This is a genomic window from Streptomyces sp. CB02400 (assembly GCF_001905725.1).
Classification (GTDB): Bacteria; Actinomycetota; Actinomycetes; order Streptomycetales; family Streptomycetaceae; genus Streptomyces; species Streptomyces atrovirens.
The window spans coordinates 57,672-170,359 of sequence record NZ_LIWB01000012.1 but is presented as its reverse complement, the minus strand read 5'-3'; the positions used below and the strand labels follow the sequence as shown (position 1 = coordinate 170,359).

The following is a 112,688-nucleotide window of genomic DNA, read 5'->3' as shown; positions in this document are numbered from 1 at the left end:
GTCTGCGGGGCTTCTCCTACTTCGTCTTCTCCCCGCTGATCATCGACAACGCGATCAGCTACGGCACCGTCGGTGTCGTCCTCACCGTCGAGTCCTGGCTCATCGGCGTGGGGTTCGTCATCTTCGGCGGCGCCCTGTTCGGCCGCTGGCTCCTCCACCACCACGGGCACCGGTTCACCGGGGACCTGCCCCCGCCGCCCGGCACCGAGCCGGCCGGTGACGACCGGCATGGGCCATGAGCGCCCGGTCACTCGAAGGTCAGGCCGGCGAGTGCGGTCACCCGGGCCATTACGTCTCCCCGGAAGAGCTGTCGCCCGCGGTCGATCCGGTGCTCCCGGTACGGGCCGTCCGCCGACAGCCGCCGCAGCGCGCGCAGCAGGGCGGCGGTGTCCGCGGCGGTCTCCGAGACGCCGAGCGCCGCCATCCGGCGTACGCCCTCCGCGCCGTGGCCGGGCAGCGGACGGTAGCCCACCACGGGCAGCCCGCAGGCCAGTGCCTGTACGGCGGTCTGGCCGGCGGCGTTGTCGACCAGGACGCGGGCCGCCCGCAGCAGGCCGGGCATGTCGGTGACCCAGTCCGGTACGAGCGTGCCCGGCAGCCCGGCCAGGCGGGCCCGCAGGCGTTCGTTGCGGCCGCACAGCACGACCGGGAGGAAACCGGCGGCGGCGAGCAGCCGGGCGGTCCCGTCCAGCTCCGAGGCCGCGCCCCAGGCACCGGCGGACAGGACGACGGGCGGGCGTCCGGGGGCGTACCGCTCGAAGCGCCGCCGCCATTCCGCCGCTCCGGCGGCCGGCGCGAAGAAGCCGGGTGCCACGACCGGTCCGGCCGTCTCGACGGGCACCGCGATGCGCCGGCCCACGTCCCGCGCGGCGTCGTCGGTGAGGCAGAGGTACAGGTCGTTGCCGGGGTGGAGCCACTGCCGGTGGACGGCGAAGTCGATCACGAGGACGGCGCTCGGGGGCCGCAGCCGCCCGCGGGCCCTCAGATGACCGGTCAGCTGAGCGGCCAGATGGAAGACGGGGACCACCACGTCGGCGCCCGTGCGCTCCGTGAGGTCCGTCAGGCGGCGGCCCGCCAGCCGGGCGAGGGGGATGCCGCTGGGGCGGTGCCGCGGGCCGGGGCGCAGCAGCGCCCGGTAGAGGCCCGCGTACATCCAGGGATAGTGGCGCACCGACGACTGGTAGAAGCGGCGCAGCCCGGTTCCCAGGCCGTGCGGGAGCAGCCGCAGGAGGTCCACGACCTGCGCGTCATGGCCTTCTTCCCGGGCTCGGCGGGCGAGTTCGCGGGCCACCGTGTCGTGGCCGGCTCCCATGCTCGCGCTGACGATCAGCAGTCGCAGCCTGCCGTCCGCCGGCGCGTAGCGGCGGGGTACCGAGGACGGTGAGTGCACGGGGTGGTGTGTCTCCTGCGCTGCGCCGGTGAAACACTCTCCCGCGCGTTTCGGCGGCCGGACCGGGGATACTCCGGGGTGCCCTCCCCGACGAACGCCGGAAGCAGCCGCGGACGGCGGTCCTCCGGGCGTTCACCCTCGCATCCGAGGTGCAGCCCATGTCTCACGCTTCCCCTGTCGGCACGGCCGACGTGTCGTTCCCCCGGACGTCCGTCGCGGTGCCGGGAGCCCCGGCCGGCGGCGCCGGGCGCCCGCGCGCGGCGCTGGTGACCGGCGCCTCCTCGGGCATCGGCGCCGCCGTGGCCCGGCGGTTCTCCGCACGAGGGTGGCGTCTCGTCCTCGACGGGCGGGGCGCCGAACGCCTCCGCCGGGTCGCGGAGCGGGCCCCGGCGTCTCTCCTTCCGGCGGATCCGACCCGGCCCGGCGCCGAACGGGAGCTGACCCGGTTCGTCCTGGGGCACACCGGTCGTACGGACCTCCAGGTGGCCGGTGCCGGTGCCGGCTGGGCCGGGGACTTCACCGCCGTGCCCCCGTCCGCCCTGGAGGAGGTCGTCGAGGTCGATCTCCCGGGCACGGTGCGGCTGGTCCGGCAGGTGGTGCCGCACATGGTGGAGGCCGGTTCCGGGCGGGTGGTGCTCGTCGGGTCCGTGGCGGGGGCGGCGGGTGTGCGGGGGGAGGCCGTGCACTCGGCGGCCAGGGCGGCGCCGGACGTCTTCGCCGACGCTCTGCGGTACGGGCTGCGCGGCAGCGGTGGCTCGGTCGGCCTCGTGGTGCCGGACGTGGTGGACACGCCGTTCTTCGAACGGCGCGGTCTCCCCTGCCGGCGGTCGTGGTCCGGTCCGGTGCCGCCGGAGCGGGTCGCCGGCACCGTGTGGAGCGCGGTCTCCCGGGGGCGGGACGAGAGCTGCGTCCCCGGCCGGCTGCGTCTGCCCGCCCGGGTGCGCGGCGCGGCGCCGGGCCTGTACCGGCGGCTCGCCGCCGTGTTCGGCTGAACGGCGTCCCGGCGTGCTGGTCGTCGTCCTGGCCCTGCTGGCGGCACTGTCCAACGCCGCGGCCTCGGTGCTGCAGCGGCGGGCCGCGGCGGACGAACCGGAGGGCGGCGCGGGCGTGCGCCAGGCCGTTCGCTGGCTCGGGAAGGTGCTGCGGCGGCCCTACTGGGTCGCGGGGGCCGGGATGCTGGCGCTGTCGACGGTTCTGCAGGCGGCGGCTCTGGGCGTGGGCAGTCTCGCGCTGGTCCAGCCGCTGATGGCCGCCGAGCTGCTGTTCACCCTCGTCGTCGGCAGCGTGGTCTTCCACCGTCGTCCGGACCCCCGGACCTGGCTGGCGTTCGCCGCCCTGGCCGCCGGGCTGGCGGTGTTCCTGATCTCGGTCGCCCCGACCGCCGGCCGGTCCACGGCCTCCGCGGGGCGGTGGCTCATGACCGCGGGGGCGGTGCTGGGCGTCGTCGTGGTGCTGGTGGTGACGGCCCGCGCGGTACGGGGCGCGCCCCGCGCGGGGTTGCTGGGGCTGGCGTCCGCCGTGTCGTTCTCCCTGACGGCGGCGCTGCTCAAGGAGGTGACCGGCAGGATTCCGGACGGGGTGGGGGCCGTGCTGGGGACGTGGCCCGTGTACGCCACCGCCGTCGCCGGTGCCGTCGCCTTCCTGTTGCTCCAGAGCGCGTTCCGGGCCGGGACGCTGGCGGCGTCCCAGCCCGCCCTGACCCTCGGTGACGCGCTGACGAGCGTGGCGCTGGGGTGGGCGCTGTTCGGGGAGCAGATCACGCTCGGTGTGCGGGTGGTGCCGGCGGTGCTCGGCGTGGCGCTCATGGGGGCGGGCACCGTGGGCCTGGCCCGCGCCCCGTCGGTCTCCGGAAGCTGGGACGCGGCGTCGCGGCGTCCGGGTACCGACTCGCCCCGGCCGGTGCCGTAGGCGCCCCGAACCGGCGCGGCCGTCTCTCATGGACTCTCGTGGAAAGGAGCCGGAAGCCGATGTCCGTGTCCCGAGGCCCCTCCCCCGCCCGGCGGGCGGCGGCCGTGCTGGCTCCGGTCGCCGCCGTCGCCGCGGCGCACATCGCCCCCGCCGCGACCTGGCTGCCCGTGGTGCGCCGCCGTCTCCCGCGCCTCGCCGGTGTCGGGCACCCCGCCCATGTCGCGCTGACCTTCGACGACGGGCCCGATCCCGGGTCCACCCCGCGCTTCCTCGACGCGCTGGAGGAGCTCGGGGTCCGGGCGACCTTCTTCGTCCTGGGCGAGCACGTCGTACGGCATCCCTCCGTGGTCCGTGAGACCGTCCGCCGCGGACACGAACTGGCCGTGCACGGCTGGAGCCACGACCGTCCCTGGCTGCCGGCCCCGGCGGACGACGTGCGCGGCCTGGTGCGGGCGGCCGGCGCGGTGCGGGAACTGACGGGCCGGCGCCCCCGCTGGTACCGCCCCCCCTACGGGGTCCTCACCTCCGGGCGCTGGGCCGCCGCCCGTACGGCGGGCCTGCGGCCGGTGCTGTGGACCGCCTGGGGCCGGGACTGGACGGCCGAGGCCACCCCGGCGTCGGTGCGCTCGGCCGTCGCGGCCGGTCTGCGCGGCGGCGGCACCGTCCTCCTGCACGACACGGACAGGATGTCGGCGCCGGACTGCTGGCGGGCCGCGCTGGGCGCCCTCCCCGGCATCGTGAACGGCTGCCGGGAGGCGGGCCTGTCGGTCGGCCCGCTCGCCGAGCACGGGGTGCCTCCGGCGGTGAGCGCTGGCCGGCACCCGCCCGGCGCGGACGGGCCACGGTGACGGACCGGTGCCCGTCGTACGGGAACGGGGGCCGCAGGAGGTCCTCGTCAAGTCAGGGGAGGCTCTGGCGTTTGGATGCCTTCGCAGCAAATTAGGCATATTGTCCGCATATAAGCGATGTTCGGTGCGGCCGGTGTGATGCGGCCTCGTCGGGGCCGGCGGCGCACGGCAGCCGTTACGGCGCACCGGCGGCCGGCCGGGAAGTCGGTGGGGCTCAGGTGGGCGGCTGATGGAAACCGCGATGGCTGCCGTGGTGCGGGAGAGCGGCGCGTACGGCGGGCTGCTGTACGTGCTGCCGCCGGGCGAGGACGCTCTGTGGCTGGTCATGGTGGCGGGGGCCCCGCACGAGCTCGCGACTCCGTGGCGGCGGGTCGCGCTGACCGATCCGATGCCGGTGGCGGACGCCGTGCGCGAGCGGCGCCTGGTGTGGATCGGCGGGCAGGAGGAGCTGGCCCGTCGGTACCCGCGGCCGGCCCTCGTGCTGCCGTACGACTTCGCGCTTGCGGCCGCCCCGGTCACCTCGGGCCCCACGGTCCGGGGCGGGCTGGTGCTGCTGTGGCCCGGAAACCATCCACCGGAGCTCAGCCCCGACGAGCGCGCCGCCGTCGAATCGGGCTGCCGCCGCCTGGGCGGCCTCCTCCAGGAGTCCGCGGACCACGGCGATCCGCTGCCGCCCACCGGCCGGCCGCGGACCCTGCCCCTGCCGTCGGGGAGCACCGCCCCGTTCGGCGAGGCGGCCGCGGTCACGGCCTTCGTCGACCGTCTGCCCGGAGGGTCCTGCGCGCTGGACATGAACGGCCGCATCACCTTCATCACCCCTACCGCCGCCGACCTCCTCGGCGCCGGTCCGGACGAGCTGGTGGGCGCTCTGCCCTGGGAAGCGCTGCCGTGGATGGACGTCCCCCAGGTCGAGGACCGCTACCGGGCCGCGCTGGTCAGTCATCAGCCGCAGGCGTTCACCGTCCTGCGTCCCCCGGACACGTGGCTGACCTTCGAGCTGTACCCGGACGCCTCCGGCGTCAGCGTCCGCGTCACCGGCACCGATCCGTCCGAGAGCGCTCCCGCGCCGCCGTCCGCGCCGGCCGCCGGTCCCAGCCGCGCCATCCTGCTGTACCAGCTGATGCAGCTGGCCGCCACCTTGACCGAGGCCGTCGGCGTACAGGACGTGGCCGACCAGACCGCCGACCAGCTCCTGCCCGCTCTCGGCGCTCAGGGCATGGTGCTGATGGCCCCCGACGACGGCCGGCTGAGGATCCTCGGCCACCGCGGCTACAGCGCCGACATCATCAACCGCTTCGACACCGTCCCCCTGAGTCCGGACATCCCCGCCGCCAGGGTCCTGACCACCGGCGTTCCGGACTTCTTCACGAGTTTCGCCGAGCTCCAGCGCGAGTACCCGGAGATGACGCACGAGGACGGGATGGCCGCCTGGGCCATCCTGCCGCTGATCGCCTCCGGCCGACCCCGGGGCTCCCTGCTCCTCGCCTACCGCCGGCCCCGCTCCTTCCCGCCCGGTGAACGCGCCGTCCTCACCTCGATGGCGGGTCTGGTGGGGCAGGCCCTGGACCGCGCCCGCCTCTACGACACCAAGGACAACCTCGCGCACCGGCTGCAGTCCGCCCTGCTGCCGCACACGCTTCCCGACGTCCCCGGCCTGAAGGTCGCCGCACGCTACCTTCCGGCGGCCCAGGGCCTGGGGGTCGGCGGCGACTTCTACGACCTCATCCGTCTCGACGAGCACACCGCCGGCGCCACCATCGGCGATGTGCAGGGCCACAACGTGGACGCCGCGGCGCTCATGGGCCAGGTCCGTACCGCCGTCCACGCCCACGCCACCGTGGGCTCGGCCCCCGACCAGGTCCTGACCGGCACCAACCGTCTGCTCACCGACCTCGAGCCGGGCCTGTTCACCAGCTGTCTCTACGTCCACCTCGATCTCGCCACCCGCCGCGCGTGCGCGGCCACCGCCGGCCACCCGCCGCCCCTGCTCCGCCATGCCGACGGACGCACCGAAATCCTCCCGGTTCCCCCCGGTCTCCTCCTCGGCATCGAGCCGGACTCCCGCTATCCGGCCCTGGAATTCACCCTGCCGGCCGGCTGTGTGCTCGCCCTCTACACCGACGGGCTCGTCGAAGCTCCCGGAGTGGACCTCGACGACGCCACCGCGGCCCTCGCGGGGCTCCTCGAACACGAGGACCCGGCCGACCTCGACGCCATGGCCGACACCTTCATCCGCCACGCCCCCGCTCCCGGCGACGACATCGCCCTGCTCCTCATCAGCCCCTGTGACTGACGCGGCGAGGAGGCGGCCCGTGGCGGGTACCGGGAGCGCATGACACAGGTGCTTCAGGCGGGTTGGTGGGGACTGGTGGCGGGCTCGGCGCTGCTGCTCGGGGCGGCGCTGGGATACGGGCTGCGGGTCCCGCAGAAGGTGATCGCGACGGTCATGGCCTTCGGTGCCGGGGTGCTGCTGTCGGCGGTCAGCTTCGAGCTGGTCGGGGAGGCCTACGACCAGGCCGGACTGGCTCCCACGGCGGTCGGCGCGCTGGCCGGCGCGGTGGCCTACACCGCGGGCAACATGTGGCTGGCCCGCCGCGGCGCCCGGCACCGCAAGCGCTCGGGGCACCGGCGGGAGCAGGCGCAGCCGTCGGAGGGGCAGCAGGCCGGCTCCGGCCTCGCGCTCGCCTTCGGGGCGCTGCTCGACGGCGTCCCGGAGTCCGCGGTCATCGGTGTGAGCCTGCTCGACGGCGGAGCGGTGAGCCTGGTGACCGTGGCGGCGGTGTTCATCAGCAACGTCCCCGAGGGGATGTCCAGTTCGGCCGGCATGAAGAAGGCCGGGCGCGGCAGGGCCTACGTCTTCGGGGTGTGGGCCGCCATCGCCGCCGCGAGCACCCTCGCGGCGGTCCTCGGCTACACGGTGATCGGGGATTTCTCCCCGGCTGTGATCGCCGCCGTGACCGCGGTGGCCGCCGGGGCCATCCTCGCGATGATTGCCGACACGATGATCCCCGAGGCGTTCGAGGACGCCCACCTGGCCATCGGTCTGGTCACCGTGAGCGGCTTCCTGGTCTCCTTCGCCCTCTCCCACGGCTGAGGCCCGCCGCTCCGTCTTCCGTTCACCGGCTGTCGGTCAGACCACCGGTGACGGCGACGAGCTGCCCGGACGGGTCAGGCAGTCGCCGGGGAACCGCTGTCCCGCCAGATCGAGCACGGTCCATACGGGGCCGGGACACACCACGTCGGCGCGAGTTTCCCAGGGCCCCGGTACCGCCGGACCAGGTATCACGGACGGCCCTCCGACGTCGCTTCAGGACCTGGGCGCTGCCGGGTCAGCGGCGCAGCCATTCGTCGAGGAGTGCGGCTTCGGCCTTGCTGAGGCCGGGCAGTTCGGGCAGGAGGGTGCGGAAGGCCGCGACGACGGCCGCCGGGTCCCGGGTGGGGACAGCGGGTTCGTCCACGAGGATGGCGCGGGTGATCGCGTCGAAGGCGGCGTCGGCCAGGTGCGGGTCGCGTTGCTCCGGTGGCAGGGTCAGCAGGGTGTGGACGGTTCCGACCCCCGCCGCGCGGATGAGGCCGACGGCGCGTTCCTCGCTCACCCGCAGCCGTCCGGCGGCGGCGATCCTGCGCACCCGTTCGGCGAGGACCAGCACGCCCTTGACCTGTGCCGGGGTGTCCCGCGCGCGGGCCGGGTCGAGCAGCAGGCCGTAGACGTACGGGTGGGCGAGGCCGAAGCCGATCTGCGTGTTCCATCCGGCGCGGAGGTCTTCCACCGGGTCGTCCGAAGGCGCGGTGGCCTGTTTGCTCGCCACATGGTCGGCGAAGACCTGTTCCACGGCGGCGACCAGCAGGTCGTCCTTGCCCTGGAAGAAGCGGTAGAGCGCGGGAGGCTGCAACCCGGCTTCCTGGGCCACGCGGCGCGTGGTCACCGCGGCGGGTCCCTGGTCGCGCAGCAGGCCGGCCGCGGCCTTCACGATGCGGTCCCGTGTGATGTCTCGCCGCTGCGTGTTCGGTGCCATGGGGACGATGGTATCGCCCGCACGTGACAGGCGATGTTACCAACGATATCGCCGTCCTCATCGTCGTAAGGCTCGCTTCTGACTGCGGTCAAGCGGCCATTTCCTCGGTGCGCGCACGAGTTCGCTTCCAGCGTTAGTATCAGTGTTATCGTCATTTCCGTTCCATTGGAAACACCATCGGACGGGAGTCAGCCATGCTGATCGTCACGGGAGCCACCGGCCGCCTCGGGGCACTGATCGTCGACCGCCTGCTGGAGCGGACACCGGCAGACCGGATCGGCGTCAGTGTGCGCGACGTGCGCAAGGCCGCCGGCCTCGCCGAGCGCGGCGTCCGGGTCCGGGCGGGAGACTTCACCGAACCCGGCGGCCTGAAGCACGCCTTCGAGGGCGCCGAGCGCGTCCTGGTCGTCTCCGCGGCCATCCGGGGTGACGGCGCGGCGGCCGCCAACGGCGCCGCCGTCGACGCGGCGCGGGAAGCGGGCGCCCGGCGCATCCTCTACACCAGCCACCAGGCCGCCTCGCCCACGTCGCTCTTCCCGCCGCAGAGGGTCCACGCGGCCACCGAGGAGCACCTCGAGCGGCAGGGAGTCCCCTGCACCGCCCTGCGCAACGGCTTCTACGCCGCCACCTTGAGCCACTACATCGGCGCCGCGCTGGAGACCGGCACACTCGCCGTGCCGCAGGACGGCCCGGTGTCCTGGACGGCCCACGAGGACCTGGCGGAAGCCGCGGCCCTCGCCCTGACCGAGGACGGGGCGCTCGAGGGGATCACACCTCCGCTGACGGCCCCGCACGCACTGGACTTCGCCGACGTCGCCGAGATCCTCGGCCGCATCACCGGACGGACCGTCACCCGAGTCGTCATGGACGACCACGAGTGGATGTCCGCGGCGGTCGCCGGCGGGATGCCGCGGCCGGCCGCGGAGTTCGCCCTGACGATGTTCACCGCATCGCGCGAGGGCGAGTTCGACGTCGTCGACCCGACGCTGGAGACCGTCATCGGCCGCCCCGCGAAGACCGTGCACGGGGTCCTGGAGGCAGTCGTACGCTCGCTGCGGTCAGCCCGGTGACCGCGGTCCGGCGCACTCGCCGGGCCCGAACGGGCCGGCCGTGAGGGCGGAGAGAAGGCGGTCCGCCGGGAGGGCCGGTACGGTCCGGCCGCCGAAGCCGGTGGTCGTCTCCGCGGCGAGCAGGGAGTTGAGCACCGCCTCCTCGACCCCGTCGAGGACCGCTTCGAACAGCGGCCCCAGTCCGGCGTCGGCCACGGGCACGCCGGTACCCGGTCGTGTGCTGAAAGCCACGGCGTAGTCACCGCTGCCGTGGCTGTAGGCCGCGCCCGAGCGGGCCAGGGCGAACACCGCGCGGCGCGCGGCGCGGGTGAGCTGCCGGGCGTCGAGAGGGGCGTCCGTGGCCACCACGACCATGCAGGAGCCGGTCTCCCCGTCCGGCGCCGGATCGTCCGCTTCGAGGCCCATCGACCCGGGCGTGACGGTGCGGCCCAGGACGCGCAGCGTGCCGCCGAAGTTCGCCTGCACCAGGACACCCACGGTGCACCGTCGTCCTGCCAGGTCCGGCGTGCGTGAGGCGGTCCCGACGCCGGCCTTGAACCCCAGGGCGACCGTGCCGGTTCCCGCGCCGACACAGCCCTCGGCGACCGGCCCGCCGGACGCCGCGTCGAGGGCGGCCCGCACATGCTCCTCGTGGACGGGCCGGGCGCGGATGTCGGACAGGAAACCGTCGTTGCACTCGCCCACGACGGGGTTGAGGCTGCGCACCTCCTCGCATCCGGGCCGCTCCAGCACCCAGCCGACGAGGGCGTCGGCGACGCGGAAGGCCGACAGCGTGGAGGTGAGCAGCACCGGCGTCTCCAGCGTGCCGAGTTCGGCGAGCTGGGTCGTGCCGACGAGTTTGCCGTAACCATTGCCGGTGAACACCCCCGCGGGCAGCGGTGTGCGGGGGCCGACGGCGTCGGGCACGACGGCGGTGACTCCGCTGTGCACGCCGGGGGGCCGGCGGACGGTGGTGTGGCCGACGCGGACACCCGGCACATCGGTGATCGCGTTCAAGGGCCCGGTGACGCCGCGTCCGATGACGATGCCGAGGTCACGGGCCCGGAGCCGGGTGCCCGGTGCGGACCGGGGGTGAGCCGGATGTTCCATGGGGTGGACGTTACGCGGCCCGACCCGCCCGGGGAACGCCTCCGGCCGGGTCACCGCTCCCCGCCGCGGGGCGGGGGGTCAGGCGCAGGACCAGGCCGACATCCCCTGGAGCCGGGCCAGGCGTCCGGCCACGGCGATCTGTTCCTCGCGGGTCGCCAGGTCCGCACGCGGGGCGTACTCGAGTCCCCCGGCCGCGACCCAGCTCGACTGCGTGAACTGCAGGCCGCCGTAGTGACCGTTGCCGGTGTTCGCCTGCCAGTCGCCGCCGGACTCGCACGCGGCGATGGCGTCCCAGTCGGCACCCCGGGGAACGGACGGGGACGACGCCTTCGCTTCGGCGGTCGCGGCCAGGGCGGCCGCGGCGACCAGGACGATCACGGCGGCCCTGAACCGGCTCCCCCGCGAACTCCGTACCTCACCTATGGGGGTATTTCGTCCATGACTCATGGAGAACTGTTACACCGTGCCACCGCGCGACGGCTCGTCGACGGCCGTCTCCTTGCCCCGGACGGGGTACGTGGTGGTCCGCCTCGGCGACATTGGTCCGGCCGGGTGACCTTCGGAGCGCGGCCCGACGCCCCGGCGGCGACGCTGGCGTCATGGCACCCTTCATGACAAGGCGGCCGGCCGCCGCACTGCTCGTCTGGCTCGCCGTCGTCCCCGGGACGGTCGCGGCGGCCCCGGCCGGCGGGGACACCGGGGCCTCGGACGGATCTCCCACGGCCGCCGGCGATGTGCTGTCACCCCTCGCGGAGGCCGCCCGTCCGCTGCGCACCACCGAGCCCTCGGGCCCCTTCGAGGACCTGCGCCCCTTCGGGAAGGCGGTCGGTGACGCCGTGGTGGTCGGCATCGGCGAGGCCGCCCACGGCTCCCACGACTTCGTCACCTTCCGGCACCGGGCGCTGCGGTACCTGGTCGAGGAGAAGGGCTTCCGCTCCTTCGTCCTGGAGGCCAACTGGAGCGCGGGGCTCCGTCTGGACGACCACCTGCTCACCGGGCGCGGCGATCCCGTCCGGATCATGGCCGAGGAGTTCCGGGACGCCTTCCTGCTGCTGCACAGCCAGGAGTACCTGGACATGATCCGCTGGATGCGCGCGTACAACGTCGCCCACCCCGACGACCCGCTCAGGTTCGCCGGCAACGACAGCGGCTACGCCGGCCCGGAGCTGTACGACCGGGTCGTCGGCCACGTCCGACGCGCCCACCCCGACCTGCTGCCCGCCGTCACCGGCCTGTACCGGGGGCTGCGCCCCACCCTGCCCGTCGACGCGTGGATGCGCGCCGCCATGACCGCTCCCCTGGACGAACGCCGCGCACGGGCCGAACGCACCGGACGCGTCCTCGCGCTGCTCCGCGCCCGCGAACCCGCCGGTACGGACGACGAACACGCCCGGGCGGTCCAGCACGCCACCGTCATCGACCAGGTGGCGCGCCTGTACGCCTTCGACCTCTCCGACCCCCGGACCGGGCCGAAGGCCATGGCCTACCGCGACACCGTCATGGCGGAGAACACCCTGTGGTGGCACCGCCACACCGGCCACCGACTCGTGCTCGGCGGGCACAACAGCCACCTGTACACCAGGAGTTCCACCCCCGCCCTCCCCCTCACCCAGGGAGCGGTGCTCCGGCGGCGACTGGGCGACGGATACCTGGCGGTGGGGCTCTCCTTCGACCGGGGCGCCGTGCACGCCACCGGACAGGGCCTGCAGAACCCGGCCGACCAGGACGTCGGACGGGTCGAGGTGGAGCCCGCCGCTCCCGGCTCGGCCGAACACGTCCTGGACCGGGTGGGCCACCGCGACTGGTACGCCGACCTGCGCACCGCGCCGCCCGCCGCCCGCGCCCTGCTGGACGTCACCCGGCCCAAACGGGAGATCGGCACGGACTTCCCGCCGCCCGGGGACCACATCAATCTGCTGAGGTCGGCGGACCTGGTGGTGCATCTGGACGAGATCCGGCCGAGTCGCGTACTACTCCGGCCCGGAGGGTGAGGGCGCGGTGCCGCCGGGGCGGAGCAGGCCGGTCAGGGACAGGGCTCCCGGACCGAAGAAGACCAGGAGCAGGAAGCCCCAGCAGAACAACGCCGGTGACAGGCCGCCGTTCTGCAGCGGGAACAGACCTTCCTTCTGGTGTTCGGTGAAGTAGGCGAAGGCCATGGCTCCCGAGCTGAGGAACGCCGCGCTGCGGGTCCCGGCTCCGAGGAGGACGAGGACACCGCAGACGAGCTCGATCACACCCGCGTACCAGAACGGCCAGTCCCCTGTGGGACTGGCCTTCCGGTCCAGCACGCCGAAGAGCGTGGCGGCGCCCTCGCAGGCGAACAGCAGGCCGAGGACGATGCGGAACAGGCCCAGAACGAGCGGTTGACTGCCGTCCAGCCGGTCGCTCAGGCGTGCGGTGCTCATCGTGGCCCACTCCTCGCGTCGGTCGGTGCAACGTGGAGGGCCGGCGCCGTGGGTGGCGCGCGGGGGGCCGTCCGCTCTTCTCTTACGTGCGGGCCGGCCCGACGGTTCAGCCGGGCACACCGCCGGTCCGCGCCCGGACGGTCAGAGGGTGCTCTGCGCGTACGGCACCAGCTTGACCGGCCCCATGAGTCCGTGGTCCTGGCGGGCCAGGGAGCCGAAGACCTCCGGACGGGTCGTCCTGAGGCGGTTCACGAGCGGCGTCGCCACCTCGATCTCGATCGTGTTCTCGCCACGCCGCAGCAGCGGTCCCACGTCGATGACGGGCGACATCCGGTCGGCGGGGCCGGACGCCTCTCCGTTGACCGTCACCCGGAAGGTGTCGCTCACCTGCCCCAGGTCCAGGAAGGCACCGTGGTCGGAGGTCCAGTCGCGCGGGAGCACGACGGTGGTGCGGTAGCGGCCGATGCCGGCCGAGTCCGCCAGTTCGGGAATCCTCGACCAGGGCAGCAGGGCGTCCAGCACCAGCTTCCTGCGCACCTTGTCGGTCCGGGTGGCGTCGGAGCCCGGGACCCAGTCCTCCACTTCGAGGTGCCACCGGTCCGGCTCGATCGCGGCGGGCACGGACCGGAAGGTGGTGGTGACCGTACGGCCCTGGGACAGCTCCGTCCGGTACGTACCCGCCGTACCGGCCCGCACGGTGAGCCCCTCCCGGGTGAACAGCACCTCGTCGGCGTCCGAGGAGACGGCGTGCGGACGGTTTCCGTTCCGGTCCCCGAAGAGTCCGGGCCGCCCCAGCGCGACGATCGTCGCCTGGCCCGGCCGGAGCGCGACGCGCAGGGTGATCTCGTCGCCCTTCTGCGTGTACCGGCCCACCCGTACGGCCTTGCCCGTCCAGGGGTCGAGGAGATAGGGCACCGCCCGGCCGCCGCGGGTGCGGCGCAGGGTGACGTCGTGGTCGATCGCGGCGACGGGCGGCTTGACGGTCTCGGCGTGCTTGCCGTTGCACAGGTAGTAGAAGTCCGCCTCCTTCGTCACGCGGTGCGCGTTGAGGAGCGTCGAGGAGGCGGAGTAGCGGACGTCGGGGCTGACGCCGAGGGCGGTGAGGGCGTCACCGACCGCGGGCTTCTCGGTGACCCGGACCACGTTGGGCAGGGCGAGCAGCCGGGCCAGCACGTCCCGCAGCCGCTCCGTCTCCCCGGACTCCGGGACGCCCGGCGTGAGCGCCTGGTCGAAGGCGCCGAGGAACACCATGGGCAGCCCTGCCTCGGCGAAGCGGAGCAGTTTGCGGGCGTCGGCCAGGGCGAGGGTCGGGGTGGAGCCGTAGAAGAAGTCGCCCTCGACGAACAGCGCCTTGTAGGCCGGACCGTCGGGGGCCAGACGGCCGCCGGACACCCTGGCGTTCGGCAGGTCCAGCAGCGGACCGCTGAGGAACTGGTGGGTCCAGCCGAGCGGGACACCGGTCGAGGTGAACCAGGACGCGCCGATGCCGGTGGCGCTGTAGCCGGTCTGCCGGTAGACGGCGACGTCCGCGCGGACCGTGCCGGCCTGGAGGACCTGGTGCACACGGCCGAGGTAGCCGGAGATGTCCTCGACGTGCCGCCAGGTCGGCTGCCTGGGGCCCCAGGACTCGCCGTAGCCGGGGCTGCCGTTGTAGGGGCTGAAGGCCGCGAAACCGGGCCACTGCGCCTCGGGGGCCTTGGCGTAGGAGAAGCCGTGCAGGACGGTCTGGTTGACGCCCGCCGCGTAGGCGCCGCCCATGGTGCGCAGGACCCGGTCCCAGGTCGTGCTGTAGGCCGAGCCGTTGTACGCGCCCGACTCGCAGGACAGCACGGTGTGTCCGGCCATGTCCCGGCCGCCGGCCAGGCACCGGTAGTCGTCCAGGTTCTTGAAGCCGAGGGACTCGCCCTCGGCGATGTCGAGGATCGCGGCGGACTCGATGGTGTCGGTCTGCAGGCCGTAGGGCTGCGAGCGCAGGGTCATGCCCAGGCCGTGCGCCCAGTCCCGCAGCGCGCGCAGGTGGTGACGGTTGAACAGGTCGGAGACCGTGCCCCAGAAGTCGTGCCTGATCTGCCGGGTCAGCTGGGCCTCGAAGGCGAACACCTGGTTGCTGTCGTCCAGGACGAGGACGGGCAGGTGGGGCAGGAGCGGACGGCCCGTGCGCTTCTCGAACTCCTGCGGCAGCCGCTCCGTCCAGACCAGCCCTTCGGTCTCCATCTCCACGGAGTCCTCGAAGAAGGCGCCGCCCGCCGCTTCCAGCAGGCGCCGCAGGGAGCCGGTCAGGATCCGGCGCTCCCAGAAGTCCGTGACGGCGGTGGTGCCGGCCGCGCTGAAGTGGTCGACCACGTAGGCGGCGGGGGCGGAGTGCGGTCCGGACTCCGGCTGCTGGCCCGAGCCCCGCTGCCAGTAGGAGATCAGCACCCACTCGCCCTCGGCGGGCGCCGTCCACGTCAGGGCGCCGTCGGTGACCTCGGCGGTCAGGTCGCGGACGCTGTCCGGGTCGAGCCCGGTCTCCTTGCGCGTGGAGTTGGCGGTCTCGACACGAGCGGCCTGGACGGCGAGGAGACGCGCACGGGTGACACCGGGGGCGGCCTCGTGCACGGGCGGGGGCACCGGGCCCTCGTAGGTGGCGCCGCCGGCCAGCGGGACGCGGCCGTGGACGAGTTCCTTGGCCGCGGCCTCGTCGTCGGGGGTGACGCCGGGGACGGCCACGGGCCAGCTCGGGCCGAGGGTGATGTCCACGGTGAGGCCGCGTCTCGCCGCCCGGCGCAGGGCCGCCTCGACGCCGTCCCGCCAGGGCCCGCCGCCCCAGCCGTGACGGGCGGTGTCCAGCAGCGACTTGTCCTCGATGCTGTGGTGGACGGCGGCGATCTCGACCCCGCCGAAGCCCGCGTCCGCGATCTGGTCGATCTCGCGGGCTATCTCGTCCGGGTCCACGAGACCGTCCGGCCACCACCACCGGAACTTCGGACGCACCGACCGGGCGGGGGCGGCGAACCAGTCGGCGGCCGGCCCGGCGCCGCCGGCACCGGGAAGCGCGGTGGCGCCGGGTGAGGCCGCGCCGAGGGCGGCCGCGGCTCCCACGGTCACCGCCGTGGCCAGGACCGTGCGCCTGGTCATCCCGCCACGCTGCGGGACGGATTCGTCGTACATGAGTGCACCCCAGTAGAAGTTCACATGCATTGAATCGTTTCAATATCTCTGAATGCGGGAACGCTAAACCGCGCGCCACGGACGGGTCAAGATCCCTGACACCGGGCGTTCTTCGGAACTCGTGGTGCACGCGGGCGACATCGACGGGCGCGAGACCGGCCGACGTGGGCTGCGGCAGGACACCGGGTGGGCCGGCCCGGCCTGACTCCGTGTCTCCCCCGTTTGCGGATGCACCGGTTCAGGGGCGGTGCCGGCGTCCGCTTCCGGGCCGGCCGGGACCGCGCGCTGTGGCGGCCGGCCTTCCGGGGCCGCCGGCATCCGGACCCGGACGGGGGCGCGCCCTTCGCACACACCGTCAACTCCGCCCGGCTCAGCGGTGCTTCGGTGCCGGAGTGTTCGCCTCTCACGGACCACGTCCCCGGTGCCGTGCGCGGACGTGCCACAGCCCGCCGCCGTAAGGTGCGGTCATGACATGGAGCGAGGCGGAGTACGTCGACTACCTGGAGGCCGAGCGGCGCGCCTTCGCATGGGTGATGCGGCACTACGGGGGTCTGACGCCGGCAGAAGCCACGGAAGCGGCCCTGGAGTGCTATCCGTACGAGCCGGAGGAGCACGCCTACCGCGGTCTGGTCTTCCACGACGAGGCCTGGCACTGGGCGATGCTGACGATCCACGGTGACCGGTACACGGTGGAGCACCCCGAACTCGTCCATCCGCCGGCCGCCTACCGGGCCCTGGAGTGAAGGTCCGCACGGGCGCCTTGCCGGAACGGCAACATCTCTTGGCGGTTCACCGGGGGCCGGACAAGGCTCGGACGCGTTCACCGACAGAAGGAGCCCTCCATGAGTGCCACCGACGCGGTCAAGTTCTGGAACGACGTCTACGCGGCCCGGCCGGCGGCCACCGATCCGCGGCCGAACGTACGCCTGACCGAGACGGTCGCGGATCTGCCGCCCGGCGATGTGCTGGACCTCGGATGCGGCGCCGGTGGCGACGCGCTGTGGCTGGCCCGCCTGGGGTGGCGCGTCACCGCCGTCGACGTCTCGTCCGTGGCGGTCGAGCGCCTCACCGCGCTCGCCGCGTCACACGGTCTGGACAATCGGATCACCGCCCGGCAGCACGACCTGCGCGAGTCGTTCCCGGACGGGGCCTTCGACCTCGTCTGCGCCCACTATCTGCAGACTCCCCTCGACCTGGACCGGGCGACCGTGCTGCGAAAGGCCGCGCACGCCCTGCGGCCGGGCGGGCGGCTGCTGGTCGTCGACCACGGATCGACCGCTCCGTGGTCGTGGAACCAGGACCCCGACGTCCGGTACCCGGCCCCGCGGGAGGTGGCCGCGGACATCGCCCTGGACCCGGCGGCATGGACGGTCGAGCGGGCCGACTCGCCCCGCCGGGTCGCGACCGGACCGGACGGGCGGACCGCCGAGGTCACCGACCACGTTCTGATCGTCCGCCGTACGGCCTGAACCGGACCCGGTCGACACAGGGAGACACCATGCGTCGCGACACCCCACCGCCCCGCACCGGGAGCAGCGAGGCCGAGGTCCTGCGCGGCTTCCTCGACTACCTGCGGAACTCCGTCTCCGCGAAGGTCGAGGAAGCCCCCGAACCACAGGTCCGGACCGCCTCGGTGCCCTCGGGCACGAACCTGCTCGGGCTGCTCAACCACCTCACGTTCGTCGAGCGGGCCACGTTCCTCGGGGAGCGGGTCACCGACTGGCAGGCCACCTTCCACGCCGCGCCCGCGGACAGCGTGGCCGATGTCGTCACCCGCTACCGGCAGGCGGTCGCCCGGGCGAACGACGTACTCGACGAGTGCGCCGACCTCGGCGCGCCGGTCCCCCGTCCCCGGTCGAACGGTGCCGCTCCGAGCGTCCGCCGGGCGCTCACCCACATGATCGAGGAGACCGGCCGCCACGCCGGCCACGCGGACATCCTCCGTGAACTGATCGACGGGGCGACCGGACGCTGACCTTTCGGGAGAGCGGGCACCGTACCCTGGCGGCATGCGCATGCGCCCCACTCTGAGCTGGACCCCCGAAGAGGACCTGCCGCCGGGCTCCACGGACCTGGAGCCGGTCGCCGACGCGCTGGGCGCCGGCGGTGTGGTGGTGCTCAGCGGGGCGGGCATCTCCACCGAGTCGGGCATCCCCGACTACCGTGGCGAGGGCGGGAGCCTGAGCCGCCACACGCCGATGACCTACCAGGACTTCACCGGCAGCGACCGGGCCCGGCGCCGGTACTGGGCGCGCAGCCACCTCGGCTGGCGCACCTTCCGCCGGGCCCTGCCCAACGCCGGGCACCGGGCCGTGGCCGCTTTCGGGCGGCACGGCCTGCTCTCGGGTGTGATCACACAGAACGTCGACGGTCTGCACCAGGCCGCCGGCAGCGAGGGCGTCGTGGAACTCCACGGCGGCCTGGACCGGGTCGTCTGCCTCTCCTGCGGCGCCGTCGGCCCGCGCCGCGAACTCGCCCGGCGGCTGGAGGAGGCCAACGCGGGCTTCGCTCCGGTCGCCGCGGGAATCAACCCCGACGGTGACGCCGACCTCACCGACGAACAGGTCGGGGACTTCCGTGTGGTGCCCTGCGCGATCTGCGGCGGCGTCCTCAAACCGGACGTGGTGTTCTTCGGCGAGAACGTGCCGCCGGGGCGGGTCGAGCACTGCCGCACACTGGTCCGCGAGGCGTCCTCGCTGCTCGTACTCGGGTCATCGCTGACGGTGATGTCCGGGCTCCGGTTCGTCCGTCAGGCCGCCCAGGCCGGCACACCGGTACTGATCGTCAACCGGGACCCGACCCGGGGCGACCGGCACGCCGTCACCCGGGTCACGCTCCCCCTGGGAACGGCCCTCACCACCGTGGCCGACCGGCTGGGCGTCCCGCTGGACGACCGGACGGCAGCCTGAGCGGCTGCCTCCGTCTCCGCCGCCCGCCGCGTCACTCCTCGTCGCGCAGCCGGGCCGCCAGTGAGGTCAGCGGCTCGGCCTCCCCGGTGTGGCCCAGCGCGGTGAGGCGGGAGACCGCCGCGTCGAGGCGGGTGAGGGCCGGGGCGGCACGGTCCAGGTAGATGCCCTCCACGGCACCCGCGAGGCGGACGCACTCGGCCCACTCACCGACGTGCTCCTGCTCCGCCCCCGGTTCGCCCAGCAGGGCGAGGGCCTTCTCCAGAGCGGTCAGGGCGTCCTCGTACTCACCGGCGTAGGCGTTGACCCGCCCGTGTTCGTAGGCCAGGGCGACGTCCAGGGGACGGCCGTGGACCTCGTACCCGACGGCGCGGGCCTCGTCGGCGATCCGGCCGGCGTCGGCGAGGAAGGCACGGGCGCCGGCCAGGCCCTCCGGGCCCTGCCGCTCCGCCTGGAGCCGGGCGAGTTCGCGCAGGCAGTTGCTGAGCTGCTCGTGGCGCGGATCCTTGGCGTGGGCGGCGAGTGCCTGGTCCGCGGCCTCACGAGCACGGCCGAACTCACCGGATTCGCCGAGGAGTACGGCTGTCTCGGCCGCGATCATGGCGTGGCTGCCCGGGTCGTCGTCCCAGCCGGCCGACTCGGCCGCGAGGGCGACGAACTCCGCCGTGGCGGCCTTGAGGTCGTCCCCCGCGTGCAGCGCACGGGCACGGGTCAGCCGCAGTTGGGCGACGAGCCGGTCGTCCGGCTTCCCGGCGGCGACGTCCGGTTCGGTGAGCAGGGAGTCGAGCAGCGCGATGCAGTCCTCGACGCGGCCGAGGTCGAGGCTGAGCTGGGCCGCGTTGCTGTAGGTGCAGTACGCGTCGAACCGGCTGCCGCCGCGGAGGTCCAGCTCCGCGGAGCGGGTCAGGTGCCGCAGCGCCTCGTCGGGGCGGCCCAGGTGCATGCAGGCCCCGGCCAGGTCACTGTGGAGGCGGGAGGTGTCGACCGTGTCGGCCGGCCAGTCGGCGGCCAGCCGCAGGCCCTCGGCCAGGTCCGTGTACGCGGCCTGCGCGTTCTGCAGGCCGAGCTGGAGCCGGCCGCGCAGGGCGAGTGCGCGGGGCAGGTGCCAGGCCGGGCCGTGCGCCTTGAGCCGGTCGAGGGCGACGTCGGTCTCGGTGAGTGCGGCGGGCAGGTCGCCGGACATGGCGTACGTGGTGGCCCGCAGCAGCAGGGCCCCGGCGATCTGCGCGTCGACGTCGTGCCGGGTGGCGAAGGTGTGCAGCAGGTCCACCTCGGCGAGGACCGGCGCGATGTGCTCCTCGTCTCCCGACGTCTGCAGGCGCATGCCGAGCGCGGTGGCCCGCAGCCGCAGCAGGCGGGCCTCCTGGCGCGGGGTGAGACCGGGCGTCTCCTCGTGCAGACGGACCAGGGAGGCGTGGGCGGCGGTCAGCGCGGCGGCCTTCGCATCGGCGCCACCGGTGCTCTGCGCCTGGACATCATCGGCGCGCTTCGCCCCAGCCGCGTCCGTGCCCTGCGTCCCGGCGGTGTCGGCACCGCTGCCCTGTGCCGTGTCGGTGCCCTGTGCCCCCGCGTCGTCGTCGGTGCCCTGCGCCGAGAGCTCCGCGGTGGCGAGCAGGGCGCAGGCGCGGGCGACTGCCGCGTGGCCCGGCTGCCCGGCGTCGTCGTACAGGCCCGCGGCCTCCTCGTGGAGGGCGGCGGCGTCGGCGAACTCGTCCTTCTCCCGGGCCCGGCCCGCCTCGTCGTCCAGCAGGTCCGCGTGCAGCCGGACGAGCGGGCCCACGGCCGGGTCGTCGGGGTGGGTGTAGCCGCGGGCGGCGACGAGCGTACGCAGCCGTGCCCAGCAGGCCCGCGCGTCCGGGTGCCCCTGTTCGTCCAGTTCCCGCGCACGGACGATGAGTTCGGGCAGCGATTCGGGGACGGCGGGGGCCGTCCGGGTGGTGGGCGCGGCGACCGGGGCCGCCGGGGCCACGTCGTCGAGGGTGCGGGTGCGCAGGGTCAGTTCCAGCGCGTCCAGGAGGGGGGCGCGGTCGAGGCGAACTCTGCGGCGGTCGGTGTGGGCGGTGGTGCCGTTGCGGGCGTCGAAGCGGGCGGCGAGGTCGTCGGCGCGCTCCCGTACCTCGGCGCGCAGGCCGGTCACCGTCCAGGTGCGGCCCGCGAATCCGGTGGCGGGCAGTTCGCCGTGGCCGAGGAGTTCGACGCGCTGGAGGAGGACCTCCACGCCGGTGAGGAAGTCGAACTGCTCCCGCGGCGAGTCCACCTCGTCGAACAGGCTCCGGTTCTCGGCGAGGAGTTCCAGGCCGCGTGCCTCGTTGCCGGTCAGCGCGCAGAACTCCAGGTGCCGGCCGACCTCCCCGGACATCGAGGGGTTGCGGCGGCAGCCGCGGTAGCCGGCGAGGTGCAGTTCGCGTGCCTCGTCGGTGCGGCCGGCCCGCAGCAGGGGCAGCAGCGCGTACGAGAAGGAGCGGGCCGGCTCCTCCTGGCAGGACTCCTTCCCGGCCAGGACGGGCTCCCAGGCGCGCAGCGCCCGCTCGTCGTCGCCCGCCGCCAGGTGGTGGAGGGCGCGCTCGCAGATCTCGCAGGCCTCGCAGTCGCTGAGCCCGGTGCGGGTGCGGCCGGCCCACAGCTCGTAGGCGAGGGCGGTGTCCTCGCCGATGTGGGCGGCGAGCTGGTAGGCCTGTCCGTAGTAGGGCTGGAGGCCGAGGCCTGCCTTCTCGTAGCGGTCGCGCATCTCCGTCAGCCACTGGCGCAGGCTGGCCAGCGGGATCTCGGGCAGCGCGCGCAGGGCGTTCGCCACCCACTTGAACCGCCAGAACAGCGTGTGGCGCAGGCGCTCGTCGAAGACGTCGGGCTGCTCGTCGAAAAGGGTGAGCAGGCGGGCGAAGACGACGGGCGACTTCCGGGGTTCGGAGCCGTAGGTGTACGCCTCCTGCAGTTCGAGGAGTGCGCGGACGAGCGGGACGGGCTCCTCGAACTGCTCGGCGACGTCGACGAGTTCCTCGGCGGTGACGGTGCGGGCGCGGCCGTAGGGGCGCCGGCGGTTCTCCTGGAGCGCCTCGTACAGCTCGTCGGTGCTCTGGGGATGGGGTGCGGTGGGCATCGTCAGCTGTCCTTGCGGAGGGCGTGGGCGAGAAGGTCGAGGAAGGAGCGGTTGATGAGGCTCGACTCGGCGGGTTTGAGCGGTCGCCGGGACAGCAGCGCGGCCTGTCCGTAGAGGGCTTCGGCGCTGGTGCGGGCCAGCTCGGGCTCGTCGATGGCGACGGCGGTGCGGACCAGCGGGTTGAGCTGGTTGAGGATGAGCTGGGCCCGCGGCGCCTCCTGGCGCAGGGCGCCGAGGATGTCGCCCCACAGGCCGCCCTCCTGCTCGCGGGCGAGCTGGGAGCGGGTGCGTTCGTGCCGGGCCTCGCGGCTGTCGACGAGGAGGGCGGGGGCGGAGGCGGGGTGGAAGGTGCGCAGCGCGACGTCGCAGTCGAAGACGGCGAGGGCGTCGCGGGCCTGGGCGAGATAGGCCGCGGCGGCCAGTTCCGTCTCCCGGTCGACGGGGTCGAGGTGGGCGGTGAGGGTCGCCGGGTCGAGGTCGGCGACCGTGACCTCGGACCTGATCTCCGGCAGCCGGTGGACCAGTTCACGGTCGTAGGTGTAGCCGCCGTTGACGACGCCGAGCCCGGCGGCCGAGGCGATCGCCGCGACCTGCCGGAACTCCTCCACGCTCGAGGTCACGAGCACGGTGCGGTGGGTGCGCGCGAACTCGTCGAGGGTGGTGTGCCCGTCGGTGGTCTCGAACGGCAACCAGGGCAGCAGCATCCGCAGGATCTCGTCGTCGTGCACCGCGAGCGACTTCACGGCCAGGTGGTGGGCCTGGAGGAAGCGGGCCAGCAGGTCCGGGTCGCTGGCGGCGGCCCGGGCGATCCACGCGCGCAGCCGCTCGGCGAGGGCGTCGCGGACGGCGGCGAGGGTGTCGTCCTCGTACAGGGACTCGCGGGACGCGGTCGGGCGCAGGCTCTCGGCGTCGATGACGCAGCGGACGAAGAACGCCCACTCGGGCAGGATCTCGTCGGCCTGCTCGGACAGGAGCATGCCCTTGACGTGCACGCGGTGGCCGTGGCTGCGGCCGGCCGGCACCGTCTCGGGCAGCACGCACGCGATGCCCTTCAGGCCCACGGCGGGCAGGTCCAGCTCGATGGTGTCGAGCGGCTTGAATCCGAAGACCTCCTCGCCGTACGCGGCCAGCGCGCGGGAGCGGGCTCCCGGTGTGGGGTACGTACGCGCCCAGGGGGCGAGTTCGGGATTGACGGACGCGGCGCCCGTGCCGTCGTCGAAGGTCACCGGGTGGCGCAGCAGGGAGCCGAAGTGCCGGGCCAGCGCGTGCACCTGCGCCGGGCGGGTCCACTCGCCCGCGTCGGTGCGGGGCGTCAGGGTGACGGTGGTGCCGGGCCGGGGGCGTGCGGTGGCGGGCAGGACACGGACGGTGTAGCTGCCGTCGCCGCGTCCCCGCCACTCCACGGCGGGCGCGTCGGGGGTGCGGGCGGAGCGGCTCAGGACGTGGATCTCGTCCGCGACCAGGAAGCAGGAGAGCAGTCCGATGCCGAACTGACCGATGAAGTCGCCGCGTTGCTCGGCGATCTTCTCGGCGCGCTTGCTGCTGCGGCCGATCGTGGCGAGGAAGGTGTGCACGTCGGCCTCGGTGAGGCCGACGCCGTCGTCCTCGACGCGCACCACCGTGCCGTCGGCGTACAGGCGGACACCGAAGGCGTCGGTGGGGGCAGCCGGTTCGAGGGCGTGCCGGGCGGTCAGCGCGTCCACCGCGTTCTGCAGGAGTTCGCGCAGGTAGACGCGGGGGCTGGAGTAGAGGTGGTGGGAGAGGAGGTCGACGAGGCCGCGCAGGTCCACCTGGAAGGTGCGATCGGCGGCGGTGTTCTCGGGCAGGATCATCGGCGGTCCGGGTGGGTGAAGGGGTGGGGCGGCGACGGGAGACGGAGAACCGGAAGGCTCAGAAAGCCTTGCGGAAGCGCGCGTACGCCTTCTGCGGGTCCGCCATGAACGTCCACGGCCACTCGGTGAACGCGCCGTCCAGCTCGCGGAAGACGTTCGAGGCCTTGCTGCTGCCGGCCAGTGAGAGGGCCATGGCGAACATGTTGTAGTCGCCCTGCCAGCCCAGGCCGCGCTCGTACGCGTGGTGCAGGATGCTGCGCTCCGCCGCCTCCCTCAGCTCGGTCCGGATCCTGGGTTGCTGCAGGCAGTCGCTGTCGTCCGACTCCACCCATTCCTCGACGTACGCCATGGCGACGACGCAGCCGAGCCGGTGGCCGTCGGGCGCGGCGGCGAAGGCCTTGCGGGCGAACTCCAGGGCCTGCCCCGGCTCACCGCCCCAACGGGGCTGCAACTGCGCCAGCCGCTCGGTGTGGATGTCCAGGTCCAGCGGGTCGCGGCGCAGGCCGGCGTCGAACCGGGTCTCGTTGACGGCGGGACCCAGCGACATACCGCGCCCGGAGGTGAGGAGCTGGCGCCACGGCGTGACCCATTCCGGCCGCAGCTCGGCGGCCTCGAACAGCTGCTCCTCGGCGATGTGGAGCCGCTCGTGGAAGACCCGCCACTGCTCCTGCGTGACGTGCACGGCACGTGCGGCGGTACGTGCCTCCCAGCCCCAGCTGATGTGACGCGCCCCGGATATCAGCAGGGCCGTCGCCCGGTGTTCCTCGTCCTCCTCGACGGCCCGGCCGATCCAGTCCTGCACACCGTCCAGTTCGGCCAGTTCACCGAGGATCCGGTGGTCGCGGCCGAGGTCGAAGGGGGCCAGCGCCTCCTTGACCGCCGCCCAGTCACCCGCGTCGGCCGCCTCCACCAGCGCGAGCACCCGCGCGTCCCCGAGCGCGCGCAGCGTGTACGTCCCGTCGCGCCGTCTGCGCGGGACGGGAAGGACGTGCGGATCCGCCGCCGGTCTCTCCGCACTCCCGCCGAACAACCTGCCGAACATCCCGCGCCCTCCCCTGGTCCCGCGTGATCATCCGGTGCAGCATAAGCGACCCCACCGACACCGCTTCCACAGGGTTTTCACCGGCGCTTCACGATCCGGGCGCTCCGGCCGGCGCGGGCGCCCGGAGCGGCGCGTGAAGCCCGTCAGTCGAGGACCGCGGTGGCCTCGATCTCGACGAGATGCTCGGGGACGTCGAGTGCCGCCACGCCCAGGAGCGTGGCCGGCGGGACCGGGGTGACTCCCAGCTTCGCGGCCGCGCGGGAGATTCCCTCCAGGAGCAGGGGCATCTTGTCGGGGGTCCAGTCGACGACGTGGACCGTCAGTTTCGCCACGTCGTCGAAGGAGCCGCCGACCTCGGCCAGGGCGGTGCCGATGTTGAGGTAGCACCGCTCGACCTGCGCGGCGAGGTCGCCCTCCCCGACCGTGACCCCCTCCGCGTCCCAGGCGACCTGCCCCGCGATGAAGATCAGTTTCGACCCCGAGGCGATGGACACCTGCCGGTAGACGTCGATCTTCGGCAATCCGTCGGGGTTCACCAGAGTGATGGCCATGCTGCCCGCCTCCTTGTCGCGCGAGACCCTTGTGGTCTCTCCTGGTTACTGAGGAACCATAGGAAAGTGATCGCTGACATGGAAGAACGCACTTTCCAGTGACTGAGGAACCTCATGGTGACCGAGCAGTTCAAGGGATGCGAAGGCCGCGAGGACGGAATCCGGGTTCACCTCGGGCCGGGGACGGGGGCGACCTCGGTCACCGGGGTTTCGGAACCGTCGGTCGGGGCCCGGGGGGTGGGGTGGGCTTCGGCGGGTTCCGGTGACACCGACGGAGTGGGCGTGGCGGAAGGGCTGCTCACGGGCGGCGGGGCGAGAGGGACCGACGGGGACACCGGATCGCCGGGGGTCGACGACTGCAGCGGCAGCACGACGAGAACGGCGACGGCGCACGTCAACCCGGCCCCGACCGCGGCGCGGACCAGCCGACGCCGCGCCGCGCCGCGGCGGATCTCCTCGTACCGGCCGGGGGGCGGGCCGAGGTAGTCGGAGGTCGGCCGCAGGATGACGGCGAGGGGGTCGTCGGGTTCGAACTCCGGACCGTCGTCAGAGCGTGTGATCAAGGCTTCTCCTCAGGTGGGCGCGGAGCAGTTCCCTGGCCGCGTGGAGGTCGGCCTTGACGGTTCCTTCCTTGCGTCCGGTCACCGCGGACACCTCCCGGATCGGCATGTCAGCGTAGTAGTGCAGCAGGATCGGGACACGCAGTCGTTCCGGCAGCGACTGCACGAGCAGACGTACGGACGGGTCGGACTGTTCGGTGTGCGGGCGGACGGCGGTCTCGGTGGTGACACGGCGCACGGCCCTGCGTTCGCGTTCGAGTGCGCGCCAGTGGTCCCGGACGAGGTTGGCGGCGGTGACGTAGAGGAAGCCCCGTGGCTCGGCCACGGACGTCCAGCGGGCCCACAGCCGGGTGAACGCCTCCGAGGCGATCTCGTGGGCCGTCTCGTCGTCGTCGACCAGCCGGCGGCACCAGCCGGCGAGGCGCGGGTAGAGGGCGGCGAAGAGTTCGGACGCTGCCTGCTCGCGGGACCGTTTCAACGCTCTCCATGGTCGTGGCGGTACTGGTGTCGTGGGACCCGTCGCGGGCCGGTTCCCGGGCCGCGGGCGCACGGCCCGCGGCCCGGGAACGCGGTGGCGGATCAGGGACTCGCGGAGGTCAGCGCGGCGAACACGATCACGTTGTCGCGGTACTCGTCGCCGGTGCGTGGGCCACCGCACGTGATGAGCCGCAGCTCCGGCCGGCCGACGTCACCGTAGACCGCGTCCGTCGGGAAGTCCGCCTTGGCGACCGTCCGGACCGAGTAGACGGCGAACACCGCCGCGGTGCCGTTCTCCAGGCGTGCCACGACCCTGTCCCCCCGGCCCAGACGTGCGAGGTGCCGGAAGACGCCGTCCCCGTGGGCGCCGACCGTGACGTGGCCGAGGATCACCGACGGGCCGGTCTGGCCGGGCGTCGGCGAGTGCCGGTACCAGCCCGCCCGGTCATGGGCCGTGACCGGAGGCACCTGGACCGTGTGGTCCGGGGCCAGCCCCAGCCGGATGACCGGCGTGTCGACCCCGATGTCCGGTATCTCCAGCCCGACCGGGACCGAACGCCCGAGGGCACGCGCCGATTTCCCGGTGGACCGCGCGGACGGTGTCGTGCTCCCGGGGTGTCCGGCCGGGGACCGGCCGGTCCGGTGGCCGCCTCCGCAGCCGCCGAGGAGCGCGGCCGTCGCCGTGATGGCGAAGGCACGCCTGGAGAGCGACGTCATGCCGTGGTCGCCCGCCGGCGACGTACGAGAAGGGCCGCCGCGCCGCCGGCGGCGAGCACCGCGGCGGCGCTCCCGCCGATCAGCGCGCCGTCGGTTCCGGACTCCGCGGACGCGACGCCGGTGTCGGGCGCACCGCTCGGTACGACGGTGACCTCGCCGGGAGCCTGCGCTTCGCTCTCGGCCGGTACGGGGCTCGGGTCCGTGGCGTCGGCCGGGGCCGGCGACTCGCTGGGGGTCACGGTGGCCGCGGGGACCGGGGACGGCCCGTCGGCGAAGGCGGGCACCGTGCTCGCCAGCACGGCGGTGCAGGCAAGTGCCGTGGCGCTGAGGACAGTTCGGCGCATGGGTCGCTCTCTTTCGTCGCTCCGCCCGCAGGATGACCTGGCGGGCTGGGTCATGGATCGTGCGAAGAGACGGGACAGCGACGGCACGGGTTGTAAAGAGAAGGCAAAGTCCCGTGAGGGAAAGGCCGTTGCCGGGCTCGGCGGAGACGGAGGACCTGACCGTGCGCCGCCTTCCCACCCGCAGGACAGGGGACCGGTCAAAGGTGTGACACGTTGTGCGCTGCCTCCCTCACCGCCCGGGAAGGCGCTACCGGGGTGACCGCAGTCCCGCGACGAGGAGCCCGACCAGTCGGCGTGCGTCGTAGCGGGGGTCGCTCTCCGCGCCGATGCACAGGTTTCCGACGCCGCGCATGAGCGCGTAGGCGTCGATGTCGGAGCGGATCTCACCGGCCGCCGCGGCGGCTTCGAGCAGTTGGGTGCAGACCGGCACGAGACGGTCGAGGAAGTAGGTGTGCAGGGCGTCGAAACCGGCCTCGTCGGAGTGCAGCACGGCGGCGAGGCCGTGCTTGGTGACCAGGAAGTCGACGAAGAGGCCGATCCACTCCCCCAGTGCCGCGTGCGGAGTCGCGCCGGCGGCCAGCAGGGCCGGGCCGGCTTCGGCGCAGGCGTCGACCTGGTGCCGGTAGACGGCGATGATGAGGTCCGCCCGCGTCGGGAAGTGGCGGTAGATCGTGCCCAGCCCGACTCCGGCCCTGGCCGCGATGTCGCGGACCGGCGCGTCCACGCCCGACGCGACGAAGACCGCGGCGGCGGCGTCCAGCAGGTTCTCCTTGTTGCGCCGGGCGTCCTTGCGCCGGGACGGAGCCGCGCGCCCGGCGCCCTCGTCACTGTCGCTCACCGCGCCGCTCCTTCCGCTCATCACCGCTTGCCAAAACGGAACGGTGTTCCGTATCGTTCCGGAACACGGTTCCGTTTGCTCATGATGCCAGAGCGGGCGCCCGGCCACCAAGCCGTGTGCCGCCATGCCGTCACACACTTCCCGTACCGAGGAGACACGACCATGCAGTACCGCACCTTGGGCCGCACCGGCGTCCAGGTCAGCACCCTCGCGCTCGGCGCGATGAACTTCGGCAGGATCGGACGCACCCCCCAGGACGAGGCCACCGCCATCGTCGACGCCGCGCTGGAGGCCGGCGTCAACCTCATCGACACCGCCGACTGGTACGGCGAGGGCGAGTCGGAGGAGATGGTCGGCAAGGCCATCGCCGGCCGCCGCGACGACATCGTGCTGGCCACCAAGGCCAACATGCCCATGGGCGACGAGCGGAACCACCGGGGGAGCTCGCGCCGCTGGCTGGTCACCGCGCTGGACGACAGCCTGCGCCGTCTCGGCGTCGACCATGTCGACCTCTACCAGATCCACCGGTGGGACCCGGCCACCAGCGACGAGGAGACCCTGTCCGCCCTGACCGATCTGCAACGCGCGGGGAAGATCCGTTACTTCGGTTCCTCCACGTTCCCCGCGTACCGCGTCGTGCAGGCCCAGTGGGCCGCCCGCGAACACCGTCTGAGCCGCTACGTCACCGAACAGCCCAGCTACTCCGTACTGCAGCGCGGGGTCGAGTCCGACGTCCTGCCCGTGACGGAGGAGTACGGGATGGGGGTGCTGGTGTGGAGTCCGCTGGCCTCGGGCTGGCTGTCCGGCGCCGTCCGCAGGGGCAAGGACGTCACCACCCACCGCTCGGCGTTCATGCCGGAACGCTTCGACACCGCCCTCCCCGCCAACCGGGCCCGGCTCGACGCCGTCGAGCAACTGGCCGGGATCGCCGACGCGGCCGGCCTGACGATGATCCAGCTCGCGCTCGGTTTCGCCACCGCGCACCCGGCCGTGACCGGTGCCCTCATCGGGCCGCGCACCCTGGACCACCTGCGCTCCCAGCTCGCGGCCGCCGACACCGTGCTCCCCGCCGACGTACTCGACGCGATCGACACCGTCGTCGCCCCGGGCACCGACCTGGCCGCACACGAGAAGTACGACACTCCGCCCGCGCTGCTCGACGCGTCGCTGCGGCGCCGCTGACGGATCTCCCGCCGTGAACCCGGGGACCGGGCGCAGGAGTTCGCCGTCGAACACGGCACAACCCTTCGCCCGGTCCGCGGGTCACACCAGACAGGAGCAACCGCTCCAAGAGTCGCAAGGGGGAAATATGAGACTCAGTCGTTCCGTCCTGACCGCCTCCGCGCTGGCCGCCCTGTCGGTGGGGGCCACGACCGCCCTGGCGTCGCCGGTCTCGGCCGCGCCCAACACCACACCGCAGAAGGTCTGCGGAAGCGGCTACAAGACCGTGAACTCGGCAGCCGTCGGCTCACTGGGCACCGTCTACCTGACGTACAACTCGGCCAACGGCCGGAACTGCGTCGCGACCATCCGCAACAACCCCGGCACCAGGCTTGACATGTCCGCGTGGATCTATGTCCCCGACACCGAAGAGGGTGCCCAGGACGACGGGCAGTTCACGTCGTACGCGGGACCGGCCTACGTCTACGGCAAGGGCCACTGCGTGGACTGGGGCGGCGGCATCGACAACGTGTACGTGCAGGTGTACGGCTCCAACTGCGGCGCCCTGAAGGAGCACCGGGTCACCTTCACCCGCTGACCCGCGCCTCCCGACGGACCGCTTCGCCCTGACAGGACCGCAAGGCCCTGCCAGGGCTCCGCCGCGTCACCCGGCGTCTCACGGACTCAGTTCCAGGGACAGGTGCGAGGACAGGGCGCCGAGGAAGTCGGGCGCGTCGAAGAGCGCGCCGGCGGAGGCGACACCGGCCGTTCTGGTCCGTCCCGTGAGGATGCGGTCCACCGCCTCCACCACGAGCGGCGCGGTGACGGCGTAGATGTCCCGGCCCCGGGCCGCGGCGCGCCGTTCGCTGCCGCCGGAGCGCACGACGACGTCGACGAGGAAGGTCTGTGCGGACCGCCCCTGTTCGTCGGCCGCGGCCGGTGCCGGGGTGTCCGGGTCCGACAGGTCCCTGGCCGCCTCGGCCGTCATGTAGGTGCGCACCTCCGGGACGGACAGGTGGCTGGGCACGGTGACGGCGTCCGCCATCGTGAACTCGCCGATGACGGTCCGGGGGCCCATCGGGTGGGGGAAGGGCCACTCCAGCGTCGGCAAGTCGTCGTCGTGGTACTCCAGTCGCCCGCCGGCGTACCGGACGCGCCGGCCACCCCGGCGCTGCCGGGACATCGCGCCCGCCGCGCGCGTTCCTGCGGTGGGATGCCAGCCGCTGAGCCCGTAGGCGATGTGCGCCTCGTCGGCCGCCGTCCAGTCGCCCATGGCCGCGGTGACCAGCAGATCGCCGAGGCCGCCGTAGAAGGCCATCGCGGGGACGATCACCGCTCCCGCGGCGCGGGCGCGGTCGGTGAAGCGCGTGAACGTGTCGGCGTTGGCCTCGATCTCGGCCGCCACGTCCACGTACGGGATCCCGGCGCGCAGCGCCGCCTCGATCACCGGTGCCGCCGTCGTGGCGAAGGGCCCGGCACAGTTGACCACGGCCGCCGCGCCGGCCAGCGCACGGTCGAGCGAGACCGGGTCGTCGACCGACGCCGGGCGGACGTCCGTGCCGGGACGGGACGCCGCCAGTTCCTTCAGTCTGTCCGCGTCCCGGCCGGAGAGAACCGGGACGAACCCGCGCTCCCGCAACTGCGCCACCACGAACCGCCCGGTGTGTCCGTACGCGCCGAACACCACCACCGTGCGTTGCGAACCCATGGCTTCTTCCCCGTTCCCGAATGACCCGTCGTGCTCTGTCGTGATCTCTCGTGGACATCCTGTCGGGGGTGGGGCGGCCCGCACGAGTGTCCGGAACGCCATGGCCCGTACAATTCCGGACGTGACCACTGTCGCGCTGGCCGTCACCGACGGAATGCTGCACTTCGAACTGTCCGTTGCCCACGAGGTCTTCGGCACCGTCCCGGCGGGGGTGCCGGACCCCTGGTACGACCTCGTCGTCTGCGGGCCGGACGCCGTGCGGGCCGGGCGGTTCCGGCTGGAACCCGACCACGGCCTCGACCGGCTCCCGTACGCCGACACCGTGATCGTCCCCGGATGGGCCGACGTCGACGAGGCCCCGCCCGCCGACCTGCTCGACGCGGTGCGTGCCGCGCACGAGGCCGGTGCCCGTGTGGTTTCCCTGTGCACGGGCGCGTTCGTGCTGGCCGCCGCCGGCCTGCTCGACGGGCTGCGCGCTACCACGCACTGGGCGCACACCCGGGTCCTGGCCGAGCGTCATCCCCGGGTGACGGTGGACCCGGACGTCCTGTACGTGGACAACGGCAGCGTGCTGACCAGCGCGGGGAAAGCCGCCGCGCTGGACCTGTGCCTGCACCTCGTGCGCCTCGACCGCGGCGCGTCGGTCGCCAACACCCTCGCGCGCCGCCTGGTCGTGCCGCCGCACCGCCACGGCGGCCAGGCCCAGTTCGTCGCGACGCCCGTGCCGGCCCCGGGCAACCACCCTCTCGCCGGACTGCTGCCCTGGGTGCTCGAGCGGCTGGACGAGCCCTTGACCGTCGAGGACCTGGCCCGCCAGGCGCGCATGAGCTCGCGCAACCTGGGCCGCCACTTCCGGTCGGTCACCGGCACCACCCCGCTGCAATGGCTGCTGACCCAACGGATCCGCCACGCACAGGAGTTGCTGGAGACCACCGACGACGGCATCGACAGCATCGCGGCGGCCACCGGCATGGGCACCGCCACGACGCTGCGCCGGCACTTCAACCGCACCGTCGGCGTGCCTCCCGACACCTACCGCCGCGCCTTCCGCTCACGGACCCACCCCCACGCCACGACGCCGGCACGCGGTCTTCCCGGAGAGTGACGGGCCCTCTCTGTCTCAGGCGGAATCCCCGCGCCAGGTGAGGGAGTCGAGGAGAGCGCGGGTCTCCCCGACGCTCTCGGGACGGGCTCCGGACGCGAAGAGTCCGAGCGCCTCGCGCAGACGGACCCGTCCCGCCTCCACCCGGCCCAGATCGCGCAGCAGCTGGCCCCACACCACGAGGCTGTCGCCCAGGTCCGCCGCGAAAGCCTCAGGATGGCGTCCGGCGAGCGCCCGGTAATGCCCGACGGCCTCCTCCGCCAGCGCCGCGGCTTCGTCGAGGCGGCCGAACTCGCCCAGGTCGATGGCCGCGTTGTAGACGGACAGCGCCAGATCCGCCAGGGTGGTGTCGTCGTCCTGGTTCAGGGCGGCCGTACGGGCGAGGGCGACGGATTCGAGGGTGACCCGCACCGCGTCGTCGAGGCGGCCCAGTTCGACGAGGATCAGGGCCTGGTTCGTCAGCAGCCGTGACAGCTGGGGGCGGTGGCGGCCGGGGTCCGCCTCCAGGAGCCCGCGGCCGTGCTCGACCGCCTGCTCCGATCTCTCCAGGGCCTCTTCGTGGCGGCCGGTGTTGTTGAGCCTCAGGGCGAGGGTGTCGAGCAGCCGGGCGGAGATCTCCGCCGTGTGCCCCGCCCCGGAGTGGAGGTGTTCGTCGTAGAGGCGGAGCGCCTTCTCGGCCATGTCCAGGGCCTCCTGGGCGTCCCCCGCCTCGCTGAGCGCGTGGGAGAGGTTGGCCATGACGCTCACGGTGTTCACGAGATGCGCGCGGGGGTTGCGCTCCACCAGTTCGTAGAGGTGCGCGACGCTCCTGCGGCCGGCCACGACGGCCTCGTCGTCGCGGCCCACCTCGCTGAGGCAGACGGACAGCGCGTTCCAGACCTTGGCGAGGGTCTCCCGCCGGGACCGGTCGGCGGGGTCCGTCCCGTCGTCGGCGAAGAGCGCGACCGCCCGCTCGGCCGTCCGCAGCGCCTCGGCGTGCCGCGCCAGGTCGGTGAGTGCCCCGGCACGGGTCAGCAGCGCGGCGGCGTACCGGTCCGCGGGGGCGCCCGGCATCGCCTCCCAGACGAGCAGCGCCTCGTCGACGATGTCCACGGCCTGCTCGGGGTCGCCCGCTTCGAGCAGGGTGGCGGCGAGCGCGGCCAGGGCGACGGCGAGTGCGTGGCGGTCCTGGGGGGAGCCGTTCCCTGCGACGTCACGCCGGATGCGGACGACCCGTTCGACGGTCTCGATCGCGTCGGTCGGTCTGCCGGTACGGGACTGCGCGTCGGCGAGGGTGAGGAGGGCGGGGGCCGTCTCCCCCGGGGTCGCCTGTCCGCTGTCCACGGCCGTGCGCCACAGCTCCACGGCCTCCTCGGCGAGACGGAGGGCGTCCGGGTGGAGGAGGACCTGACCCAGGTGGACGGCCTGGTTGGCGCAGGCGCCGGCCAGTTCGGACACGTAGCGCCGGCCGTCCTCCGCGGCGACGACGGCCCGCCAGTACTCCAGGGCCGCGTCACCGGTGCTGATGGCCTTCTCGTAGTCACCGGCGAGTGCCGCGCGGGTGGCGACGGCGTCGATGGTCCGGGCGGTGGCGGCGAGCGGCGCGTGTCCGTGCTTGCGTTCGACCCGTACCAGGGAGCGGGTCAGCCGGGCGCTCAGGATGTCCGACGCCCGGCGGAAGGGCCCCGGCGTCAGGGGGAGCCGGTCGAAGAGGGTGAGGGCGAGGGCGGTCGGGATGCGGCCGTTCTCGAGTACGGCGGTGAGCGCCCCGCGCAGCGGTTCCGGCGGGTCGGTCCGGCCGGCCACGGACAGGGCTCCGGGCGCGTACTGCTCGGCGCGGGTGAGCACCAGGGCCGGCAGCACCGTGGCGAGGCGCGGCTGGTGGGCCATGGCCCGGGTCAGCACGGTCAGGGCGGCCTCCAGGGAGGTTTCGCCCAGTTCGGGGAGCAGGTCGAACAGCGGGTCGTCGGCGCCGGTGATCTGCCGGCCGACGAGGTGCTCGGCGATCCGGTCGGGCTGCAGGGAGCCCCAGACGGTTGTGCCGGCCGGCGGATAGAGGGCGCGCAGCCAGCGGCCGGCCGCCGTCACGGTGGCGGTCTGCCCGGCGAAGGCCGCCGGAAGCACGGTGCGCAGGACCCGCTCGGCCTTCGCCTCGGTGTCCACCGCGCAGAGCGCGGCCGCGGCGACGGCCCGGTCCAGCACCCGGTCGGGCAGGCGCAGCCCGCATTCCTCGGCGTGGCGTGACCAGTAGCGCCATTCGTGGTGCAGGAGTACGTCCTCCGGGGACTCGCCCGGCCGTCGGGGAACCGGCGCGGGTCCGGCCTGGAGGAGGTCGGTCAGGGCCCGGGTGTGCAGGGCGAGCACCGCCTCCGCCGGACCGTCCGGCCCGGTGACGTCGGGCCCGGTCCGCACGAGCCGGCCGGCGTGACGGTGCCAGGGGACACCGTCGTGGGAAGGGATGCGGCTCAGGGCGGTGGCGTAGGCGTCGAGCGCCCGGCGGTAGGCCGCCGACCTGCCCTGCGGGGTCGTCTCCAGCGGTCCGAGTGCGTCGGCCCGTACGTCGCGCAGGGCGTCCTCCAGCAGGGCCGAGGTGCCCTTGGCGATCCGGGACCACCAGTCGCCGCACGTCCGGGCCAGCAACAGCAGGCGGACGGCGGTGCCGTGACGGTTGGCCAGCGCGTGTTCGATCAGGGAGCGCACCTGGTCACCGCGTGTCTCCGCGTAGTCGACGACGAGCACCGTCGGCGTGGACAGCGTGTGCAGCACGGTGTGGCCGGGTGCGGTGGCGGACGGACCGTCGTACGTGACCCATGCGGCCAGCCGCCGCTCCCGGTGGAGCCCGGCCACGATCTCGCGGGCCAGGCGGGTCTTGCCCTGCCCCGCCGGGCCGGTGAGGATCCGCACCCCGAATCCGGGTTCGCGGCACCAGGCGTCGAGTTCGGCGCGTTCCCTCTCGCGTCCGTGGAAGGGCACGACCTCGGAGTCGGCCCGCAGCAGGAACGAGGGCGACCGCACCTCGGTGGGGCGGTCCGCGGGAGCCGACAGGTCCGCGAGTTCGACGGATTCCAGGACGGGCGACCGCCCGGTGTCCTCTTCCACCGCCTGGCGGAAGGCGTCGACGGCCAGCAGGTCGACGGCCCGCACGGCATCGACGCGGGCGCTGCGGAAGGCTCGTGGGTCCTCGACGATCAGGCCCACCACCAGCCCGCCCGACAGGGCGACGGCACCCGACATGCCCGACCAGGGCGAGGGAGCGACGTGCCGCGCCCGGACCGTGCCGTGCACCTCCACCTCGTAGCGGTGGCGCAGTACGCCCGTGCCCGGATCGATGCTGCCGGAGAGCTGGTCGGTGTCGCGCAGGCCGTTGTCCTGCCGCTGGGACATCGGGAACCCGGACGCCGCGCACGGCACTCCGGGTGCGGAGCCGCTGAGCACGCCCCAGCGCACCCCGGGCTCACCGGGCGGGGGTCGCCACTCCGGGTCGCTGATCTCCAGCAGCGCGGCGTCCATCCGCCGGTCCAGCCGGCACCAGACGGTCCGCACCTGCCACCGGCGGTCCTCGGTGAGCAGGCGGACGAACAACTCCGTGCCGGGCCCGCCGGTTTCCGGCTGGACCACATGGGCCGCGGTCAGTACGAGAGCGGGCCCTACCCGGTACCCGGATCCGAACGACCAGCCGCCGTCCGGTCCGCGGGCCCAGACCTCCACCACACGCGCGTCCGGGACCACCTCTCACTCACCGCGCGGAGTGACGGCCGCCTCCTGTGAGGTGATGCGCAGGGGCTGCCCTTCTGCGGTGACCGGGGTGAGGGACACGAGCATCCGGTGGGTCGTACCGGAGGTCCTCGTCCCCCGTCCGCCCGCGGAGAGCACCCAGACCCGCACACCGCCGTCCGCGCCCTGTTCCTTGCGGACGTCCACGGTGAACTCCAGCTCGACCGGGCCGACATCGAAGCGTACGTCGGTCCCGTCCCCGTCGGCGACGGCCTCGGCGAGTTCCCTGCGCACCGCGCGCACGGCCTCGGCGAGCCCCACCCAAGCATCGTCGACCGTCATCCTGCCCCAGCCCCTCCCGCTGCGTCGCGACGTCCCCAGCGTACCGATCAGCCGTGAGCGCTCCACACGTCCGGGCCGCCGCCGCGCCACTCGACCGTCGCGGACCGGCGCAGCCAGTCGTCGTCGACGCTCTCCAGCCCTTCGAGGCGCAGGAACTCCACCACGTCCAGCAGCCCGTACGCCATCCCGAGGAACCGCGCGCCGCCGCGGACGCGCCGGCCGCCGTCCTCGCCGGGCGGGTAGATCACGATGGGTTGATCGCTCGCCATGGCACCAGCGTGCAACGGGTGGCGTCCGCCCGCATGCCGGGGGCCCGGCCGGCCGCCCCGGTGCCGGCCGGGCGGGGCTGTGACGTACCCGTGCCGTCAGCCGACGGCGGGGCCGGCCTTCTCGGTGCCGGACAGCCGGGCCAGGTACCGGTGGCAGCGGGCCGCGCGTTCCGAGTCCTGTTCCATGACCTCCCTGAAGAAGTCGGCGATCTCCTTCTGGTCCGCGTTCTCCGCGTCGCGGACGTACTGGCCGTAGTCGTGGCCCGCCTTCAGCGAGTGGTACTGCACGGAGATCAGGTCGTACACGACATCGCTGAAGCCCGTCTCGCCGGTTGCCATGAGCCCTCCTGCGCGTGGGGGAACAGGTCGAGGGCCGGGTATCACCTCCCCGCCCGGTGAAACCGGCACCGTGTGTCACGGCGCTCCGGCCGGCACCGCGCGTCCCCGTGCGAGGAGCCAGCCGGTGATCGCGCCGATCATGTACCAGAACAGGTCCGGCGCGTTGAAGGTGGAACCGAGGACCAGGCGGGCCGCGGTGCTGTGCCGGGAGAGTTCCGCCGGCACCCCGGTGAGCTGCAGGAACTCGATCCCCCAGCTGACGGCGAGCGCGACCCCGGCGGCCCTCGCTGGTGTCGTCCTCGGCGCCACCAGGACCACCAGGGCGAAGATCAGGAGGGTGTAGAGGGCGTCCCCGCCGTACTTGGCCACGTCCCCCGTCGCCACGGCCCGCAGGCCCAGTCCGGCGCCTACGGTCACCAGCGCGGCCACGGCTGCCGCGACACGGGTCCGTGCCGGATCGCTGCCGGGGCGGGTTCTCAGGAAGAGTGCCATGGTCGTCATGATCCCGCAGTGGCGCCCGGCGGCTCACAGCGGTGCCGGGCATCTCGCAGTGGTGCCCGGCGCGAGCCGGCGTGCCGGTGCCCGGGGACGGCCGCCCCTCCGCGGACCGGGCACGGCCCGGTCGTGCTCGTCGAAAACCGGAGGAACCAGAGGCGCCGGCCCTGTTAAGGTGCTGGGCATGGCACGAGGTATCTGGTCGCAGAAGGTTCGATCCGCCCGCTGACGGCGGCGCCTTCTCCCTGAATCAGCGCACGCCGTTCCGGTCCCTGCCGGGCGGCTGTTTAGTGCTGCCCGGCTCCACTGCGAGCTGCGGAGCATCCGTTGAACCCCACCCCGACCCCCGAAGCCATGTCCCTGCCCGTCGAGGCGGGCGGCAGTGCCCACGTCCGCGCCGACGGTGTCACCGTCACCCGTGGCTCCCGGCGCGTCCTGAACGACGTCTCGGTCACCGTCTCCGCCCGGTCGCGGATCGCCGTCGTCGGCGAGAACGGCCGCGGCAAGACGACCCTGCTGCACGTCCTCGCCGGGCTGATCACGCCCGACGCGGGCGCCGTGCACCGGACGGGTACGGTCGGTCTGGCCCGCCAGGAGCTGTCCGCGCGCGACGGTGAGACCGTCGGCACCCTCACGTCCGCGGCGCTGGCCCCGTCCCTGGCGGCCCTCGCCGCGCTGGACGAGGCGGGCCTCGCCATGGCCGAGGGCGACCCCGCCGCCGACGACCGCTACACCGCCGCGCTCGACGCCGCCACCCGCCTCGACGCCTGGGACGCCGAACGCCGCGTCGACGTCGCCCTGGAGACCCTCGGTGCCTGCACCGACCGGGAGCGGCCGCTGTCGGCCCTGTCGGTCGGGCAGCGCTACCGCGTCCGGCTGGCGTGCCTGCTCGGTGGGCGGCACGACGTCCTGCTGCTCGACGAGCCGACCAACCACCTCGACTCCGGCGGCCTGGACTTCCTGACCCGCAGGCTCCGCGAACACGACGGCGGTCTCGCCGTCGTCAGCCACGACCGGGCGCTGCTGCGCGACGTCGCGGACCGGTTCCTCGACCTCGACCCCACTCGTGACGGGAGGCCGCGCCTGTACGCCGGCGGCTACGACGCGTGGGAGGAGGCCCGGCGTCGTGAGCGTGAACGCTGGGAGCAGGACCACGAGCAGCAGCAGAGCGAGCACCGGCGGCTGCAGGACGCGGTGTCGCGGGCCCGCGACCGGCTCTCCACCGGCTGGCGGCCGGAGAAGGGGACCGGCAAGCACCGGCGCCAGTCCCGCGCGCCGGGCGTCGTACAGGCCCTGAACCGGCAGCAGGAGGCGTTGGACGCGCACCGGATCGACGTGCCGGAGCCGCCGCCCGCCCTGCGGTGGCCCCGGCTGGGTGTCCGGCCGGGCGCGCCGCAGCTGCGGGCGCACGGTGTCGCCGTGGACGGGCGGCTGGCCCCTCCGGTCGACCTCACCCTCGACGGCGGCGAACGGCTGCTCGTCACCGGGCCCAACGGCGCCGGGAAGTCCACGCTGCTCGCGGTGCTCGCCGGCGTCCTCCGGCCCACCGACGGGCACGTGTGGACGGCGAGCGGGGCGCGGGTGGTCCGGGTCACCCAGGAGACCGCCGGACAGGACCCCCGGCTCACCGCCCGCGAGGTGTACGACCGGCACGTCGGACGGCTGGTGGCCGGCGGGGTGCTCCGGGACGGCGAGGCCGTCCCGCTGGGGTCCCTCGGGCTGCTGGACTCCGACGCGACGGGCACGCCGGTCGGGCGGATGTCCCAGGGGCAGCAGCGGCGTCTCGACCTGGCGCTGGCGTTGTCCGGGCGGCCCACGCTGATCCTGCTCGACGAGCCGACCAACCACCTGTCGGCGCCGCTGGTCGACGAGCTGACCGGGGCGCTCCGCGACACCGGCGCCGGCGTCGTCGTCGCCACCCACGACCGTCAGCTCCTGCGGGACCTCGCGGACTGGCCGCTCCTGCGGGTGGACGGAGCACCGACGCCGGACGCCCGCCCCGGCGTGCCGCGTCCGGCCGCACGGGAGGAACCGGCGCCGGGGACACGCCGTACACCGTCCTGACGCACCGCCTCCGCCGGCGAGGGCGGCTCCGGGCCGGGGCCGCCCTCCCGGTCCGGCGGACGGCGGCTTCCGCCGGAACCCGCGCCGACGTCGTGGCGGGCGGCCGGGGAGCGCGAGGCGCGGCGGTGGTGTCCGCGGGTGCCCCGATAGCCTGCGTCCTCATGATGCGCGTTTGGGTCCTGCCGATGCTGTTGGTGCTCTGCGGCTCGGTCGTCGCGGCCGGGCTGGTCCTCGCCGGCCGTCCTGGTGCGGCCGCAGCGCTTCTGCTGGTGCTGCCGGTGTTCGCGGGCGTGAACTCGCCCCTTGTCTTCCCGAGGTCGATCGGCGCTCCGGAGGCACGACGCCGCAGCGCGGTCGACGGGCGGCCGGTCGTCTTCTGGCGGCCCGGCTGCACGTACTGCCTGCGGCTGCGTATCCGACTGGGCCGTGCCGCCGGGCAGTTGCACTGGGTGAACATCTGGCGTGACCCGGACGGAGCGGCAGCGGTGAGGGCGGCCAACGACGGCGACGAGACCGTGCCGACGGTCGTCGTCGGGGGCCGGCCGCACGTCAACCCGGATCCCGCGTGGGTCCGCGAGCAACTCTCCCCTCCGTCCGCGCCGTAGGAAGCCGGAGCGGCACCGGGAGCACCGGATCCGGTGGTGCCTGCGCCCGGGAGGCAGGCGCCGTGGTGTGCGGGTGCCGGCGGCGCGACACCGGGGCGGGGACCGCCGCCACGGCGACGGCTGCGGCGGCGAGCGCCCAGGGCGTGCCGGAGGCACGGTCCGCGTCGACGACGTGGTCCACCGGCCACGGGCCCGGGCCGACCGTCGCCAGGACGAAAGCCGACGCTTGTCCGACATCCTTGGTCTGACTGGAGGTTCGCGGGGCCGGGGGACGGCCTGTGGACTCGTCGCCCGGCTTGTACGACGTCGCAAGCCCCCGCCGGGACGACGGCACAACGCCGGTGCCGCTGTCCGGAACCGGTCGCCGTCCAGGTGTGAAGCGTGTGCCAAGTACGGCCGTTCCGGCACCCGGTGGCCGTAAGATCTAGTGATCTCGTGGGGGTGGTCATGCGCAGGCAGCGTCCCGGTACACCGACGCTGGAGGAGGTGGCCGCGCTCGCCGGTGTGGGGCGGGGCACCGTCTCCCGCGTCATCAACGACGCGGCGGGCGTGAAGGATTCGACGCGCCGTGCCGTGCAGCGCGCCATCGACGAGCTGGGGTACGTCCCCAATCTGGCGGCCCGTTCGCTGGCGGGCCGGCGTGCCGACGCCGTCGCGCTGGTCATGACGGAGCCGGACTGGCGGCAGTTCGGTGAGCCGTTCTTCTCGGAGATCGTCCGGTCCGTCGGCGACGCGCTGACCGACACCAAGGTGCAGCTGCTGCTCACCCTGGTCCGTACGGACGCCGAGCGGCAGCGCCTCGTGGAGTACGCGCGCGGCGGCCGGGTCGACGGCGTGATGCTGATGTCCGTGCACGCCGAGGACGCGCTGCCCGACATGCTGGCCGAAGTGGGGCTGCCCACCGTCCTGTTGGGGCGTCGCTCGGGCGAGGAGAGCGTGACCTACGTCGACGCGGACAACGCCGGCGGCGCCCGCGGCGCGGTGGCGCACCTGCTGGGCCTCGGACGCCGCTCGATCGCGACCATCACCGGGCCGCTCGACATGTACGTGGCCCAGTGCCGGCTGCGCGGCTACCGCGAGGCGCTGGAGCGGGCGGGCGCCGAGAGCAGGGCGGCCTGGACCGTCGAGGGGGACTTCTCGGCGGACAGCGGACGCCGGGCGATGGCCGAGCTCATCGAGCGCGCCCCGGAGATCGACGGTGTGTTCGCCGCGTCGGACACCATGGCCGCGGGCGCGCTCGACGCCCTGCGCGCGGCGGGACGCCGGGTCCCGGAGGACGTCGCGGTGATCGGGTTCGACGACTTCCCGCTCGCCCAGCACACCGCTCCGAAACTGACGACGGTGCGCCAGCCGTTGGAGGAGATCGGCCGGACGATGGTGCGGCTGCTCCTGGAGGAGATGGAGGAGCCGGAAGTGGCCTGGCGGCACGTCATCCTCCGTACGGAACTGGTACTGCGCGGCTCCGCCTGACCCACCGTTCCACTCCCCCCTCGTCCGTCTCATGGGTCACGGCGTCATCGAATGTTTCGGGAGCGCTCCCGAGGCGGACGGCCTTTGTGGATCAACTCTCCGACCTGCGGCTTCGAATTTAATTCGACAGTTTCCCGCGCACAGTCTTGTCAGGGACATGGGTAGCTCCTACAGTCCCGTCCCGAAACACAAATGGGAGCGCTCCCATCAATGGGGAGAGGGGAGCGCTCCCTCCGGTCGCCCCCCGCACCCTCTTGGAGAGGCCCCCGCATGCGACGGTTACCGCACCACACCCAGGCCCTGCGCGGCCTGTTCGCGACACTCCTCACCGCTCTCGCCGTGGTCGCGGCGCTGGTGACCGCGACGGCGCCGGCCCAGGCCGACACCACGATCTGCGAACAGTACGGATCGACCACCATCCAGGGCCGCTACGTCGTCCAGAACAACCGCTGGGGCACCAGCGCCACCCAGTGCGTCACCGCCACGGACAGCGGTTTCCGCGTCACCCAGGCCGACGGCTCGGTGCCGACCAACGGCGCCCCGAAGTCGTACCCGTCGGTCTTCAACGGCTGCCACTACACCAACTGCTCGCCGGGAACCGCCCTCCCCGCGCGGATCAGCGGCATCTCCAGCGCGCCCAGCAGCATCTCGTACGGCTATGTCAGCGACGCCGTGTACAACGCCTCGTACGACATCTGGCTGGACCCGACGCCCCGGACCGACGGCGTGAACCGGACCGAGATCATGATCTGGCTGAACAAGGTGGGCCCGATCCAGCCGATCGGCTCCCAGGTCGGCACGGCCACCGTGGCCGGACGCACCTGGCAGGTGTGGTCGGGCGGCAACGGCTCCAACGACGTGCTGTCGTTCGTCGCACCGTCGGCGATCAGCAGCTGGAGCTTCGACGTCATGGACTTCGTCGAGGAGACCGTCGCGCGCGGAATGGCGCAGAACGACTGGTACCTGACGAGCGTCCAGGCCGGCTTCGAGCCCTGGCAGAACGGCGCCGGGCTCGCGGTGAACTCCTTCTCCTCCACCGTCAACACCGGCGGCGGTGACCCCGGCGGCCCGGGTGAGCCCGGTGGCCCGGCGGCGTGCACGGTGTCGTACGCCACGAACGTCTGGCCGGGCGGCTTCACCGCCGACGTCACCGTGAAGAACGCCGGTTCGTCCGCCGTCGAGGGCTGGAAGCTCGCCTTCACCCTGCCCTCCGGGCAGCGCGTCACCAACGCCTGGAACGCGTCCGTCAGTCCCTCCTCGGGCGCGGTCACGGCGAGCGGGCTGGGCGGCAACGCGCGGATCGCGCCCGGCGGAAGCCAGAACTTCGGCTTCCAGGGAACCTACAGCGGCACCTTCGCCCGGCCGAACGGATTCAGCCTGAACGGCACCGCCTGCACGGCCGCCTGACCCGACCGGCGGGCCGCGCACCCGCCGTGTCCCTCCGACCCGGGGCCCGCTCTTCCTTCCTGCGCCGACAGGGCGGGCCCCGGGTCCCGCCCCCCGAACCCCCCGCCCGTCCGGTCGACGCCCCTCCCCGACGGGCGGGGCTTCCACCTCCCGCCACTCCCCGACCCATCCACTACCGGCACAGGAGATCCCCATGGCCTTAAGACGGAGATTCATCTCCTTGGCAGCAGTACTGGCCACCCTCCTCGGAGGGCTCGGCCTGAGCTTCCTCTGGCAGGACGACGCGCAGGCGCACGGCGTGGCGATGATGCCCGGATCGCGCACCTACCTCTGCCAGCTGGACGCCCTCACCGGCACCGGCGGACTGGACCCGACCAACCCGGCGTGCCAGGACGCGCTGAACCAGAGCGGCTCGACGGCGCTGTACAACTGGTTCGCCGTCCTCGACTCCAACGCGGGCGGGCGGGGCGCCGGCTATGTGCCGGACGGCACGCTCTGCAGCGCCGGTGACCGCTCCCCGTACGACTTCTCCGCCTACAACGCGGCCCGCGCCGACTGGCCCCGGACGCATCTGACGTCCGGAGCGACGGTCAAGGTGCAGTACAGCAACTGGGCCGCCCATCCCGGTGACTTCCGGGTCTACCTCACCAAGCCCGGCTGGTCGCCCACGTCCCAGCTCGGCTGGAACGACCTGGAGCTCATCCAGACCGTCACCAACCCGCCCCAGCAGGGCTCGGCCGGCGCCAACGGGGGCCACTACTACTGGGACCTCAAGCTGCCCTCCGGGCGCTCCGGGGACGCGCTGATCTTCATGCAGTGGGTGCGTTCGGACAGCCAGGAGAACTTCTTCTCCTGCTCCGACATCGTCTTCGACGGCGGCAACGGCGAGGTGACCGGCATCGGCGACTCCGGCGGCACACCGGACCCGGACCCGACGGACCCGGACCCGACGGACCCCCCGCCGCACACCGGTTCCTGCATGGCCGTCTACAACGTGGTGAACTCCTGGAGCGGCGGCTTCCAGGGATCCGTCGAGGTGATGAACCACGGGACGTCACCGCTCAACGGCTGGGCCGTGCAGTGGAAGCCCGGTGCCGGGACCACGATCGGCAGTGCGTGGAACGGCTCCCTGACCAAGGGCTCCGACGGCACGGTGACGGTGCGGAACGTCGATCACAACCGTGTGGTCAACCCCGACGGAAGCGTGACGTTCGGCTTCACGGCCACGTCGTCGGGCAATGACTTCCCGGTGGGCACGATCGGCTGCGTGACACCGTAGCCGTCCTCGACGGGCGACACCGGCGCCCGCCGGTGTCGCCCGTCCCGCGGGCCACCGGCGGAAATTCCCTACCGGTGGCGCCCGGAAAGGGTCCAGACTCGTCCCATGGCTGACATGGAGTCGTTCCGGGACGCGGTCACCGCGTGGGCGGCCGGTGGTCCCGTCGGCCCCGCGCGCGAGCTGGCGGCGCGGCTCGACGTCCGGGCGGCGGTCCTGCTCGAAGGGCTGAGCGACGCCGCGGCGGTCGACGCGCTGGCCGCGAGCCGCGGCCGGAACCTGGCGGCCGAGGGAATCTGCGTCCTGCCGATGGGAGGCGCGATGAACATCGGACGCTTCGCCCGCCTGCTCGGGCCACCCGGCCTGGGCCTGCGCCTCACGGGGCTGTGCGACGAGGGCGAACGCGGCTACTACGCCCGCGGGTTGGAGCGGGCCGGTGTCGCACGGCAGGAGTTCTTCGTCTGCGCCGCGGACCTGGAGGACGAACTCATCCGCGCACTGGGGATGACGCGGGTGGAGGAACTGGTCCGGGCGGAGGGCGATCTGCGCCCCCTGCGGACCTTCCTGAGCCAGCCCGCCCAGCGGGAACGCACCGCACAGCAGCGGTTGCGGCGCTTCCTCGGCACGAAGAAGGGCCGCAAGATCCACTACGGTCGCGTCCTCGTCGAGGCCCTCCCCCCCGAGCGCGTACCCGCCCCGCTCGACGACCTGCTCACCTGCCTCTGACCGGTGGGCGACGGGTCGGGGAAGGAGCGGTCGCCGAAGAGGACACGGCCGGCCGCGGCCCGGCCGAACGGGGTGCGCAGCAGGGCGAACGCCGCTGTGGACGCGGCCGGTGTCCGTATGTGCGCCAGGCCCCTGCGCAGGGTGAGCCGGCCCCGGAACTGTGCGCGCAGGGCGGCTCCGCTGTAGTGGGTCAACGCCTCCGGTCGCCCCGACCGCAGCGCGTCGTCGAGGACGGAGGCGGCCAGCTCCGACAGTCGCAGGCACGGGTCCAGGCCCCCGGCGGTGAGGGGTGAGACCGCGCCCGCCGCGTCGCCCACCAGGAGTCCCTCGGCACAGGCGATGCGGCGCAGCACTCCGCCGACGGGGATCGGGCCCCCGCGTCGCTCCACCGACTCGGGTCGGTCCACGCCGGCCAGCCCGGGGGCCGAGGCGCTGAACCGCTCCATGGTCCGGCGCAGGCCCTGGGGGAAGCGGTCGGCGTAGCCCGCGACCCCGACATGGGCGTGCCGCCCGTCGTTGACCACCCAGGCCAGGTACCCGGGGGCGAGCGAGGGGTCGAGGACGCAGTGGAAGGTCGGGGGTTCACCGTTCGCGGGCACCTCGAAGACTTCTTCGGCACCGACCAGCAGTCGGCGGTTGCGGTCGAGGCCGAGGTCGCGGGCGACGCTCGAACGCGCTCCGTCGGCGCCGACGACGAAACGTGCCCGGACCGCGGTCGGCCCGTCACGGTCCACCAGACAGAAGGTGTTGCCCCGCCGGCCGGCGTAGCGGGTGCCCAGCGCCAGCCGCACGCCGGCGCCGACCGCGACGGCGGCCGCCTCCTCGTACAGCGGCGCCATGTCACCCACTCGGAACTCGTCACGGTCGCTGACCAGGCTGACGGGGCGGCGCAGGCCAGGGGGATAGAGCACCACGCGCCGGATCGGCGGCCCGAGGTGTTCGTCGGGCAGCGGAAAGTCGTCGAGTGTCTTCCGTACGAAGATTCCCGTGGTGCGGATCGCGCCGGCGAGGCCGGACCGCCGCTCGGCCAGGAGCACGTCGTGGCCCTGCCGGGCGAGCAGTGTGGCGACGTGAAGGCCGGCCAGTCCGGCACCGACCACCAGCACATCCGTTTCGACCGTGTCCCCGGGGCGGTGGTGTGTGGGGGCTGCTGTGGGCATGACTGTGCTCCTTCAGGCCGTCGAAGACGGACGCTTCGATCGAATCACGATGGGAAATTATCGAAATTCGATAGATACGGCAAGCTCACGGATACGGCTCGGGCTCGCGTCGCACCCACCGCGCCGGGCGTGAAGCGGGCGTGAACCTTGTTCGCCGAAAGCGGGAAGTGACCTGTGCGCGCCCTGGCCAGTGGCGGGACCGGCCTGGACACTGGGCGGGTCGGTGACCGATCGGTCGAGGCCGGAGAGGACACGCCCATGAGGTTCAGCTACGGCCTGTTACCCGACTATCCGCTGAGGAACAACTGCGCCGCGACGGCGTCGAGCCCGCCGAGCTGAAACCCGTGATCGAGGCGATCGGCGCCGGCGATCTGGCGCGGGGCATCGAACTCACCACACCTGAGGTCGCCGAGCGGCTGTCCATCGCGGGCACCCCGGCCGAGTGCGCGGAGAAGATCCGTACCCGGATCGCGCCCAGCGGCGTGAACCACGTCATCTGCGCCCTCACCGACCGGCGGCTGGTACGGGCCTTCACCGGCCTGGACCTGGACGGTGTGGCGGACGCCGACGACCAACTTCGCCTGATACATCAGGAGATCATGCCCGCGCTGACATGAGGTGAGGACCCGGACTTCCGGAAGCACCAGACCGTCTGGAACGGCAACGGCGGGCGCACGTACTTCTACCGGAACGAGATGCCGTACGACCCGCCCAGCCGGGCCGCACGGATGAACGGCTCCGCACAGGGCAACGCGGCCTACAAGGTCGCGGACCGGGTGGCCGGCCGCCAGGCGTACGGCCTCTCGCACCCGGACGTCCGGGACGGCGGGAAAGCCACGTCCGGCGAATCCGTTCTCGTCCCGTACGCGGGCCCTGTTCCCACGACGGCCCCGGACGCGGTCGCCCGCACCCACGCGATGTTCCTCCGTGCGGAGGACGGCTGCGGCAGCCACCACTTCACCGCCTGAACGCCTGGGAGGCCGTACTCCCGAGAGGTGCTGCTCCGTCCGGTGGAATCCGTCCCCCCGACGGAGCAGGCCCGGGAGTTCGCCGGCCCGCCGTCGGGTCACCGTGGTACGACAGCAGACGGTGACAACGGACGGACGTGCACATGTCGAATTCCCGCCAGTCCGTGAGCCGGCGCAGTCTTCTCATAGCCGGCGGGGCCGCGGCGTCCGTGGTCGCCGCCCCGGACGAGTCCCGCGCTCTCGCCCGGGGGACGGTGAGACCGACCGACACGGCAGGGGACGACGCCGCCTGGCGGACGAAGATCGATGTCCATCACCATGTCACCGCTCCGGCATGGGTGGACTGGGCGGAGCGCGAAGGCCTGCTGCGGCGGCAGGAACTGCTGTGGTGGGCGCGTTGGGACGTGGACTCCGCGCTCGATGTGATGGACCGGGCGGGGATCGCGACCGCCGTTCTCCACCCCACCATGCAGGACCGGTACCGCACCCCGGCCCAGGCGAAGGAGGGGCTCACCGTCGTTTTCCAGGCGCTGACCGACCTGACGCATGAACACCCGGGCCGGTTCGCCTTCCTCTGCCCTGCCCTCCTGGACCACCCCGAAGTCACCACGTGGGCCCTCCGTCGGGCCTTTGACGACCTCGGCGCCGTCGGAGTGAGTGTGAAGGCCAACTACAACGGTGTGTATCTCGGTGATCCTTCGTACGACCGCTTCCTCGCCGAGCTCGACGAACGCTCCGGCGTTCTCTTCACGCACCCCCTGGATCTCCCGGGCAGACCACCGGGGGTGCCCACCGTTGCGGGCATCCCGAATTTCATGTGCGACTTCGCGCTGGACACCACGCGCGCCGCGGTCAACCTGATCCGCACCCGGACACTCGACCGGTACCCGCGTCTGTCAGTCGTACTGCCGCATGCCGGCGGGTTCCTTCCTCACATCGCCACCCGTATCGACGCCTTCGGTGGTTTCTGCGTCCCACCCATCGATGCCGCCCGTGTACGGGACTATCTCCACCGCTTCTACTACGACACGGCCGGTCCCCTCTCCCCCGCGTGCACCCTGGTGGCCACGGCCGGTGCCGACCGGATCCTGTACGGCACCGACTGGCCGGCCGCCTCCGTCGACATCATCACCGGCTTCACGGGGCCGGCCGTCGAGGCCGACCACGCGTTCACCGATCACCAGCGCCGCGGCATCTACCGCGACAACGCGCTACGCCTCGTCCCCGCGCTGAAGCGCGCCTGCGACACCACCTGATTCCGGGGACGACGAGTCGTTGGCGCAGCGGAAGCCCAGGTTGGCCGATGACGACTCCGGGGTGTTGGAGGAGCGGGCCGCGACCCGGTAGCGGTTGCAGTAGGAGTCGTGGCAGAGGTACGAGCCGCCGCGCAGGACCCGTGCGGTCCCGGTGTCCGGGCCGCGCGGGTCCTCCGGGGCGGAGTGGGCGTAGTAGGTGGGCGAGAACCAGTCGGCGCACCATTCCCACACGTTGCCGGCGGTGTTCCACAGGCCGAAGCCGTTGGGGCGGTAGGACTTCACCGGCGCGGTGGTGAGGTGGCCGTCCTCGGCGGTGTTGGTGTGGGGGAAGCGCCCCTGCCAGATGTTGCAGCGCCAGCGGCCGTCGGGGGTGAGGTCGTCACCCCAGGCGTAGCGGCGTCCGGCCAGGCCGCCGCGTGCCGCGTACTCCCACTCGGCCTCGGTGGGCAGGCGTTTGCCCGCCCACCGGGCGTAGGCGGCCGCGTCGTTCCACGAGACGTGGACGACGGGGTGGTTCTGCCGGCCGCCGATGTCGGAGCGGGCGCCTTCCGGGCGGCGCCAGTGGGCGCCCCTGACATTGATCCACCAGGGGGTTCCGGCCGCGTCGCCGAGGACGTCGGCGGACGGGGCGTCGACCACGAGGTGGAAGACCGCCGAGGATCCGTGGCGTTCGGCGTCGGTGACATGGCCGGTGGCCTTGACGAAGGTCGCGAACTGGGCGTTGGTGACGGCGGTCTCGTCGATGTGGAAGGGCTTGAGACGCACCGGGTGGACGGGGGTCTCGCCGTCGGCGCGGTACCCCTCGTCGAAGGCGTCGCCCATGGCGAACTCGCCCCCGGGCAGGCGGACCTGCCCGCGGGTCGAGCGCTCCCGCGCGTCGGGTACGGCCGTCTGCGCGGGCGGCACGGTGAGGGTGACCGGTGTGCAGCAGGAAGGGTGATGACTGGTCATGGGGAGTCCAGGTGCTGCCGGCTAGGGCTGGTAGGTGGATTCGTCGAGTCCGCTCAGGGTGGGGTCGTGTCCCACCTCGCCGACGTCGTACATCGACGTCATCCAGTGGTAGAAGTTGTCGCCGCGTTCGCGCAGTACGTCGTACAGGCGGCGGGTCATCCGGGAGCGGACCTCCGCCTGTTCGGGGTGGTCGTGGATGTTCTGCAGTTCGTCCGGGTCGTTCCACAGGTCGTAGAGCTCGTTGACCGAGTCGGGGTTGACGACGAGTTTGTAGCGGTCCTCGCGCAGCATGCGCTGCGGGTACGGGAAGTGGTGGCCGTGGAACTCGCAGACGATGTCCTCGTCCCAGTCCGTCTCCTCGCCGTGCGCGAGCGGCAGCAGGCTGCGCGAGTCGACCGCGGGCTTGGAGTCGATGCCGGCCAGTTCGAGGATGGTCGCCGTGCAGTCGAGCAGGCTGACGAACTCGGTGCGTACGACACCGCCGGGTGCGCCCGGGACGCGGAGCAGGCCGGGCGTGCGGTAGATGTCCTCGTACATCGCCGGGCCCTTGTCGTGCAGCCGGTGGGAGCCGGTGAACTCGCCGTGGTCGCAGGTGAAGAACACGGCGGTGTCGTCGGTCAGTCCGAGGCGCCGCATGGCCTCCATGACCCGGCCGATCTGCATGTCGATCAGCGCCACGTAGCCCCAGTAGACCGCGATGAGTTTGCGGGTGGTCTCGATCGGCATGGTGTCGAAGGTCCAGTGCGCGCTGTAGTTGCGCTGGACCGGGGGTTTGCCGTGGAAGGTCTCCGCGATGGAGCGCGGGAGTTCCACGTCGGCCGGGTCGACCAGGTCGAAGTACTCGTCGGGGAGGATGTACGGCAGGTGCGGTCCGAAGAAGTGCAGGGCGAGGAAGAAGGGTTGCTCACGTTCTCGGGAGTCCGCGGCGTACTGTTCGAGCTTCTCGATGGCGCGGGTGGCCAGGTAGTGCTCGAAGGTGGCCTCGACGGGCTGGTGCAGCCGGGCGGCGAGGAGGTTGCCGGGGCCGCCGTTGGGCAGGGTGCCGCGGATGCGGTCGCTGATCCCGTACGGCGGCAGTCCGTGCTCGTCGAGGTGGGCGAGGTAGTCCGGGTGGTCCACCGGGTTGTGCCAGCCGGGCAGTTCGGGGCCGTCGAAGCCGTAGTCGGCCGCCGTCCGCCGGGTGCCGACGTGCCACTTGCCGATGAGGCCGCAGTTGTAGCCGTTCTCCCGCAGGGCGTGGGAGAAGGTGAACTGGTCCTCGGCCAGGTCCTCGAGGTAGCCGACGTTGCGCTCGTGGTTGGCGAGCAGCTTGTGCCGGAAGGGGGCCTGACCGGTCAGCAGGCTGGCCCGGGCCGGGGTGCAGATCGCGGTGGGGGTGTACCAGCGGTCGAATCGGGTGCCCGTGGCGGCGAGTTCGTCGAGAACCGGGGTGTGCGCCAGCGGGTTGCCGTACGCGCCGAGCGTGTCCGCCCGGTGCTGGTCGGTCATGAGGAAGAGGATGTTCTTCCTGGACGTGCCGGACTGGGTCACTTACCTGCTCCGATGAAGAGGTCGCCGGTGTAGTACTTCTCGGGGTCGACGGGCTGCTCGAGCTTGCCCGCCTCGACGAAGTAGTCGTTCATGCCCTTCAGCCACTTGTCGATGGTGCCGTCCCGGGTCAGCTTGTCGAGTTCCTCGACGCCGAGCACCTTGTTGTTGGCGGCGTCGGCCTTCACCTGGTCGGCCGGGATCTTCAGCTTCTCGGCGGTGAGGGCGATGGCCTCGTCGGTGTGCTCGGACCGGAAGGCGATGGCCTCGCGCAGCACGGCGAGGACCTTCTTGACCTTCTCCGGGTTGTCGGCCACCAGTTTGTTGCCGGCCACGAAGGCGGTGGGGAAGGAGACCTCGTCCTCGAAGTCGGTGTTCTTGGCGAGTTCGACCAGGTCCGGGATCTGCTTCTTGATCGTGGCCGCCGCGGGGTACCAGAAGCCCGCGCCGTCGACCTTCTTGGAGGAGACGGCGGAGACGATGGTCGACGGGTCCATGGGGACGACCTTCAGGTCGTCCTTGGTCATGCCCGCCTTCTTCAGGGCGAGCGAGAGGATCATGTCGCCGGAGGTGCCTTCGGGAACGGCCACGGTCTTGCCCTCGAGCTCCTGCATCGAGGTGATGCCCGGCTGGGCGAGGACCCGGTCGGAGTTGCCGAGGGTGTTGATCGCGACCACCTTGGCCTGGCCCGAGGCGGGCAGCCACATCGCGCCCGGTCCTATGTAGCCGAAGTCGAGGTTCTCCGTGCCGAGCGCCTGGATCTGCAGGGGGCCGTTGGTGAAGACCTTCGCGTCCGCCGTCAGTCCGTGCTTCTTCCACAGGCCCTTGGCCTCGGCGATGGCGATGAGGCTGGCGCCGTTGAAGTCGTTGATGTAGCCGAAGCGCACCGTGTCACCGGACCCGCCGGAGGAGTCGCCGCTGCCGCAGGCGGCCAGCAGGGCCGTCGCGGCCACGCCGGCGAGGGCGGCGGTGAGGTGTCTGCGTGTGCGGGAGAGTCGCATGAGTGGTGGTCCTTTTCCGGATCAGGAGGTTGCGGAGCCGGCGGCCGCGGGGGCGGTGCGGCCTTCCTGGTGGTAGACGGAGTGCCACACGCGGTTGCGCAGTGCGGCGAACTCGGGGCTGAGGCGGAATGCCTCGTTTCGCTCGATGGCGGGGTCGACCTCGATGACGTCGTAGACGCGCCCGGGGCGGGCCGCCATGACGATCACGCGGTTGGCCAGGAACACGGCCTCGTCGACGTCGTGGGTGATGAACAGCACCGTGCGCTTGTCCTGGCTCCAGGTCCGCAGCAGCTGTTCCTGGAGTTTGACCCGGGTCAGTGCGTCGAGGGCGCCGAACGGCTCGTCCATCAGGAGGATGGAGGGGTCGACGGCGTAGGCGCGGGCGATGGCGCAGCGCTGGCGCATGCCGCCGGACAGGGTCTTGGGGAGCGCGTCGGCGAAGCGTTCGAGTCCCACGAGTTCGATGAAGTGTTCGGCCCGGCTGCGGCGTTCGGCCTTGGGCACGCCCGTGGTGCGCAGACCGAACTCGACGTTCTGGCGTACGGTCAGCCAGGGGAAGAGGGCGTACTGCTGGAAGATCACTCCTCGTTCGGGTCCCGGTCCCAGGACGGGCGCGCCGTCCACGAGGGCGCGGCCCGCCGTGGGTGTCTCCAGTCCGGCGAGGATGTTCATGAGGGTGCTCTTGCCGCAGCCCGAGGGGCCTACGACGGTGACGAACTCGTGGTCCGCGATGTCGAGGGAGACGTCGTCGAGGGCGGTGAAGGTGTCGCGGCCGAGGGCGAACGTCTTGGTGACGCCCTGGACGGATATCTTGGCCGGCTTGCTGGTCATCGGCGTTCCTGCCATCCGGTGAGCTTGCGTTCTGCGAGGAGCAGGATGCGGTCCATGAGCAGACCGAGGATCCCGATCGAGATCAGTCCGACGAAGATGGTCGGCAGGTCGTAGTAGAGCTGGGCGTTCTGCATGCGGTAGCCGAGGCCCTCCTGGGCGGCGATGAGCTCCGCGGCGACCAGGGTGGCCCAGGCCGAGCCGAGGCCGACCCGCATGCCGACGAGGATGAAGGGGGTGGAGGCGGGCACCACCACGCGGGCGAAGATGACCGCGTCCCTGGCTCCCAGCACCCGGGCCGCGTTGATCAGGGTGCGGTCGACGTTCACCACGCCCTGGAAGGTGGAGATCACACAGGCCAGGAACGCGGCGAGGAAGATGACGAAGATCTTCGGGGTCTCGTCGATGCCCATGACGACCACGGCCAGCGGGATGATCGCCAGCGGTGGGACGGTGCGGAAGAACTGGATCCAGGGTTCCATCAGGCCGCGCGCGATGCCGTACCAGCCCATGAGGAAGCCGACCGGGACGGCCACGGCGGTGCCGAGGCCGAAGCCGATGAGTACGCGGGTCAGGCTGGCGAGGACGTCCTCTCCGAGGGTCCCGTCCGCGATCAGCGTCCCGGCCCGGGAGACGACCTCCGGCGGTGTCGGCAGTTTGAAGCCGGCGGCCGCCGCGGCCCACCACAGTGCGATGCCGAGCACGACGGACACGGCGTTGAGGATCAGGGGAAGCCCGCGCCGGCCCGGCCGCGAAGGCTCCGCCGCGGTCTTCGTGGCGTTCGTGGTGCCGGCGTCGTCCGGGGCCGGGGGCGTCTGCCCGGATGGTTCGGCGCCCCGCTTCTCAAGGACGGACATGGGCGGCTCCTTCGGTGGTGGAAACGCGGGCATCTGTGTCGCCCTTCACGTCGGCGGTTTCGGGATACCTCGCCAGCAGCGGGGAGTTGTGGAAGACGGCGGCGAGGGCGCCGATAGCCCCGTCGTCGTCCGAGAGCCGCGCGGCCTCGACGACGGGACCGGCCGACGCGGTCGGGAAGAGGTCGGCGGCGAGGGTGGCGGCGACCTGCTCCACGATGACGGGCGCCAGCTGGGTGATCTCGCCGCCGATGACGACCTTCGCCGGGTTGAGGGTCATGGTCGCCGCTCCGACGACGCGGCCCAGGGCCCCGGCCGCCTCGCGCAGCACCCGGTCGGCGACGGGGTGCGCACGGGCCACGGCGTCCGCCAGGTCCCGCAGGTTCTCCAGGGGCAGACCGAACTCCCAGCAGGCCGCGAGGATCGCGGGGACCGAGGCCACCGTCTCCAGACAGCCGCGCTTGCCGCACCGGCACGGCCGGCCCGCCGGTTCGACGGTGACGTGCCCGAGCTCGCCGGCCAGTCCGGCCGAGCCGGTCACCAGGTGCCCGCCGACGACGAGACCTCCGCCGACGCCGTCCGACAGCCGTACGTAGACCAGGTCGGCGACGCTCTCGGCGCCGCTGATCGCCTCGGCGAGGGCGGCCAGACGGGTGTTGTTGTCGACGATCACCGGCGCGTCGAAGCGTTCGGCGAAGGCGACGTCCACCCCCTCCGGGGCCGGGCGGAGCACCGTCCCCAAGGGAGTGGTGCGGGGCGGGGCCGCTCCCTCCGGGGCCGGGTAGGGGCCCGGCACGCCGATGCCGATGCCCTGAAGCGCTCCGTAGTGGACACCGGCCTCGGCGCTCAGCCGCTCGACCAGGTCCAGGGCGAGTCCGGTCCGCACCTGCCAGGACGCCGTGTCGTCGTAGCGGGCCGCGCCCGAGGCCATGATCTCGTGCGAGGCGTCGGCCACGGCGACATGGACGCGTCGATGGCCGAAGTCGACGCCCATGAACTGTGCCGACGCGGGGTCGAGCGCCAGCCGCTCGGCCGGCCGGCCACTCCCCTCACGCCGGGAGGCATCGGTGTCCACGACCACGATGGCGCCTCGTTGCAGGAGGCTTCCCGTGATCTCGGACAGGGTGGTGCGGGACAGGCCCACGACCCGGGCTATCTCACCGCGGCTCATGGCGCCGTTCTCCTGCAACGCACGCAGGACGCGTTCCTCATGGGTCCGCCTGACCAGTGCGTGCACTCCGCTGGGCATCTGCATGCCGGTCAAGGTAGGGAGGCCGGATTATTTCGTCAACACTCCGACAGAAAGAAGCAACGAAGCCTTCATGAGGCCTGGTGACCTATGCCCTGAGTGGGTCGGTCAACGGGGATTATTCGTCCGAGGTGTTGACGTAAATGTGTCGGCGTTCGCATGCTGTGCGGCACACCCCCGCCACGCAGTTCGCCGTGGGCTGCCCTCTTGGGTTCCTGGCGGGGACGACGAAGGAGAACGCGACTGATGGCCGATGCCCGGAACCGTTTGCGCCGACGCTCCCTGCTGGCCGGTGCCGCCGGCGTGGGGGCGGCAGCCGCCCTTCCCGCGACCGCCGCGCAGGCCGCCGCACCCGCGCCGTCACCGGCCGCGTCGGCGCGGCGTCACCCGTCGAACTGGCCCGACCCCGAGCCGTACGGTGTCGCGGACACCCGGCTGGACCTGTGGCCGCGGGAGGACAACTCCTTCCTCCTCCCGCTCGAACTGCGCCCCCGTGACGAGGAGCTCGGCCGGGTGTGGATGCGGGACACCTACGTCAACTGCTTCGTCGTCGACGGCCGCCCGGTCTACGTCGCCACGGGCACCACCCGGGTACCCGGACTGGACGCGGCCGGCCCGTGGAACGACGGCATCTTCGTGTGGGTGGCGCCCTCGCTCAAGGGGCCGTGGAGACTGGCCGACACGACCGGCGTACGGCCGGACGCCGAGAAGGGCAAGGTGTGGTCGCCGGAGTTCGCCGGGGAGAACCGGCCCGGCCGCACGGTCGTCGCGCCCTGGCAGGAGTACTGGCACGACGACCGCTTCGGCAAGCGCGGCAACGCGTGGGCCCCGGAGGTGCACTATTTCAAGGGCCGCTGGTACATCGTCGCGTGCATGGGCGACCACTCCCGCAAGGTGGGCTCGTTCATGCTGGTGAGCGAGGGCGGCGTCGAGGGTCCGTACCGGCTGGTCGAGGGGAACCTGGAGAAGCCCTTCGGCGAGTCGTTCGTCGGAGGGCCGGCGTTCATCGAGCCCGGCGCCTACCACCACATCGACGGCGGCCTCTACAGCGAGGGCGACGACGCGTGGCTCGTGCTGCACAACGACCTCTACGCCAAGTTCCGGGACGACATGGAGGACATCGTCACGACGACGGACCTCCCGAAGTTCCGGCAGACACCCTACTCCCCCGAGCCGTACCTCGAGGGCGCGTACGTGTTCAGGTACAAGGGCAAGTACTACCTGGTCCACGCCGCGTGGGACCGCACGTCGGTCGACGCCTACGGAAGCACGCGCAACGCCTACGACCCGCCCGGGGCGGGCCGCGTGCAGTACCAGTACGACGCCGTCGTCGCCGTCTCGGACAGCTTCGAGGGCCCGTACTCCGAGCGGTGGACCGCGGGTGTCGGCGCCGGTCACAACAACTTCTTCGAGGACCACAAGGGCGGCCTGTGGGCGACGTTCTTCCGGAACCCGGCCCAGGGCTACTGGAAGGACCCGGAGCGCGTCGCCGACGCCGCCGTGCCCGGTGTCGTACGGCTGGAGTGGACCGGCAGGAAGGACGCCCGCCTGTACGTCGAGCGCCGGGATTCGAGCCGATGACAGGCGGTTGACCCGGTGAGCCGGCGTGGTTCGCCCTGCCTCGCCGGTGGCTCGCGGAGACCGGAGACGGTCTCCGCGGGCAGCCCGCGGTCCCGGCCGGCACGGGTCGTGCCCGGCACCCTGCCACGTGCCACGAGGCCGACGGACAGCGCACGATCGGAGCGGCAGGCTGGAAGTCGAACCCACCGCTACCGACTGCCGTGGGCCTCCCACCGGGCCGTGGTGATCGAGATGTAGGCGAGGGGACGTGCGCGTACGGTCGAACGGTGGACTCCCGAAAGGGTGACCCGGCATGACCAGAAGCAGTCCGCGATCGGCCTCCGCGCCGCAGAACGCCGCCCAGGACACCGGCGGCGGTGGAAACGCGATGGCGCTGCTGGTCATCGCGTCGTGTCAGCTGATGGTGGTGCTGGACATCACCATCGTGAACATCGCGCTGCCGCACATCCAGCGCTCCCTGGACTTCTCCACCACCAGCCTGTCGTGGGTGGTCAACGCCTACACCCTGACCTTCGGCGGTCTGTTGCTGCTCGGCGGCCGGGCCGGTGACATCCTCGGCAGACGGCGCGTCTTCGTCGCCGGCGTGCTGCTCTTCGTACTGGCGTCGCTGCTCGGCGGGTTCGCCCGGAACTCCGGCCAACTCCTCGCCGCCCGCGCCCTCCAGGGCGTGGGCGGCGCCATCGCCTCCCCGACGTCCCTCGCCCTGATCAGTACGACCTTCCGCGAAGGGCCGGAACGCAACCGGGCCTTCGGGGTCTTCGCCGCGGTGTCGGCGGGCGGCGGCGCGATCGGGCTGCTCGCCGGAGGAGTGCTCGTCGAGTGGCTGAACTGGCGGTGGGTGCTCTTCGTCAACGTCCCGATCGGGCTGCTCATCGCCCTCGCCGCACCACGCTGGATCAAGGAGTCCGAACGCCATCCGGGCCGCTTCGACCTCACCGGCGCGCTGGCCTCCACCGCCGGCATGGTGCTGCTGGTCTACGGGTTCATCAGGGCCGCGCAGGACGGCTGGGGGGACGCGCTCACCCTGGCCTCGTTCGCCGCGGCCGTCCTCGTCCTCGCCGGGTTCGTCCTGGTCGAGAGGAGGTCGAGACAGCCGATCACCCCGCTGCACATGTTCGCCGACCGCAACCGCGCGGGCACGTACGGCATCATGCTGTGCCTGGCCGCGGCGATGTTCGGCATGTTCTTCTTCCTGACGCTCTTCGTGCAGAACGTGCTGGACTTCAGTCCCCTGCGGGCCGGACTCGCCTTCCTGCCGGTCAGCGCGGTCATCGCGGTCGGTGCCGGGCTGGCCTCGCGGTTCCTGCCCGTGTACGGGCCCAAGCCCTTCATGGTCGGGGGCGGTGTCCTCGCGGCGGCGGGCCTGGGCTGGCTGACGCTGACCGACGTCCACTCCACCTACGCGGGCAGCGTCCTCGGGCCCATGCTGGTGTTCAGCCTCGGCATGGGCATGGAGTTCGTGTCGCTGACGCTGATGGCGCTGTCGGACGTGCCCGTGCGGGAGAGCGGCGCGGCCCCCGGCCTCCTCAACGCCACCCAGCAGGTCGGCGGCTCGCTCGGTCTGTCCATCCTGGTCACGGTGTTCGGTACGGCGAGCGGCAACGAGGCGGAGAAACAGGTTCCGCTCTTCCTGCGGCAGGCGACCCCCGCCGAGCGCCTGCGCTTCCAGCGCACCGGGGAGCTGCCACCGCCCTGGGCCGACGAGGTCCTCACCTCCGGTGTCTCGGCGGCCTTCGTCATGGCGGCGATCTTCGCCGTGCTCGCCGCGCTGATCGCCCTGGTGGCCGTCCAGGTCCGCCCCTCCGACCTGCGACGCCTCCAGGGCGGGTGAGCGGGCCCCGCCGGTGACCGGTTCAGTGGCCGCGTCGGTGGACCCTCAGGTCGGTGACCACGGGCCGGTGGTCCGACGCCTCCGTCGCCACCGTACGGGCGCCGGTCACGCGGATGCCGGGCGAGACGGTGATCAGGTCGATGCGCTTGACCGGGTCGGTCGCCGGGTACGTCCCGCCGGCGTCGGGGGCGGCGTCCCGCAGACGCTCCCACAGCGGCGCCAGCTCGGGGGCGGTCGCCTCGGCGTTGAAGTCGCCGACCAGGACCTTCGGTCCGCGGTCGGCGGCCAGGACGCCGAGCATGTCCGCCACCTGGGCCTCACGGACCGACGGGTCGGCCCGGTAGTCCAGGTGCGTGGTGTAGACGTGCACGTGGGCGCCCCGCACATCGACCACCACCTCGGCGAAGCCGGGCGCCGGGGCCGGTACCGGATCGGGTGTCTGGGTGGAGAGCCGGGTGATCTCGTGGTTCTCGGCGGCGAGCACCGGGTGGCGGCTCAGCACGGCGACGCCGAACTGCCGCCGCTCGCCGTCCCGGTCGGCCGGGTCCAGGTCGTAGATCGGTGCGAAGAACACCCTCATGTCCAGCTTCTCGGCCAGTGCGCGTGCCTCGTCGGCGAAGTCGCTCCGGGCACCCCAGTGGACGTCGACCTCCTGGAGGCCGATCACGTCGGCGCGCAGGTCGCGCAGGGCCGCCGCGGTGCGGTCCAGGTCGAAGACCTGGTCCTGGCCGGCCCCGGCGTGAATGTTGTACGTCGCCACCCGCAGCGGCACCGTGGGGGCGTGTGCTCCGGGAGCACCGGCGGCCGTGGCCGGTGCGGCCGCGGCCGGCAGGACGGCGGCGAATACGGCGGCGAGTACGGCGGTGGCGCGGGCAGGACGTCGAGATCTGGGCTTCACACCTTCTCCAGGTCGGGTAGGGGCAGGACCAACACAGTGCGTTCCGTGGGGACTTCCGTCCGTCGTCGCAGCACCGTACCGCCCGGTCGGGGCCTGTCAGAATCTCCCCGTGCACCGCCGTGGAACACCCGCCCGCACACGTCTGCGTGAGGACGCCCCGTCATGACCCGACCGGCACGACCGATCCCCGCACGTCACCTGCGTCCGCCGATGGGCTGGAACAGCTGGGACTGCTACGGCACCACGGTGACCGAGGAGGAGGTCCTCGCCAACGCGGCGTTCATGCGGGACCACTTGCTCGCGTACGGGTGGGACACCGTGGTCGTGGACATCCAGTGGTACGAGCCCACCGCCCGGGCGCACGGCTACAACCCGGACCCGCCGGTGGTCCTGGACGGCCACGGCCGCCAGTCGCCGGCCCCGAACCGGTTCCCGTCCGCGGCCGGCGGCGCGGGATTCCGCCCGCTGGCCGATCGCGTCCACCAATTCGGCCTGCGTTTCGGCCTGCACATCATGCGGGGCGTCCCGCGCCGGGCGGTCGCCGCCCGGCTGCCGGTGGAAGGCACCGGGTGGACGGCCGACGAGATCGCCGACACCTCGTCCGTCTGCCCCTGGAACCCGGACAACTACGGACTGGACCACGACCACCCCGGCGCCCAGGCGTACTACGACTCCCAGGTGGCCCGATTCGCCGACTGGGGCGTGGACTTCGTCAAGGCCGACGACATGCTGTACCCCTACCACGAGCGGGAGATCTCCGCGTACGCCCGGGCCATCGCCCGCAGCGGCCGGCCCATCGAACTGAGCCTGTCCCCGGGGGCCCACGTGTCCCTCGCCCGGCTGGACCATCTGCGGGACAACGCCACGATGTGGCGGGTCTGCGACGACCTGTGGGACCGTTGGGAGGACGTCGAGGCCCAGTTCGCCCGCATGGCCCGGTGGGCACCGTGGCAGGGCGAACGGGGGTGGGCGGACGCCGACATGCTGCCCCTGGGCCGTATCGGCATCCGCGCCGAACGGGGTGAGGACCGGCTGTGCCGGCTCACCCGGGCGGAGCAGATCAGTCTGCTGACGCTGTGGCTGGTCTCCCGGTCGCCGCTGATGATGGGCGGCGACCTGCCCACCAGCCCGCGGGAGACGGTCGAGCTGCTCACCGACGACGAGGCGTTGGACGTCCTGTTCCACAGCCGGGACAACCGCGAGGTCCTGCGGGAGGACGACCTCGTCCTGTGGACCGCCCGGGCCACCGACGGGCACACCCGCTACGCCGCCGTGTTCTCCTTGGCCGACGCTCCCCGTCGGTTCGCCGTCCCGCTCGGCTCCGTCGGCGCCCGCCCGGACGACCACGCGCGGGAGCTGTGGACCCGTACCGACACCCCGCACGACGGCCGTCACCTGCACGTCGGCCTGCCCGCCCACGGCGCGGCCCTGTACCGGCTCAGCGCGGCCCGGCCGGGCTCGTCGCGCGGATGAGCGCGAGCACGGTGTCGGTGGTGTGGTCGAGGTGGCTGCGGCCGTCGGGGCGGTACGCGTCGGGGCTGATGTAGCTGCGCCGCCCGAGGTGGGTGGCCGGGTCGAGCCGGTGCACGGTGATCTTTCCGGCACGCCGGGCGCGGTTCCACCCGCTGCGGCGGAACACCCGCCGTCGCTGCGGGAAGATCCAGCCGCAGACGCGTTCGATCCGGTCGTGGGCGCTGGTGAGCTGGTGCAGGTGTGCGGCGCGGGAGAGGTCGTTGGCGCCGTTGTGGAACCCGCCGAGGGTGATCAGCAGCGGCGGGGTGCCGAGCTGCGCGTGCAGTTCGTCCACGGCGCCGGTGGCGACCTGGGCGCCCCCGCTGTAGCTGAGCAGCACGACGGGGATGCCGCTGTGCGGCCGGTAGCCGGCGAGCCGCAACTGGTCGGCGATCTGGACGCCGACGGCCCGGTTGTACAGGGGGCGGTACCGGTGGTCGGCGGCGACGAAGATCTGCATGACGTTGTGCAGGAACAGCAGGAGCCCCGCATGCCGGCGGATCCGGTCCCACACGGGCCGGCCGGCGAGCGGGGCGGCCAGCGGGGAGTAGGGCTGCACCTGTCCCAGCACCCGCAGTTCCGGCGCCGCCGCGATCAGTGCCTTGACCAGTTGGCCCCCGTCGCGGGTGTCGGTGAAGCGGCGTTTGCCGATGCCGTCGAGGTAGACCAGGTAGGCGGCCGGGGGACGGTCGGGGTCCGCGCCCCGGGCGTAGGGCATGCCCGGGGGGAGGCCGGTGGCGGGCGCCCGCCAGCCGGCGGTGTAGACCAGCACCTCGTAGCGGGCGAGCAGGGCTTCGGCGAGCAGCACCGGGCCGAGCACCAGGGCGACGAGCGGGAACCAGGTCATGCCGGCAGCTCCCGTACTCCCGCGGCACTGATCCGCGCGACCAGGCGGCGCACGGCCTCCACGGCGGCGGCGAGTCCGACTCCGGCGACGGCCACGCAGCCCGCGGCGGCCCACCGGTCCAGCCCCGTCGTCCCGGCGAGCGGACCGACGAGGCCGGACCCGACGCCCACCAGGAGCAGCAGGTGCAGCAGGGGGCCGAGCAGCGGGAAGGCGATGACGGCGCAGAGCAGCAGCGGGGCGACCTCGCCGGGTGTCCAGGTCAGCGCCTCGGCGCCGGAGAGCGGGGCGGAGAGGGTCAGTTCGGCGAGGGTCCAGGCGGTCAGTGGCCAGAGCAGGATCACGGTGCTCTCGACCACGGTGCCGGTCAGCAGCAGCCCGGCCACGACGGGCCGCGAGACGCGGGACCGGCGGGCGACCAGGGGCAGCAGCCGCCCGGCGGCCTCGGACAGCCCGGCGAGCAGCACCAGGACGACAAGGACGGGTGACATGGCTCAGCGCTCCTGTGGCGAGTCCGCCGGGGTCGGCCGGGCGGCCGGGCCGGCCCGGTGCAGGTAGTCCTCCAGTTCGTCGGCGGCGCGCGGAGGGCCGCCGGCCTCGCGCTGGGCGATCCGCAGGGCGGCCGCCGCGTCCCGGAAGCGGGGTTCGGTGAGCAGGCGCCGGGCGAGGACGTTCACCGTCTCCGCGGAGGCGTCCTCGGTACGGACCGACAGGCCGGCGCCGAGTTCGACGATCCGCCGGGCCACCAGCGGCTGGTCCGCGCCCTGGGGGACGACCAGCAGGGGCACGCCGGCGTTCATGGCCTCGTTGACGCTGTTCATCCCGCCGTGGGTGACGAACAGGGCGGCACGGGCCAGTACTTCCGGCTGCGGGACGAAGGCGCGTACGAGCACGTTGTCCGGCAGCGGCCCCAGTGCGGCGGGGTCCGTGTGCCCGGTGGAGACGACGACGGTGCCGCCCAGGGGTGCGAGCCCGGTGGCGAAGTCGCGCAGCACCCGCGGACCGGCGTCGAAGACCGTGCCCAGCGAGGCGTACAGCACCGGGGGGCGCAGCCGGCCGGCCGGGAACGACGGGTCGTGCGGGCGGGCGCCGACGCTGGGGCCGACGAACCGGTAGGACCCGTCGAAGGAGTCGGCGCCGGGCTGGAAGGCACGCGAGGTGAAGACCAGGTTGAGCGGCTGCCCCGCGGTCACCAGGTCGAGCAGGGGCAGGTTCCGGGTGTCGTGGCGGCGGGACAGCCGCCATCGCGAGCGCAGGTAGCCCAGGGCGCTGCGGGGCCTGGCCGCCGCCGCGGCCAGCAGCTCCCACGAGGCGCTGCTGGGGCTGGGCACCCGCCGGTTGAACGCCATGGTGGTGAACACCGAGGCCGCGGGCACCCCGAGTTCGCTCGCGGCGACCGGGCCCCAGGGGCAGGCCGCTCCGTGGACGATCAGGTCGGGCCGGACGCGGCGCAGATCGGCCAGCACGGTGGGCAGCAGGGCGAGGGCGGTACGGGCGAGCCCGTCCAGCATGGTGACGGGCGTGGGCGGACCGGCGAGCGGGGGGCCGTCCCCGGGGTAGAGGCACACGGTCGCGCCGGTGGCCGCCAGCTCGTCCGCGAAGGCGGGGGTGGTGTGGTACGTGACGGTGTGGCCGCGCCGGACGAGTTCGGCCACGACCGGCAGCGTCGGGTTGATGTGTCCGTGCAGGGCGATGTTGAGGAACGCGATGGTGCTCATCGGCGGGCCCCCGATGGTGAGACGGTCCGGGCCGTGCCCGGGACGACGGAAGTGACGGAAAGGCGGTCCTCGTCCCGGTGGGGGCCGGGGCCACTGACGCGCAGCCGGTCGAGGAAACGTCCGGCGGTGTCGATGAGCCGCCGGGAGTGGCCGAAGCCCCACGGGGCGGGCCATGCCTCGATGCCGGTCGGCACCACGGCGGTCGGGAGGCGACGGCGCCGGGGCGGGACGACGGGGGTGCGGGGAGCCACGGGCCGGGGAGGGTCCTGCGGGCCCAAGCCGCTCATCGTTCACCCTCTCTCACCACGGCGCCGAGTCGTTCGCGTTTCCTCCCTATGGACCGGGCAGGCACGCCATCTGTGACACGGCACGCCGGTGGCGTACGGCGGTGTGCCGCCGTCGTACGCCGGGCGGTCACAGGCATGAGGTCTACCGTGAGGCCTGAAGGTCACACCATGTCACACGCTATGTCTTCCACGTCCCCCGGGAGCACGCCGCTGAGCCCGCTTGTAGCATGGTCGCGCAGGAGCCGGAAGGGACGACCATGCACACCGGGGACGACACCGATTCCCTTGAGCGGGCCACGAGGGATTTCATCGCGGCACGTCCGCGGCTGTTCGGGATCGCGTACCGCGTGCTCGGCAGTTCCGCGGAGGCCGAGGACGTCCTCCAGGAGACATGGCTGCGGTGGCAGAACACCGACCGCAGCGACATCCACGAGCCCACGGCCTTCCTGACCACGATCACCACGCGCCTGGCCATCAACGTCGCGCAGTCCGCGCGGGTGCGGCGGGAGTCCTACGTCGGGCCGTGGCTCCCCGAACCGGTCGACACCGGTCAGGACCCGCAGCTGGGCGCGGAGCGCGCCGAGGCGCTGGAACTGGCGGTCCTCCTCCTGCTCGAGAAGCTGAACCCGCTGGAGCGGGGCGCCTATGTGCTGCGGGAAGCCTTCGGCTACCCCTACAAGCAGATCGCGGACATCCTGGAGACCGGTGAGGCCAACACGCGGCAGCTGGTGAGCCGTGCGCGCAAGCACCTCGCCGCCGAGCGCAAGGAACCCGTCAGCCCCGCCGAGCACCGGCGCCTGCTGGAGGTGTTCCTCGCCGCCGCCCAGAAGGGCGAGCTGGCGGTGCTGGAGAAGGTCCTCGCCGCCGACGTCGTCAGCTACGCGGACGGCGGAGGCATCCGGGGCGCGTCGAAGATCCCGGTCGTGGGACGCGACCACGTCTCCAAGTACCTCACCGCCTTCGCGCCGCGGTTCTGGCCGCCGGCGCGGACCCGGTGGGTCGAGGCCAACGGCCGGCCGGCCGTACTCGTCTCCGTCGGCGAGAACGCCGTGGCCCTGCTGTCCGTCGACGTGTCGGCGGACGGGATCGACCGGATCATGTGGATGATGAACCCGGACAAGCTGTCTCCCTATGTGGCGTCCCTGAGCGACTGAACCGCCTTTTGGGCGCGGGTGGGCCGGGCACGAGCGTGCGGGCGGCCGGCCCACGGGCCGAGGAGATCGAGTTCGGCACGGTCCTCGCCGACCCCGGGGTCCCCCGCCGTGCCGGCCCTGACGGGACGGCGTTTCCGGGCCGGGTCAGACCTTTTCGGCGGCCCGTTCCGTGGGGACGGGCCGGCCCTCCGCCGGAGAGGCGGGCGCCTTGTCGAGTTCCGTGAGCATGGCCTTCGTGAAGCCGAAGCAGTAGGTGGCGAGGAAGCCCGTCGCGTAACCGACGACCAGACCGGCGGCGTAGACGGCGACCGTCCGCCCGAGGCCGTGGCCGCCGTCGAGGAGGGGGAACAGTGCCCACCCGGAGGGGCCGATCGCGGTCGAACCGACGTCCGTGCCCAGCTGGTTGAAGAGGCCGACGAAGGCGCCGCCGAAGGCTCCGCCCGCGCAGGCGGTGATGAACGGACGCCCCAGGGGGAGGGACACGCCGTAGATGAGGGGCTCTCCGACGCCGAGGAGGCCGGGCCAGAGCGCGGACTTGACGGTCGTCCGGATCGAGGTGTTGTGCGGCAGCCGGCAGTAGACCGCGATCGCCGCACCGACCTGTCCCGCACCCGCCATCGCGAGGATCGGCAGCAGGACGGTGAAGCCTGCGCCCTCGATGAGGGTGGTGTGGATGGGGATCAGGGCCTGGTGCAGGCCCAGCATGACCAGCGGCAGGAAGAGGCCCCCGAGGAGGAACCCGGCGCCCGCGCCGCCGTGGGACAGCAGCCAGTCGGCGGCGTCGCCGATCCACGTGGACACCTCGCCGGCGAGGAACATCAGCCCGAACAGGGTCGCCAGTCCGGCCACGAGCACGGTGACGGTGGGCGTCACCAGGACGTCGACGGCCTCGGGCACCCGGCGCCGGCACCACTTCTCCACGTACACGCCGAGCCACGCGGCGCCCAGGGCACCGAGCACGCCGCCCTGTCCCGGTGAGAGGTGCCGGCCGAACGCCTCCACGTCCGCCACCCCCGCGTAGACGACGACCGACGCGACGGCACCGCCCAGGATCGGCGTACCGCCGAACTCCTTGGCCGTGTTGTGGCCGACGAAGACGGCGATCAGGGCCATGAACCCGGACGCCACGGCGGTCAGGGCCGGGGTGATTCCCGGCAGCCAGTGCAGGTTGACCAGCAGGCCGTTCAGGCCGGCGATGATGCCGCAGCCGATGAGCGCGGGAATCAGCGGCACGAAGATGTTCGCGATGCGGCGCAGGAACAGCTTGAACGGCGTGGCGTTCCTCGCCTTCCGTTCCGCCCTGAGCGCCGCTCCCCGCTCGGCGAGCGCCTCGGCCGTCACGGGGTCGCCCCCGCGGTCCGGGGCCGGGGGCACCGTCGCGGCCTCGGCCTTCTCCGCCTCGACCAGGGCCTCGAACTCCGGGGTGACACGCGCCACCGCTCCCGGCCCCAGCACGATCTGGTAGGTGTCGTCCTCGACGACACCCATGACCGCGGGAAGGGCCTTGAGCCGCTCGTCCTGTACGAGGGACCGGTCGTGCAGTCCCAGCCTGAGACGGGTCATGCAGTGGGCCACCGACGTCACGTTCTGCGCGCCTCCGACCAGGGGGAGGATGGCGGCAGCGGTGGCGTGATGCTTGTTCTCTTCGCTCATGGTGCGGTCATGCCTTGCTGTGAGGTGGAGGTCGGCGCGTCTTCGAAATTTTCTTTCCTGCGTTCTGCTCGAAATTGAAAGATATTTTCAGCGTCCCGGAGCGTCAAGTGTCCGAAAGCGGCAGGTCGGTCGCACACCGTCTGCCACCGTGTCGACCGGATCACGCGAATGCCCGAGCAGTGATGCACGTCACATCGGACTGCTGTCACGGGGAACCACACCCTCCCGGTCATCTGGGTGTAACCGCACTACGGAGGATGGATCCCCCATGGACGCTCGCATCGACTTCTTCGGCAACGCGCTCGCCGGCAAGGTGCTCAAGCACATCAACTCGGCGAACAAGGTGGTGCACGACTCGACGCTGCCGGTCGCGACCCAGGAACTGGTGAAGATCCGCGCCAGCCAGATCAACGGCTGCGGCTTCTGCACCGACATGCACACCAAGGACGCCACCGCCGCGGGCGAGACCCAGCAGCGTCTCAACCTGGTGGCCACGTGGCGTGAGGCCAAGGTCTTCACCGAGGCGGAGCGCGCCGCCCTGGAGCTGGCCGAGCAGGGCACCCGCATCGCGGACGCCGCCGGCGGTGTCACGGACGATGCCTGGGCGAACGCCGCGAACCACTACGACGAGGACGAACTCGCCGCGCTGATCTCGCTGATCGCGATCATCAACGCCTACAACCGCATCAACGTCATCAACCAGCAGCCCGCCGGCGACTACCAGCCCGGCCAGTTCGGCTGAGGCACCCACCCCGACACCGGCGGACGACGCCGGGAATCGGCACGGGCAGCATGTCGTACGCCCTCGACGTGCTGCCCGTCCCGCTGCCCATCGGCGGCGCACCCGCTCCCCACGACTGCCGTGCGGTGCGGATCCGGGCCGAAGCGGTGCGTGCGGGAGAGTCGTGCAGATCACACTCTCTTAAATATGAATCTGAGATGACAATTAACTAGCATGCTGCTGCGCGCGATCCACGAAGCACATCAGTGCCGATCAAGGAGCCAGAGGATGCTTTCCACCCAGTCGATCCCGGTCGTCCGGGCCACGCTGCCCGCCGTCGGGGCTTCCCTCGGCAGCATCACCGAGCTGTTCTACCGCCGTATGTTCGAGGAGCGCCCGGATCTGCTGCGCAGCCTGTTCAACCGCGCGAACCAGGCCAACGGCGCCCAGCGCGAGGCCCTCGCCGGTGCCGTCGCGGCCTTCGCCACCACGCTGGTGGAGCGGCCCGGTGAGCGTCCCGACGCCGTCCTCGGGCGCATCGCCCACAAGCACGCCTCGCTGGGCATCACCGCCGACCAGTACACGCTCGTGGGCCGGCATCTGATGGGGGCCGTCGGCGAGGTCCTCGGGGACGCCGTGACCCCGGAGGTGGGAGCCGCCTGGGACGAGGTGTACTGGCTCATGGCCAACGCGCTGATCGCCCTGGAGGCACGGCTGTACGCCGGCGCGGGGGTCGAGAACGGCGCCGTCTGGCAGGACATGGAGATCGCCGACCGCGTCGAGGAGTCGGTCGACGCGGCCTCCTTCGAGCTGCGCCGCCCCGACGGCGACCCCACCGAGCCGTTCACCCCCGGCCAGTACGTCAGTGTCCAGGTGGAGCTTCCCGACGGGGCGAAGCAGATACGCCAGTACAGCCTCTCCACCGCTCCCGGCCGCAAGACCTGGCGGATCACCGTGAAGCGGGAGCGGTCCGCCGACGGCCGGGCACCCGAGGGGGAGGTGTCGTCCTGGCTCCACGCCCACGCCCGTCCGGGTGACATCGTGAAGGTCTCCCTGCCCTTCGGCGACCTCGTGCTCCCCGAGGGCGACAGCCCGCTGCTGCTCGCCTCCGCCGGCATCGGCATCACGCCCATGCTGTCGATGCTGGACCACCTGGTCGACACCGCGTCCGAGCGTCACGTCACCGTCCTGCACGCCGACCGCTCCCCCGCCCACCACGCGCACCGTCCGGAGACGGAGGAGCTCGTCGGCCGGCTCCCGAACGCCGCGTTGCACGTGTGGTACGAGACGCCCGGGGAGCCGGTGGTGCCCCATGTCCACGAGGGCCTGGCCGACGTGACCCGGCTGACGCTGCGGGAGGGCGTCAGCGCGTTCCTGTGCGGCCCGCTGCCCTTCATGCGGGGCGTCCGCGGTGACCTGCTCGCCCAAGGGGTCGGCCCGAAGGACATCCACTACGAGGTGTTCGGCCCCGACCTCTGGCTCAGCAAGTAGGACCGAACCGGACAGGAGGCGGACCGTCACCCGGACGGTCCGCCTTCCGGCGTCACGTGCGCGCTCCGTCTTGCCGGCCGCAACAGTGGCACTAACATGTTGCCGGACAAGCCGTGAACACCATGTCGCTCCTTCCTGGAAGGGCACGCCATGAACATCGCAGTCTTCGGCGGTACCGGACTGATCGGGTCGAAGGTCGTCGAGAAGCTGAACGCCGCCGGTCACGACGCGGTGCCGCACTCGCTCTCGACCGGGGTGGACGTGCTCACCGGTGAGGGGCTGGAGAAGGCCGTCGCGGGTGCCGAGGTGATCGTCAACCTGACGAACTCCCCCACCTTCGACGAGGCCTCGCCCGCCTTCTTCCGGACCTCGATGGAGAAGCTGCTGGCCGCCGCGGAGAGGGCCGGGGCGCGTCACTTCGTCATCCTCTCCATCGTCGGTGTGGACCAGGTGCCGGAGCTGGACTACTACCGGGCGAAGGCCCTCCAGGAGGAACTCCTGGCCGCCGGTCCCGTCCCGTACTCCATCGTGCGTGCCACCCAGTTCATGGAGTTCGTGGACGCGGTCCTGTCCTGGACCACCGAAGGGGACACCGTCCGTCTGCCCGGCACCCCGGTCCAGGTCATCGCCGCCGAGGACGTGGCCGACGCGGTCGCTTCGGTGGCCGCGGGCGCCCCGCTGGGGGGAATCCGCAACATCGCGGGCCCCGAGGTCCTTCCCCTCGACGAACTGGGGCGGGTCACCCTGGAGGCCCGTGGCGACACCCGTCACACGGTTGTCAGGGACGACGACGCGGGCATGTTCGGTGTCGTCCGCGGGGACGTCCTCACCGGCAAGGACGACGCCCGTGTCGCCCCCACCCGTTATGCCGACTGGATGGCCGCCCACACGCGCTGACACGGTCCCCGGCCCCAGCCGCTCCCGTCCGTGCCGCAACGGTGCCAATGCCGTCGGCGATAGGATGTGGTGGGAAGGTCGAGGACGAGGGGAACACATGGTCTCTGGAGCCCGCGCGGCGCACAACATCGAGATCACCGCTGAAAGCCTCCAGGAGGACCTGGACCGCCTGCGGATGCAGAAGCAGGCCCTGGAGCGGGAACTGGCCGCCGTCGTGGCACACCTCGGCTCCGTTCAGCGGGCTCTCGGCGCCCTCCAGGCACTGATGCGCGACCCCGCCCCGGCCGGCGCGGCGGAGCCGCAGCAGGCGCCGGCGCCCCGGGCGGACACACCCTCCTCCGCCGACGCGGGCACGGACGCGGACGGGCAGAAGAAGTACGGCCGGCTCACCGAGCAGATCCTCGACTACTTCGCCACGGTGGGGGACGCCGACGTACGGGCCCGCGAGGTGGCGGCGGCCCTCGGCCGTGACACCGACAGCGGGAGCATCAACGCGGTCCGCAGCACCCTCGACCGCCTCGTCGGCACCTCCCGCATCCGGCGCAGCGGCCGGGGCCTGTACCGCGCCGAGCGCTCCTGATCCTCCCGCGGTCCCGGGCCCGCCCGGCACGGAAAGGGACCGGGCCCGGAACAACCCTGGCGTCACAGTGTTTTGAGTACTCAGTGTCATAGGTGTGGTGACCGGGTTCCCGGTGCCCGGCGGGCGGCCGATGGTGCACTACGATGCCCCAGGTGCCGCCCCGGCCGCCGGTGACTTCTCCGACTTCCTCGCGAGCAACGGGAGTTGGGCCGATCCGGGGGCGTGGGCGCCCTCCGGTTCCCCCACCATCAGGAAAGACGCGGATGCGGATCAAAGATGTGAGCCTGGTGCTCGCCGGCTCCACCCTGCTCGTCACCCTGGGGGCCGCTCCGGCCCTCGCGGACGGTTCCTCCCTGCCCGCCCCCGACCTCACCGCCGTACGCACCGTGCACGACACGGCTCTCTCACAAGGTGCTCCCGGAGCGCTCACCCGGATCGACGAGGGCTTCACCACCTACCGCGTCGCCACCGGGGAGGCCGACACCGGCGCCCACACGGCGATGGACACCGGCCGCCGGTTCCGCGTGGGCAGCGTCAGCAAGACCTTCACCGCGGTGGTGCTGCTGCAACTCGCCGCCGAGGACCGCGTCGACCTCGACACCCCGGCCAACCGCTACCTGCCCGAACCGCTGCTCGACGACCGCATCACCGTGCGGCATCTGCTCGGCCACCGGAGCGGCCTGTACGACTACACCAACGACATGTTCTACAACACCGTCCCGGGTTTCGAGGCGGTCCGGAACAAGGTCTTCAGCTACCAGGAGCTCATCGGCCTGTCGACCGCGCGCCCCCTGAACAACGCGCCGGGCGCCGCCTACAGCTACTCCAACACCAACTTCGTCGTGCTGGGGCGGATCGTCGAGCACATCACCGGCACCCCGGTCGCCGCCCAGTACAAACAGCGCATCTTCGCTCCCCTGCGGCTGCGGAACACCTCGTACGTCCATCCGCGGACGACCATCTCCGGCTCCTACGCCCGTGGTTACCTCCGCCCGGACGACACCACGCTGCCGCTGGTCGACTCCACCGAACAGACCGTCTCCTGGGCCCAGTCCGCGGGCGCGGTCATCTCCAACGGGAAGGACCTCAACCGCTTCTTCTCCGCGCTGCTGTCCGGGAAGCTCCTGCCCGCCGAGCAGTTGGAGGACATGACCACCATGGTCCCGGTCACCGCGGACGGGAAGCAGTCCTACGGACTGGGCCTCAGGGCCCGCAAGCTCTCCTGCGGCACCACGGTCTACGGTCACACCGGCACCGTCCAGGGCTACTACACCTACGCCTTCACCACCGCCGACGGCGCCCGCAGCATGACCTCCCTGGCGAACACCTCCAACAACGGGACCGTGAACGCCACACTCGGCGCCACGCTGGACGCCTCCTTCTGCGGCTCCGGTACGGCCGCCGCCGCCAAGCCCACCGCCCCTGCCCGCGGTCACACCGAGGACATCGCTCCCCAGGTCACCCGCGACTGACCCGGCGGGCTGAGACCGCCCTGTGCCCCGGCCGGACGGGTGTCCGGCCGGGGCACAGGGCGGTCTCAGCCCGCCGGCTGCTCCATGCGCGTGCCGACGCGGGCGCGCACCGCCTCGACCTCCTCCCACTGCTCGGTCGACAGGGCCGCCAGCGCGGCCGGGAAGACACCGTCCTGTTCCTTGAGGATGTGCTCGCGCAGCAGGTCGAGCGCCCGGATCAGCCGGTCCGGCCAGGTGACGTCCCGCGGTGTGCCGGCCGCGGCCTCCTCCAGCACGGCCTCGACGAGGCGGTGCTCCGCCTCCAGCGCGGCCATCTGCCCGGGGAACTCGTCGGCGAGGGCGGGGAACAGGCCGTGCTCCTCGACCTGGGTGTGGGGCTCCAGCACGGCGCCGATCCGCCGGGCCAGCCGGGCCATCAGGCCGGTGTCGCCGGCGCGGTGGGCGTCCCGGACGTGGCTGATCAGGTCCACCACCGCGTCGTGCTCGCGGGTGAGGTCGTCGATCGCCGTCAGGGACTGGCAACCGCAGTACTCGCACATGGTGGGGCTCCTCCGGGGGTGTGGTGACGGTCAGTTCGGCTGGGCGGCGGGGACACGGCGGGCGGCCCCTCGGCGTACGCCGGTCGCGGTGTAGGCCAGGGCCGCCGCGGCCACCAGGGCCAGCAGCACCAGGCCCACGGCGTAGGAGCCGTACGCGCCGTACAGAGCGCCCATGACCAGCGGCGGCAGGAAGCCGCCGAGGCCGCCGGCCGCACCGACGACGCCGGTGACCGAGCCGACCTTGTTCGCCGGGGTCAGCAGTGCCACGAGGGCGAAGACGGCGCCGCTTCCGGCGCCGAGCGCCGCGGCCATGGCGAGGAACGCGATGGTGCCGGCGGGCGCCAGGCCCGGGGTGAACGACTGGGCGAACGCGCCGGCGACCACGAAGGCCAGGGTGCCGGCGAGCACCCGTACCGGGCCGATGCGGTCCGACAGCCAGCCGCCGACCGGCCGCATGGCCACGGCCAGCAGCACGAATCCCGCCATGCGGTTGGCCGCGTCCGCCTGGGCGAGGCCGTAACCGGTCTTCAGGTAGGTGGGCAGGTAGACGGAGAAGGCGACGTAGCCGCCGAAGGCCACCGCGTACAGGGCGGACGCCTGCCAGGTGATGCCCAGCCTGAAGGTCGCGACCAGCCGGCGCACCAGCGGCTCGGTCGGCACGGTGCGTCCGGGGGCGTCGCGCAGCAGCAGGGCGGCGACCACCGCGTACACGGCCAGCGCCGCGGAGGTGATCAGGAACGGGTTGGCCATCCCGTGGGCGTCGACCAGCTTGACCGTGGTGAGGGCGCTGATCGCGGTGCCGCCCATCCCGGCGCCGAAGACACCGATGGCCAGGCCCCGGCGCTCGGGCGGGAACCACGCGCTGACGAACGGCACGCCGACGGCGAAGGAGGTGCCGCCGATGCCGAGGAAGAGACCGCCGGCCAGCAGCCCGGCGAACGAGGAGTGCCCGGCCAGGCCGAGGTAGAGCACGGGCACGATGGTGGCCACCGAGACCAGCGGGAACATCACCCGTCCGCCGAACCGGTCGGTGAGCGCGCCGACCGGGACGCGGCCCAGGGAGCCCACCACGACGGGGACCGCCACCAGCAGTGACTGCTGGAACGACGACAGGTCCAAGGAGTCCTGCAGCCGGGGGGCGAGGGGGCTGAGCAGTGCCCAGGCCCAGAAGTTGAGGGCGAACCCGGCCGTGGCCAGGGCCAGCATCAGCCAGGCCCGGCCGGTCACGGCCGCACCGGGTTCCGCTGCTCGATTCGACTTGTCCGACGGCTGGAGCATGCCGCCTGTCCTCCCTGTTCGCGGTGCGGCCCGGATCAGTCGGCGCCGCGGGTCCCGGGCTGTGTCCCGGTGTCCCACACTCACTATCGGCAACGGGGGGCGGTGAACGGGTGGGCCGTCAGTCCTCATCGCCGGGGCCCGGCGGTCCCCGGATCCGGGTCCGAACGGCGGGCGGTACCGGCCGTCCGGCCGGCCGGATGTACCGCGGCGCGCGGGGTGCCCTTCGCCTCGGGGCCGTAGCCGAAGCGGATCAGCACCTGCGGGCGGCACCACCGGGTGCCGGGGACCCGCATCGCCTCGCGCAGGTCCGGCCACTCCATGGCCTGGTGGAGCAGTGAGGTCCGTACCCCGTGCGCGGTGGCCACCAGCAGCGCGCGTTCCAGGGCCTGGCCCGCCGCGAGCCAGTCCCGCGGCCGGTCGCCGACGGTCCACAGCAGGGCGACCTGGGCGTGCCGCTCGAACCGCATCCGTGACCGCCCCGGCACGGGCACCCGGCCGGTGAAGTCGCGCATCGGCATGCGTCCCGCGGCGTCCAGCGGGTGGGTGGCGGTGAGCGGTATGCCGTACGGGCCCGCCCCGGGCGGGGCGACCCAGGCGCGGGTCTCGGCGGTACGGGCCTCGTCCGTGGCGTTGCGCAGCTCGGCCGCCGACGTCACCCGCAGCAGGCGGCGGGTCTGGAGGATGTCCGGGACGTACAGGTGGGCGCCCTCGGCCCGCGCGGCGGCGGTCATGTCGGCGACGACCGGTTCGGGCACCGGGCGGCCGGTGAACGGCATCCGGCTGGAGTGGCGCCGTGCCACGGCCGGGTACAGGGCGCGGTGGGCCGGCGGGGGGTCCGTGGTGACGGTGAGCTGCACGGTGGCCAGCAGTTCCGGATCGCGGGGGTCCGGCAGCAGGTGCGGTACGGGCTGCCAGCCCAGGTGGGCGGCGGCGACCCGCAGGTTGAGGACGGCCGAGCCGGCGGACAGGTACAGGGCGCGTCCGTGCGGGTCGGCCAGCGCCAGGGCCCGGCTGCGGTCGGCGTGGACCGTGACCGCCCGGGTGCCCAGGTCGAAGCCGAAGCGCCAGGGCTGGGTGTTGTGGATCGAAGGTGCCGCCACCGCCGCGGCCAGCAGCGTCTCCAGGGCGGTGGCGTCTATCTCCTTGGTCTGCACAGTGGCTCCTCGCTGTCCGGGGAACCTCCGGTGTGGAGGAGTACGGCCCGTACTCCTCCACCCTGCGCCGCCACCGGGGGCGGGGTGATGGGCCGGGCGGCCCCTCGCCCCGCGCCGAGGGGCCCTGGGGTCCTCGGCACGGGGCGCCCGGACGGGTCCGGCGGCGGCGCCCTGAAGGGACGCGGGAAGCTCCGAGCAGGTCCAGCGGCGCCCTGAAGGGGCGCGGGACCGTACCGATGTGCGGCTGCCGCCGCGTGGGCGCGCCCGGCCACGACGGCGCCGCGGACGATCGACGGCACATCGCCGTACTGCCGGCGGAGCGCTCAGGTGGCCGGCAGGGCGGTGGCGAGGAGGACGACGCCCAGGGAGCCGACGAGGGAGACGACGGCGAGGGCGCGGGCCAGGTCGGCGCGGTGTCGCGCGTGGGCGGTGCCGTGGCCGGCCGCGGCGGCCATCACCAGGACGAACAGGGCGAGTTTGGCGGCCAGGGTGCGGCCGTAGCCGGGTTCGGCGAGGGAGGCCCAGGTGACGCCCTTGTGCCAGGCCATGGCGATGCCCGTGCCGAGCTGCACCGGCAGGAACAGCGCGCCGGTGAGCATCCCGAACCGGCGTCCCGCCTCGGCGGTGAAGCGGGCCTTGGCGTCGGGGTCGAGCAGGCGCCTGGCGAGCGGCAGGACCACCAGGGACAGGGCGAGCTGTCCGCCGACCCACAGTGCGGCGCCCGCCACGTGCGCGAAGCGCACCAGGGACCAGGGTCCTACGGTGTCCACTACCGGCTCACCTCCACGGTGCCGTGTGCGCCGGCCTCGGCGTGCCGCATGTCGTGGTCGACGAAGGAGTAGTGCCCGGCCCCGGGGAACGTGGTCTCGACGAAGCCGCCCTGGGCCGGGGCCAGGTCCAGCACCTGCGCGCCGCCGGGCCGGTCCGGTGTCAGCAGGTAGGCGCCTTCCTTGTACACCGTGTCGAAGGCGGTTCCGACGATGTGGAAGGCCACCGGGTCGCCCGGCCCGGCGTCGACCACCCAGAACCGGGCCCGTTCCCCGGCCTTCACGGTCAGGGGCCGCTTCGCGTACTGGGCGGCGACGCCGTTGAAGACCCAGGCGTCGGGGGTGCCCTCGCGCATCCTGGTCACCTGGGCGGTGCTGCCGGGGGTGCCGAGGTAGAGCTCGGAGGAGACCAGGAGGTACTCGTGGTCCACCTCCTTCAGGCCGGGCGGGTCGATGACGACGGCGCCGTACATGCCGTTGCCGATGTGCTGGAGCATGGGGGCGGTGCCGCAGTGGTACAGCCAGGCCCCGGCCCTCTCCGCGCGGAAGCGGTAGACGAGGCGTTCGCCGGGCTGGAGGGTGCGCATGGGCCGGTCGGGGGCGAGGGACCCGGCGTGGAAGTCGATGCCGTGGCCCATGGTTTCGTCGTCGTTGACCAGGGTGATCTCGAAGACGTCGCCGACCTTGCCGCGCAGGGTGGGGCCGGGTGCGGTGCCGCCGAAGGTCCACATCTGCTGTTCGACGCCGGGGGCGACCTCGGCCGTGGTGCGGGTGGCGCGCAGTTCCAGCTTGTGGGTCCGTCCCTCCGGTGCGGGGGCGAGGTCGGCCGTGCGCGGCCGCCAGTCCGGGGAGAAGCCTGCGCCGAGGTCGAGGCCCGTGCCGTCGGAGGAGTGCCCGCCGTGGCCGTCGTGGCTGTCGTGGCTGTCGTGGCTGTCGTGGCTGTCGGCGGCGGCCGTCCCGCGGACGACGATGTCCAGGGTCATATCGGCCGCGCGGTGTCCCGGCAGGGTGCACCAGGCCTCGCGGTCCTCGGTGACCGGCCCGAGGTCGAGGGTGCGGCTCTGCCCCTGGGCGAGCAGCGGGGTGGCGGGGCCGTTCTCGACCTCGAGGTCGTGGCGCTGCGCGTCGGTGTTGGTGACCTCCAGGCGCAGGACGGTCCCCTCGGTGACGTCGATGCGGGCGGGGCGCACGCGCATGTCGTCCAGGGTGACCTCGACGGTGCGGGTGACAGCGGTGCCGCTCGCGGTGTCCGGTCCGTCCGTGTCCCCGCCGCTGTTGGCGGCGAGCACGGCCAGCACGGTCAGGGCCGCTCCGGCCGCGGTGCCCAGGAGGGCGGGCCGCCGGGAGGGGCGGTCATGGTCGCCGCTCATGCCGCTCCTCGGTGCCCGGCAGGGTGTTGAGAAGGGCCGCCGCCAGATCGGGCCGGCGGGTGAAGGATCCCGGCTGGTAGCCGCACCAGGGCTCCTCGGCGTACGGGTCGCCGGTGACGCCGTACGCGCGGGACCGTGAGCCTCCGCAGACCCGGCGGAACTCGCACGTCCCGCACCGTCCGCCCAGCCGGTCGGGGTCCCGCAGGCCGGTGAACAGCTCCGAGGTGCGGTAGATCTCGGTCAGGGGGCGGGTGCGTACGCTGCCGGCGCCCAGGGGGAGGAATCCGCTGGGGTGCACGGTGCCGGTGTGCGACACGAAGACGAAGCCGCGGGCGGCGTTGACGTCCAGCGGCGGGCGCCGGGCCCGCCGTCCCCCGGCGTCCAGGCCGAGCCGGGCGGAGCGCTCCCGCAACTCCCGGTAGAGCGGGCCGAGTCCCAGCACCGCCACATGGTCGTCGCCGGCCCGGGCGAGGATCTCGCGCTGGATCGCCACCCGGCGGAAGTGGTGGGCCTCGGTGGTCTTGGCGGGCACGGTGAGGCCGACGTCGTACACGAAGTTGAGTACGTCCTCGGTCTCGGCGGGGGTGAGTTCGCCGAGCTGCCGGCCGCGTCCGGTGGGCACCAGGAAGAAGGCGCTCCACAGCATCGCCCCGTGGTCGCGGACGAGACGGACGACGTCCGGCAGGTCGTGCAGGTTGTGCCGGGCGACGGTGGTGTTGATCTGCACCTTCATGCCCATGGCGCGGGCGGCGTCCCACGCGTCGAGTGTCCAGCCGTACACGCCGGGCACCCCGCGGAAGCCGTCGTGCAGTTCGGCGGTGGAGCCGTCCAGGCTGAGGGAGAGTCCGACGGCTCCGGCCTCGTGCACCTCCCGCAGCCGCTCGGGGGTGAGCGTCGTGGTGCCGGACGGCGACACGGCGACGCGGACGCCGGCCTCCTTGCCGTGGGCGATCAGCTCGTTGAGGTCGGGGCGCTGGAACGGGTCGCCGCCGGTGATCACGAACAGCGGGGCGGGCTGCCCGAACGCGGCGATCTGGGCCAGGAGGTCCTTGGCCGCGGCCGTGTCCAGCTCGCGCGGATCGCGGTCCGGTACGGCCTCGGCCCGGCAGTGCAGGCAGGCCAGCGGGCAGGCGCGGGTGGATTCCCAGATGACGATGAAGGGCCGGTCGGTGACGTCCTGGTGCTGCCGGCGGATCGCGCGTGCGCCGCTCATCGGGTCCCCCGCGCCCGGGTCGTGGCGAGTGTTCGTCCGGCCGCCCGGGAGTCGTGGCAGACGACGGGCCGGGCGGCCGGACTGTGACCGGTCCGTGCCGCATTCAGCGCCCGCGACGGGAAATTGCGGGGGACACATCCGCACGGATGCTGGTTGCGGTGGTGCACGGGATACCTCCGGATCGGTCGGCACCAGCCTCGTGCACCGGGCCGGGCCGGCACCCCGGCCGATCAGTCCCGATCGGGTGGGCCGATGGTCCCTCCCTCGCGGCGACCGTGCCGTCCGAACGGCCCGCCCGCCGCGAGGGAGGGCGGGAGCGGGAAGGGCGGGGACCGCAGCCCCGACAGGCCGCTTCCACGGGAGTGGTGTCCGCGAGGACGGGAGCCGGAAGGGCGCGCGGTGTCCGCGAGGGCGGGAGTACACACGGGGGTGCCGTCGGCGGTGGCCGGCTCGTGCGGGTGAGAGCGGCGCGGTCCACCGCGTTCCCTGACGGGACCCGGGTCACCGGGCGGCCGGCCCGGGTGGTGGCCGGCCCGGAACGTGGTGGACCGCGCGTCCGGCCGTGGCTGAGGAACGGCCGGACGGTGACCGGTCCGGGAGCTCGCCGCGCCTGCTGCCCGGCCCGTGGCACGAGAAGACGTGGCCGCGCAGGGTGACGTGACGGTCCGTGTCGCTTCCCGGCCGGTCACGTCACAGCATCGTCCGTACCGCGGCCACGCCACCTGGGCCGGGCGGACCCGTGGAGGTGTCCACCGGTCCCGGCCCACCGCTCCGCAACGGGGCCGAACGGCCGGGCGCTGGTGGGAACTTCGGCCCAGGTGGGGCGCGGACCGCGCAGTCCAGCGTCCGCTCCCATGGACCACGGCAGCCACCCCGGCCGGGCGTATCCGCACGCCCGGCGCCCCCTCCCGCTCCCCCTCCGAGGGGCGCGGCGCCGATGTCACACGGGCTGACGCGGGCACCGGCCGGTGGCGCCGGCCCGGACGACGGTGTCCGGGACCGCCCGGTACCGCCGCGCCGGACGGGCCGGCCGGCGTTCTGACCGCCCGCGGCTCCGCCACTCGTCCTCCGACGACGGCGCGCGGGAGGCCCCGGCGTCGTGCTCCTCCGCCGCCCCCACCGTCGAGGGCCGCCCTCGTCCATCCACCGGCCACCGTCGACCACGCCCGTACAAGGACCCCTCATGTTCCTGGAAGACCTGCGGACGGCCTGCCGCAAGGACCCCGCCCTGCACGGCGCCCGTGTCGTCGAGGTGCTGTCGAACCGACCAGCGGCAACACCGGCGTCGGCCTGGCGACGGTGGCCGCCGCCAAGGGGTACCCGGTCACCTTCACCATGCCCGAGAGCATGAGCCTGGAGCGGCGTGCCCTGCTGCGCGCGTACGGCGCCGAGCTGGTCCTGACCCCGGCCACCGAGGGCATGCGCGGGGCCGTCGCCCGCGCCGCCGAACTGGCCGCACGGCACGGCTGGTTCGTGCCGCAGCAGTTCACCAACCCGGCCAACCCCGGCGTGCACCGCCGTACCACCGCCCAGGAGATCTGGCAGGACACCGCGGGACAGGTCGACGTCCTGGTGGCCGGGGTGGGCACCGGCGGCACCGTGACGGGCGTCGGCCAGGTGCTCAAGGAGAAGAAGCCGGAGGTCACCGTGGTGGCCGTGGAGCCGGCCGAGTCGGCGGTGCTCTCCGGCGGCTCCCCCGGCCCGCACCGCGTCCAGGGTCTCGGTGCCGTATTCGTCCCCGACGTCCTGGACACCGCCGTCTACGACGAGGTGTGCCGCGTCTCCCCGTCCGGGGCCCAGGAGGCGGCCCGCAGGCTGGCCCGCCACGAGGGCGTTCTCGTCGGCGTCTCGGGTGGTGCCGCCCTCCACGCCGCCACCACCGTCGCCCGGTACCCGCGGCACCGGGGCGCGCTGATCGTGGTCGTGCTGCCCGACACCGGGGAGCGGTATCTGAGCACGGACCTGTACGCCTGACCCGGCCCGCCGGGGCCCTGGGTCCCGGCGGAGGGCCGGGGACCGGGCCGGTAGGACCGGGACCGGGGCCGTTCGGCCCAAGGCCGGCGCCCCGGCGGAAACCTAGGTTCCTGACCATGGAGAACGATCAGAGCGCACGCCGGGGACAGAAGCCCGTACCGGGTACCTGGCCGCTGGCCGCGCGCAGACTGCTGAACCGCCGTGAGGTCTCGCCCGACGGGCGCGCGGTGTTCGGTGAGGGCGACCCGAAGTGGGAGGGGTTCTACCGGGACCGCTGGTCCCACGACAAGGTGGTGCGCTCCACCCACGGCGTCAACTGCACCGGTTCCTGCTCCTGGATGGTGTACGTCAAGGATGGCATCATCACCTGGGAGCACCAGGCCACCGACTACCCGTCGATCGGCACCGACTGCCCCGAGTACGAGCCGCGCGGCTGCCCGCGCGGGGCGTCGTTCTCCTGGTACACCTACTCGCCCGGCCGGGTCCGCTACCCGTATGTGCGCGGTGCGCTGCTGAAACTGTGGCGCGAGGCCCGCAAGCGGCTCGGTGACCCGGTGGCGGCGTGGGCGGAGATCACCGGTGACCCGGCGAAGGCCCGCGCCTACAAGCGGGCGCGCGGCAAGGGCGGCCTGGTGCGCGCCGACTGGGACGAGGTGGCCGAGCTGGTCGCCGCCGCCCATGTGCACACCGTCAAGGAGTACGGCCCGGACCGCGTCACCGGTTTCTCCCCGATCCCGGCGATGTCGATGGCGTCCTTCGCGGCCGGTTCCCGGTTCATGTCGCTGATCGGCGGCACCCTGCTGTCGTTCTACGACTGGTACGCCGATCTGCCGGTCGCCTCCCCGCAGGTCTTCGGCGACCAGACGGACGTGCCGGAGGCGGCGGACTGGTGGAACGCCGGTTACCTCATCATGTGGGGTTCCAACATCCCGGTCACCCGCACGCCCGACGCGCACTTCCTCACCGAGTCCCGCTACAACGGCACCAAGGTCGTCGCCGTCAGCCCCGACTACGCCGACAACGTCAAGCACGCCGACGAGTGGATGTCCCCGCACCCGGGCACCGACGGCGCGCTGGCGATGGCCATGGGCCACGTCATCCTGAAGGAGTTCCTCGTCGACCGCGAGGTGCCCTACTTCCAGGACTACCTGCGCAAGTTCACCGACGCGCCGTTCCTGATCACCCTGCGCGAGCACGCGGACGGCGGTCTCGTCCCGGACGGGTTCCTGACCGCGGCCGACCTCGGCCACGAGGAGGAGAACGCCGGCGCCAAGACCGTCCTGATCGACGCGGCCACGGGTGAGCCGGTCGTGCCGAACGGCTCGCTCGGCTTCCGCTGGGCCAAGGGCGAGCAGGGCCGCTGGAACCTCGACCTCGGCGAGGTGACGCCCGAACTGTCCCTGCTGGAGCGGACCGTGGAGACGGCCGAGGTCACGCTGCCCCGCTTCGACGAGGGCGCCACCGAGGGCGGTACGACCATGGTCCGCGGGGTGCCGGTCCGCACCGTCGGCGGGCGCCGGGTCACCACCGTCTTCGATCTGATGCTGGCCCAGTACGGGGTGGAGCGGGCGGGTCTGCCGGGCCGCTGGCCGTCCTCGTACGACGACGCCGGCGAGCCGCACACCCCGGCCTGGCAGGAGACGATCACGTCCGTGCCGGCGGAGCAGGCGGCCCGGATCGCGCGGGAGTTCGCCCGCAACGCCGAGCGCACAGGCGGCCGTTCCATGATCGCGCTGGGGGCCGGCACCAATCACTGGTTCCACTCCGACACCATCTACCGGGCGTTCCTGGCGCTGACCACCATGACCGGCTGCCAGGGTGTCAACGGCGGTGGCTGGGCGCACTACGTCGGCCAGGAGAAGGTGCGTCCGCTCACCGGTTTCCAGCACCTGGCGTTCGCCTTCGACTGGCAGCGGCCGACCCGGCACATGACCGGCACCTCCTACTGGTACATGAACTCCGACCAGTGGCGGTACGAGGCGTTCGGGACGGACGAGCTGGCCTCCCCCGTGGGGGAGGGGAAGCTCGCCGGCAGGACGTTCGCCGACTGCCTGGCGCAGGCCGTGCGGCTGGGCTGGACGCCCGGTCACCCCGGCTTCGACCGCAACCCCCTGGACCTGGCGGACGAGGCGGCCCAGCGGGGGCGTCCGGTCGCCGAGCACATCGTGGACGAGCTGAAGTCGGGGCGGCTGCGGTTCGCCGTCGAGGACCCCGACGACCCGGCCAACTTCCCGCGCGTGCTGACCGTGTGGCGGGCGAACCTGCTGGGTTCCTCCGGCAAGGGCAACGAGTACTTCCTGCGCCATCTGCTGGGCACGGACGCGGACGTCCGCTCCGCGGAGACCCCGTCGGAGGGGCGCCCGCGGGAGGTGGTCTGGCGGGACGAGGCGCCCGAGGGCAAGCTCGACCTGCTGGTCACCATGGACTTCCGGATGACCTCCACCGGTCTGCTCTCCGACGTCGTCCTGCCGGCCGCGACGTGGTACGAGAAGGACGACCTGTCCAGCACGGACATGCACCCCTTCGTGCACGCCTTCACCCCGGCCATCGCCCCGCCCTGGCAGGCCCGTACCGACTACGACACCTTCCTCACCATCGCCGACCGGTTCAGCGAGCTGGCCGCCGGGCACCTGGGGACGCGCACCGACGTCCTGGCGGTGCCGCTGGCTCACGACACCCCCGACGAACTCGCCCAGCCCGGCGGGGTGGTGCGGGACTGGAGGGCCGGCGAGTGCGAGCCGGTTCCCGGACGCACCATGCCCAAGCTGGTGGTCGTCGAGCGGGACTACGCGGCCGTCGCGCAGAAGATGCGCGCCATCGGTCCGCTGCTTGACACCCTGGGCACCACCACCAAGGGCGTCACCGTCCACCCCGACCGGGAGATCGAGGACCTGCGCCACCGTTGCGGGACCGTCCGCGACGGTGTGGCCGCCGGCCGGCCGTCGCTGGCCACCGCCTCCGACATGTGCGAGGCGATCCTGGCCCTGTCCGGCACCACCAACGGCCGGCTGGCCACCGAGGGCTTCCGCGAGCTGGAGCGGCAGACCGGCAGCGAGGGCCTGGTGGAACTCGCCGCCGAACGCGAAGCGGAGCGGATCACCTTCGCCGACACCCGCACCCAGCCGCGCTCGGTGATGACCTCCTACGAGTGGTCGGGTTCGGAGACCGGCGGGCGCCGCTACTCCCCGTTCGTCATCAACACCGAGCACAAGAAGCCCTGGCACACCCTCACCGGCCGCCAGCACTTCTTCGTCCAGCACGACTGGATGACCGAACTCGGCGAGCAACTGCCCGTTTTCCGGCCGCCGTTGAACGCGCGGCAGGCGTACGGCGACGAGCGGCTGCACGAGGACGGGCGGGCCGAGGTCACGGTCCGCTACCTGACCCCGCACTCGAAGTGGTCCATCCACTCCAACTACCAGGACAACAAGTACATGCTCGACCTGTCCCGCGGCGGCCCGGTCATCTGGATGTCGCCGGCGGACGCCGAGAAGATCGGCGTCAAGGACAACGAGTGGATCGAGGCGTACAACCGCAACGGTGTCGTCGCCTGCCGGGCCGTGGTCACCCATCGGATGCCCGAGGGCACCGTGTACATGTACCACGCCCAGGACCGCAACATAAACGTGCCGAAGACGGAGATCAGCGGCAAGCGCGGCGGCATGCACAACTCGCTGACAAGGCTGCTCCTCAAGCCCACCCATCTCGCCGGCGGCTACGCGCAGTTCACCTACGCCTTCAACTACTACGGCCCGACCGGCAACCAGCGTGACGAGGTCACCGTCATCCGTCGCCGCAGCCAGCAAGTGGAGTACTGACATGCCCCGTGGCGAAGCCACTGTCGGACGAGTGATGGCCCAGATCGCGATGGTGATGAACCTCGACAAGTGCATCGGGTGCCACACCTGCTCGGTCACCTGCAAGCAGACGTGGACCAACCGCACCGGTGTCGAGTACGCCTGGTTCAACAACGTCGAGACCAAGCCCGGTGTCGGCTACCCCCGCCGCTACGAGGACCAGGAGCAGTGGAAGGGCGGCTGGATGCTCGACAAGCGCGGGCGCCTGGTCCTGCGCTCCGGCGGCCGGGTCAAGCGGCTGCTGTCGCTGTTCTCCAACCCCGACCTGCCGTCCCTGGAGGACTACTACGAGCCGGTCACCTACGACTACGACAACCTCATCAGCGCCCCCGCCGGGCCCGACATGCCCGTCGCCCGGCCCCGCTCGGTCCTCACCGGCAAGCCCACCGAGATCACCTGGGGCGCCAACTGGGAGGACGGCCTCGGCGGTGCCCCCCAGAACGCCGGCGCCGACCCCAACCTGTCGGGCGAGTGGGCCGAGAAGGTCAGGTTCGAGTTCGAGCAGACCTTCCTCTTCCACCTGCCGCGGCTGTGCGAGCACTGCCTCAACCCGGCCTGTGTGTCGGCCTGTCCGTCCGGCGCGATGTACAAGCGGGTCGAGGACGGCATCGTCCTGGTCGACCAGGACAAGTGCCGCGGCTGGCGGATGTGCGTGACGGCGTGCCCGTACAAGAAGGTGTACGTCAACCACGCCACCGGCAAGGCGGAGAAGTGCACGTTCTGCTTCCCGCGCATCGAGGCCGGGCAGCCCACCGTCTGCTCCGAGACCTGCGTCGGCCGGCTGCGCTACCTCGGTCTGCTGCTGTACGACGCCGACCGGGTCGGCGAGGCGGCGGCCACGCCCGACGAGAAGGACCTGCTGGACGCCCAGCGGAACGTGTTCCTGGACCCCTTCGACCCCGAAGTCGTCGCCGCCGCACGGGAGTCGGGCATCCCCGAGGACTGGCTGGACGCCGCCCGCCGCTCCCCGGTGTACGCCCTGGTGTCGAAGTACAAGGTGGCGCTGCCGCTGCACCCGGAGTACCGCACGCTGCCGATGGTCTGGTACGTGCCGCCGCTCTCCCCCGTCCTCGACGCCGTCGACGCGGCCGGCGGCGACCAGGACGACCCCGACCACGTGTTCGCCGCCGTCACCCGGCTGCGCATCCCGCTGGAGTACCTGGCGGAGCTGTTCACCGCCGGGGACACCGACGTGGTCGGCGGTGTCCTGATGAAGCTCACCGCACTGCGCTCGTACATGCGCGAGCGCACCCTCGGCGAGGAGGGCGACGAGGCCGTGGTCAAGGCCGTCGGCCTCACCGGGCAGGAGGCCGAGGACCTGCACCGGCTGCTCGCCGTCGCCAAGTACGAGGACCGCTACGTCGTCCCCGCCGCGCACAAGGAGGACGCGGCGGCGCTGTCCGCGATGGAGAACCGCTGCCCCGTCGAGACCGCCGACGAGCCGGGGGCCGGCGACGGCCGCCGCGTGATGCTCGGCATCCCCACCCTGCGCCGCCGCACCACCGACACCCCCGCCGGAGGCCACCCGTGACCCCCCTTCCCGCCACCGTGCCCGGGATAGTCCGCACCCGGGTCCGGGCCGCCCTGCGCCGTCCGGACAGAGCCTCCCGCACCGCGCCGCTCACCCCCGAGGAGACGGAGCAACGGGCGCTGCTGCTGCGGCTGATGTCGCTGCTGCTGCAGTACCCCGACGCCGGTCTCGCCGCCGCCCGGCCGGTGCTCACCGCCGCCGTCGGGGCGCTGCCGCCCTCGCCGGCGGCCGGGCACCTGGCCGAGTTCACCGCCTGGTTCACGGGGCAGGAGACCGACGCCCTGGAGCGGCACTACGTCGAGATGTTCGACCTGCGCCGCAAGAGCAGCCTCTACCTCACCTACTACCTGCACGGCGACACCCGCCGCCGCGGCATGGCCCTGCTCACCCTCGCCCAGCGGTACCGCGCGGCCGGCTGGGAGACCGACGGCGGCGAACTCCCCGACCACCTCCCGGTCGTCCTCGAGTTCGCCGCCCTGACCGGCCCCGGCCGGGGCGAGGCCCCGCTGCGCCAGCACCGGCGCGGCATCGAACTGATCCACCGCGCCCTGACCGACGCGGCCTCCCCCTACCTGCACGTCCTCGCGGCACTGATCGCGCTGTTGCCGCCGCCCACCGAGGCCGATCTGCGGGCGGTGGCCGAACTGGCCGCCGAGGGCCCGCCGAACGAGGACGTCGGGATCGACCCGTACGGGGCTCACGGAGCCGGTGAGTTCGCGCCGCCGGGCTCGTTCGTCCCGCCCGAGCAGGCTCCGCCCACCCTCGCGCCGCCGTCCGCCGCGCACCGTCAGGAAGACCTCTGATGAACACCTCCGCAGCCGATCTGCTCCTCTGGGTCGCCGTCCCCTACATCTGCCTCGCGGTGTTCGCCGTCGGGCACGTCTGGCGCTACCGCCAGGACCAGTTCGGCTGGACCTCGCGCACCAGCCAGCTCCTGGAGCACCGGTGGCTGCGCTGGGGCAGCCCGCTGTTCCACCTCGGCGCGTTCATGGTGATCGGCGGGCATGTCGCCGGTCTCGCGGTGCCGGCCTCCTGGACCGAGGCCGCCGGCGTCGACGAGCACACGTACCACACCGTCGCCGTGTGGGCGGGTTCGGTCGCCGGGGTCGCCATGGTCACCGGGCTCGGCATGCTGTGCGCCCGCCGGCTGCTGAGCCGCCGGATCCGGCTGCGCACCGACCGCAGCGACAAGGTCCTCTTCCCGCTGCTGTCCGCGACCGTGCTGCTCGGCATCACCGCCACCGCCGCCCACAACGTCTTCGGCGCCGGTTACGACTACCGCTCCACCGTCTCGGTGTGGTTCCGGGGGCTGTTCACCCTCTCCCCCGAGCCCGGGGCGATCGCCGGGGCCCCGCTGCTGTTCCAGCTCCACGCGCTCACCGCCTGTCTGCTCTTCGCCGCCTGGCCGTTCACCCGTCTCGTCCATGTGTGGAGCGCGCCGGTCGGCTACCTCGTACGCCCGTACGTGGTCTACCGGCGGCGCACGGCCGCCGCCACCGCGTCGGGCGGACGGCGGGCCGTATGAGCGGGGCGGCCGGCACGGCGAAGGCGCCGGGGAGGCGCGTCGGATGGCTGATGACGCTGGCCGGGGTCGTCGGCTGGCTCGCCTCCCTGCGCCTGGCGATCGACGACCGGCGGCTGCTCAAGGACCCCGACCACGTGCCGTCGTGCGACATCAGCCCGGTGGTGGGCTGCGGCAGCGCCATGGCGAGCCCGCAGGGGAATCTGCTGGGCTTTCCCAACATGCTGATCGGCCTGGGTGCCTTCGCCGCGGTGGCCGTCCTCGGTGTGACCGTGCTGACGGGGGCGCGGCTGCACCGGGCGCTGTGGCTGGCGCTGAACGGCGGGGCGCTGGCGGCGGTGGGGTTCGTCCACTGGCTGATCTGGCAGTCGCTGTACGAACTCGACCGCCTCTGCCCGTACTGCGCCGTCGTCTGGGTGGTGACCATCGCCCTGTTCTGGTACGTGACCCTGCGCAACTGCGCGCACGGCGTCATTCCCGTGCCCCGGCGTGGTCGCGCCGCCCTGGACCTGGTCCTGGAGTCCCACTGGCTGCTGCTGGCCGGCTGGTACGGCGTGGTCGTGCTGCTGGTCCTGACCCGTTTCCGGTCGTACTGGAGCAGCCTGCTCTAGCCGGTGCGCCGGCGTCGGCCGACCGTCGCCTCCCAGGTGTCGACGGCGTAGTGGACCGTCATGCCGTGGCGGTCGTACAGCCTGGGTGCTCCCGTGGCGTTCTCGGTGTCCACGCCGAGCCCGACGGTGTCCCGTCCGCGCGCCGCGAAGGCCGCGAACGCGTGCCGCAGCAGGAATCCGCCCAGTCCGCGGCCGCGGGCCGCGGGGAGTACGCCGAGGCTGCGGATCCACCCCATGGCCTCGCGGTCGTCCCGCGCGAGCAGGAAACCGGCGTCCCCCAGCTCCTCGGTGCCGACGATCCACACCAGGGACCAGTCCAGTCCCCCGGCGTCGATGTCGTGCAGCCACGTCTCGTAGCTGCGCGGCTGGAAGTCGAAGTGGTGGGCGAAGGACGCCTGGTACAGCTCGTGGACGCGCGACCGGTCCGCCTCGGCGGCGCAGTCCCGCACCCGGACGCCGGCGGGCACCTCGGGGAACGTGTCCCGCGCGGGGTCCAGGGGGCGGCGCAGTACGTGGTACCGGCGTACGACCCGCCAGTCGCGCGCCCGGAGCAGTCCGGTGTCGAGGGTGGGCGCCACATTGAGGCGCAGGTGCACCACCGCCCGTTCCGCCCCGTTCTCCCGGGCCTTCTCCAGCGCCCTGGCCTCCATCGCCTCCAGCATCCGGGCGGCGGCCCCCTGGTGCTCGGGCAGGACGTACTGGTCGATGTCGACGCGTTCGCCGCCGGACTCGTCCCACAGCAGCCCGTACGCCACCAGGCGGTCCCCGTCCCAGGCGAGCCAGGAGTCCCGCTCCAGATCGGTACCGGGATGCTTGAGTTCGGCCTCGACGATGTGCAGGTCGGTCTCGGGCCGGCCGATCTCGATCTCGTCGACCTTGTTGAGCAGTTCGGTGATGGCGGGCGCGTCGGTGAGCGCCGCGGGACGCTGTGCGTAGGGCATGAGGCACAAGAATCCGGTGCCCGGGCCCGGGGCGCAACGGCTTTTCTGAGACCCCGGGTCAGGCGCCGGGCGTACCGGCCGCCGCGCGGGCGTAACGGTGTGCCAGGAGCGCGAAGGCGTCCTTGAGTTCCTGCGGGCCGACGACCTCGACGGCGGCGTCGAACCGTCCGACGCCGGCGGCCAGGGCGGTCCACGACCAGGAGCCCAGGACGAGCCGGCAGCGGTCGGGGCCGAGTTCCTCGACGACGGCGTCATGGGCGTGGCGGGAGACGGTGGCGGCGGGCAGGTCCAGGATCACCTCGCCGCGGCAGGGCCACTCGCCGGAGCCGTCCGCTCCGCGGAACCTGCCGGTGACGAACGCGGCCACGTCGCCTCCGGGCACCTCGCGCGGTGTGAAGCGGGGCCCCGTCGGGCTGCGCGGGGTGATCCGGTCGGCGCGGAAGACGCGCCAGTCGGCGCGGTCGAGGTCGAAGGCTACGAGGTACCAGCGTCCGCCCCGGCTGACGAGATGGTGCGGCTCCACCCGGCGCGGCGGGGAGGCGGGAGCGTAGTCGAAGCGCAGCACTTCGCCGGCGTGGACGGCGGCGCTCAGCGTCATGAGCAGCGCGCCGTCGACGGGTGGGTGCGGACGGGCCCCGGGCTCCACGGTGGTCACCCGGAGGGTGTCGACGCGGTGGCGCAGCCGCGCGGGCATGACCTGCCGGACGGTGGCCAGGGCGCGGGCCGCGTCCTCCCGGATCGCCGCGCCCGTGGTGGCGGCGGTCCGCAGCGCGACGGCGAGGGCGACGGCCTGCTCGTCGTCGAACAGCAGCGGCGGCAGCCGGGTGCCGGCGTCCAGCCGGTACCCCCCGTCGGGTCCCTTGAAGGCCGCGACGGGATAGCCGAGTTCGCGCAGCCGGTCGACGTCACGGCGTACGGTCCGCGGGCTCACTCCCAGCCGCTCGGCCAGCAGCGCCCCCGGCCAGTCGCGGCGGGCCTGGAGCAGGGAGAGCAGGGACAGCAGTCGGGCTGAGGTTTTCGGCATGGTGCCGATCCTGCCCCGGGAAGAGGACACGACCTGACCGCTTCCCCTGCGACGGTTCTCCTGTGTCCGACCACGACGACGACCAGAAGGACCCGATCACCGTGACCACCACCACCGCCACGCCCCGGCCGCCCGCTCTCGACGCCGAGCGGGCCGATCTGCTCGCCACGCTCGCGACCGCGCGGGCGTCCCTGACCGCCACGGCGCGCGGACTGAGCGACGAACAGGCCGGTACGCGCCCGACGGTCAGCGCCCTGTGCCTGGGCGGGCTGATCAAGCACGTAGCGGCCGTCGAGGAGGCGTGGATGGCCTTCGCGACCGAGGGACCGTCCGCGATGCGCCACGACCTGCCCGACGGCGTCACCTGGGCCGACCTCGCGGCCGGCACCGCCCGCGAGGTCCCGCAGTGGGCGATCGACCACCGGAACGACTTCCGGATGCTGCCCGGCGACACCCTGGACGGCGTCCTCGCGCGCTACGCGAAGGTCGCCGCCCGCACCGAGGAGATCATCGCCTCCGTGCCCGACCTGTCGGCGGCCCACCCGCTGCCCGAGGCCCCCTGGTACGAGCCGGGAGCGGTGCGCAGTGTGCGCGGGGTGCTGGCGCACCTCATCTCCGAGACCGCGCAGCACGCGGGGCACGCCGACATCCTGCGCGAGACGCTCGACGGACAGACGTCCACCTGACCGGCGCGGATCGCCGCGTCCGCCCACCGGGCGGCACGCCCGCGGTCAGCCGGGCCGGTGCTGCTGGGTGAGGACCGCCGCCATCAGTTCGGGATCGAGGACCGAGGCGTCGGCGAGGCGGGTGGACGCGGTGAGCGAGTTCAGCAGGGCCTTGGTGACCCGCAGGGCGGGGGCCGGCCGCCGCAGGACGGGTTTGGCCCAGGCCGTGACGGCCGCGTCCAGGGCGTCCCCGGGCACGACCTTCTGCAGGATCGACAGGGAGTGGGCCTCGTGGGCGTCGAAGACGCGCCCGGTGAGGATGATGTCGCGGACGCGGGCGGCCCCCGCCTCGCTGATGAGGCGGGGAAGCAGCCCGCCCCAGGCGGTGGGCAGACCGAGGGCGAGTTCGGGCAGGCGGAAGGTCGCCGTGTCGGCGCCGACGCGCAGGTCGCAGGCGAGGGCGAGGGCGAGTCCGGCGCCGATGGCTCTGCCCTGGACCCGGGCGATGGTGACGGCGGGGTTGGCGGTGAGCGCCTCGCACACGCGCCGGGCCCGGGTCCCGGAGGCCCGGATGCCGCCGCCGGTGGGGTCGAGGGCGAGGTGCTCGGCGAACTCGCCGCGGTCGCCGCCGAGGCAGAAGTCGTCACCGGCGGCGGCCAGCACCAGGACCCGTACCTCCGGGTCCTGGTCGTCGAGGACGGTGAGGAGGTCGTCCAGCATGGCGTCGGTGACGGCGTTGCCCTGCTCGGGGACGTTCAGTTCGACGGTGAGGAGAGGACCCTGCCGGTGGGTGCGCAGGGTCTTCAGTATCCGGTCGGCCGGAAGTCCGGCGGGGAGTCCGGCGAGGGACGGGACGTTCATGCGGTGACTTTCAGGGAGGTGATACGGCGGAAGACGACACGGGAGGTGTCGTAGGCGGGGGGTGCGAGGGGCCGCAGCGTGGGGAAGCGTTCCAGCACCTGGGTGAGCAGCTCCCGGGCCTCCAGCCGGGCGAGCGCCGCTCCGAGGCAGTAGTGGGCGCCGCCGCCGAAGGTGAGGTGGCCGCCGCCGCGCCGGATGTCGAACAGGTGGGGGTCCGGGTTGCGGCGGGGGTCGTGGGCGGCCGCCCCGTAGAGCACGTGGACGGTGGTGTCCTTGGCGATCGGTGTGCCGGCGAGGACGGTGTCGTCGGCGGCGACACGGGAGTTGACGACCACGGGCGGGTCGTAGCGCAGGGTCTCCTCGACCGCGTCGTCGATGTGGCCCGGGTGCCGGCGCAGCCACGCGGCGCGTGAGGGGTCCCGGGTGAGGAACCACACGGTGTTGGCCAGCAGCACCGCGCTGGTCTCCAGCGAGGCGATGGTGATGAACATCGTCAGGTCGTAGATCACCTGGTCCGCGGCGGCCCGGTCGTCGGGGTACCGGGCGTCCCAGTGGTGGATCCAGCCGGTGAGGACATCGTCGCCGGGGCGGGCCCGCCGTTGCCGGATCAGATCGGTGAAGTAGGTCCGCATCTCCAGCGTGGCCCGGGCCGATACGGCGAGTTCGCTCTTGGTGGGCAGCAGTTCCTGGGCGTAGACCTGCCGGTGGGTGAAGTCCAGGATGTGCGCGTAGTGCTCCGGGGGGATGCCGAGCCAGTCGCCCACGGTCAGCAGGGGGAGCTGTTCGGCGACGGTGGTGACGAAGTCGGCCTCCCCGTCGGCGCGCAGCCGGTCCTCCAGGCCGTCCAGGAGGCCGGAGGCGAGAGCGGCGACCCGGGGGCGCAGGCTCTCCAGGGTGGTGCGGTCGAACGGGTTGCCCAGGGCACGCCGCTGGCAGGTGTGCGTGGGGGCGTTGAGGCGGGGCAGGGTGCGGGTCATCTCGCGGGTGGCGGGTGCCTGCCAGCGGCCCGGGTCGGGCTGCCGTTCCTGCCAGGCGAAGTCCGGCACCAGCCAGTTCCTGCCGCGCAGGACCTGGCTGCATGCCTCGAACCCGGTGACGAAGTAACCGCCCCAGGGGGCCCGTACGACGTCCCCCAGGGCGCGCATCTCCTCCCAGACGGGGAGGGGGTCGGCCTGTCCCTCGCCGGAACGCAGGCGGCGGAGAAGGGAGATGACGGCTCGGCGGTCGTTGCTGGTGCCGCGTATGTCGCCGACGGCGGTCACGCAGAGCTCCTTTGGCTGGGCGTTACCGATCAAGTACCGCCGGAACCTACCCTTCCACCCTCCCGTGTCATGCGCCCCTGTGTGTTGCTCCCGTCACATGCGGTGCATCAGACACGGAAGATGTCCAGGAAACTGCTCCAGAATCCCTTCTTCCGTCCCGTTTCCTGCCGGACCGGCGCGGACGCGGCCGCCGGGAAGGACTGCTGCGCACCCGGTTCCGGGGTCCGGCCCCGCAGCGCGGCCGCCATCCGGGTGGCGGCGGTGGGGCTGAAGGTCACGGGCAGCGCGACCAGGGCCCGGTGGAACGGGCCCGGCCGCCACTGCAGGTCCTTCTCCGGTACGGCCAGGGCGAGGTCGGGCAGCGCGTTGAGGAGCCGTTCGATCGCGGTGGTCGCGATGACCTGCGCCGGGTCCTTGGCGGGGCAGGCGTGCGGGCCGGCCCCCCACGCCAGATGGGCGCCCTTGCTGTGGGTACGGCGGGCCTCGGCGAGCGCGGGGTCGCTGTTGGCGCCCGCGAAGGAGATGACGACCGGGGTGTTCGCCTCCACCACGTGGCCGCCGAGGTCGACGTCCTGGACCGGGTAGTGGGTGGCGTAGTTGGCGATGGGCGTCTGGTTCCACAGCACGTGGTCGAGCGCCTCCTCGATCAGCATGCCGCTCTGCCGGCCGCCCGCCCCGGACAGCAGCAGCACCAGGGCGTTGCCGATGAGGTTGCGTTCGGGTTCGACGCCGGCGCCCATCAGCATCACCAGCTGGTCCTTGAGCTCCTCGTCGGTGAGCCCGGCGGGATGCTGGATCAGCCAGGAGGTGACGTCGTCACCGGGCGAGCGCCGCTTGAGCGCGATCAGCTCCATGAGGCAGGCGGTGAGGTCCTCGTTGGCGCGCAGCGCGTCCTTGCCGTCGAAGATCGCCGACATGGAGGCGGTGAGGGTGTCACCGATGTCCGCCGGGCAGCCGAACAGCTTGTTGAACAGCAGCAGCGGCAGCAGCTTTGCGTAGTCGTTGAGCAGGTCGGCCCGGCCGCGCTCGCTGAACCGGTCGAGGAGGTAGTCGGCGATCGGCTCGACGTCGCGCCGGATCCGGGTGATGTTGAGCCGGGCCAGGCTGTCCACCACGGCCTTGCGCAGCCGCAGATGCACGGCGCCGTCGGTGAACAGGCAGTTGGGCCGGTACGCCATCATCGGCAGCACCGGGTTGTCCATGCCGACGCGGCCCTCGTTGAGTGCCTTCCAGCGGCGGGCGTCGCGGGCGAACAGCTCGGTGTTCTGCAGCACGCGCAGCGCCGTCTCGTGGCCGACGACCAGCGTGGCGTCCGCGCCGGGGGCGAGCTCGACGGGGCCGGCCGGGGCGTGGGCGCGCAGCCGGTCGTAGACCTGCTGGGGGTCGGCGGCGAACGCGGCGTCGTGCATGGGGCATCTGCTGACGGTGGCGGCAGACGGTGCTTGAGGATCCATGAAGTCTTCCTTAGTGGTCGAGGAACCGCTGTTCCCGGTCCGGGCGGGCGCGGGGCGGGGCGGTCAGGCCGCGCGGTCGAGCAGATGCCTCACCAGGGCGATCAGCGCCTTGGCGGACGACCGCTGGTCGCGGGCGTCGCAGTAGACGACCGGGGTGTCCGGGAGCAGGTCGAGCGCCTCGCGCACCTCGGCCTCGCCGTAGGTGGCGGCGGGGTCGAAGCAGTTGACGGCGATGGCGTACTCCAGGCCGTACCGCTCGACGAGGTCGATGACCGGGAAGGTCTCCTCCAGACGTCCCGGGTCGACCAGGAGCAGGGCCCCGAGCGCGCCGCGGGCCATGTCCTCCCACAGCTGCATGAAGCGCTGCTGGCCCGGGGTGCCGAACAGGTACAGCACCAGGTCGTCGCTGAGGGTGAGGCGTCCGAAGTCCAGGGCGACCGTGGTGGTGGTCTTGTCCGCCACGCCCCGCAGGTCGTCGATGTGGACGGACGCCTGGGTCATCTTCTCCTCGGTGCGCAGCGGAGTGATCTCCGACAGCGAGCCGATGAAGGTCGTCTTGCCCACGGCGAAATGCCCGACGACGAGGATCTTGGCGGCGTTGGTCACCGCGCTGGAGACGTAGATGGACTTCTGGGCCGTCTCAGCCGATGAGGGATTGGAGTCCATTCAGAACCTTCTCGAGGGTCGCTCTGTCAACGTTCTGGGCCCGGGGCGGCTCGGCCCGGCGCAGCAGGTGCCCCTGCTCGGCTAAATCGGTGAGCAGCAGCCGGGCCACCCCGACGGGCAGGCCGAGGTGGCCCGCCACCTCGGCGACCGACAGGTAGCCACCCGCGCACAGCTCCCAGATCGCCCGGACCTCGGGGCCGGCCCCCAGCGGAAGCGTCCGCTCGGGAGCCAGGGTGACCAAGGTGTGCAGCGCCAGTTCGTCCGAGGACGGCAGGCTCCGGCCGCCCGTGATGACGTAGGAGCGGACGAAGTCACTGGTGACGGGTGCTTCCTCGCCGGGCGTCGTCATACGCCGGCGCCGTTGTCGGAGCGCGGGGCCACGCTCATCGCCTTGCTCAGCGCCACCACCGTCTTCTGCATGCGGAACGACATGGCCTCCATGTCGACGTCCAGTGCCGCCGAGACGGCGAGGTAGGCGCCCTGCCCGGCCGCGATCAGGAAGATCCAGCCGCCGTCGTACTCCAGCAGCGTCTGCTTCCAGATGCCGTGCCCCGCCCCGACGAAACCGGCGACCGCCCGGCTGAGGGACTGCATGGAGCTCATCGCGGCGGCGTTCGTCTCGGCGTCGTCGCGTGAGATCTCGTCCGAACGCTGCAGCAGCAGGCCGTCGCCCGAGACGAGGACCGCGTGGCGGGCACCACGCACCTCGAGCACGTCGTTCAGCACCCACGACAGGTCGGTGTTCACTGGTGGTCAGGTCCTTCCGTGGTGTTCGTGGTCCGCCCGAGCTGGGTGCCGCGTGCGAACGCCCCCAGGCGCGACGCGGTCACCTCGCCGGCCGACTCGGACGTCTGCTGGTCGGTGCCGGCCGTGTCCTGCGGCGCCGGCACCACCGAGATGGGCCCCTGGCGCCGGCGGCGCTTGGGCAGCCCGCCGGTCGTCGTGCCCACCACGTGCGAGGGGCCGACCGGCACGGGCGCCAGCCGCTGCGGGGCGCTCTCCTCGCCCCGGTCGGCGGGTTCCCGGACGGGTTCGGCGGGGGTGACGGCCTCGGCCGCCAGAAGGCTTTCCGGCACTCGGATCACTGCGCGCACTCCGCCGTAGGGGGACACCGAACCGACGGAGACGGCGAAGCCGTAGCGTGCGGCGAGCATGCCGCACACCGCGAACCCGAACCGGGGCGGGTCGCCGAGACCGGTGATGTCGACGGGGCCGTCGGCGGACAGCAGCGTCGCCGCCCGGTCCTTGGTCTCCTGGTCCATGCCCAGACCGGCGTCGTCGACGATGAAGCACACACCCGTCGGCACCGCCTGGATGTTGACCTCGACCGGTGTGCCCGGAGCGCTGTACGTGGTCGCGTTGTCCAGCAGTTCGGCCAGTACCACCGCCACCGGTTCGACGGCCTTGCTGGTGACGCCGACGCTCGCCTGCGCGTGGATGCTCACCCGGTTGAAGTCCTTGATGCGGCCCTGCGCGCTGCGGGCCACGTCGTAGACGGTCGCCACGCCCTCGCGCCGGCCCAGCCAGCCGCCGCACAGCACCGAGATGCCCTTGGCCCGGCGGCTGAACTGGCTGCCGGTGTGGTCCACCGACATCAGGTCCGCCAGCACCTCGGTGTCGTTGCCGTACTTCTGCAGCAGCCCGTCCAGCAGCAGTTGCTGCTCCTCGGCGAGCGACTGGAGCGTGCCCATCGCCGACTTCAGTACCGCCTTGGTCGACGACTCCGCGTCCGCCCGGACGTCCGCGAGGTCACCGCGGTGCTGGGTGTCCAGGGAGGCGATGTGCCCCTGGAGCTGGTCGATCCGGCCCTGGGCCTGGCCCAGTCCGGTCTCCAGGTCCTTCTTCGTTCTTCGGAGCGCCAGATTGGTTCTCCGGGCCCGCTGCACTGCGAACACCGCAGCGACGAGCACCACAAGCAGGATCCACAGCAGCGGATCCCCGATCAATGACGTCATGAGACTCTCTTCAAGTCGCATCGCGCCGGGAGTCCGGACAGATCCGCGCATGCGTGGGACGGGTCCGGGCCGTCGAACGGCGCGGGCCTACGGCGGACCAAGCCTCAACTCCTCAGCGATGGGGCCTTAGAGACTGTCCCCCGTACGCGTTCATGACGCGCCGCCAGCCTACTGAAAGTCCGATGATCTTATCAGCCCGGCTGCGGTAACCCGCCTGTCCCGGAGGTCACTTGGCGACCCTCACGAGACCCACACACCCTGCCGCTCCCCGGTACCAACGGCACCTTGCGGCCGTGTGGACGGCGCGGAAACGCGACGCCAACGCGCCGGTGGCCCTCGCGGACGGTCCCCGGCCCCGCGGGCTGTCACCCCGTACCGAGGTCGCGCAGCATCCGCCGCTGGTGACGGTGGCCGATCGTCTCGTAGCCGACCACGGTGACGAACGGGGCGAGCATCACCACCAGCAGGCACACCGCAGTCCCCACCCCGGCGGCGGCGAGGAGCACCGCAGCGGCCAGGACCGCGAGGGTGAGGGAGATCAGCAGCAGATGGAACCTGTCCCCCGCGGACAGCAGCAGCGTGTGCAGCAGGTACACCATCAGCAGGTAGAGGCCGACCGGCAGCGCCAGCGACAGCACCACGGCGACATCGCCGATCCTCGCGTGGTGCTCCAGGTACAGGCCCGCCACGTGCAGCCCCGCACCCGCGCCGGCGACGCCGATGAACAGCGGGATGTGGCCGTAGCCGAAGAGGTACCCGCGCTGACGCCGGTGGACCAGGATGGCGCCGAACGGGGTGGTGAAGTACACCCACCACATGCCGAAGGTCAGGCCCACACCGGCGACGACCACGGCGACCGCGTCCGCGCTCCAGTCGGTCCCGGCCGCGCCGCCCAGGAGGTCACCGGACGAGGCGACGGTGCCGACCACGCCCTCGCCGAGCGTGATGATCGCGAACAGGCCGTACCGTTCCGCGACGTGGTGCGGGTGCCACGGCGTGCCGCCGGCCCGGCCCTGCGCGAGCAGCGGCAGGACCAGCTCCACGACGCCCAGCACGGCGAAGGCGGCGAACGCCACCGCGAGCATCGGATGCGTGAAGCCCACCACGATCCAGCCGAGCTGGACCAGCACGGTCCAGCGGATGTTCCGCGTCCCCACGTCATGGAACGGGGGAGACTCGCGGGCCGCGCGCCACCACTGCAGCACCATGGCGATCCGCATCACGACGTACCCGATCACCATGGCGCGCAGCTCCAGGTGCTCGCCCTCCCCGACCGAGTGGAACATCGCCGGCAGGCCGAGGGAGAACACGACGACACCGACCATCTGCACCATGGTCAGGACCCGGTAGTGCCAGTCGTCGGTGGCGAACGCGGAGGAGAACCAGCTGAAGCTGATCCAGGCGACGCTGATCGCGAACATCGCCAGGGTGAAGGCGCCGACGGCCTCCAGGGCGTGGTCCCCGGCGAGCATCTCGGCGAAGTGGGAGGCCGCGGTGCCCACCGCAACCACGAACGTCAGGTCGAACAGCAGCTCCAGGGGCGTGGCGGACCTGCCCGGCTCCTCCGGGTCACGGCCGGTCATCGGCTTCCGGCTGTGCGCCAGCCTGCCGCCGCCGGCCGGGCCGATGTGTTCGGGGTCACTCATGAGCAGCATGATGACGCATGCACACGGCATCGCCGCCGACATCGGCGGACCCGGCCGCCGGGATTCATCCGCGGCGCACCGGCGTCCGGGCCGGTGGTGAAGCGCGTCAGGTCCGGTGGTCCGCGTCGGCGCCGGAGGCCGTACGGACTTCGGCGCGGACGTGGACCGGGGGCTGCACGACCCCCGGCACGGACGCGGACCGGGATGCTACGGCTTGCGGGCGATCGCTCCGTACATCGCGATGTCCTCGTCGCGGACGCCCTGTTCGCCGGTGCCGTCCGGGTGCCACTTGTGGACCTGGACGATGCCCGGCTCGACCAGGTCCAGGCCCTCGAAGAACTCGTGGGCCTCGTCCATGGTGCGCAGCCGCATCGGCATGTCGCGGGCCGCGTACTCACGGGCCACCCGCCCCACCTCCTCGGGGGCGAACTCCGCGGTGCCGATCGTCATGGCCAGGTGGCTGCCCGGGGGGAGCGGCTCCAGCAGGCGGCGGACGATGCCGACGGCGTCGTCCTCGTCGAGGACGAAGTGGACGATGGCGATGACCGTCAGGGCCACCGGCCGGTCCAGGTCGAGGGTCTCCCGCAGTTCGGGGGCGTCCAGGATGCTCGCCGGGTCGCGGAAGTCCGCCTCGATGTACGACGTCCTTCCCTCGGGCGTGCTGGCCAGGAGTCCCTGGGAGAGGGTGAGGACGATGGGGTCGTTGTCGACGTAGACCACGCGTGAGTCGGGAGCCACCGACTGGGCGATCTCGTGCAGGTTCGGGGAGGTGGGTATGCCGGTGCCGACGTCCAGGAACTGGCGCATGCCCGCTTCCTCGACGAGCCACCGGACCGCCCGGTTCATCCAGTCCCGGTTGGCGCGCATGTGGACGGGCAGGGCGGGCCACTCCCGGACCATGGCGTCGCCGGCCTCCTGGTCCGCCGGGTAGTAGTCCTTGCCGCCGAGGATGTAGTCGTAGATCCGCGCGGAGTGCGCGTTCTCGGTGTCGATGCGGTCGGCCGGCCATCCGTTCTCGGTCACCTTGGTGTCTCCTTCGCAGGTCGTGGTTCTGGGGCGGGGTGGGCGGCGCCGGTCAGAGGTCCTTGCGGATCCGGTCGAGCACGGCCTCGGTCCTGGTCGTGGGCGCCGCCTGGGCGCCGGTCCGGTCGAGGGCCTCGCGGTACACCACGACGTCGTCGCCCTTGTCGAGATAGACGGCGCCGACCAGGCCGTTGAGGTAGACGACGTCGGGCAGTTCGCGGGCCCGGAACCGGAAGAGCTGGAAGGATCCGGCGCGCATGGCCGGGTGGGGGCCGCCGGCGAACGGCATGATCTGCAGCGTCACCTGCGGCAGGCGGTGCAGTTCGATGAGGTGGCCGATCTGGGCCCGCATCACGTCCGGACCCCCGACCGGCCAGCGGAGCACCGTCTCGTCCATCACCACCCACACCCGCGGTGGCGTCTCGCGGCCGAGCAGTTCCTGGCGACGCATCCGCAGGGCGATCCGGCGCTCGGTGGCCTCGGCCGGGGCGTGCGGGTTGCCGGCGCTCAGCAGGGCGCGGGCGTACGCCTCCGTCTGCAGCAGCCCGTGGACGAACTGGCTCTCGTAGGCGCGGATCTGCAGGGCGGCCTGTTCCAGGCTGAGATAGGCGGCGAACCAGTCCGGCATGACATCGCGGTAGGTGTGCCACCAGCCCCGCTTGTTGGCCTCACGGGCCGACTTCAGGAAGGTGTCGATCTCCTGCTGGTCGGTCACGCCGTAGACGCGGAGCAGCTTCTCGGCGTCGGCGAGTCTGAGCCGGGCCACCTTGGCGGCTTCCATCCGGCGGATCGTGGAGTGGCTGACCCCGATGGCGGCGCCCGCCTCCTCGTAGGTCAGACCGGCCCGGCCGCGTAACTCCTCGAGCTGTCTGCCGAGAATCATGCGCAGGACGGAAGGGGCACCGCCCCAGTCGGTCTCCGCGGTCACGCCGTGCCCCCCTCATGTCGGGTGTTCCGGGCTCACCGTCTCATGCGATCGTCCGGTACGGACACGTTCGATCACCCGGCGACGGAAGCAGCATGCACTCGGCCAGTTGCAATTTTCAACTTGCTGGTTGCGAGCCGCCGTTGGCGGGTGCCAGAGTGTTCGCACCGCTCCCCGGCCCGCTGAAGGGCCGTACCGGACCGGCCGGTTGACCGCGGCCGGTGCATGACGGACCCCGGTGCGCAGGCAGACGAAAGGCACACGGAGATGGCTCGGCTCCCCTTACCCAGGCCGCCGCACCACGCCGGGCACGGGCCCTCCTCCCCCGGACCGCCCGGAGGCGAGCCGACGGCTCCGCTCCCCCAGCCGGACGGCCCCGGCCGTCTCGCCTCCGGGCCCCACAGGGTCGGACACCGCGCGGAGACCCGCGTGTTCGACCTGCCGGCGACCCCCGCCTCGGTCCGTGCCGCCCGTAACGGCGTGCGGGACCTGCTCACCGCGCGGGGCGTCGCCGGCGAGGTGTGCGACAACGCTGTTGTCGTGGCCTCGGAGCTCCTCACCAACGCACTCACCCACGCGGCCGGCGAACGGATCGTCTGCCGGCTGCACGTACTGGCGGACCGGATCCGCGTCGAGGTCGAGGACCAGGCCCGCGGCCCGGCACTGCCCATGCTCCGCCGCCCCGGCCCCGACGACCAGAACGGACGCGGGCTGCTCCTGGTCGACGTGCTGAGCAGCGACTGGGCGGTCACCCGCGCCCCGGGCCGGGCCGGACGTGTCGTCTGGGCCGAACTGCCCACCGGGCAGCGGGCCTCGGCCACGACACCGGGCGGCCCGGGTTCCCCCGCGGGACGGTGACCGCATCGAGTGGGACGGGGCCGTTCCTCAAGGCGTGCGGGCATCCGCGGTCGCGGTGGCCGAGAGGCGGGTGGAGCGGGTCCCGGACCACGGGGTGACGCGGTCCGGTGAGTGTGCCGCGGAGCGGAAGACCGGCGCGGCCTGAGTCCGGCCTCGGTGCGGTACCCGGGCTCCCCGCCACGCCACCCCCAAGACGCCTCACGGCCGTTCCCGCACTGCTGCCTCGACACCCGATGGCAGCGGATCGAGAAGGCCGGCCAAGTCGACGTCACCTTCGAGACCACCGACACCTCGTGCCCGGCACCCTCGGCACGAACGAGATGGTGCGCGATTGAGGTCGCGGGGGGATCGGGCAGGCCGGTTCCAGTTGCCCATCCGGCTGTTCGGAGCAGACGGACTGAGATACTCCGGCCATGGATGCCGGGGTGACGGGGAACGGGACGCGACCGGACGTGGCGGCGCCTGCGGGGAGCGTGCCGGCGCACGCCTCGGGCTGGGTGCCGCGTCCTGCGGTGGCAGCGGACGTCGAGGTGATCGCGGAGTTGCGGGCCACGGTCATGCGCGCGGATCTGGAGCGCCTCGGGCGTTACGACGAGCACCGGGTACGGCAGCGGCTGCGGGACTCCTTCTCCCCGCAGTACACGTCGGTCATCATGCTCGACCGTGAACTCGCGGGATGCGTCACGGTCCGGCCCGCCGGAGACAGACAGTGGCTGGAGCACTTCTACGTCGTTCCGCGCTGTCAGGGCCGGGGGCTCGGGTCCGCCGTGCTGCGCACGGTGCTGGAGCGGACCGACGCGCAGGGCCTGACCGTGGGTCTGAACGTCTTGCAGGGCAGTGCTGCCCGCCGGCTCTACGAGCGTCACGGATTCGTCGTGGAAGCCGAGGATCCGATCGACGTCTTCATGATGCGCCCGCCGGGGGCGACGGCCGGCACCGCGGCGAAGGCCTGACCCGTGACGCGCGACGGCCTTGCCCCCTCCTGCCTCCTGTGGCGTCTCCCGTGCGCATTTCGGCGATTCGCTCGAGGAGTCGGCAGCCCCGTGGCCGGCTCGGTGCGAGTCGGCACCGCGTGAGCGGCGAGGTGCCGCGCGGTGGCGGGAGGCCGGTGCCGGACCGGAGGACGACCCGGTCTTCGCCGGCCGGGTGCCGGTCACCCTGGTGCGTCCGCGCACCGGGCTCCCGCACGCCGCTCCGGCCGTGCCGTCAGGCCGGCACTCCACACCACGGCCTCGATCGCGGACCGGGTCGTCATCAGGTGCTGACCGCCCGCACGATCGCGGCGACGTCCTGACGGCTCATGGGTTCGGCGTCCATGGAGTTGTGGATGCTGAGCCCTTCCACCAGCGCGTCCAGGGCCCGGGCCGTCCTGGCGTCGAAGTGCCGGCTCAACGACGTGCGGCTGGCCCTCATCCAGGACCGCATGACGTCGAGCAGCGCGGGGTTGCGGGAGGCGAAGGCGTACAGCTCGTAGCTGAGCACCAGTTCCCGGGGGCTGCCCCAGAGCGTGCCGCAGATGATCTCCACCACGGCGGCGCGCGCTTCCTCCACGGTCTCGGCCGCCTCCAGCGGCTCGCGGTAGCGGGCGGACATCGATTCCGCGAGCCGGGTGAAAGCCTCGACGAGCAGCTGCTGCCTGCCCTCGAAGTAGTACGTCATCGATCCCAGGGAGACGCCCGCGGCCTCGGCGATGCGCCGGTGCGTGGCGCCCGTGACCCCGTGCTCGGCGATCACGTCGAGGGCCGCCTCGACGATGCGGTCCCGGCGCCCCGGATCGTTGGGCCCGCGCGAGCTGCCCGACATGGGTGTCCCCTTCCTTCACTTCCCCACGGACATGTACGTTTGTACATACTCATTCCGTGGGCGGTCACGTCCCCGGCTGCCTCACGTCTGGATCGAGCCCGCAGTGATAGACCTGGCCACACGCCGCCGCCGCACGGCATTGTTCCTCTTCTTCCTCATGCCCGGCCTGTCGATCTCCTCCTGGGTGACACGCACACCCGACATCAGGGACCAACTGGGCGCCTCGACCGCGCAGATGGGGATCGTCCTGTTCGGTCTCTCCGTCGGTTCGATGCTCGGCGTCCTCGGCTCCGGGGCGCTGGTGGCGAGGTTCGGGACCCGGCCGGTCATGGGTACGGGAACCGCGCTCGTCATCCTCAGCATGGCGGTGATCGGCTGCGGAGCGCTGTGGTCGTCCGCGCCGGCCGTCATGGCGGGGCTTTTCCTCTTCGGTGCCGGCATGGGCGGCGGTGAGGTGGCGGTCAACATCGACGGCGCCGAGGTCGAGCAGATCACCGGCCGTACGGTCCTGCCCACGCTGCACGGCTTCTTCAGTCTAGGAACGGTCGTGGGAGCCTCGCTCGGCATCCTGTGCACCGCCGTCGGCTTCCCCGTGCACTGGCACCTGGCAGCCGTCGCCGCCGTCACCGCCGCCACCTTCGCCCACGCCCTGCGGGCCATCCCCCACGGCGTCGGCCGGACCCGCGACAACAAGCAGACCGGCGGCGGGGCAAAGCCTCACCGGCCCGCGGTCTGGAAGGACCGGCGCCTGCTGCTGATCGGCGGGATCGTGCTGACCATGGCCCTGGCCGAAGGGGCGGCCAACGACTGGCTGCCCCTGCTCATGGTCGACGGGCACGACATGGACCCCGCCCTGGGATCAGCCGTCTACGCGGGCTTCGCCGCCGCCATGGCGATCGGCCGCTTCGGCGGCGGATTCTTCATCGACCGCTTCGGCCGCGCCCCCGTCGTCCGCGCCAGCGCGGTCTCCGCCGCACTCGGCCTGGCCGTCGTCATCTTCGCCGACAACGCCTTCCTCGCCGGAGCTGCCGTGCTCCTGTGGGGACTGGGGGCATCCCTCGGATTCCCCCTCGCCCTCTCCGCGGCCGGCGACTCCGGGCCCGACTCGGCCGCCCGCGTCAGCCTCGTGGCGATGATCGGCTACGTCGCCTTCCTCGTGGGACCTCCCGGTCTGGGCTTCCTCGGCGACCACTACGGCCTGCGCACCGCGATGACCGCCGTCCTGGCCTTCGTCGCCGTGGCGATCTTCCTCGCCCCCGCCGTCGGCACCCGCCGCACGACACTGACCGCCGCCGCTCCGGTCCCCCGGCCGGCAACGACGGACGAGCACCTCGGACGCCCCGGTCCCTGACCTCCGGCCCACGACCTGGTCCCCACCGGAACGATCGGCCCGGCCCGTCGGACTTCCGTCGGGCGCGTCCCACCACGCAGCCGGAGGAAGCGCACCGGATGCCGATGAACCTGACTCTGTCGGGGCGCAGCACACTGCCAGGAGGCAGGGGCACGGGCACATGAGGTGAGGGAGCCCGGCACCCGGAAAAGTCGCCCCCACCACTCCATGGCAGGCGCTGACCGGCCGGGTGCGGGCGCTCGGCTCGAAGGGACGCGCCGACGCAGCCGCCGTTCTCCGGGCCGCAACGTGCCAGGGCCTACGCCCCGAAGGGCGGATCGCCACGTTGCACGTCGTAGGCGCGGAGTCTGCCGCACATGCCGAATCGCTTCACGCCCGAGCTGGGGCGGGCTCGGCCGTCGCCGCACGGTGACCGCCGGACTCGCCCCGCCCGGGACGACGGGGGCAGGGCCCATGGGCCGGCCCGGCCTCGGACCGCACCACGCGAAGGGGCACGGGCGTCCGCCTCGACGGCCAGGACGCGATGCCCGACGGCCTCGTGGCGACAGGCATGGACGTCGTGCTCGGCAACGGGTACGGGAACGTCAACGGCCCGCACAGGGACGGCACCAGCCGGTACGGCGCGCCGAGCGCCACCGTCGGGCGCGCCACCGCCGGACGCCGGCTCCCCGAGCGCACCCGTGCTCTGCTCCGTTCGCGTGCGGAGGAGGGGGTCACCGTGGTGCCCCCTCCCGAACAGCTCGCCGGAGAGTGGCACCGCACCGCGCGTGGGCTCCGGGTTCTGGGCGTGGCCGGCGGCGAGCACCCCCACCAGGCTGAGCGACGTCCCCGGGCAGGGCGACTAGGACAGGTCGCCGATCCTCGTGAGTTCCAGGCCGTTGAGGTGGGCCGTCTGGCCGGAGACCACGATGTCGAGCCGCCCGTCGTTCACCACGACGTCGCCGAAGGTGTGCTTGACCACGGAGCGGCTGCCGGCGAGTCCGCCACGGTCCTGGCCCTCGACGGACAGGTTCGTCCGCGCCGAGCCGAGCAGGTCACCGACATGTGCGGTGACCGCGTACACGCCGTCGGGAACGTCCGCGGAGAACTCGTACTGCCCGCCGAACAGTGCCACGAAGTCCCGCTGCAGGGCGTCCAGGGCGCTGCCGCGGTCGCGGCTGATCATGCCGGTGGTGTCGGTGAAGCCGTAACCGCGTTCGGCGGTGCGGAGCGTCTGCGGGGTGACCTCGGTGAACCCCTCGTGCACCGGGCTGCCGGCCGGGCCGAAGTCGTACCGTTGGTCGGGCACCCGGGTGGTGATCCGCAGCTTGCGCGAAGGTGCCGACTCGCCCGCGCCGTTGACGGCGGTCACCCTCAGCTCGTACGTGGTTCCCTCCGCCAGACCGGATATGTCGGCCAGGGGGACGGTGGAGGTCGTCGCCAGGGTGAACTCGGCGCCCTCGACGTCCTTCTCCCTCTTGTGGATCCGGTAGATGTCGGCACCCCGGACCGCCTTCCAGGTCAGCCGTGCTCCCTCGTTGGTCACGGTCTGCGCCTTCAGGGCAGTCGGCCGCTTCGGGGCTCTGGTGGGCGGCAGGGCGTTGACGACGTGCCGCGCCAGTGGCGTGTCCAGCCCGGAGACGTCCTGGGCGACCAGCCGGGCCATCTGGATCGCGCCGTACTCCTGGAAGTGGGTGTCGTCCGCCGTGCCGTTGGGGCGGTTCGGGTACACACCGGCCGGGACGTGCAGGAAGACGGACTTCGCTTCTTCCGGGCCGATCGTGTCGAGGTAGGCGCGGCTGGAGGCCGAGAGGTCGACCAGCGGTACGTTCTCCTCGGCGGCCACCTCCGTGGCCGCCTCGACGTACTCGGGGAAGGAGACGTTGAACTCGCCCGTCGTGCTGTTGTAGGAGCGTCGCGAGACGGGCGTGACGACGACGGGAACGGCGCCGCGTTCCCGCGCGCCGCCGATGTAGTCGGTGCGGAGGAACTCCTTGTACTCCTCGGGCGAGGTGTAGCGCTCGGGGATGTTGACGGAGGCGTCGTTGTGGCCGAACTGGACGAAGAGGTAGTCGCCCGGCTCGATCTTGTCCAGGATCGCGTCGAGCCGTCCCTGCTCGACGAAGGTGCGTGAGCTCCGGCCGCCGATGGCGTGGTTCTCCACCGTCACGTCGTCGGACAGATAGCGGTCGATCACCTGGCCCCAGCCCGCCTGGGGAACCCAGTAGGGATCATAGCTCTGCACCGTGGAGTCACCGGCGAGGTAGACCATGATTCCGTCGTCCGTCAGGGCTGAGGCGGGGGGCGCCTGCAGCCCGGCCGCCGCGCATGCCGCGGTGGCCAGCACGGCGAGTGCCGCCATGCGTCCGGGCCGTCCGTGTGATCCCCTCGGCGCGAGGGTGGTTCGCTTCATCAGTGACTCCTCTGTGGTGACGACGGGTTGCGCCCGAAGTGACCGCCGGTCGACGCGGACACGCTGTTCTCTCCCTCTGCGTGGACCAGGACATCGGTGACGGATCCTTGTGGCGGGTGGCGGAGGAAAGGGAGCGGTTTCCTTTTCACAGACGCGCGCGCCCGTCGCCTTTCGTTGATCCACAGGAACGCGGAGACGGACGCGGCAAGGCCATCGCGGCTCTCATCGCTCGACGGTGAGTCGCCGCGATCACTGCCGGCCGGTGGCACGGGCCGGATCCGGCGGCCGGGAGCCCGGCCGCCGGACGGCCGCTCAGCCGTGCGTCATGACATGTGACGCACGGGTGTCAGCGTGTGTAGCGGATGGCCGGCCGGGCCGGCCGCTTCATGTCCTCTCCGATGAAGTAGCCGGTCCACGGCGGCTGGTTGTAGGCCACGTTCTGCCAGGCCACCCCGAGGCGGTACTGCGGGTCGTGCATCAGGGTGCGCAGCCGCAGGTCCGTCTCGGCGGTCGTGGTGTGGACCCGGAGCGCCGACTCGTCCTGGGCGCGGTAGATCACCTCTTCGCGCCAGTCCCCGTACAGGTCGGCCTGGAGCACGGGGTTGCCCTTGGTCCAGTTGTTGGTGTACACGCCCTCGGGCTGGAAGACGGTGTTCTGGGTGCCGGTCTCCCCGTCCCACTTGGCGACGTACGGCCGGCCCGCCGGGTCGGTCGACTCGTCGAAGTCGTGGTCGAGGATCTCCCGCAGGGGGTCGCCGTCCCACCAGATCATGTGGTTGGCCGACGGGATGGACGTGCCGAGCAGCGTGCCGTCGGCCGCCCTCAGTTCGCCCTCGCGCGAGTTCCAGGCGCCGGTCGCGGTGACCGCCCAGGCCTCCGCGCCCGGGTGGGTGGGATCGATGTCACCGGCCGCCGCGCGTCCGATGTCCCTGGTCGCGGGCATGCCGTAGAGGATCTCGCCGGTGGCCGCGTCCCGGAACGTCGCCCCGCGGTTGCCGGAGGCCGCCATCGACTCGTGGGCGGCGAAGACCTCCAGGCCGGGGCGGCTCGGGTCGAGGTCGGATACGTGCAGGGAATCGCCGTGGCCCAGCTCCGTGTTGTACAGCGGCGATCCGTCGTCGTCCACGGTGAGTGAGCCGTAGACGATCTCGTCCTTCGCGTCGCCGTCCACGTCCGCGACCGACAGGTTGTGGTTGCCCTGGCCCTTGTACTCGGCGCCCAGGTCGTCGGAGTCGAACGCCCAGCGCCGGGTCAGCCGTTCGCCGTCGAAGTCGAAGGCGGTGAGGGTGGTGCGGGTGTAGTAGCCGCGGGCGAAGACGACCGAGGGGTGTTCGCCGTCCAGGTAGGCGACTCCGGCGAGGAAGCGGTCGACGCGGTTGCCGTAGCAGTCGCCCCAGCCGCAGGTGTCGCCCCGCCCCGGGACGTAGTCCACGGTGTCGACGGCCGCACCGGTCCTGCCGTCGAAGACCGTCAGGTACTCCGGGCCGGTCAGCACGTAGCCGCTGCTGTTGCGGTGGTCGGCCGCCGGGTCGCCGATCATGGCGCCGGTGCCGTCCACCGTGCCGTCGGCCGTCTTCACGGTGACCTCGGACCGGCCGTCACCGTCGAGGTCGTAGACCATCAACTGGGTGTAGTGCGCACCGGCACGGATGTTGCGGCCCAGGTCGATGCGCCACAACTGCTCGCCGTCCAGGGTGTACGCGTCGAGGTAGACGTTCCCGGTGTAGCCGCTGCGGGAGTTGTCCCGGGAATTGCTCGGGTCCCACTTCTGGACGATCTCGTACCGGCCGTCACCGTCGAGGTCGCCGACGCTCGCGTCGTTGAGGTGGTAGGTGTACGACTCTCCGGCCGGTGTGACGCCGCCGGCGGGCCGGTTGACCGGGATCTCCCGGTACTGCTGGGACCAGACGCCGAACCTGTCGGTGCGCTCGGTGACCCGGCTGCCGCGCAGGACCGCGACCTGGTAGACCGAGTCGGCGGTGCCGCGTGGGTCGGTGAGGCTGGTCGCGCCGCGGACCGGGGTGCGGGTGATGCGGCGGCCGTCCCGGTAGACGTGGAAGGCGACGTTCTCCGGGTCCAGGCCGAGCATCCGCCAGCCGACGAAGACCCCGCCCTCGGTCCGCACGGCGACCGGCGCCCGGTCGAGGTTCTCCATCTGGCGCAGCGGGCGGTCGGGCCGCTTGCTCTCGGAGGCGGAGGCGGGGCCGGCGAACACGCCGGCGACGAGGGCCAGGACCGTGAGGCAGACGGCGGCCGGACGGAAGCGGGACCGGCCGGTTGCTGTGACGGTGGTACTCCTGGCGCGTCTGATGTGCCCAGTACCGGAAATGACGGCTTTCCTGCCCATCCGGGGCTCCTTTGCTCGTCGGACGAGGGGTCTCGCAGGAGGTGAATCGATTCAACGACCGGCCGTCCGAGTCTGCCGATGACCGATCGGCAGGGTCAACCCACGCGTTCATGCGGGTAGTTTCGAAACATTGCGCGTCGGAATCGGGTGTCCGACGTCGCCGTGCGGCCTTGTGCGACGGCGTTCGACCACCCGGCCGCTGCCTTGCTCCACACCTGTCCGCCGCGTGAGGGTGCCGGCCCGCTCACGGCGCCGTGCGGAACGTGTGCGTGCCGCCTGGGACGGTACGCGCCGTGCCGTCGGGGAGGACCACGTCGGCTTCGACACCTCCGGGGACTTCGACATGGATCTCGATGCCGGAGTCGGTGCGCCGCCACCCGGACTCGACCTGTCCGTGGCCGCTGCACGACTTCCACACCGATCCCCGGATCGGCGCCGTGGTTGAGGATGCCGCTCCGGCAGCCACCGTCGGCCCAGACCTTCGACACGGTGGGGTGGGCTGCCGCCAGGTCGTCGAGCAGGAGCTTGCCGCCGGTGGTGTCGTGCACGGACGCGGCGGTGACCAGCACGGCCAGGACCAGGCCGAGGGTGTCGGTGATGACGTGCCGCTTGCGTCCCTTGGTCTTCTTGCCGGCGGCGATGCCCCGACTGGTCTCGGCCACATTCGCCGAGGTCTTCACGCTCTGCGCGTCGATCACGGCCAGGGTCTGTCAAACGTTCGGGTCTGTCTCACAGTCCCTCAGTGTGGTTCCTCTCCCGTGCCTCGCGGACGACGTGGTCGGCCGCAGAGAACTGCCGGGCGACCGCGGCGGCGGAGGAGACCTCGATGACGGAATCCAGGCCGAAGCCGATCAGGGAGTTCGGGGTCGGGTGCGGCGGGCGGCCCAGACGGTGCGCTCGGTGCGTACCGTCAGGTCGTCGCGGCGCAGGATGCTGTGCGGGCTGCTGGTGTCGAGGAGCTGGTCGAGCGCGCCGAGATCCTCGGGGGAGAGTCTTTCGGCGATGGCGCTGCGGATGCGCTGCAGGACGCCGGTGGCGTAGCGGCCGATCGCTTCGCTGCGCGAGCCTTCGATGTTCACGGCGATGGTGCGTTCGCCCTCGACTGTGAAGCCGGCGGCGGCCAGCATCGGGCCCCAGTCGGCGCCGCGGTGGGGCATGTGCTCGGCTTGGAGGCGGTCGGCTGCGGCGTGAACGCGCTCTTCCAGGCCGGGCAGGTCCTTGGGGGCGTCTTCGGGCAGGAAGCGGGGGTGACCGGCCAGTTCGACGACGGCGAACAAGCCGCCGGGGGCGAGCGCGTCGTGGACGGTGCGCAGTGCGCGGTCGGGGTGGACCATGTGGTGCATCGAGGCCGACGCCCATACCAGGTCCGGTGAGCCGAGGCCGGGCCAGGCTGCTTCGTCGAGGTCGGCCTGCACCGTGCGCACGCGCTCCTGGACGCCGCGGGCGCACGCCTTGGTGTGCAGGCGCTGGAGGTGTTCGGCGGAGGCGTCGACGGCGGTGACGTGCGCGTCGGGGAAGCGGTCGAGGAGGGCGAAGGTGCCCGCGCCCGTGCCACAGCCCAGATCCACGATGTGGTGCGGGGCGGTCCGCAGCGGCAGCCAAGCGGTGATGGACGCGGTGTGCTCGGCGAGGACCTCGGCGTCCAGGTCGAGGATCTCCACTTGGCCGTCGGTTCCGTGTCCACGGTGGTGACCGTGCAGAGCGCCGTGGCGGGGGGTGTGCGGATGTCCTTGGTTCATGCTCTCGACACTAAGACTGCTATGCGCATGTGGCACGAACCCTTCCGGTTTACGCAAGACGATGGTCGGGGTTGCTGCCCGACGCGCAAGAGGTCACCACTACGCATGCCGTCGCGCGGCCCGCGCCGTCATTCGGGAGCGCCCTGAGCGGCCTCGCCGTCGCCGTCGCGCTGGTGGCCGCGGCGGGCGTCGCGGTCGAAGATGCCGAGGATCTCGCAGGGCCCGCCTTCGGCGCCGATGGCGTGCGGCATCATCGTGGGGAACTCGGCCGCCTGGTTGGTCTCGAGGCGGAAGCGGCGGTGGCCGAGCATGAGGATCGCCGTGCCGGACAGGACGACGAGCCATTCGTGCCCTGGATGGGCGCGCATGCGCGCCGGGTTCTCGGGGGGCGGTTCGGTCATGCGCTGGCGCACCACGCTCATTCCGGGGTCCGCCTTGACGGTCCAGCGCATCCGGCCGTGAGTGCTGTCGATCGTCGGACTGGCGACGACGTCGTCGGTGGCGGTCTCCACGAGTTGATCCAGCGTGGTGTCCAGGGCGCGGGCGAGAGTGACCAGCTGATCCAGTGCGAGGCGGCGTCGGCCGTTCTCGATGCGGCTCAGCGAGGACTGGCTGAGGTGGGCGCGGGTGGCCAACTCCTCCAGGGACCAGCCCTGCGCCACCCGCAAGGCACGGATGCGTTTGCGTACGAGGCTGTCCAGATCTCCATCTTCTTGCGTCATACGCAACATCATATGCCTTCAGAGCAAAATCGGCTTGGCTTCATGTGTGGACGGTCCGAGGAGATGGGGCCGCACATGAGGAAAGGCAGGAGGCCATGGCTGTGACGACTTCTCCGTACGTGAGCGACGCACTGCCCAGTGGAACCGTCGACGCGGTGGTGACCGGCGGGGGCGCCGCGGGTCTGAACGGTGCGCTGATGCTCGCCCGCTCCCGCCGCTCGGTCGTCGTGATCGACAGCGGCTCCCCGCGCAACGCGCCGGCAGAGCCCATGCACGGCTTCGTCGTCCTGGACGGCGCCCCGCCCCCCGAGATCCTTCGGCGAGGACGGGAGCAGGTGCGCCAGTACGGCGGGCGCGTGGTCTTCGGGGAGGTGGCCTCGGCCGAGCCCGTCGCCCTGTCGGCTGACGAGGATCTGCGTTTCACCATCACCCTGGCCGACGGCCGGAGCGTGACCGCGCGCCGGGTCCTGGTGGCCACCTGCCTGCGGGATGTGCTGCCCGAGGTCCCCGACCTCACCGAGCACTGCGGACACAGTGTGGTGCACTGCCCGTACCGCCGTGGCTGGGAAGTGCGCGACGAGCCCATCGGCATCCTCACCACCAGCCCGGCCTCCGTCCACCACGCGCTCCTCTTCCGCCAGCTGACCGAGGACCTGACCTACTTCACCCACGGCACTTCTCTGGATGAGGGCACCCGTACCCGGTTCACCGCCCGCGGCATCCGTGTCATCGACACCCCGGTGCAGGAGATCGTCAACGCCGAGGACGGCGCCCTCGCCGGGGTGCGCCTGGCCGACGGCCAGGTCGTGGCCCGCCGCGTGCTCGCAATCGCCACGCAGATGCAGGCCCGTACCGAAGGTCTGGACGGCCTGAAGCTGCCGATGGAAGACCTGCCTGACGACATGGGCCGCCGCTTCGCCTCCGGCATGGCTGGCACCACCGAGGTGCCGGGCGTGTGGGTGGCCGGCAACGCGACCGACCTCGCCGCCCAGGTCGGCGCCTCCGCCGCAGCCGGCTCCCTGGCCGGCTCCCACATCAACGCCCCGCTGGCCGCTGCGGACACCGACGCGGCCTTCGCCGCAGCCCAGGGACCGAACCCCACCGCCTGACGTCCCGGCACAGCACCGGCCCACCGTTCGACCACCCGGCACTGCGCGCGGCGCTCGGGCCCCGTCCACCCCTTCGCTCAGCGACCGGCCCTGTTCCGGCGCTGACTCGGCATGCCCATCTTGAGAGGAATCCATGAGTACGAACCAGCCCGTACCGGCCGCGCAGGCCGCTGGCCGGGGTACCCCCGACGCGCGTCAACTGCGCAAAATCCTGATCACCGTCTCCATCGCCCTGATGGCGGTCATCGCCTCGGTGACCGGGCTGAACGTCGCGCAGACCCACATGGCCGTGGAATTCGGCGCCTCCCAGAACACGGTCCTGTGGATCATCAACATCTACACCCTCGCCCTGGCCGCGCTGCTGCTGCCACTCGGTGCCCTGGGTGACCGCCTGGGCCGCAAGCCCGTGCTCATCGCCGGCCTGGGAGTCTTCGGCATCGCCACCGTGGTCGCCGCCCTGGCCCCCACAGCGGAGGTGATGCTCGCCGCCCGCGTGGTCAGCGGCATCGGCGCCGCCATGATCATGCCGGTCACGCTTGCCGTCATCACCTCCACCTTCCCCGAGGAGCAGCGCGGCAAGGCGATCGGCGTGTGGACCGGCGTCGCCGGGGGAGGCGGGATCCTGGGCATGTTCCTCGCCGCGCTCCTGGTCGACGTCGCCGACTGGCGCTGGCTGTTCGTCCTGCCGGCGGTCCTGGTCCTCGTGGCCCTGGCCATGACCTTGAAGTCGGTTCCCGACTCCCGCGAGACCTCGGCCCACCGGTTCGACACCGTCGGCGCCCTGGTCTCCGTGATCGCC

General features: G+C 72.6%; 102 protein-coding genes and 2 pseudogenes (2 of these 104 cut by a window edge). 45 read left to right on the top strand and 59 right to left on the bottom strand.

Translation table 11 applies throughout. The features are described from left to right. Positions 1-239 carry the end of a ribonuclease BN gene (locus AMK33_RS26610; protein ID WP_073935496.1) on the top strand. 604 nt of this gene lie to the left of the window's left edge, so the window shows 239 of its 843 coding nt (coding positions 605-843); its start codon lies beyond the left edge, outside the window; it ends in the stop codon at positions 237-239. 8 nt (positions 240-247) lie between these two features. Here AMK33_RS26610 and AMK33_RS26605 read toward each other — a convergent pair whose 3' ends face one another. After that, positions 248-1,312 carry an MGDG synthase family glycosyltransferase gene (locus AMK33_RS26605; RefSeq protein WP_073935582.1) on the bottom strand — a complete coding sequence of 355 codons (1,065 nt, stop codon included), beginning with the start codon at positions 1,310-1,312 and terminating at the stop codon, positions 248-250. Positions 1,313-1,548: 236 nt separating this feature from the next. Here AMK33_RS26605 and AMK33_RS26600 point away from each other — a divergent pair, with 236 nt between their 5' ends. From AMK33_RS26600 to AMK33_RS26580, 5 genes are all read left to right on the top strand, one after another. Further along, complete coding sequence (locus AMK33_RS26600) at positions 1,549-2,382, top strand: SDR family NAD(P)-dependent oxidoreductase (protein WP_073935495.1); 834 nt, start codon at positions 1,549-1,551, stop codon at positions 2,380-2,382. A gap of 13 nt (positions 2,383-2,395) precedes the next feature. After that, entirely contained in the window at positions 2,396-3,298 is a 903-nt protein-coding gene (locus AMK33_RS26595; RefSeq protein ID WP_073935494.1) for a DMT family transporter, read from the top strand. A 59-nt stretch (positions 3,299-3,357) separates the two neighbouring features. Continuing rightward, a complete protein-coding gene (locus tag AMK33_RS26590; RefSeq protein WP_073935493.1) occupies positions 3,358-4,146 on the top strand; it encodes a polysaccharide deacetylase family protein in 789 nt (262 codons plus the stop codon). Between the two features lie 229 nt (positions 4,147-4,375). Beyond that, positions 4,376-6,439 (top strand): SpoIIE family protein phosphatase, encoded by a 2,064-nt coding sequence (locus AMK33_RS26585; protein WP_073935492.1) that lies wholly within the window; start codon positions 4,376-4,378, stop codon positions 6,437-6,439. A gap of 39 nt (positions 6,440-6,478) precedes the next feature. Beyond that, entirely contained in the window at positions 6,479-7,240 is a 762-nt protein-coding gene (locus AMK33_RS26580; protein ID WP_073935491.1) for a ZIP family metal transporter, read from the top strand. A 235-nt stretch (positions 7,241-7,475) separates the two neighbouring features. On the opposite strand, the gene AMK33_RS26575 is transcribed toward AMK33_RS26580, so the two are convergent. Then, positions 7,476-8,162, bottom strand: coding sequence for a TetR/AcrR family transcriptional regulator (locus tag AMK33_RS26575; protein WP_073935490.1), 687 nt, complete (start codon positions 8,160-8,162; stop codon positions 7,476-7,478). Between the two features lie 194 nt (positions 8,163-8,356). Between AMK33_RS26575 and AMK33_RS26570 the strand changes: the two genes are divergently transcribed. Next, the gene (locus AMK33_RS26570; protein WP_073935489.1) at positions 8,357-9,232 is read left to right on the top strand and encodes an NmrA family NAD(P)-binding protein; all 876 of its coding nucleotides are present in this window, start codon (positions 8,357-8,359) and stop codon (positions 9,230-9,232) included. Here the strand turns inward: AMK33_RS26570 and AMK33_RS26565 are convergent. Next, positions 9,221-10,321, bottom strand: a complete 1,101-nt coding sequence (locus tag AMK33_RS26565; RefSeq protein ID WP_073935488.1) for a P1 family peptidase — start codon at positions 10,319-10,321, stop codon at positions 9,221-9,223. The two genes, AMK33_RS26570 and AMK33_RS26565, sit on opposite strands and share 12 nt — an antisense overlap. A 78-nt stretch (positions 10,322-10,399) precedes the next feature. Beyond that, positions 10,400-10,768: a transglycosylase family protein gene (locus AMK33_RS26560; protein ID WP_073935487.1), complete on the bottom strand. Its 369-nt coding sequence runs from the start codon at positions 10,766-10,768 to the stop codon at positions 10,400-10,402. A gap of 164 nt (positions 10,769-10,932) precedes the next feature. Here AMK33_RS26560 and AMK33_RS26555 point away from each other — a divergent pair, with 164 nt between their 5' ends. Next, complete coding sequence (locus AMK33_RS26555; RefSeq protein WP_073935581.1) at positions 10,933-12,312, top strand: erythromycin esterase family protein; 1,380 nt, start codon at positions 10,933-10,935, stop codon at positions 12,310-12,312. Here AMK33_RS26555 and AMK33_RS26550 read toward each other — a convergent pair. Together AMK33_RS26550 and AMK33_RS26545 are read right to left on the bottom strand one after the other, a co-directional pair. Then, a complete protein-coding gene (locus tag AMK33_RS26550; protein ID WP_073935486.1) occupies positions 12,292-12,726 on the bottom strand; it encodes a DoxX family protein in 435 nt (144 codons plus the stop codon). The two genes, AMK33_RS26555 and AMK33_RS26550, sit on opposite strands and share 21 nt — an antisense overlap. 141 nt (positions 12,727-12,867) lie before the next feature. Next, the gene (locus AMK33_RS26545) at positions 12,868-15,843 is read right to left on the bottom strand and encodes a glycosyl hydrolase (protein WP_235618207.1); all 2,976 of its coding nucleotides are present in this window, start codon (positions 15,841-15,843) and stop codon (positions 12,868-12,870) included. A gap of 500 nt (positions 15,844-16,343) precedes the next feature. On the opposite strand from AMK33_RS26545, the gene AMK33_RS26540 reads away from it, so the two are divergent. The 4 genes from AMK33_RS26540 (at position 16,344) to AMK33_RS26525 (ending at position 18,785) form a co-directional block, all read left to right on the top strand. Beyond that, a complete protein-coding gene (locus AMK33_RS26540) occupies positions 16,344-16,619 on the top strand; it encodes a hypothetical protein (protein WP_073935485.1) in 276 nt (91 codons plus the stop codon). Positions 16,620-16,718: 99 nt separating this feature from the next. Next, entirely contained in the window at positions 16,719-17,345 is a 627-nt protein-coding gene (locus AMK33_RS26535; protein ID WP_073935484.1) for an SAM-dependent methyltransferase, read from the top strand. Between the two features lie 29 nt (positions 17,346-17,374). Beyond that, positions 17,375-17,851: a DinB family protein gene (locus AMK33_RS26530; protein WP_073935483.1), complete on the top strand. Its 477-nt coding sequence runs from the start codon at positions 17,375-17,377 to the stop codon at positions 17,849-17,851. A gap of 34 nt (positions 17,852-17,885) precedes the next feature. Next, a complete protein-coding gene (locus AMK33_RS26525; RefSeq protein ID WP_073935482.1) occupies positions 17,886-18,785 on the top strand; it encodes an NAD-dependent protein deacetylase in 900 nt (299 codons plus the stop codon). 31 nt (positions 18,786-18,816) lie between these two features. On the opposite strand, the gene AMK33_RS26520 is transcribed toward AMK33_RS26525, so the two are convergent. The 9 genes from AMK33_RS26520 to AMK33_RS26480 form a co-directional block, all read right to left on the bottom strand. Beyond that, positions 18,817-21,879 (bottom strand): hypothetical protein, encoded by a 3,063-nt coding sequence (locus AMK33_RS26520; RefSeq protein WP_073935481.1) that lies wholly within the window; start codon positions 21,877-21,879, stop codon positions 18,817-18,819. A 2-nt stretch (positions 21,880-21,881) separates the two neighbouring features. After that, positions 21,882-23,711, bottom strand: a complete 1,830-nt coding sequence (locus AMK33_RS26515) for an HSP90 family protein (protein ID WP_073935480.1) — start codon at positions 23,709-23,711, stop codon at positions 21,882-21,884. Positions 23,712-23,769: 58 nt separating this feature from the next. Next, positions 23,770-24,753, bottom strand: a complete 984-nt coding sequence (locus AMK33_RS26510; protein WP_073935479.1) for a hypothetical protein — start codon at positions 24,751-24,753, stop codon at positions 23,770-23,772. 143 nt (positions 24,754-24,896) lie between these two features. After that, positions 24,897-25,304, bottom strand: a complete 408-nt coding sequence (locus AMK33_RS26505; RefSeq protein WP_073935478.1) for a RidA family protein — start codon at positions 25,302-25,304, stop codon at positions 24,897-24,899. A 167-nt stretch (positions 25,305-25,471) separates the two neighbouring features. Continuing rightward, on the bottom strand, positions 25,472-25,867 hold the full coding sequence (locus AMK33_RS26500) for a hypothetical protein (protein ID WP_073935477.1): 396 nt from the start codon (positions 25,865-25,867) through the stop codon (positions 25,472-25,474). Further along, positions 25,851-26,342 (bottom strand): RNA polymerase sigma factor, encoded by a 492-nt coding sequence (locus AMK33_RS26495; RefSeq protein WP_073935476.1) that lies wholly within the window; start codon positions 26,340-26,342, stop codon positions 25,851-25,853. Before AMK33_RS26495 ends, AMK33_RS26500 begins: the two co-directional genes overlap by 17 nt. Positions 26,343-26,443: 101 nt before the next feature. Then, positions 26,444-27,058, bottom strand: a complete 615-nt coding sequence (locus AMK33_RS26490) for a class F sortase (RefSeq protein WP_073935475.1) — start codon at positions 27,056-27,058, stop codon at positions 26,444-26,446. Continuing rightward, positions 27,055-27,402 carry a Tat pathway signal sequence domain protein gene (locus AMK33_RS26485; protein WP_073935474.1) on the bottom strand — a complete coding sequence of 116 codons (348 nt, stop codon included), beginning with the start codon at positions 27,400-27,402 and terminating at the stop codon, positions 27,055-27,057. Before AMK33_RS26485 ends, AMK33_RS26490 begins: the two co-directional genes overlap by 4 nt. A 247-nt stretch (positions 27,403-27,649) precedes the next feature. Continuing rightward, positions 27,650-28,240 (bottom strand): TetR/AcrR family transcriptional regulator, encoded by a 591-nt coding sequence (locus tag AMK33_RS26480; protein ID WP_073935473.1) that lies wholly within the window; start codon positions 28,238-28,240, stop codon positions 27,650-27,652. Between the two features lie 162 nt (positions 28,241-28,402). Between AMK33_RS26480 and AMK33_RS26475 the strand changes: the two genes are divergently transcribed. Both AMK33_RS26475 and AMK33_RS26470 read left to right on the top strand, forming a co-directional pair. Next, positions 28,403-29,422, top strand: coding sequence for an aldo/keto reductase (locus AMK33_RS26475; protein ID WP_073935472.1), 1,020 nt, complete (start codon positions 28,403-28,405; stop codon positions 29,420-29,422). 127 nt (positions 29,423-29,549) lie between these two features. Further along, positions 29,550-29,999 carry a spore-associated protein gene (locus AMK33_RS26470; protein WP_073935471.1) on the top strand — a complete coding sequence of 150 codons (450 nt, stop codon included), beginning with the start codon at positions 29,550-29,552 and terminating at the stop codon, positions 29,997-29,999. A gap of 78 nt (positions 30,000-30,077) precedes the next feature. Here AMK33_RS26470 and AMK33_RS26465 read toward each other — a convergent pair whose 3' ends face one another. Further along, positions 30,078-31,109, bottom strand: a complete 1,032-nt coding sequence (locus tag AMK33_RS26465; protein ID WP_073935470.1) for a saccharopine dehydrogenase family protein — start codon at positions 31,107-31,109, stop codon at positions 30,078-30,080. Positions 31,110-31,230: 121 nt separating this feature from the next. Here AMK33_RS26465 and AMK33_RS26460 point away from each other — a divergent pair, with 121 nt between their 5' ends. After that, complete coding sequence (locus tag AMK33_RS26460) at positions 31,231-32,214, top strand: helix-turn-helix domain-containing protein (RefSeq protein WP_073935469.1); 984 nt, start codon at positions 31,231-31,233, stop codon at positions 32,212-32,214. 15 nt (positions 32,215-32,229) lie between these two features. Here AMK33_RS26460 and AMK33_RS44760 read toward each other — a convergent pair whose 3' ends face one another. The 5 genes from AMK33_RS44760 to AMK33_RS26435 form a co-directional block, all read right to left on the bottom strand. Beyond that, positions 32,230-35,919 carry a tetratricopeptide repeat protein gene (locus AMK33_RS44760; RefSeq protein WP_073935468.1) on the bottom strand — a complete coding sequence of 1,230 codons (3,690 nt, stop codon included), beginning with the start codon at positions 35,917-35,919 and terminating at the stop codon, positions 32,230-32,232. A gap of 3 nt (positions 35,920-35,922) precedes the next feature. Continuing rightward, on the bottom strand, positions 35,923-36,246 hold the full coding sequence (locus AMK33_RS26450; protein ID WP_073935467.1) for a trypco2 family protein: 324 nt from the start codon (positions 36,244-36,246) through the stop codon (positions 35,923-35,925). 47 nt (positions 36,247-36,293) lie between these two features. After that, positions 36,294-36,515, bottom strand: a complete 222-nt coding sequence (locus tag AMK33_RS26445) for a hypothetical protein (protein ID WP_073935466.1) — start codon at positions 36,513-36,515, stop codon at positions 36,294-36,296. Between the two features lie 96 nt (positions 36,516-36,611). Further along, complete coding sequence (locus AMK33_RS26440; protein WP_073935465.1) at positions 36,612-36,854, bottom strand: acyl carrier protein; 243 nt, start codon at positions 36,852-36,854, stop codon at positions 36,612-36,614. Between the two features lie 75 nt (positions 36,855-36,929). Beyond that, positions 36,930-37,346: a ribosomal maturation YjgA family protein gene (locus AMK33_RS26435; protein ID WP_073935464.1), complete on the bottom strand. Its 417-nt coding sequence runs from the start codon at positions 37,344-37,346 to the stop codon at positions 36,930-36,932. Between the two features lie 330 nt (positions 37,347-37,676). Between AMK33_RS26435 and AMK33_RS26430 the strand changes: the two genes are divergently transcribed. The 6 genes from AMK33_RS26430 to AMK33_RS26405 all read left to right on the top strand — a co-directional run bounded on the left by AMK33_RS26430 (position 37,677) and on the right by AMK33_RS26405 (position 44,897). Then, on the top strand, positions 37,677-39,413 hold the full coding sequence (locus tag AMK33_RS26430) for an ABC-F family ATP-binding cassette domain-containing protein (protein ID WP_079194971.1): 1,737 nt from the start codon (positions 37,677-37,679) through the stop codon (positions 39,411-39,413). Between the two features lie 161 nt (positions 39,414-39,574). Beyond that, the gene (locus AMK33_RS26425; protein WP_073935463.1) at positions 39,575-40,018 is read left to right on the top strand and encodes a glutaredoxin domain-containing protein; all 444 of its coding nucleotides are present in this window, start codon (positions 39,575-39,577) and stop codon (positions 40,016-40,018) included. Between the two features lie 447 nt (positions 40,019-40,465). Continuing rightward, on the top strand, positions 40,466-41,488 hold the full coding sequence (locus tag AMK33_RS26420; RefSeq protein WP_073935579.1) for a LacI family DNA-binding transcriptional regulator: 1,023 nt from the start codon (positions 40,466-40,468) through the stop codon (positions 41,486-41,488). A gap of 270 nt (positions 41,489-41,758) precedes the next feature. Beyond that, the gene (locus AMK33_RS26415) at positions 41,759-42,895 is read left to right on the top strand and encodes a GH12 family glycosyl hydrolase domain-containing protein (RefSeq protein WP_073935462.1); all 1,137 of its coding nucleotides are present in this window, start codon (positions 41,759-41,761) and stop codon (positions 42,893-42,895) included. 193 nt (positions 42,896-43,088) lie between these two features. Beyond that, positions 43,089-44,174, top strand: a complete 1,086-nt coding sequence (locus AMK33_RS26410) for a lytic polysaccharide monooxygenase (protein WP_073935461.1) — start codon at positions 43,089-43,091, stop codon at positions 44,172-44,174. A 105-nt stretch (positions 44,175-44,279) separates the two neighbouring features. Continuing rightward, a complete protein-coding gene (locus tag AMK33_RS26405; RefSeq protein ID WP_073935460.1) occupies positions 44,280-44,897 on the top strand; it encodes a TOPRIM nucleotidyl transferase/hydrolase domain-containing protein in 618 nt (205 codons plus the stop codon). Here AMK33_RS26405 and AMK33_RS26400 read toward each other — a convergent pair. After that, entirely contained in the window at positions 44,819-46,057 is a 1,239-nt protein-coding gene (locus AMK33_RS26400; protein ID WP_079194970.1) for an FAD-dependent oxidoreductase, read from the bottom strand. The two genes, AMK33_RS26405 and AMK33_RS26400, sit on opposite strands and share 79 nt — an antisense overlap. 296 nt (positions 46,058-46,353) lie before the next feature. Here AMK33_RS26400 and AMK33_RS26395 point away from each other — a divergent pair. The 3 genes and pseudogenes from AMK33_RS26395 to AMK33_RS26385 form a co-directional block, all read left to right on the top strand. Next, a pseudogene (locus AMK33_RS26395) lies at positions 46,354-46,674 on the top strand (LLM class flavin-dependent oxidoreductase); the annotation flags it as partial. 78 nt (positions 46,675-46,752) lie between these two features. Beyond that, on the top strand, positions 46,753-47,025 hold the full coding sequence (locus AMK33_RS26390; protein WP_073935459.1) for a hypothetical protein: 273 nt from the start codon (positions 46,753-46,755) through the stop codon (positions 47,023-47,025). Positions 47,026-47,168: 143 nt separating this feature from the next. Further along, positions 47,169-48,281 carry an amidohydrolase family protein gene (locus tag AMK33_RS26385; RefSeq protein WP_079194969.1) on the top strand — a complete coding sequence of 371 codons (1,113 nt, stop codon included), beginning with the start codon at positions 47,169-47,171 and terminating at the stop codon, positions 48,279-48,281. Here the strand turns inward: AMK33_RS26385 and AMK33_RS26380 are convergent. From AMK33_RS26380 to AMK33_RS26355, 6 genes are read right to left on the bottom strand one after another with little or no spacing between them, the layout of a single operon-like run. Continuing rightward, a complete protein-coding gene (locus tag AMK33_RS26380; protein ID WP_073935458.1) occupies positions 48,237-49,232 on the bottom strand; it encodes a formylglycine-generating enzyme family protein in 996 nt (331 codons plus the stop codon). The genes AMK33_RS26385 and AMK33_RS26380 overlap by 45 nt on opposite strands. Before the next feature lie 21 nt (positions 49,233-49,253). Continuing rightward, entirely contained in the window at positions 49,254-50,762 is a 1,509-nt protein-coding gene (locus AMK33_RS26375; RefSeq protein WP_073935457.1) for a sulfatase-like hydrolase/transferase, read from the bottom strand. Then, entirely contained in the window at positions 50,759-51,760 is a 1,002-nt protein-coding gene (locus tag AMK33_RS26370; RefSeq protein ID WP_073935456.1) for an aliphatic sulfonate ABC transporter substrate-binding protein, read from the bottom strand. Before AMK33_RS26370 ends, AMK33_RS26375 begins: the two co-directional genes overlap by 4 nt. 21 nt (positions 51,761-51,781) lie before the next feature. After that, complete coding sequence (locus AMK33_RS26365) at positions 51,782-52,591, bottom strand: ABC transporter ATP-binding protein (RefSeq protein ID WP_073935455.1); 810 nt, start codon at positions 52,589-52,591, stop codon at positions 51,782-51,784. Then, on the bottom strand, positions 52,588-53,445 hold the full coding sequence (locus tag AMK33_RS26360; protein WP_073935454.1) for an ABC transporter permease: 858 nt from the start codon (positions 53,443-53,445) through the stop codon (positions 52,588-52,590). The genes AMK33_RS26365 and AMK33_RS26360 overlap by 4 nt, the downstream gene beginning before the upstream one ends. Continuing rightward, entirely contained in the window at positions 53,432-54,697 is a 1,266-nt protein-coding gene (locus AMK33_RS26355) for an ROK family transcriptional regulator (RefSeq protein ID WP_073935453.1), read from the bottom strand. Before AMK33_RS26355 ends, AMK33_RS26360 begins: the two co-directional genes overlap by 14 nt. 240 nt (positions 54,698-54,937) lie before the next feature. Here AMK33_RS26355 and AMK33_RS26350 point away from each other — a divergent pair, with 240 nt between their 5' ends. Next, on the top strand, positions 54,938-56,272 hold the full coding sequence (locus tag AMK33_RS26350; RefSeq protein WP_073935452.1) for a family 43 glycosylhydrolase: 1,335 nt from the start codon (positions 54,938-54,940) through the stop codon (positions 56,270-56,272). Between the two features lie 292 nt (positions 56,273-56,564). Beyond that, complete coding sequence (locus AMK33_RS26345) at positions 56,565-58,103, top strand: MFS transporter (protein WP_073935451.1); 1,539 nt, start codon at positions 56,565-56,567, stop codon at positions 58,101-58,103. Positions 58,104-58,125: 22 nt separating this feature from the next. Here the strand turns inward: AMK33_RS26345 and AMK33_RS26340 are convergent, their stop codons facing one another. After that, positions 58,126-59,001 (bottom strand): endonuclease/exonuclease/phosphatase family protein, encoded by an 876-nt coding sequence (locus AMK33_RS26340; RefSeq protein WP_073935450.1) that lies wholly within the window; start codon positions 58,999-59,001, stop codon positions 58,126-58,128. A 162-nt stretch (positions 59,002-59,163) separates the two neighbouring features. Here AMK33_RS26340 and AMK33_RS26335 point away from each other — a divergent pair, with 162 nt between their 5' ends. After that, positions 59,164-60,474, top strand: a complete 1,311-nt coding sequence (locus tag AMK33_RS26335) for a glycoside hydrolase family 27 protein (protein WP_235618205.1) — start codon at positions 59,164-59,166, stop codon at positions 60,472-60,474. On the opposite strand, the gene AMK33_RS26330 is transcribed toward AMK33_RS26335, so the two are convergent. The 4 genes from AMK33_RS26330 to AMK33_RS43300 are packed head-to-tail and all read right to left on the bottom strand — an operon-like array spanning position 60,440 to position 63,326. Continuing rightward, positions 60,440-61,360 carry a hypothetical protein gene (locus AMK33_RS26330; protein ID WP_073935448.1) on the bottom strand — a complete coding sequence of 307 codons (921 nt, stop codon included), beginning with the start codon at positions 61,358-61,360 and terminating at the stop codon, positions 60,440-60,442. The two genes, AMK33_RS26335 and AMK33_RS26330, sit on opposite strands and share 35 nt — an antisense overlap. Next, positions 61,357-61,848 carry a hypothetical protein gene (locus AMK33_RS26325; RefSeq protein WP_073935447.1) on the bottom strand — a complete coding sequence of 164 codons (492 nt, stop codon included), beginning with the start codon at positions 61,846-61,848 and terminating at the stop codon, positions 61,357-61,359. Before AMK33_RS26325 ends, AMK33_RS26330 begins: the two co-directional genes overlap by 4 nt. A gap of 3 nt (positions 61,849-61,851) precedes the next feature. Then, a complete protein-coding gene (locus tag AMK33_RS26320; RefSeq protein WP_073935446.1) occupies positions 61,852-63,075 on the bottom strand; it encodes a macrolide family glycosyltransferase in 1,224 nt (407 codons plus the stop codon). After that, a complete protein-coding gene (locus AMK33_RS43300; protein WP_073935445.1) occupies positions 63,072-63,326 on the bottom strand; it encodes a hypothetical protein in 255 nt (84 codons plus the stop codon). The genes AMK33_RS26320 and AMK33_RS43300 overlap by 4 nt, the downstream gene beginning before the upstream one ends. A 263-nt stretch (positions 63,327-63,589) precedes the next feature. On the opposite strand from AMK33_RS43300, the gene AMK33_RS26310 reads away from it, so the two are divergent. Continuing rightward, positions 63,590-64,516, top strand: a complete 927-nt coding sequence (locus AMK33_RS26310) for an RNA polymerase sigma-70 factor (RefSeq protein ID WP_383458813.1) — start codon at positions 63,590-63,592, stop codon at positions 64,514-64,516. 144 nt (positions 64,517-64,660) lie between these two features. On the opposite strand, the gene AMK33_RS26305 is transcribed toward AMK33_RS26310, so the two are convergent. Then, positions 64,661-66,169 carry a PTS transporter subunit EIIC gene (locus AMK33_RS26305; protein ID WP_073935444.1) on the bottom strand — a complete coding sequence of 503 codons (1,509 nt, stop codon included), beginning with the start codon at positions 66,167-66,169 and terminating at the stop codon, positions 64,661-64,663. 268 nt (positions 66,170-66,437) lie between these two features. On the opposite strand from AMK33_RS26305, the gene AMK33_RS26300 reads away from it, so the two are divergent. The 5 genes from AMK33_RS26300 (at position 66,438) to AMK33_RS26280 (ending at position 71,330) form a co-directional block, all read left to right on the top strand. Next, positions 66,438-66,911: a carboxymuconolactone decarboxylase family protein gene (locus tag AMK33_RS26300; protein WP_073935443.1), complete on the top strand. Its 474-nt coding sequence runs from the start codon at positions 66,438-66,440 to the stop codon at positions 66,909-66,911. 267 nt (positions 66,912-67,178) lie between these two features. After that, positions 67,179-68,381: a globin domain-containing protein gene (locus AMK33_RS26295; protein WP_073935442.1), complete on the top strand. Its 1,203-nt coding sequence runs from the start codon at positions 67,179-67,181 to the stop codon at positions 68,379-68,381. A 150-nt stretch (positions 68,382-68,531) separates the two neighbouring features. Continuing rightward, positions 68,532-69,278, top strand: coding sequence for an SDR family oxidoreductase (locus AMK33_RS26290; RefSeq protein WP_073935441.1), 747 nt, complete (start codon positions 68,532-68,534; stop codon positions 69,276-69,278). 97 nt (positions 69,279-69,375) lie between these two features. Next, a complete protein-coding gene (locus AMK33_RS26285; RefSeq protein WP_073935440.1) occupies positions 69,376-69,858 on the top strand; it encodes a hypothetical protein in 483 nt (160 codons plus the stop codon). Positions 69,859-70,121: 263 nt separating this feature from the next. After that, positions 70,122-71,330, top strand: a complete 1,209-nt coding sequence (locus AMK33_RS26280) for a serine hydrolase domain-containing protein (RefSeq protein WP_073935439.1) — start codon at positions 70,122-70,124, stop codon at positions 71,328-71,330. 65 nt (positions 71,331-71,395) lie between these two features. Here the strand turns inward: AMK33_RS26280 and AMK33_RS26275 are convergent, their stop codons facing one another. The 6 genes from AMK33_RS26275 to AMK33_RS26250 all read right to left on the bottom strand — a co-directional run bounded on the left by AMK33_RS26275 (position 71,396) and on the right by AMK33_RS26250 (position 77,651). Continuing rightward, a complete protein-coding gene (locus tag AMK33_RS26275; protein WP_073935438.1) occupies positions 71,396-71,869 on the bottom strand; it encodes a hemerythrin domain-containing protein in 474 nt (157 codons plus the stop codon). Between the two features lie 30 nt (positions 71,870-71,899). Beyond that, positions 71,900-73,147: an MFS transporter gene (locus AMK33_RS26270; protein ID WP_073935437.1), complete on the bottom strand. Its 1,248-nt coding sequence runs from the start codon at positions 73,145-73,147 to the stop codon at positions 71,900-71,902. Between the two features lie 125 nt (positions 73,148-73,272). Next, positions 73,273-74,301, bottom strand: a complete 1,029-nt coding sequence (locus AMK33_RS26265) for an Acg family FMN-binding oxidoreductase (RefSeq protein WP_073935436.1) — start codon at positions 74,299-74,301, stop codon at positions 73,273-73,275. A gap of 323 nt (positions 74,302-74,624) precedes the next feature. Continuing rightward, the gene (locus AMK33_RS26260; protein ID WP_073935435.1) at positions 74,625-75,071 is read right to left on the bottom strand and encodes a hypothetical protein; all 447 of its coding nucleotides are present in this window, start codon (positions 75,069-75,071) and stop codon (positions 74,625-74,627) included. Next, entirely contained in the window at positions 75,071-76,438 is a 1,368-nt protein-coding gene (locus AMK33_RS26255; protein ID WP_079194968.1) for a multicopper oxidase domain-containing protein, read from the bottom strand. Before AMK33_RS26255 ends, AMK33_RS26260 begins: the two co-directional genes overlap by 1 nt. Next, positions 76,422-77,651 carry a TIGR04053 family radical SAM/SPASM domain-containing protein gene (locus AMK33_RS26250; RefSeq protein ID WP_073935434.1) on the bottom strand — a complete coding sequence of 410 codons (1,230 nt, stop codon included), beginning with the start codon at positions 77,649-77,651 and terminating at the stop codon, positions 76,422-76,424. The genes AMK33_RS26255 and AMK33_RS26250 overlap by 17 nt, the downstream gene beginning before the upstream one ends. Before the next feature lie 624 nt (positions 77,652-78,275). Here AMK33_RS26250 and cysK point away from each other — a divergent pair. The 6 genes from cysK to AMK33_RS26220 all read left to right on the top strand — a co-directional run bounded on the left by cysK (position 78,276) and on the right by AMK33_RS26220 (position 87,146). Beyond that, the gene (cysK, locus tag AMK33_RS44950; protein ID WP_327379801.1) at positions 78,276-79,625 is read left to right on the top strand and encodes a cysteine synthase A; all 1,350 of its coding nucleotides are present in this window, start codon (positions 78,276-78,278) and stop codon (positions 79,623-79,625) included. A gap of 116 nt (positions 79,626-79,741) precedes the next feature. Next, complete coding sequence (locus AMK33_RS26240) at positions 79,742-83,443, top strand: nitrate reductase subunit alpha (RefSeq protein WP_079194967.1); 3,702 nt, start codon at positions 79,742-79,744, stop codon at positions 83,441-83,443. Position 83,444: 1 nt separating this feature from the next. Then, positions 83,445-85,013: a nitrate reductase subunit beta gene (gene narH, locus AMK33_RS26235; protein ID WP_073935432.1), complete on the top strand. Its 1,569-nt coding sequence runs from the start codon at positions 83,445-83,447 to the stop codon at positions 85,011-85,013. After that, positions 85,010-85,816 (top strand): nitrate reductase molybdenum cofactor assembly chaperone, encoded by an 807-nt coding sequence (gene narJ, locus AMK33_RS26230; RefSeq protein ID WP_073935431.1) that lies wholly within the window; start codon positions 85,010-85,012, stop codon positions 85,814-85,816. The genes narH and narJ overlap by 4 nt, the downstream gene beginning before the upstream one ends. Beyond that, positions 85,816-86,538, top strand: coding sequence for a respiratory nitrate reductase subunit gamma (narI, locus tag AMK33_RS26225; protein WP_073935430.1), 723 nt, complete (start codon positions 85,816-85,818; stop codon positions 86,536-86,538). The genes narJ and narI overlap by 1 nt, the downstream gene beginning before the upstream one ends. After that, complete coding sequence (locus AMK33_RS26220; RefSeq protein ID WP_073935429.1) at positions 86,535-87,146, top strand: vitamin K epoxide reductase family protein; 612 nt, start codon at positions 86,535-86,537, stop codon at positions 87,144-87,146. The genes narI and AMK33_RS26220 overlap by 4 nt, the downstream gene beginning before the upstream one ends. On the opposite strand, the gene AMK33_RS26215 is transcribed toward AMK33_RS26220, so the two are convergent. After that, entirely contained in the window at positions 87,143-88,087 is a 945-nt protein-coding gene (locus AMK33_RS26215; RefSeq protein WP_073935428.1) for a GNAT family N-acetyltransferase, read from the bottom strand. The genes AMK33_RS26220 and AMK33_RS26215 overlap by 4 nt on opposite strands. 58 nt (positions 88,088-88,145) lie before the next feature. Next, the gene (locus AMK33_RS26210) at positions 88,146-89,111 is read right to left on the bottom strand and encodes a helix-turn-helix transcriptional regulator (RefSeq protein WP_073935427.1); all 966 of its coding nucleotides are present in this window, start codon (positions 89,109-89,111) and stop codon (positions 88,146-88,148) included. 101 nt (positions 89,112-89,212) lie between these two features. Here AMK33_RS26210 and AMK33_RS26205 point away from each other — a divergent pair, with 101 nt between their 5' ends. After that, entirely contained in the window at positions 89,213-89,797 is a 585-nt protein-coding gene (locus tag AMK33_RS26205; protein ID WP_107425220.1) for a DinB family protein, read from the top strand. A gap of 45 nt (positions 89,798-89,842) precedes the next feature. Here AMK33_RS26205 and AMK33_RS26200 read toward each other — a convergent pair whose 3' ends face one another. The 10 genes from AMK33_RS26200 to AMK33_RS26155 all read right to left on the bottom strand — a co-directional run bounded on the left by AMK33_RS26200 (position 89,843) and on the right by AMK33_RS26155 (position 99,571). After that, on the bottom strand, positions 89,843-90,637 hold the full coding sequence (locus AMK33_RS26200) for an enoyl-CoA hydratase/isomerase family protein (RefSeq protein ID WP_073935426.1): 795 nt from the start codon (positions 90,635-90,637) through the stop codon (positions 89,843-89,845). Next, positions 90,634-91,899 carry a cytochrome P450 gene (locus AMK33_RS26195; RefSeq protein ID WP_073935425.1) on the bottom strand — a complete coding sequence of 422 codons (1,266 nt, stop codon included), beginning with the start codon at positions 91,897-91,899 and terminating at the stop codon, positions 90,634-90,636. The genes AMK33_RS26200 and AMK33_RS26195 overlap by 4 nt, the downstream gene beginning before the upstream one ends. A 107-nt stretch (positions 91,900-92,006) precedes the next feature. Next, positions 92,007-93,308 (bottom strand): cytochrome P450, encoded by a 1,302-nt coding sequence (locus tag AMK33_RS26190; RefSeq protein ID WP_073935424.1) that lies wholly within the window; start codon positions 93,306-93,308, stop codon positions 92,007-92,009. Positions 93,309-93,416: 108 nt separating this feature from the next. Then, positions 93,417-94,019, bottom strand: a complete 603-nt coding sequence (locus tag AMK33_RS26185; protein ID WP_073935423.1) for a GTP-binding protein — start codon at positions 94,017-94,019, stop codon at positions 93,417-93,419. Beyond that, on the bottom strand, positions 93,994-94,368 hold the full coding sequence (locus tag AMK33_RS26180; protein WP_030827099.1) for a DUF742 domain-containing protein: 375 nt from the start codon (positions 94,366-94,368) through the stop codon (positions 93,994-93,996). Before AMK33_RS26180 ends, AMK33_RS26185 begins: the two co-directional genes overlap by 26 nt. After that, positions 94,365-94,766, bottom strand: coding sequence for a roadblock/LC7 domain-containing protein (locus tag AMK33_RS26175; protein WP_073935422.1), 402 nt, complete (start codon positions 94,764-94,766; stop codon positions 94,365-94,367). The genes AMK33_RS26180 and AMK33_RS26175 overlap by 4 nt, the downstream gene beginning before the upstream one ends. Beyond that, complete coding sequence (locus AMK33_RS26170) at positions 94,763-95,974, bottom strand: ATP-binding protein (protein ID WP_201263087.1); 1,212 nt, start codon at positions 95,972-95,974, stop codon at positions 94,763-94,765. Before AMK33_RS26170 ends, AMK33_RS26175 begins: the two co-directional genes overlap by 4 nt. A gap of 365 nt (positions 95,975-96,339) precedes the next feature. Further along, positions 96,340-97,557: a low temperature requirement protein A gene (locus AMK33_RS26165; protein WP_383458989.1), complete on the bottom strand. Its 1,218-nt coding sequence runs from the start codon at positions 97,555-97,557 to the stop codon at positions 96,340-96,342. A 270-nt stretch (positions 97,558-97,827) separates the two neighbouring features. Continuing rightward, positions 97,828-98,643: an SAM-dependent methyltransferase gene (locus tag AMK33_RS26160; protein ID WP_073935421.1), complete on the bottom strand. Its 816-nt coding sequence runs from the start codon at positions 98,641-98,643 to the stop codon at positions 97,828-97,830. A 52-nt stretch (positions 98,644-98,695) separates the two neighbouring features. Then, positions 98,696-99,571: a helix-turn-helix domain-containing protein gene (locus tag AMK33_RS26155; protein WP_073935420.1), complete on the bottom strand. Its 876-nt coding sequence runs from the start codon at positions 99,569-99,571 to the stop codon at positions 98,696-98,698. A 426-nt stretch (positions 99,572-99,997) separates the two neighbouring features. Here AMK33_RS26155 and AMK33_RS26150 point away from each other — a divergent pair, with 426 nt between their 5' ends. After that, a complete protein-coding gene (locus tag AMK33_RS26150) occupies positions 99,998-100,426 on the top strand; it encodes an ATP-binding protein (RefSeq protein ID WP_073935419.1) in 429 nt (142 codons plus the stop codon). Positions 100,427-100,839: 413 nt separating this feature from the next. Next, positions 100,840-101,379, top strand: a complete 540-nt coding sequence (locus tag AMK33_RS26145; protein ID WP_079194965.1) for a GNAT family N-acetyltransferase — start codon at positions 100,840-100,842, stop codon at positions 101,377-101,379. A 301-nt stretch (positions 101,380-101,680) separates the two neighbouring features. Here AMK33_RS26145 and AMK33_RS26140 read toward each other — a convergent pair whose 3' ends face one another. Further along, positions 101,681-102,229, bottom strand: a complete 549-nt coding sequence (locus AMK33_RS26140) for a TetR/AcrR family transcriptional regulator (protein ID WP_073935417.1) — start codon at positions 102,227-102,229, stop codon at positions 101,681-101,683. Positions 102,230-102,332: 103 nt separating this feature from the next. Here AMK33_RS26140 and AMK33_RS26135 point away from each other — a divergent pair, with 103 nt between their 5' ends. Beyond that, positions 102,333-103,580 (top strand): MFS transporter, encoded by a 1,248-nt coding sequence (locus AMK33_RS26135; RefSeq protein ID WP_383458863.1) that lies wholly within the window; start codon positions 102,333-102,335, stop codon positions 103,578-103,580. Between the two features lie 841 nt (positions 103,581-104,421). Here the strand turns inward: AMK33_RS26135 and AMK33_RS42500 are convergent. From AMK33_RS42500 to AMK33_RS26110, 6 genes and pseudogenes are all read right to left on the bottom strand, one after another. After that, positions 104,422-105,972, bottom strand: a complete 1,551-nt coding sequence (locus AMK33_RS42500; protein WP_158075141.1) for a GDSL-type esterase/lipase family protein — start codon at positions 105,970-105,972, stop codon at positions 104,422-104,424. Between the two features lie 346 nt (positions 105,973-106,318). Further along, a complete protein-coding gene (locus AMK33_RS26125; protein WP_158075140.1) occupies positions 106,319-108,319 on the bottom strand; it encodes a rhamnogalacturonan lyase in 2,001 nt (666 codons plus the stop codon). Between the two features lie 95 nt (positions 108,320-108,414). Further along, positions 108,415-109,017 carry a transposase gene (locus AMK33_RS44050; RefSeq protein ID WP_443030929.1) on the bottom strand — a complete coding sequence of 201 codons (603 nt, stop codon included), beginning with the start codon at positions 109,015-109,017 and terminating at the stop codon, positions 108,415-108,417. Positions 109,018-109,069: 52 nt separating this feature from the next. Next, a pseudogene (locus AMK33_RS44045) lies at positions 109,070-109,177 on the bottom strand (cation transporter); the annotation flags it as partial. Beyond that, entirely contained in the window at positions 109,171-110,058 is an 888-nt protein-coding gene (locus AMK33_RS26115; protein WP_073935415.1) for a class I SAM-dependent methyltransferase, read from the bottom strand. The gene AMK33_RS26115 and the pseudogene AMK33_RS44045, both read right to left, overlap by 7 nt. Before the next feature lie 128 nt (positions 110,059-110,186). Beyond that, positions 110,187-110,780 (bottom strand): helix-turn-helix domain-containing protein, encoded by a 594-nt coding sequence (locus AMK33_RS26110; protein ID WP_201263085.1) that lies wholly within the window; start codon positions 110,778-110,780, stop codon positions 110,187-110,189. 95 nt (positions 110,781-110,875) lie between these two features. On the opposite strand from AMK33_RS26110, the gene AMK33_RS26105 reads away from it, so the two are divergent. Together AMK33_RS26105 and AMK33_RS26100 are read left to right on the top strand one after the other, a co-directional pair. Then, positions 110,876-111,889 carry an NAD(P)/FAD-dependent oxidoreductase gene (locus tag AMK33_RS26105; protein ID WP_073935414.1) on the top strand — a complete coding sequence of 338 codons (1,014 nt, stop codon included), beginning with the start codon at positions 110,876-110,878 and terminating at the stop codon, positions 111,887-111,889. Between the two features lie 133 nt (positions 111,890-112,022). Further along, positions 112,023-112,688, top strand: partial view of an MFS transporter gene (locus tag AMK33_RS26100; protein WP_073935413.1) — the start only. It continues 927 nt past the right edge of the window; the window shows 666 of its 1,593 coding nt (coding positions 1-666); its start codon is at positions 112,023-112,025; its stop codon lies beyond the right edge, outside the window.

Excerpts from the sequence above, each read along its gene's own strand:
- AMK33_RS26605 (WP_073935582.1), bottom strand. The coding sequence starts at position 1,312 with ATGGGAGCCGGCCACGACACGGTGGCCCGCGAACTCGCCCGCCGAGCC.
- AMK33_RS26600 (WP_073935495.1), top strand. The coding sequence starts at position 1,549 with ATGTCTCACGCTTCCCCTGTCGGCACGGCCGACGTGTCGTTCCCCCGG.
- AMK33_RS26590 (WP_073935493.1), top strand. The coding sequence starts at position 3,358 with ATGTCCGTGTCCCGAGGCCCCTCCCCCGCCCGGCGGGCGGCGGCCGTG.
- AMK33_RS26585 (WP_073935492.1), top strand. The coding sequence starts at position 4,376 with ATGGAAACCGCGATGGCTGCCGTGGTGCGGGAGAGCGGCGCGTACGGC.
- AMK33_RS26580 (WP_073935491.1), top strand. The coding sequence starts at position 6,479 with ATGACACAGGTGCTTCAGGCGGGTTGGTGGGGACTGGTGGCGGGCTCG.
- AMK33_RS26575 (WP_073935490.1), bottom strand. The coding sequence starts at position 8,162 with ATGGCACCGAACACGCAGCGGCGAGACATCACACGGGACCGCATCGTG.
- AMK33_RS26570 (WP_073935489.1), top strand. The coding sequence starts at position 8,357 with ATGCTGATCGTCACGGGAGCCACCGGCCGCCTCGGGGCACTGATCGTC.
- AMK33_RS26565 (WP_073935488.1), bottom strand. The coding sequence starts at position 10,321 with ATGGAACATCCGGCTCACCCCCGGTCCGCACCGGGCACCCGGCTCCGG.
- AMK33_RS26560 (WP_073935487.1), bottom strand. The coding sequence starts at position 10,768 with ATGAGTCATGGACGAAATACCCCCATAGGTGAGGTACGGAGTTCGCGG.
- AMK33_RS26555 (WP_073935581.1), top strand. The coding sequence starts at position 10,933 with ATGACAAGGCGGCCGGCCGCCGCACTGCTCGTCTGGCTCGCCGTCGTC.
- AMK33_RS26550 (WP_073935486.1), bottom strand. The coding sequence starts at position 12,726 with ATGAGCACCGCACGCCTGAGCGACCGGCTGGACGGCAGTCAACCGCTC.
- AMK33_RS26545 (WP_235618207.1), bottom strand. The coding sequence starts at position 15,843 with ATGACCAGGCGCACGGTCCTGGCCACGGCGGTGACCGTGGGAGCCGCG.
- AMK33_RS26540 (WP_073935485.1), top strand. The coding sequence starts at position 16,344 with ATGACATGGAGCGAGGCGGAGTACGTCGACTACCTGGAGGCCGAGCGG.
- AMK33_RS26535 (WP_073935484.1), top strand. The coding sequence starts at position 16,719 with ATGAGTGCCACCGACGCGGTCAAGTTCTGGAACGACGTCTACGCGGCC.
- AMK33_RS26530 (WP_073935483.1), top strand. The coding sequence starts at position 17,375 with ATGCGTCGCGACACCCCACCGCCCCGCACCGGGAGCAGCGAGGCCGAG.
- AMK33_RS26525 (WP_073935482.1), top strand. The coding sequence starts at position 17,886 with ATGCGCATGCGCCCCACTCTGAGCTGGACCCCCGAAGAGGACCTGCCG.
- AMK33_RS26520 (WP_073935481.1), bottom strand. The coding sequence starts at position 21,879 with ATGCCCACCGCACCCCATCCCCAGAGCACCGACGAGCTGTACGAGGCG.
- AMK33_RS26515 (WP_073935480.1), bottom strand. The coding sequence starts at position 23,711 with ATGATCCTGCCCGAGAACACCGCCGCCGATCGCACCTTCCAGGTGGAC.
- AMK33_RS26510 (WP_073935479.1), bottom strand. The coding sequence starts at position 24,753 with ATGTTCGGCAGGTTGTTCGGCGGGAGTGCGGAGAGACCGGCGGCGGAT.
- AMK33_RS26505 (WP_073935478.1), bottom strand. The coding sequence starts at position 25,304 with ATGGCCATCACTCTGGTGAACCCCGACGGATTGCCGAAGATCGACGTC.
- AMK33_RS26490 (WP_073935475.1), bottom strand. The coding sequence starts at position 27,058 with ATGACGTCGCTCTCCAGGCGTGCCTTCGCCATCACGGCGACGGCCGCG.
- AMK33_RS26485 (WP_073935474.1), bottom strand. The coding sequence starts at position 27,402 with ATGCGCCGAACTGTCCTCAGCGCCACGGCACTTGCCTGCACCGCCGTG.
- AMK33_RS26475 (WP_073935472.1), top strand. The coding sequence starts at position 28,403 with ATGCAGTACCGCACCTTGGGCCGCACCGGCGTCCAGGTCAGCACCCTC.
- AMK33_RS26470 (WP_073935471.1), top strand. The coding sequence starts at position 29,550 with ATGAGACTCAGTCGTTCCGTCCTGACCGCCTCCGCGCTGGCCGCCCTG.
- AMK33_RS26465 (WP_073935470.1), bottom strand. The coding sequence starts at position 31,109 with ATGGGTTCGCAACGCACGGTGGTGGTGTTCGGCGCGTACGGACACACC.
- AMK33_RS26450 (WP_073935467.1), bottom strand. The coding sequence starts at position 36,246 with ATGACGGTCGACGATGCTTGGGTGGGGCTCGCCGAGGCCGTGCGCGCG.
- AMK33_RS26445 (WP_073935466.1), bottom strand. The coding sequence starts at position 36,515 with ATGGCGAGCGATCAACCCATCGTGATCTACCCGCCCGGCGAGGACGGC.
- AMK33_RS26440 (WP_073935465.1), bottom strand. The coding sequence starts at position 36,854 with ATGGCAACCGGCGAGACGGGCTTCAGCGATGTCGTGTACGACCTGATC.
- AMK33_RS26435 (WP_073935464.1), bottom strand. The coding sequence starts at position 37,346 with ATGGCACTCTTCCTGAGAACCCGCCCCGGCAGCGATCCGGCACGGACC.
- AMK33_RS26425 (WP_073935463.1), top strand. The coding sequence starts at position 39,575 with ATGATGCGCGTTTGGGTCCTGCCGATGCTGTTGGTGCTCTGCGGCTCG.
- AMK33_RS26420 (WP_073935579.1), top strand. The coding sequence starts at position 40,466 with ATGCGCAGGCAGCGTCCCGGTACACCGACGCTGGAGGAGGTGGCCGCG.
- AMK33_RS26415 (WP_073935462.1), top strand. The coding sequence starts at position 41,759 with ATGCGACGGTTACCGCACCACACCCAGGCCCTGCGCGGCCTGTTCGCG.
- AMK33_RS26410 (WP_073935461.1), top strand. The coding sequence starts at position 43,089 with ATGGCCTTAAGACGGAGATTCATCTCCTTGGCAGCAGTACTGGCCACC.
- AMK33_RS26405 (WP_073935460.1), top strand. The coding sequence starts at position 44,280 with ATGGCTGACATGGAGTCGTTCCGGGACGCGGTCACCGCGTGGGCGGCC.
- AMK33_RS26400 (WP_079194970.1), bottom strand. The coding sequence starts at position 46,057 with ATGCCCACAGCAGCCCCCACACACCACCGCCCCGGGGACACGGTCGAA.
- AMK33_RS26390 (WP_073935459.1), top strand. The coding sequence starts at position 46,753 with ATGCCGTACGACCCGCCCAGCCGGGCCGCACGGATGAACGGCTCCGCA.
- AMK33_RS26385 (WP_079194969.1), top strand. The coding sequence starts at position 47,169 with ATGTCGAATTCCCGCCAGTCCGTGAGCCGGCGCAGTCTTCTCATAGCC.
- AMK33_RS26380 (WP_073935458.1), bottom strand. The coding sequence starts at position 49,232 with ATGACCAGTCATCACCCTTCCTGCTGCACACCGGTCACCCTCACCGTG.
- AMK33_RS26370 (WP_073935456.1), bottom strand. The coding sequence starts at position 51,760 with ATGCGACTCTCCCGCACACGCAGACACCTCACCGCCGCCCTCGCCGGC.
- AMK33_RS26365 (WP_073935455.1), bottom strand. The coding sequence starts at position 52,591 with ATGACCAGCAAGCCGGCCAAGATATCCGTCCAGGGCGTCACCAAGACG.
- AMK33_RS26360 (WP_073935454.1), bottom strand. The coding sequence starts at position 53,445 with ATGTCCGTCCTTGAGAAGCGGGGCGCCGAACCATCCGGGCAGACGCCC.
- AMK33_RS26355 (WP_073935453.1), bottom strand. The coding sequence starts at position 54,697 with ATGCAGATGCCCAGCGGAGTGCACGCACTGGTCAGGCGGACCCATGAG.
- AMK33_RS26350 (WP_073935452.1), top strand. The coding sequence starts at position 54,938 with ATGGCCGATGCCCGGAACCGTTTGCGCCGACGCTCCCTGCTGGCCGGT.
- AMK33_RS26345 (WP_073935451.1), top strand. The coding sequence starts at position 56,565 with ATGACCAGAAGCAGTCCGCGATCGGCCTCCGCGCCGCAGAACGCCGCC.
- AMK33_RS26335 (WP_235618205.1), top strand. The coding sequence starts at position 59,164 with ATGACCCGACCGGCACGACCGATCCCCGCACGTCACCTGCGTCCGCCG.
- AMK33_RS26330 (WP_073935448.1), bottom strand. The coding sequence starts at position 61,360 with ATGACCTGGTTCCCGCTCGTCGCCCTGGTGCTCGGCCCGGTGCTGCTC.
- AMK33_RS26325 (WP_073935447.1), bottom strand. The coding sequence starts at position 61,848 with ATGTCACCCGTCCTTGTCGTCCTGGTGCTGCTCGCCGGGCTGTCCGAG.
- AMK33_RS26320 (WP_073935446.1), bottom strand. The coding sequence starts at position 63,075 with ATGAGCACCATCGCGTTCCTCAACATCGCCCTGCACGGACACATCAAC.
- AMK33_RS26310 (WP_383458813.1), top strand. The coding sequence starts at position 63,590 with ATGGTCGCGCAGGAGCCGGAAGGGACGACCATGCACACCGGGGACGAC.
- AMK33_RS26305 (WP_073935444.1), bottom strand. The coding sequence starts at position 66,169 with ATGAGCGAAGAGAACAAGCATCACGCCACCGCTGCCGCCATCCTCCCC.
- AMK33_RS26300 (WP_073935443.1), top strand. The coding sequence starts at position 66,438 with ATGGACGCTCGCATCGACTTCTTCGGCAACGCGCTCGCCGGCAAGGTG.
- AMK33_RS26295 (WP_073935442.1), top strand. The coding sequence starts at position 67,179 with ATGCTTTCCACCCAGTCGATCCCGGTCGTCCGGGCCACGCTGCCCGCC.
- AMK33_RS26290 (WP_073935441.1), top strand. The coding sequence starts at position 68,532 with ATGAACATCGCAGTCTTCGGCGGTACCGGACTGATCGGGTCGAAGGTC.
- AMK33_RS26285 (WP_073935440.1), top strand. The coding sequence starts at position 69,376 with ATGGTCTCTGGAGCCCGCGCGGCGCACAACATCGAGATCACCGCTGAA.
- AMK33_RS26280 (WP_073935439.1), top strand. The coding sequence starts at position 70,122 with ATGCGGATCAAAGATGTGAGCCTGGTGCTCGCCGGCTCCACCCTGCTC.
- AMK33_RS26275 (WP_073935438.1), bottom strand. The coding sequence starts at position 71,869 with ATGTGCGAGTACTGCGGTTGCCAGTCCCTGACGGCGATCGACGACCTC.
- AMK33_RS26270 (WP_073935437.1), bottom strand. The coding sequence starts at position 73,147 with ATGCTCCAGCCGTCGGACAAGTCGAATCGAGCAGCGGAACCCGGTGCG.
- AMK33_RS26255 (WP_079194968.1), bottom strand. The coding sequence starts at position 76,438 with ATGAGCGGCGACCATGACCGCCCCTCCCGGCGGCCCGCCCTCCTGGGC.
- AMK33_RS26250 (WP_073935434.1), bottom strand. The coding sequence starts at position 77,651 with ATGAGCGGCGCACGCGCGATCCGCCGGCAGCACCAGGACGTCACCGAC.
- AMK33_RS26240 (WP_079194967.1), top strand. The coding sequence starts at position 79,742 with ATGGAGAACGATCAGAGCGCACGCCGGGGACAGAAGCCCGTACCGGGT.
- narH (WP_073935432.1), top strand. The coding sequence starts at position 83,445 with ATGCCCCGTGGCGAAGCCACTGTCGGACGAGTGATGGCCCAGATCGCG.
- narI (WP_073935430.1), top strand. The coding sequence starts at position 85,816 with ATGAACACCTCCGCAGCCGATCTGCTCCTCTGGGTCGCCGTCCCCTAC.
- AMK33_RS26220 (WP_073935429.1), top strand. The coding sequence starts at position 86,535 with ATGAGCGGGGCGGCCGGCACGGCGAAGGCGCCGGGGAGGCGCGTCGGA.
- AMK33_RS26215 (WP_073935428.1), bottom strand. The coding sequence starts at position 88,087 with ATGCCCTACGCACAGCGTCCCGCGGCGCTCACCGACGCGCCCGCCATC.
- AMK33_RS26210 (WP_073935427.1), bottom strand. The coding sequence starts at position 89,111 with ATGCCGAAAACCTCAGCCCGACTGCTGTCCCTGCTCTCCCTGCTCCAG.
- AMK33_RS26200 (WP_073935426.1), bottom strand. The coding sequence starts at position 90,637 with ATGAACGTCCCGTCCCTCGCCGGACTCCCCGCCGGACTTCCGGCCGAC.
- AMK33_RS26190 (WP_073935424.1), bottom strand. The coding sequence starts at position 93,308 with ATGCACGACGCCGCGTTCGCCGCCGACCCCCAGCAGGTCTACGACCGG.
- AMK33_RS26185 (WP_073935423.1), bottom strand. The coding sequence starts at position 94,019 with ATGGACTCCAATCCCTCATCGGCTGAGACGGCCCAGAAGTCCATCTAC.
- AMK33_RS26180 (WP_030827099.1), bottom strand. The coding sequence starts at position 94,368 with ATGACGACGCCCGGCGAGGAAGCACCCGTCACCAGTGACTTCGTCCGC.
- AMK33_RS26170 (WP_201263087.1), bottom strand. The coding sequence starts at position 95,974 with ATGACGTCATTGATCGGGGATCCGCTGCTGTGGATCCTGCTTGTGGTG.
- AMK33_RS26165 (WP_383458989.1), bottom strand. The coding sequence starts at position 97,557 with ATGACCGGCCGTGACCCGGAGGAGCCGGGCAGGTCCGCCACGCCCCTG.
- AMK33_RS26145 (WP_079194965.1), top strand. The coding sequence starts at position 100,840 with ATGGATGCCGGGGTGACGGGGAACGGGACGCGACCGGACGTGGCGGCG.
- AMK33_RS26140 (WP_073935417.1), bottom strand. The coding sequence starts at position 102,229 with ATGTCGGGCAGCTCGCGCGGGCCCAACGATCCGGGGCGCCGGGACCGC.
- AMK33_RS42500 (WP_158075141.1), bottom strand. The coding sequence starts at position 105,972 with ATGAAGCGAACCACCCTCGCGCCGAGGGGATCACACGGACGGCCCGGA.
- AMK33_RS26125 (WP_158075140.1), bottom strand. The coding sequence starts at position 108,319 with ATGGGCAGGAAAGCCGTCATTTCCGGTACTGGGCACATCAGACGCGCC.
- AMK33_RS26115 (WP_073935415.1), bottom strand. The coding sequence starts at position 110,058 with ATGAACCAAGGACATCCGCACACCCCCCGCCACGGCGCTCTGCACGGT.
- AMK33_RS26110 (WP_201263085.1), bottom strand. The coding sequence starts at position 110,780 with ATGACGCAAGAAGATGGAGATCTGGACAGCCTCGTACGCAAACGCATC.
- AMK33_RS26105 (WP_073935414.1), top strand. The coding sequence starts at position 110,876 with ATGGCTGTGACGACTTCTCCGTACGTGAGCGACGCACTGCCCAGTGGA.